The organism is Bacillus cereus group sp. BfR-BA-01355 (assembly GCF_022663675.1).
Lineage (GTDB): Bacteria > Bacillota > Bacilli > Bacillales > Bacillaceae_G > Bacillus_A > Bacillus_A thuringiensis_S.
On sequence record NZ_JAKUFY010000011.1, the window covers coordinates 1 to 81,189 of the forward strand.

The window sequence follows — 81,189 nt, forward strand, 5'->3', positions numbered from 1 at the left end:
AATTGGTAACAAAGCTGCTACATAAATAATGCTAAATTCTTTTATTTTACTCTTAAATGATGACATTTTAAAAGCAAATATTATACTTACAATAGTAATCATTAAAACAATTGGGTATCCAATCAATTGTACATTCGTTAACGTAAATTTATGATTAGGATTTTCAAATAATATATTAGTAAGTAACCAATATCCACCAATACCAATAATCATCCCTAAAATACTTTTTATACTCCCGCTTTTATCCTTCTCCATCTCTTTCGCTAATTCTTCCGCATACTCTTTTGGTGAGTCACCAAATATGTCACTTACTGTCTTTCCCTCTTTCTCGCCTTCTATTAAATGAAGTTCTGCATCTGCAAGAAAAGCGTCCACATCTTCTTCTTTAATCCCATTTGTTATTAAATATACTTTCGTATCGATTAAAAACTTTTCACCTTCTTTAGAAACCTTCATGATAATCCCCCTTTATTTAACCGTTTCTCTTCTATTCGTCTTCATCATAATTTCAAGGAAAATTAAAATAAACAAACTTCCGTATAAACATATAATTTGAAATAACATTGGCATAAGATCTTCAGATGTAAATGTTTTAAACATTAACATAATAGAAAGCGGAATGATTAAATATAAGTTTTTAAACCATCCTTCAAAATATATATTTATAGCTACTGTGATGATAAAAATCCCACCAGCTAATATATAACTTTGGACTTCGGTGAATGTGAGCATTTTTGTAGGATATATCACATCTAATATCGTAACAGCTCCTAATAAAAACAATGGAGCAATCATAACTAAAGACCACATAGAAAACCATGTTTTTGTAAAGCTTGTGACGAAGGTCATTTTGCGAAGTAGAAAATTAGGACCCATAACAACTAAAATCAATGAAAAACTGTAACCGATACACTGAATAAGTGAAATCTGTAACATTCCATTACTCACTATTAAGATAGAAGCAATAATCCAAAAAGATACGATATTCATTACTGTAAAACCAATTTGCTTCCACGTTTCCTGTCTATCTCTTTCCATCACTTTTACAAGTTCATTTGCATATTCTTTCGGTGAGCTTCCGAAAATATCTTCTACACTCTTCCCCTCACTCTCACCTTCTATTAAATGAAGTTCTGCGTCTTCTAAAAAGTTTTCAATATCACTTTCTTTCACACTCTTTGCCGTCAAAAATAATCTCATATCTAACAAAAACTTTCGTGCTTCACTTGATAACATTATTTTCTCCTTCCCTTCCCTTCAAGTAAACGTTCTACACTACTTTGCATCGCTTCCCAGCGATCCATAAATTCATCAAGTGCTTCCTCGCCTTTTTCTGTTAATGTGTAATATTTTCTCTTTGGACCAGATGGAGATTCCTTCATTACGCTTGTTATTAACCCTTCTTTTTGCATTCGTATTAATAACGGATAAATACTTCCCTCACTCGCCATTGTAAAACCATACTTTGCTAGCTTCTCACTCATTTCATAACCGTATATTTCGCCTTCAGAAATAATAGCAAGTAAGCATCCTTCTAAGATCCCTTTCAGCATTTGACTTGTCGACATAATTCAAATCCTCCTACTATCTTGTTTTACAAGATAGATAAGCGTAAGTATCTTGCTTTACAAAATAGTATAGCAAAGACTATTTTGCAAAACAAGATAGCTAACGATATTTTTTCCAAATGTTTGCAGGAATTTCATTATAACCTCTCTAAATAGAGCACTATGAAAACTTTATTATGAAGGGATGTTTTTCATCATGGTTACAAATCGAGTTGTCTTTTTAACAGGTGCTGCGAGTGGTATTGGGTATGAAGTGGGAAGTACTTTTGCAAAAGAAGGTGCAAAAGTTGTGATTACTGATCGTCTTGAAGAACGTGCGAAAGAAGCTGCTAAACAATTACAAAATGAAGGTTTTCAAGCTATCGGTTTAAAATGTGACGTTACATCTGAAGAGGAAATTACAGCAGCAATTTCTCAAACAGTTGATCATTTCGGTTCATTAGATATATTAATTAACAACGCAGGAATGCAACACGTTTCACCCATTGAAGACTTTCCAACTGAAAAGTTCGAGCTACTAATTCAAATTATGCAAATTGCTCCGTTTATCGCAATTAAGCATGCCTTTCCGATTATGAAACAACAAAAATATGGTCGTATTATTAATGTCGCTTCTATTAACGGCCTGGTCGGGTTTGCTGGAAAAGCTGCCTATAATAGTGCAAAACATGGCGTAATTGGATTAACAAAAGTTGCCGCTTTAGAAGGTGCTACGCATGGTATTACTGTTAATGCCCTTTGCCCTGGTTATGTCGATACCCCTCTTGTACGTAATCAACTACAAGACTTAGCTACTACACGAAATGTACCACTTGAAAATGTTTTAGAAGATGTCATTTATCCACTTGTACCACAGAAGCGTTTGCTACAAGTACAAGAAATCGCTGATTATGCTATGTTTTTAGCGAGTGAAAAAGCGAAAGGTATAACTGGTCAAGCTGTCGTTATCGATGGTGGCTATACTGCTCAATAAAAAATAAAGTTTGCTCAAGAAGAGCAAACTTTATTTTTTATCGCGAGGATCTTCGTACTTTAGTAATTGCCGCGGGAGCTTCTCAATTGCAACAATTACCCCCTCTAATTTACTTTCAATACGGTGGAGTAAATATAATGTTACAACAATTGGAAACCCTACATTACCTATCATCTTGATCCACTCTTCCATCCTCTTCCCCTCCTTTCATTATATAAGTAAGAGAAAACAATGCATTTAGGCATAAAAAAACAAGCTATTATGTATTAGCCTGTTTTTCAAATAATGATGCAATTTCTCGTTTATAATCCCCGCTTATAATACCTTTCTCAGTAATAATTCCTGTAATTAATTCGTTCGGTGTTACGTCAAATGCAGGGTTATAAACATTCGTTCCGATTGGTGCTACTTGTTTTCCAAAGATTTTCGTAACTTCTGTTTCATCTCTTTCTTCAATAATTATTTCGGCGCCAGTTTCTTTCGTAACATCAAATGTTGACAGTGGCGCAGCAACATAAAATGGGATATCAAAGTACTTTGCTAAAATAGCTAAATTCATTGTCCCTATTTTATTTGCCGTATCTCCATTTGCGACAATTCGATCCGCCCCTACAATAATTGCATCTATTTCTTTCGTTTGAATAGCATGAGCTGCAGTATTATCTGTAATAAGGGTCACATTAATATTTGCTTGCTTCAATTCCCACGTCGTTAAGCGACCACCTTGTAAAACTGGTCTCGTTTCACACGCATATGCATGTAAACGCACACCTTTCTCTTTCCCAATATAAAAGGGAGCTAATGCAGTTCCATATCTGGCAGTTGCGATACTTCCAGCGTTACAGATTGTTAAAATATTATCGCCATCTTTAAAACATGTTAACGCATATTCCCCAATATTTCGGCACACCTCTTCATCTTCCTGCTGAATGCGAAGCGCTTCTTCTTCTAATGTTTTTTGTGCTCCTTTTATTGTAGTAATCCCTCGAATAGATTCTCTCATACGATCAATTGCCCAAAATAAATTGACCGCTGTCGGGCGTGACGTCCCCAAATAATTACAATCTCTATTAAACTTCTTTTGAAATTCTTCAATATGTACAGTGTTATATTTTTTTGATGCAAGCGCCAAGCCAAATGCAGCTACAATTCCAATTGCAGGCGCTCCTCGTACTTCTAACATTACGATGCTTTTCCAAACCTCTTCAATAGTCGTCAATGTTTTATATTCTGTGCTATGCGGCAATTTCGTTTGATTTAATACCGCAATTGCATCACCTTTCCAACTTACAGATCTCGGAACAGTAACAATTGTACTCACGCTTTTACGCCCCCTGAAACTGTCTGTTGAAATAATGTTCGAAACAGTTGAATATCCGCACTTTTAGATTCATATTTTATTAGTTCTTTACCTAAGGATAGCGCTTGTTTCTTAGCTTGAATTCTTGTTTCTTTATTTTCTATTTCATCTAAATCTGCTACATGAGCTAAACCAATTGTTCTACGAACCAGTTCACATCCTGCAAATCCAACAGCATCAGTAAAGATATTTTGCAAAATAATTGGTAACCATTGTTTTTCTTTCGTATATGCTTCTACACCTTCTCCAATCCATAACTTTGTAAAAGTCTCTACAAAATAACTCCACGTCTTTTCTATATGGAAAAATAGTACACTTCTTTTTTCTTCTTCTCTAGATAAAGCATTTAATACTAGATTTGCAATAAATTGACCTATGTCAAATCCAAATGGGCCATAGGTCGCAAATTCTGGATCAATCACTTTCGTTTCAGAAGGTGACGAAAAAATACTACCAGTATGTAAATCACCATGAATAAGAGTTTCTTTTCTTGTTAAGAACTTATATTTATATTGTGCTACTTTTAGTTTTAAAGTTTTATCACTCCAAAGTTCATCAACCACGAGCTGTAAATCTGGCTCATAATCATTTGTATCATAATGTCCAAACGGATCTGTAAACACTAAATCCTCTGTAATTTTACAAAGATCCGGATTTACAAAGGTACCTTCTAGTACCCTCTTCTCTTCTGATTGTAAACCAAAATCTGAAGTGTAAAATAAAACATGTGCTAGAAAACGGCCGATATGCTGGGATAAAAGCGGATATTCTTCTCCGCCTATTAATCCTTTTCTTGTAATTGTTAGTCTTGATAAGTCTTCTATTACCGTTATCGCTAACTCTTCATCATGACTGTACACTGCTGGAACATAATCCGGTACATACTGCGCAAAAATTTGTAAGGCCTTACTTTCAATCGTTGCTCTTTTTATAGACAATGGCCAGCTTTCACCAACTACTTTCGCATAGGGCAGTGCTTGTTTTATTATAATTGATTTCTCTCCATCATCTAATTTGAACACGTAATTTAAGTTTCCGTCTCCAATTTCATGACAAACGACATTTGCCTTCGCTTCAAAATAGCCATGATCTTTCGCATATTGTACAGCTGTTATTTCTGTTAATGAATAATATCCCATCGTCTTCTCCCCCTTTTTAAATTCAGAGGTTTTTCTAACATAGAAAAACCTCTTTCCACTAAGAAAGAGGTTTGAAGTTTATCTTCTCCCCTCTTATCTGCCAGAAAGTTTTACTTTCTGCTGGAATTAGCACCGTGCCTTTTGGCGTAATAAACGCCCCATTTCACAATGGTATTACGGTCGGTTGCTGGGCTTCATCGGGCCAAATCCCTCCACCTGCTCTTGATAAGAGTTGTATAATTTTTTGAATTTTTAACTTTATGTTGAAGACTATACCAAGAATAAAAATCACTTGTCAACATTTTATTTGTATAATTCTGGACGACGATCCGCAAAAACTGGAATTCCTTTACGTACTTCTTTAATTTTCTCGAATACAAGCTCTCCAAATAAAATTGATTCTTCTTCATTTGCTTCTACAACAACCTCGCCCCAAGGATCGACAATTAAAGAATGACCGGCAAACTCATTATTCGGATCCTTTCCTGCCCTATTACAGGCAACAACATAACATTGATTTTCAACTGCTCTTGCTTGCAATAGCAAACGCCAATGTGCTAAACGAACTAATGGCCATTCTGCTACAACAAATAAAACTTTTGAACCTTTTGCAGTATGAACGCGCATCCACTCTGGAAAACGAATGTCATAACAAATTGTGCCGGCGCACTCTACATCATCTAACTTAAATTCACCTGTACTATTTCCAGCGATTAAATATTTATGTTCATCCATAAGCTGAAATAAATGCACTTTACTATATTCATTGACTAGTTCTCCTTCCTTGTTTACCACATACATTGTATTTGTAACACCTTGCTCTGTTTGCTTCGCTATGGAACCACCAACAATATGTACACCATATTGTTTCGACCATTCTTTCAACTTTTCTTTCGTTTCCAATCCATCCCTATCTGCAATTTCAGAAAGTCTTGCTAAATCATATCCTGTTGTCCATAATTCTGGTAAGACAATAACATCCGGTCTCTCCTTCATCGCTTCGCTTATTTTATTTTTAGCATTCTCAATATTTTTTTCTACATCTCCAAAAACAATATCCATTTGAATACATGCGACTTTCATTTTTTCAGCCCCATTCTTATTTTTCTCTTTACAAAATACTGGAAAGATTATATCATTTGTCACTAGAATTGTAACAACTTTCAAAAGAGGTGGAAAGTATGAAATTATTTCAACCTTCTGAGATAGTAACATCATTGCCAACACAATTTTTCGCTTCACTTGTTGCAAAAGTTAACAAATTCGTTGCAGCTGGTCACGATGTTATTAATCTAGGTCAAGGTAATCCAGATCAACCAACACCGCAGCATATCGTAAAAGCTTTACAAGATGCTGCAGAAAAGACCATTCATCATAAATATCCGCCATTTCGCGGACATGAAAGTTTAAAAGAAGCCGTGGCAACATTCTATCAACGTGAATATGATGTAGTAGTAAATCCGAAAACTGAAGTTGCTATATTGTTTGGTGGAAAGGCTGGATTAGTAGAATTACCAGTTTGTTTTACAAACCCTGGTGATTCGATTCTCGTTCCAGATCCAGGCTATCCAGATTATTTATCAGGAGTTGCTTTAGCAAAAGCACAATTTGAAACAATGCCGCTTATTGCAGAAAATAACTTTTTACCAGATTACACAAAAATTAATAACTCTATTGCCGAGCGTGCAAAATTAATGTTTTTAAACTATCCAAATAATCCTACAGGTGCTACTGCATCAAAAGATTTTTTTGATGCAACTATTCATTTTGCTAATAAACATAATATATTAGTGGTTCATGATTTTGCTTACGGTGCGATTGGATTCGATGGTCAAAAACCTGTTAGTTTCTTGCAAGCAGACGGTGCTAAAAATACAGGTATTGAAATTTACACTCTATCGAAAACTTTCAATATGGCTGGATGGCGTATTGCTTTTGCAGTAGGGAATGAAAGTGTCATTGAAACCATTAACTTATTACAAGATCATATGTATGTTAGTATTTTTGGTGCAGTTCAAGATGCTGCCCGCGAAGCACTATTAAGTTCACAGTCTTGCGTAATAGACCTTGTAAATAGTTACGAATCTCGACGAAACGCTCTTATTTCGGCTTGTCAATCAATTGGTTGGAATGTAGACATTCCAACAGGGTCATTCTTTGCATGGCTTCCTGTTCCAAAAGGATATACCTCTGAGCAATTTGCTGATATTTTACTAGAAAAAGCACATGTTGCAGTTGCTCCTGGTGTTGGATTTGGTGAACATGGCGAAGGGTATATCCGTGTTGGTCTCTTGCATACAGAAGATAGATTACGGGAAGCCATTAATCGAATTGATAAATTAAATTTTTTCAAAAAGTAATTGACAACATGAAAAATATCTGACAAAATTCAGTTATCTTAAAAATTTAAACATTTCTAAATACTTCTTATCAAGAGCAGGTGGAGGGACGAGCCCGACGAAACCCGGCAACCGATCTACAATTGTAGACACGGTGCTAATTCTCGCAGCATTACGCTGACAGATAAGGAGCTGGTTGTAAAAAAACCTCTCCTTAGCTGAGAGGTTTTTTTATTTAACTAGGAGGTTATAACAATGAGCGGAATTATAGCGACGTATTTAATCCATGATGATTCACATAACTTAGAAAAAAAGGCTGAGCAAATTGCACTTGGTTTAACAATTGGCTCTTGGACTCATTTGCCACAATTATTGCAAGAACAATTAAAGCAACATAAAGGCAACGTCATTCATATTGTGGAATTAGCTGAACATGAACATACAAATTCGTATTTACGTAAAAAAGTAAAACGCGGAATTATTAAAATCGAATATCCGTTATTAAACTTCAGTCCAGATTTACCAGCAATTTTAACGACTACATTTGGAAAGCTATCCCTTGATGGCGAAGTAAAATTAATTGACTTAACTTTTTCAGACGAGTTAAAAAAACATTTTCCTGGGCCAAAATTCGGGATAGATGGTATTCGAAATCTTTTACAAGTGCATGATCGTCCCCTTTTAATGAGTATTTTTAAAGGAATGATTGGACGAAATATTGGGTATTTAAAAACGCAATTACGCGATCAAGCAATTGGTGGTGTAGATATAGTAAAAGATGATGAAATATTATTTGAAAATGCATTAACACCACTTACGAAACGCATTGTATCTGGAAAAGAAGTTTTACAATCCGTATATGAAACATACGGACATAAAACGTTATATGCCGTAAATTTAACAGGACGAACTTTTGATTTAAAAGAAAATGCGAAACGTGCAGTGCAAGCTGGAGCTGATATTCTATTATTTAACGTATTTGCTTACGGACTAGATGTACTACAATCACTTGCAGAAGATGATGAAATCCCAGTTCCTATTATGGCACACCCTGCTGTAAGTGGTGCTTATTCAGCATCTAAGTTATATGGAATTTCATCTCCATTATTACTCGGAAAGCTACTACGCTATGCTGGGGCTGACTTTTCATTATTCCCATCTCCATACGGAAGTGTTGCGCTAGAAAAAGAGGAAGCTCTTGCTATCTCAAAATATTTAACTGAAGACGATGCATTTTTCAAGAAGAGCTTTTCTGTTCCGTCTGCTGGTATTCACCCTGGTTTCGTTCCCTTTATTGTACGAGATTTCGGTAAAGATGTTGTTATTAATGCTGGCGGCGGGATACATGGACATCCAAATGGAGCGCAAGGCGGTGGTGAAGCTTTCCGTACTGCAATTGATGCTACTTTGCAAAATAAACCACTCCATGAAGTAGATGACATAAATTTGCATAGTGCACTACAAATATGGGGAAATCCCTCTCATGAGGTGAAATTATGAGTATTCAAGTATTTTGTGATTTCGATGGCACGATTACAAATAATGATAACATTATGTCCATTATGGAAAAATTCGCACCACCAGAAGCTGAAGAAGTAAAGAATAGAATTTTATCACAAGAGCTATCTATTCAAGAAGGTGTTTCTCAATTATTTCAATTAATACCTACTCATCTGCACGATGAAATCATTCAATTTTTAATAGAAACTGCTGAAATTCGTAATGGTTTTCATGAATTTATACAATTTATAAATGAAAATAACATTTCTTTTTACGTTATATCAGGTGGAATGGATTTCTTCATCTATCCACTCTTACAAGGACTCATTCCAAAAGAGCAAATTTACTGTAATGAAACAGATTTTTCAAATGAATACATTACGGTGAATTGGCCTCATCCTTGTGATCATCATTGTCAAAATCATTGCGGATTATGTAAATCATCACTCATCCGTAAATTGAGTGATACGAATGACTTCCATATTGTGATTGGAGATTCAATTACTGATTTACAAGCTGCGAAACAAGCAGATAAAGTATTTGCTCGTGACTTCCTTATTACAAAGTGTGAAGAGAATTATATTGCTTATACACCGTTTGAAACATTCCATGATATTCAAAATGAATTAAAACATTTGTTGGAGGTGAAATTATGAAACAACTTTTTCGTCAATGGTATGACTTAAGCGAGATAAAAAAAGAATTAACAACACGAAATTGGTTTCCGGCAACGAGTGGTAATATTTCTATAAAGGTTAGTCATGAGCCCCTTACTTTTCTTATTACAGCAAGTGGTAAAGATAAAACAAAAACTACTCCAGATGATTTTCTATTAGTAGATCATTTAGGGGTTCCCGTATTAGAGACTGAATTACGCCCGTCAGCAGAAACAGTATTGCATACACATATTTATAACAATACAAATGCCGGGTGCGTACTTCATGTTCATACAACTGATAACAATGTCATCACAAATTTATATAATGATGCAGTCACCCTTCAAAATCAAGAAATTATTAAAGCTCTCGATATTTGGGAAGAAGGTGCAACAATTCACATTCCTATTATCGAAAACCATGCCCATATCCCAACGCTTGGAGAAAACTTCCGAAAGCATATAAAAGGTGATTCAGGAGCAGTATTAATCCGTAACCACGGTATTACCGTATGGGGCCGAGATAGCTTTGATGCAAAGAAAAGATTAGAAGCTTATGAGTTTTTATTCCAATTTCATATAAAACTATTATCAATTCAAGGAGGCGTTTCTAATGGCGCAAATTCGTATTCATGAAGTAAATACTCGCATTGAAAATGAAGTGGAAGTATCTAAATTTCTACAAGAGGAAGGCGTTTTATATGAGAAATGGAACATTTCTAAACTTCCTACTCATTTAAATGAAAATTATTCGTTAACAGATGAAAACAAAGCTGAAATATTAGCTGTTTTTTCAAAAGAAATCGCTGATGTTTCAGCAAGTCGAGGTTATAAAGCACATGATGTAATTTCACTTTCAAATAGCACACCTAACCTTGACGAATTATTAATTAATTTCCAAAAAGAACATCATCATACAGATGACGAAGTTCGCTTTATCGTCAGTGGTCATGGCATTTTCGCTATTGAAGGCAAAGATGGGAAATTCTTTGATGTTGAACTTGAGCCAGGCGATCTCATATCTGTTCCTGAAAATGCAAGACATTATTTTACCTTGCAAGATGATCGTCAAGTTGTAGCTATTCGTATTTTTGTGACAACTGAAGGCTGGGTTCCAATCTATTAAGGTAGTTAGTTGAATAAAAGGACTTGGACCCCCTTTTCCAAACTTTTATTCACTCTACATATATACATCCTCCTATGGAACAGGCTTATTTCATTTTTGAAATAAGCCTGATTTTTTATTTACTCAAAAGTACCACTTCATCACAAATTTAACACCTTGATTTTTCAAGTATATTTTTTGAACATTTTTTGAATATTTATTGAATTTTTTCTGAAAATTCTGTTTTGTATATGATATACTACAATTAATTAAGAAGGAAAATAATATCGCAAACAGAGGGGGATAATCATGAGCTTACTTATCGCACTTATACTTGGGGTTACATGTGGAGCATTTCCAGTTATTTTAGGAGCTATTATGGAAGAGTTAGAAATTGGTGTTTTAGGATTTGTCGCATCTTGTGTAAGCGCTTTATTATTTGGTTTATTCGGCGCTATTCCTGTTTCAATTCTGTGTGCTTTTTATATAATACGCCATGCTCGTACAAAACAATTGGGTCCTAATCACATCGCACAAATTATCCCATTCCCGGTTGAACGATGCCGCCGCGCTTCTAACTTATAATTATAAAAATTAAAGATGACTAAATAAAAGTCCTCAAATGAGGACTTTTATTCATTTTCTTCTAGAAATTGAAACAATTCTTGTAGATGTAGGGCATCTTCACCATAGCTAACAGATACATGAAATATACCGTCAATCTCAGCTTGCATATAAAGATCCACTCCATCACGATCATATTTCAATGCCAAATAAAACTCCATTTCTTCTAACATCTTTTTTGAGGTTCGAATTACATAATGCCCCTTCTCATCTCTTCCATATTCAAATTCTGGTTCAAAATCATACTTTTGTTTAAAAGCTTCTTTTTGTTTTTCATTAATTTTTATACAAGTAGCTCGCTGTACAGTATCAATCATCTCATCAAACTTTTGAAGGTCCACCTCGTTTACCCCCTTATATATTTTTTATATAATACTTGTGTTCCACTATTTTCTTCTCCATCTTTAATTAACTCTTCATACAATTCTTTCGCCATACTTAAGCCCGGGACTGATAATTGTAATTTTTCTGCTTCCTCTAAAGCAATTTTAATATCTTTCATAAAATGCTTTACATAAAATCCCGGCTCAAAGTCTCCTTTTAACATTCGAGGAGCTAAATTACTTAATGACCAGCTACCTGCTGCCCCTGTTGAAATGCTCTCTAACACTTTATCTGGATTCAGTCCAGCCTTCTTCGCGTAAGCAACAGCCTCACATACTCCAATCATATTGGAAGCAATCGCAATTTGATTGCACATTTTTGTATGTTGTCCACTCCCAGCTGGTCCTTGTAATTGAATGTTTGTTCCTAACTTTTCAAGTAAAGGTAAGCATCTATCATATATTTCTTTCTCTCCACCTACCATAATTGCGAGTTTTGCTTCTTTCGCACCAACATCTCCTCCTGAGACAGGTGCATCTAACGTATATATATTTTTGCTTTTTGCAACTTCATTAATGCGTTTTGCTAAAGTAGGTGTAGATGTCGTAAAGTCAATTGCTATCGTACCTTCTTTTGCATGTTCTATAATTCCTTCTATACCAAAATACACTTCTTCTACATCATGTGGATATCCAACCATTGTCATTACAATATCAACTTGCTTCACTAACTCTTTTGGCGTATCACACCAATGTGCACCATCTTGCACTAAAGAATCTGTTTTTGCTTTCGTTCTATTATATACATATACTTTATGACCATCTTGCATTAAGTGATAAACCATACTTTTTCCCATTACGCCAATACCAATGAAACCTATTGATAAAGTTTTATGTTCCATTTTCTCATCCCCTTTGTTCTAATAAATCATTTACCATCTTTCGGAACTCTTTATTAAAGTCATCATCCATACTATTTTTCACATTTGAAAATAACATAACAAAAGTTCCTTTTTCTTTATTAAAATTATTAAAAGTGTTCCAACCAGATAATACACCATGATTATGAAAATAATCTGCATATATATAAAAACTAAATGCATATTTCCGTTCTGCTGAAGGTGAAAACATTGCTTGTATACTTTGTTCAGAAAGAAGTTTTCCATTTATAATTGCTTCGTCTAACTTCTTCATATCTCCAACTGTCGTATACATCTCACCACAACCATATAGCCAATCCATGCCTAACTTCTGCGCTGGTACAAGCTCTTGATCTTTTTTCACATAACCCTTTGTAAAATTTTTATCGCCAGGTACCATATTTCCCATACCGGATTCATGCATATCTGCTTTTACAAATATGTTTTCTTTTATGTAATCTCCTAAAGGTTTTTTCGATATATGTTCTATTATATAAGCAAGCACCATATAATTATAATCTGTATATCTCCAACCTGTTCCTGCAGGAAATTCTAAATTTTGACGTCCGATCCAATTAATTAACTGTAAACGGGAAGCAGCATTAACATTGCCTTTTGCGTGTTCAGGTAAACCAGAGGTATGTGTTAATAAATGATATAGCGTAATATTTTTATTCTCCGGAAATGAAGGAATATATTTATTTACATTATCTTGAATATTCAATTTCCCTTGTTCTTGCAGCTGTAAAATAGATGTGGCAACAACTGTTTTCGTAATAGAACCGATACGATATTTTGTTTGAGGCGTATTTTCAATTTTATTTTGAACATCAGCATAGCCATATCCTTTATTCAATATAACATGCTCTTTATCTGTTACCAAAACTGTTCCATTAAATTGCTTTCCGACTAAATATTGATCTAATTTTTGAGATATGCTAGCATAATCAATTTGTTGCTCTTCTTTTTCTTCTATATTCCCTTGCACTTCTGGTTCAATAGTAGGATTCACCTTAGTTGTTAATACTGTGTTTTCCTTTATATTGGGGCTAACAAGAAAATAGTATACTCCGCCGCCAACTATAGCAGACAGTGAAGCCATTATCATTACTTTTTTTATCATGTCGATCCTCCATAATTCCTTCGCTAAAAATTGTCCCCCTATTCTATTATCAAACAATAAAAAAAAATCGCAACAATTTGTTGCGAAAAATTACATTTTTTCTTTTCTGTACACACATACTTGATTCTTTCCATTTTTTTTCGCTTCATATAAAGCAATGTCCGCTCGTTGCATTAATTCTTCTCTTGTAGTTCCTTGTTCATATAACGCAACTCCAAAGCTAGCTGTTAGCTTCGAAATTCCAGTGAATTGCTTTGTTTCAATGAAGAATCGTAATGACTCCGCAACTTGAAATGCTTCCTTTTCTACTGTATTTGTCACTAATATAATGAATTCTTCTCCTCCCCATCTTGCAAATACGTGTTGCTGCTCCACTTTAGATTTCATAAGCTCTGCAAGTTGTATTAATGCCAAATCACCAAAATCATGACCATATGTGTCATTAACTGTTTTAAAATTATCTATATCAAATAAAATGATTGCTATTTTCTCATCACTACGTATTACCTTTTCCCACTCTACCTCTAGTATTTGTTGAAACTTTAAACGATTATAAATCTCTGTCAATGAATCTACCATAGCAAGTCTTTCTTGTTCTTGATAGATTTCATCTAATTCTGTAATTTCCGTGCATTTTACAATAAATCTTGATAAATCTTCTGGCAATGGTGTCGCACGTAATAGAAAAGTAGATACTTCCCCTTCATAATTTGACATCTTAATTCTTCTACCACTTGATAAAGTATCGTCTAGCCATGTTATATCATGCGTCGTCGAGTAGTATCCATTTTCTCTAATAAAATGTTCAGCAAATACTAAATGTTGCTCACGATAGGCAAACAAATTTTCATATCCGAAAAAAGTTAAAAAATTTGTATTACAATCAACAATTTCATCATCTTCTACTATAAATAATAAATCATTTTGAAAATCAAACATCGTTTGAAGCAGTTCCTGTTGCAAACTAACTTGCCTTACTAAAGAAAGTTGATACAAACTCTTATTCACTTCTTCTAATACTGCTTGTGGAGTTACAGGGGCTATTACAATATTACGTATTCCTAATGCAAGTACATCTGTAAATTCTTTTGTTATTTGTTGATCCCAAATGACAATGAATGTACTTTGCGGGGTATACATATTCTTTATATATTTGATTTGAGAATAATCTGTTACATACATAATTATAATGTGCGGTTTCGTTCTTTGAAATAATAGTTCGCCCTCTTCAAAATTATTTGCTATAAACATACATTTTGGATGGATATTTTCTATCGTTTGTTGATGCTTACATCCATTTTCTATATAAAGGACATTTAACTGCAAATCTTGTAACACATTTTGGAAAACCGTATTCTCTAATAAAAAATGTAGTATGTTCATCACTAGTCTTCACTCACTTCATATATCTTGTTCTACTGAATTCCTCACAAACATTTTTAAAAGACTGTTCTCTAATAAACTTTAATTTGCGAGAGATACATATTAACAAGCTAATTGAGAATGTTATCTTCCCTTTTCACTCTATAAATTCCTTTTTTAGTGTATGATTATAGGAATTATATCGTTTGTATGAATGCCCTAGCTTATTTCTTAAAACTTGACAATTAAAATAAAGATATTATATTCTTAAATTCGACAACTTACAAAATGTAAGTAATATACATTGCGTTTTCTTGATAATTTTATATACAATTTGGAGGATATATAATGACAAACGACAACTTTTTTAACGTTTTATATGAACGCACATCTACACGTGCATTCAACCCAAATAAAGAAATCTCATCTACAGAATTGCATGAGATTTTAAAAGCCGCAGCACAAGCACCTTCCGCTTGGAACTTACAACACTGGAAATTCCTTGTTTTTCAAGGTGAAGATGTACAAAAACGATTACACCCAATAGCTTATAACCAACAACAAATTCTTGATGCTTCTGCAGTAGTCGCTATTTTAGGTGATTTAGAAGCTTATAAAAATGTTGAGCCAGTATATGGTCCAATTGTAGAACAAGGATTTATGAAAGAAGAAGCAAAAGAACGCTTAGCTAAAAATATTGAATCTGCATATGCTCGTGAACAATTCCCGAGAGATGCTGCCTTTTCAAATGCATCTTTAGCAGCAATGCAACTTATGCTTGCAGCTAAAGCAACTGGTTGGGATACTTGTGCTATTGGTGGCTTCAATCCACAAGCACTGACAGACGAATTTAACGTTTCATCTCGTTACGTTCCAATTATGCTTATTACAATTGGTGAATCAACTTTAAAAGGTCACCCTGCACCACGTATGAGCGTAGAGCAAGTGAGTGAGTGGGCAAAATAATAAAAAACGAAGGTAACTACATTACCTTCGTTTTTTATTTCCTGTCATACTTTTGTAATATTACTACAAATCATTCGACATTTATACTTATAGAAAAGTATATTCTATTCCTTTATCATAAATAAACGTGACGTTTTGTGTCGAATTTTGTTAAGGTATTGAAATATACCCGTGTGTTTTTATTACAATTGTGATACAATGATAACAAATAGATAACAAGAGAGGGATTTTCATTGAGTTCATACGGAAGCTTGATCGCACTTTTATGTTACATAGTAACTGTACTGCTTCTATATTTTATTGGTGATGCCGCAAACATCTCCATTTTACAATTCCCAAAAGAAGAAGCATTTCAATTAGAATCAGAAAAACATACTGCACGATCCATCGTACCACTACTCCTAGCTCTTCCTGTATATATCATCGTTTTATATAAAAGTAAAAAAGTGTAAAGGCTACCCATTTCGTTTATTTTGGTGGTTTTTACATTTTTTTGTTATATTACCCCTATTTTAAACATCATTCCATACTAAACACCCAGCTAGTCATTTAAAATGAGAAAATCCCCTAGAAAAAATTCCACTCTCTGTCCAGTCACTAACTACCGAACTTACATAGATTATAAGTGTGAAGGGGGTGATGAGGATTATGTTTGGATCATTTGGATGCTGTGATAACTTTAGAGACTGTCATCATCGTGAAAGAGAGTGCGACCATCGTGACCATCGCGAGAAAGAGAGAGAGGTAAAACCACAACAACCAGCTGTATGTAACGTACTTGCTAGCATTTCAGTTGGAACAGAGCTTTCTCTTTTAAGCATTAAAGGTATCGGATCTTTCAACGATGTAATTTTTGAAGGTTTCGCTAACGGTGTTGCTCTTTTCTCCGCTTTAGCTCGTAACAATAATGATAAAGATAATAAAGACGACAACAAAGATGATAAGAACCGTCAACGTAATACTTTTAATGGTATTTTACGTGTATGCCCAACTGATATCGTTGCTATCGCTATCTAGTTCTGTGTCTTATCCTCTATAGTAAGAAAACAAGATTTACTTTTCTCATAGAAAAAACCTGAGACCAATTTCAAATCGACTCAGGTTTTTTTATTAATTATATGCTTTTAACTAGTTCAACAACTTCTTCAGCAGTTGACATCATTAATGCTTTTTCTGCTAATGTTTCCATTTCTGCTTTTGACAACTTGCTTAGTTGTGTTCTTGCAGGAAGAATAGATGTTGCACTCATACTGAACTCATCTAAACCTAATCCTAATAATAATGGGATAGCAAGTGAATCTCCCGCCATCTCACCACACATGCCAGCCCATTTGCCTTCTTTATGAGCAGCATCGATAACCATTTTTACAAGACGTAAAATAGATGGGTTATATGGTTGGTATAAGTATGATACTTGTTCGTTCATACGGTCTGCAGCCATTGTGTATTGGATTAAATCATTCGTTCCGATAGAGAAGAAATCAACTTCTTTCGCGAATTGATCTGCTAATACTGCTGAAGCTGGGATTTCAACCATCATACCAACTTCAATAGAATCAGAAACAGTTGTACCCGCTTCTACAAGTTTCGCTTTCTCTTCTAATAAAATCGCTTTCGCTTGACGGAACTCATCAAGAGTTGCAATCATTGGGAACATAATTTTTAAGTTGCCGTATACGCTAGCACGAAGTAATGCACGAAGTTGTGTACGGAACACATCTTGCTCATCAAGACATAAGCGAATTGCACGGTATCCTAAGAATGGGTTCATTTCTTTTGGTAAATGTAAGTATGGAAGCTCTTTATCTCCACCGATGTCAAGTGTACGAACAACGACTGGTTGACCTTCTTTTACACCTTCAAGAACTGCTTTATACGCTTCGAACTGCTCTTCTTCTGTTGGAAGATTGTCACGGCCCATGTATAAGAATTCTGTACGGTATAAACCAACGCCTTCTCCACCATTATCGATAATACCTTGTACATCATTTGGTGTTCCGATATTTGCAACAAGCTCAACGTGATGTCCATCACTTGTTACAGTAGCTTGGTCTTTTAATTTTGCCCATTCAGTTTTTTGCTCTTCAAATTTCGCTTTCTTTTCTTCAAACGAACGAAGAGTTTCTTCTGATGGGTTTACAATTACTTCTCCATCTAAACCGTCAATGATAACGATATCGCCGTTTTGGATTTTCTCCATAACAACTTTTGTACCAACAACAGCTGGAATTTCCATAGAACGAGCCATAATTGCAGAGTGAGATGTACGTCCACCGATATCAGTAGTGAAACCTTTTGCATACTTACGGTTTAACTGAGCTGTATCAGATGGTGTTAAATCTTCAGCAATGATGATTACCTCTTCAGAAATTGTACCAGGATTTGAGAAGTTAATTCCTAGTAAATGTGCAAGAACGCGTTTTGTTACGTCACGAATGTCTGCAGCACGTTCTTTCATATATTCGTTATCCATGTTTTCAAACATAGAAATAAACATTGATGCAACTTCATCCATTGCAAATTCAGCATTTACTTTTTCGCTATTCACTTTATCTTTTACTGGGTTTACTAGTTCTGGATCATTTAACACTAATAAATGTGCTTCAAAGATCGCAGCTTTGTCAGCACCTAGCTCAGCAAATGCGTGGTCTTTAATAGCTTCTAATTCAGTTTTTGCTTTCTCAAGCGCAGCGTCTAAGCGTGCAATTTCTGCAGCTTCGTTTGTAATTGATTTCTTTTCGATGTTAAATTCAGGATTTTCAAGTCTGAAAGCCTTTGCAATAGCAATCCCACTTGATGCAGCGATCCCTTGAATGTTAAGAGTCATTATTCTCCTAATCCTTCGTTTTTCATAGTTTCTTCGATAGCTGCTAGTGCTTGAGCTGCATCATCACCATTTGCAGTGATTTTAATTTCTGCGTTTTGTTGAATACCTAAAGACATTACGCCCATGATTGATTTTAAGTTAACGTTCTTTCCGTTATACTCTAAGTTAATGTCAGAACCGAATTTGCTTGCAGTGTTTACAAGTAGAGTTGCTGGACGAGCATGAATTCCTGAGTCGCTAGTTACTTTAAAGATTTTTTCCATGATAATTTATCTCCTTTAAATTACAGTATTTTTTTAGTTGTATAGACGTGAGTACTACATCATCTATTGTATATAATAGGCGATGTTCGGTCAACCACATCGCCTATTATAATTATAAACATTTTGCGTCAAATTCCTACTGAATGTCAATAATAGCGGTTTCGCCCTTCTTAACATTTCCATCTTTTTTCAATTCGACTTGTTGCCCTTGTTGTAAGTTTGTAAAGACAATTGGTGTAATGATAGATGGTGCATTTTCTTTTACAAATGCAAGATCTACTTTTAATAATGGTTGGCCTTGTTTCACCTTGTCGCCTTGTGCTACAAGCGCTTCAAAACCTTCACCATTTAATTTTACAGTATCAATACCGAAGTGGATCAAAATTTCTTTTCCGCCTTCAGATTGAATACCAATCGCATGTTTTGTAGGGAATACATTAACGATCTCACCGTTAACTGGAGAAACTACTGTTCCTTCAGTTGGCTCAATTGCAAATCCATCTCCCATCATTTTTCCTGAGAATACTTGGTCAGGTACTTCTGTAATTGGTAATATTTTCCCTTCAATTGGTGATACAATTGTTTCATTTTCATCAACTTTTTGAGGAGTTTCTTCCACTTTTACAGGTTCTTCTTTTTCAACATGAGGTGTACGACCTGACATAATATCATGAATTTGTGATTTTAACGTGTCAGATTTCGGTCCGAAAATAGCTTGAATGTTATTTCCAACTTCAAGTACACCAGCTGCTCCAAGTTCTTTTAAGCGGTCTTTGTTTACATTCTTTTGTTCGTTAACTTGAACACGTAAACGAGTAATACAAGCATCTAAAGAAGCAATGTTTTCTTTACCACCAAGTGCTACTAATACTTCACGAGGAAGTTCGCCTGCTTCTGCTTTTCCTGCACCGTCATTCGCATTTGCCTCTTCACGACCAGGTGTTTTTAGATTCCATTTACGGATTGCAAAGCGGAATCCGAAGTAGTAAATAACTGCTAGTACAAGACCAACAATAATTACCCACCACCATGCTGTACGGCCTGGTAATACACCGAATAATAGGAAGTCAATTAAACCACCAGAGAATGTCATACCAATTTTAACACCTAAAATTTGCATTGTCATAAATGATAGACCAGCAAATACAGCATGAATTCCGAATAATACTGGCGCTACGAATAAGAATGAAAATTCAAGTGGCTCTGTAATACCTGTTAAGAAAGATGTTAATGCTGCAGAACCTAAAATACCTGCTGCTAATTTTTTATTTTCTGGACGTGCTTCATGATACATTGCTAAAGCTGCTGCTGGAAGACCGAACATCATGAACGGATACTTACCAGTTGTAAATGTACCTGCCGTTAATTCTACACCGTCTTTTAACTGTGCCATAAAGATTTTTTGGTCACCACGGATTAATTCGCCAGCTGCATTTGTATACTGACCGAATTCGAACCAGAACGGTGAATAAAAAATGTGGTGTAGTCCAAATGGAATTAATGAACGTTCAATTAAACCGAATATAAATGCTGCGATTGTTCTATTCGCATCAATCATTTGATGTGAGAACGTGTTTAAGCCACCTTGAATGTATGGCCAAACGAAGCACATGATAATACCTACTATTAAAGAGAATGTTGCAGTTGCGATCGGTACGAAACGCTTACCTGCAAAGAAACCTAAGTATGATGGTAATTCAATGTTGAAGTATTTATTATAGCAATATGCCGCTACTATACCGACGATAATACCACCAAATACCCCTGTTTGTAGCGTCGGAATACCTAATACGTTTGCATACGCTGGATCTGCAAATCCAATTTTTACTGGGTCTGCTCCAGAACTTGTTACTTTCACTAGCTTATCTACTTCTAAGAACACACTCATCGTTTTGTTCATAATTAAGTAGCCGACGAATGCTGCTAAACCAGCTACTCCGTCTCCACCAGCTAAACCAATTGCTACCCCAACTGCGAATAATAATGCAAGGTTAGCGAAAATAATATCACCAGATTGTTCCATAATTTTTGCAACCATTACGAACCAATCTGCTTTTAAAGCAGGAATAACATTTGTTAACTGTGGATTTTGAAATGCATTACCAAATCCAAGTAAAATACCTGCCGCCGGTAAAATCGCTACTGGAAGCATTAACGCTTTTCCGACTTTTTGAAGAACACCAAAGATCTTCTTAAACATGGAAACCCTTCCTCTCTTATCTATATTGATACCTTCCGACAAACGCCAAAAAGACATGAGGAAAAAAAGATAGAACGATAGCTATACAAAGGGTAGTATATCCCTTTCTCTAGCTTACATTCCTTACTTTTCTCCACTCATGCCTGATCGAATCAGTAACACGTGTCAAAAATAGGTTTACGTATAAGTTCACTATAATTAAGGCAAACGTTTTCGTTACTCTCCTTAATCTGTTTGTCGAAATTTGTATAACTTTGCAATAGTTATTATACATAACTATTGTAAGCGATTCAATCATTTTTTTTAACGTTTTCATTTTAGACAAAAATATATGACTTTTTACACATGCTCTGCCTTTACTAAGCGTTGCAAGTGCATCGTTAAATAAATACTTTCAGCTTCATATACAGGTAGTTGCAACTCTTTTTGCATGACCTTAACTAGCTTCCAAGCCACGTTATAGCAAACTGGATACTCCGCCTTTAATAAATCAGCAAAACTTTGCGATTCCTCTACTTTTTCTCCTTTTTTCACCCTCTCAATAGCATATTGAAGATGACGAATAAGGCGTAAATAATGAATGCTCTCTTGATCTAATGTAATTTGTAAGTTTGTCTCAATTAAAGATACAAGTTGTGCAATGAGACGGGAGTTTTGATTAACTGAAGATAAATCAGAATTTGTAAGCGAACTGTAAATGTGAAGTGCAATAAAACCAATTTCTCCTTCTGGCAATGTAATTTGCAAACGAGAATTTAAAAGTTCTACAACACCTTCAGCAATTTCATATTCCTCTGGATAGAGCATTTTTGTTTCAACTAAAAAAGGATTATCAATTGTAAGTCCTTGTTTTAACCTTTTAATTGCAAATGAAATATGATCTGTTAACGCAATATGAATATGTTCATTTAGTGGAGATTTTGCTTTTTCTTGAATGTACAGCATAATATCGTTCATCAATTCAATTAATTTTTCACTAACATGCGGCACTAATAATTTATATTGTTCACGATCACGTTCATTTTTTAAGACAAACATTTTTTCGATTTGTTCTTGCTCCAATACATCTTTCGCTTTTTTCCCAAATCCAATTCCTTTACCAATCACTACTACTTCCTCGTGTTCAGGATGGCTAGCAATGATGACATTATTATTTAAAACTTTTTTAATTTCTAGATAATTATTCATATAACACCACCCTCGTACTTAAATAGCCTACTTTTATGTTACAGAATATTCTTCTTTGTCGTCAATGTAAAACATCTGCCATTTAATAAAAATTCATTTTTTAGACATGTTTATATATGATGCGTATAATGTAAGAGCAACTGTACATAGAAAGGAGATAACAACATGATTAAAATGTTTGTAAGTGATATCGATGGTACAATGATGCAACACGGAGGTCTTATTGATGAGCAAGATGTTGCGGCACTACGCAGCCTCGCCGAGCAAAATGTTATTCTTTGCTTCGCTTCCGGAAGACTTGATAATGAAATTGCAGACTTAATGAAAGCTGTAAATACAAATTTTCATCGTATTAGTGTAAATGGTGTTTTTGTATATACACATGAAAATAAACAACTATTATCTGCAACTTTTGATTCCAGCATACTTCCCGATTTGTTAGCTATGACGAATGAAAATCCTTATTTCCGTTATGTAAGTGATGAGCATAATTATTACATTGAAGAGAAAACACCTTTTATTCAAGAACTTGAACAACAAGTAACAATGACTTCTGTTGAAGAACCAAACTTACTACAGAAGATTGATGATACAATTTTCCCAAATAAAATTTCTGTCGGTGGAACAAAGGAGAGCTTACAACTCCTTCAGAAAAAAATTGATGAAAAATTCCACGGGAAAGTTAGTACTTTCATCTCAGCAGAACAATGTTTAGATGTAATGCCACCGAATGTTAGTAAAGGCTCTGCCATTTCTGTTTTATTAAATGAGTTTCAAATAAAACCTGAGGAAATTGCTTGTATAGGGGATTCTTACAATGATATTCCTATGTTTTCTTTAACTCCTCACAGTTTTGCTATGTCGCAAGCCGATGATGCAGTGAAAAAACACGCTCACTATGTAGTAAATCACGTCAAAGATGCTGTTAACCACGTAATTGCTCATAATAAAAATACGACTCATTCCTTATAAGGATGAGTCGTATTTTTATTTCTTTACATGTTATCCATTTTCATTTCCACTGTACTTCACAAACTGAAATATACTATTTGTTACGTGCAATATTCGTAATAAATTTATAACGATCTCCACGATAAATACATTTCACGTACTCTAGCGGTATCTCACCTTCTGAATATGACCATTGACGCATTACAAGTACAGGCGCCTTTTTAGGAATATGCAGATGTTCAGCTTCATTTTCCGTTGCAACAGAAGCTTCAATTGACTGAGTAGCGCTAACAAGTTTAAAGCCCAGTTTTTTCTCTAAATGTTCATATAAAGATTGTTGCAATATCTCTTCGTTAATATCTTTTACAAGAGCTGGCGACAAATATGTCGTCTCAAAAGCAATCGGTTCATCATCAGCTAAGCGAATACGCCTCACTTCATAAACCGATTCCCCCTCCTGTATTCTCAACCGGTCTGCTATTTTAGCAGTAGCTGGAACTAGGCGGAAACTAAGTAATTGACTACTTGGGTTCATCCCACGAGAAATCATGTCTTCTGTGAATCCCGTCATTCCTTGCAATTTTTGTTCCACTTTCGGAAGTTGGACAAATGTTCCAATTCCACGCTTCCGATATAAATAGCCTTGTTCCACTAAATTATTAATCGCCTGTCTGATTGTCATACGACTCACTTCGAACTTATCACAAAGTTCATTCTCAGATGGGATTTTATCTCCCGGCTTCCATTCGCCGTCCTCAATTAGCTGTTTCACCCACTCTTGAATCTGATAATAGATCGGAAATGGTGAATACTTGTCGATGTTCATCAGCAATCGCCTCACTGCATAAAGATAGAGCTTCTTGATCTGCGATTACGGTTACATTCGGATGACGTTGTAAAACTGTAGCCGGACACTCTTCACTATATTCACCTTGCAATAATTCTTTAACAGCTTCTGCCTTTTTAGCACCCATAGCTACAAGTAGAACTTGTTTCGCTTTCATAATGCTTCCAATTCCCATTGTAATCGCATGAGTTGGCACATCTTCTTCTTTTTCGAAGAAGCGAAGGTTTGCTTGGCGTGTAGATTCTGTTAATTCAACAATGTTCGTTGGAGAATTAAACGGTGTTCCTGGCTCGTTAAATCCGATGTGACCGTTTTCACCGATTCCAAGAATCTGTAGGTCAACTGGGTTAGCAGCTAGAATGCCCTCGTAACGTTTGCATTCTTCCTCTAAATCACTTGCCATCCCGTTTGGTACATAAGTTTGTTTAAATGGAAGATGATCAAACAACTGTTCTTGCATGAAATAGTGATAGCTGTTTTTATCTTCATGTGGTAAATTTACGTACTCATCTAAGTTTACAGTGGTTACACGGCTTGTATCAAGTTTATTTTTTCGCATTTCTGCATAAATACCTAATGGAGAGCTTCCTGTAGCCATTCCTAATGTTGGATTTTCTTTTGTTTTTACAACTTCTTCAATTAATTTATAACCTACTTCTGCTAGTTCTTCTGGAGTTTTTACAACAAGAATATTCATTTAATTACTTCCCTTCCTTCATATGAATTCCTAAACGAACCGTATCATATACATGTAAATCTTCATTCATCACAACAAAGTCTGCATCTTTTCCTACCGCTAATGCACCTTTATTATTTAATCCAAACTCTTCTGCTTGGTTAACTGATGTCATCAGTACTGCATCTTCGATTGAACAACCTGTAAATTCAATTACATTTCGGAAAGCTTGATCCATTTTTAGAATACTACCAGCTAACGTTCCATCTTCTAATCGAGCACTACCATCTTTTACATGTACCGGCTGTCCGCCAAGCTCATATAATCCATCTTCAAGACCTTTTGCGCGCATTGCGTCAGTAATAACACTTACTTTTTTCGGTCCTTTTAACTTATATGCTAATTTCACCATATCAGGGTGAATATGAATACCATCTGTAATTACTTCAACCATTACATCTGGATTTAATAACACATGACCAACAACTCCTGGCTCACGGTGATGTAATCCACGCATTTGATTGTATAAATGTGTCGCATGTGTAATCTTTCTATTTTTTAGTTGCGCATCAATTGCATCTGTATGCCCCATTGTGCCAACTACACCAGTTTCAGTAAGATATTGTTCAAACTCTAATGCTCCCTCTTCTTCTGGTGCATATGTTACTAATTTAATTAAATTCCCACTTGCTTCTTGCCATTGTTTAAATTGCTCAATATTTGCAGGAACGATATGTTCAAGTGGTTGTGCACCTGCACGTTTCTTTGAAACATAAGGTCCTTCTAAGTGAATATATTCGAAATGTGCTCCTTTTTCTTTTGCTTCTTTCGCAGCAGTTAGCGCTGCTTCAATTGCCTCTGGAGCTTGTGTCATTGTTGTTGGGAAGTAAGTTGTAACCCCTTCTTTTAACATTTCTTTACCTAGAGTTACTAACCCATCGCTATTTGCATCCATCGCATCAATATCGTATCCACCATGAATATGAACATCGATCATACCTGGAATTACAATCTTCCCTGTAGCATCAAAAACAGTTTCATTTTCTTGTGGTACATATTGAGCCATCAAACCAATTTCTTTAATGGTTTCTGCGTAACGAATAAATCCGTTTTCCACTATTTCTTGACCTGTGTAAATTTTGGCATTGATGACAATTTGCGTTTTCATTTTCATCGATCCTTTCCCATGAAATACCTACTTGTTATTATTACCTTATTCGCCTAGTTCCATCTTAATATATGCACGAGTAGTTGTCTATACATTCTAATGAAATTTCCTTTTTATTCAACAAAAAAGGAAATTTCTTACGTCCATTATAATTATAATATATAGTATTCATTTTTCCAAAAAGGGACAGTATCCACCCCTAATATAGAAGTCACTTCAACAATGGCATTAACCCACTAGACTCTAACATAACATGTTCACCATCTGTTTCTATTTCTACTGTACGTTTATTCGTTCTATATACCATTATACCGTGCCTTTTTAAGCGTTTTACTACACTTTGGTGAGGATGTCCATACGGATTACTACTCCCATAAGACAGAATAGCAAACTGCGGTTCCACTTTTTTTATAAACGTTTCACTTGTTGAAGTATACGAGCCGTGATGCCCCACTTTTAAAACATCTGCATGTACATCAAATTGTTTTAATATTTCATGTTCTGTCCGTACATCCGCGTCACCCATTAATAAAAAATCCGCTTTTCCATATCGTACCTTCAAAACAATTGAGGATTCATTATTTTCATCTTTTGATTTCCCATTGTTTAATACTTGTATAGAAACATGTGGATCCAGCGGTATATATTGCCCTTCCTTTACTGAAACGAAAGGTATCCCTCTTTTTTTAATATTATTCCGATATGTATGATAAGTAAGAGAACTATATGTTTTTCCGCTATCTAATATAAGCGATACCGGCATTTGCTCTACAATTGGAATTAGCCCCCCTATATGATCCATATCGGGATGCGTACTGACAATTACATCTAAATGATTAATCCCTTTCTCAATTAATTTCTGAATAATAACCTCTCCTGCTTCATAAGGTCCTCCATCAATTAACATTGTTTGTCCGTTTGGCATTATGATAAGTGTTGCATCACCTTGCCCCACTTTTAAAAAGCTCACTTTCATTTTACTAAGATGTTGCCGATGCATATGTAAAGGAGACGTAGTATGAATGGACATCATATACCTTTTAGCTGATGCGCTATTTAAAGAAAAACATAATAAAACAGAAACTAATAATAGAATAATCCGCATACCTCTCATAACTCGTCTCCTTTTTTCATTTAGTATGGCACTGTAAATAATTGATATACAAAAAAAGCTTAGCAAAATGCTAAGCTTTTATTTCGATATCTCTTGTAAGGAACCGAAGAATAAATCTGCTTCATTCATTTGTTCATTCTCTTCAGAAAGCGGGGGTAAATCATCTAATGTTTTCAATCCAAATGTGTCCAAAAATTCTTTTGTTGTTCCGTATAAAATAGGACGCCCTGGTCCTTCCGCCCTTCCCATTTCTTTTATAAGTAAATGTGAAACCAACGTTTGTAACGCCTTATCGGTTTTAACTCCTCTAATCTCTTCCATTTCAGTCCTTGTGATTGGTTGACGATATGCAACAATCGCTAACGTTTCAAGGGCAGCTTGTGAGAGCGAAGCAGCTGTTGGTGTATCTATTAGTTTTTGATAATATGAAGCATGTTCTTTCTTTGTAGCAAAACGATATACTTTTGCATACTGTACAATTTGCAAACCACGGTTTGCACCTTCACATTCTTGTTGCATTTCTTCTAAAATATTCATTACTTCATTCATTTCAATTTCAAGAACTTTCGCTATTTGTTCTGGATAAATCCCTTCATCACCAGAAACAAATAAAAGGCCTTCAATAATTGACTTTTGTTCTTTCCTATCCATTTCACGAGCTCCTTCCTTCTATTTTCCCATAAAAATACACATCAAAAAACCGAATCACAATCAATGCGTTCGGTTCAATATTTTTTCTCTTGTTCCAAACGATACATTAAAACATAGCATGAGATAAAGTGTTTTTATCCCAATTTCACATACTTGCCCTATGCAGATTTATTAGAGCTTGATACGAAAATTTCATCAAAATTATGTTCTTGCTCAATTATGATTTGTTGATTTTTCATAAGTTCCAGAACTGCTAAAAATGTTACGACCATTATTTCACGTTCATCATCAACAAATAAATCATAAAAACTTTGGCGACCACCCTTTATTTTTAACTGCTTTAAAATATCAGTCATTCGCTGTTCAATTGGTATTTCTTGACGAGTAATACGTGTTGTTACAGGTTTTTTTGCCTTTTTACGGCGCATTAATTTTTGAAATGCCGCTAGCATATCATATAACGTAACATCAAGAGGCAAGCTTGTCTCTTCTTCTTGTTGCAACGATGTAAAGTCAATTGGTGGACGTGTATATAGCTGTGCTCTTTCTTGTTCTCTTTCTTTTAACTCAGTAGCAACTTGCTTATATTTCTTATATTCAATTAACCTCTCCATCAATTCTTGACGAGGATCATCTATAAAATCATCACCGTTATCAAGTACATCTTCTTCATGTTTCGGCAACAACATTTTACTTTTAATTTGTAATAACGTTGCGGCCATTACTAAATACTCACTTGCAACATCTAATTGAAGTTCTTTCATCGTATGCACATAAGATAAATATTGCTCTGTAATATCTGCTACAGGAATATTATATATATCAATTTCATAACGATGTATTAAATGTAACAATAGATCTAAAGGCCCTTCAAAAGCCTCTACTTTAAAATTATATTGCACAAAGCATCCCACCACATTTTTTCTATAACAACATAAGTATAGAGCATACTCATGTTCTATCCAACCTTTTTAAGAAATTTAATTAAAAATAGACCGATGCCTATGTCATCATGCCCACCACTTCATATGATAACAGTGTAGTAAGAACAATGTAGGAGGTCAAAAAACTATGGGTCACGTTGATTGTGGTTTTAGCGGTGGGTTCGCATTACTTGTTGTACTGTTTATTTTACTAATTATTGTAGGAGCAGCTTGCTTCTGCTAATATGAACAATAACGGCTAGGGGGAAATCTCCTAGTCGTTTATTGTTCATATTTCTATGATACACTTATATGTATAACCGTTAGATAGGGGCGAGAAAACATGTATCCTACCGAATACATACAATTTTTAATTCATTTCCAAGGAGATTACGACTATTTTGAATGCCACGAAATACTAGAAGAGTACTGGAAGACAAAACCACGAGGAAATCGTGATCATTACTTAGTTGGTCTCATTCAAATTGCAGTTTCTTTATACCACCAAAGACGTGATAACTGGAATGGTTCTACAAAAATGATGAAAAGCGCAATCACAATTTTAGAAAAAAGCGGTGTGTCTTTACAACGTTTAGGAATTAATCAAGTACAACTTCTTTCCTTGCTCAATGAAAGATTGCAATCTATCCATAAAAAAGAACGTTTTGTACCTTTATTTTTACCCTTATCAGATCCATCGTTAGAGAAGCAGTGCACAGAGTTATGTCAAAAACAAAACCTCCCTTGGAAAGATTTGAATGCTATCCCAAGTGAATATATTATAAACAAGCATACTATGCGTGATCGCACAGAAGTCATTACTGAACGAAATGAACAATTACAAAAAAGAAAGCAGAGATAATAAACTACTTATCCCTGCTTTCACGAATGTATATTTTGTTCTAGCCCTTTACATTTTTCGCAAAAACTTGCTGTTTGCTCATTTCCGCAAATTGTAAACTCAAGAAATTTACTCTTTAACTCTTGAACCATCTTTGTCCCAATCCCCACATGACGGTGAGATGGGTTGACACTCAAATGCTGAATTTCTAATACTTGATTCTCTTTTTTTACAATCCCCATTATTCCAACAAAATCTTCATTCTCTTTCCACAAATACAATTGCCAATCATCTTTTGCTTCATATTCTTTCATTGTCAATTGTAATGTTTTCACATCTTTTTCAGTTGGCATAAACGAAAGAAGCCCCATTGCAATTTTTTCATAACTTTTTTTAAAACGAATTAACATAACCCTTATCCCTTCTTACAAAAGTTACAAACTAGTAATCCCCTCAATCACTCTTTTCATATCATATTCATTTTACAATATTTTCAACAGAGTGAGAAGAGCCTAAAACAACTTGATAATCATACAAAGCGAAAAGAAGAAAGTCAAATCTATGTTTCAGCACTATTCCTTTAATAAATAGAGTTAAAAAAAGAAAGTTTTATATGGAATGGAAAGAAACATATCATTCAATATCACTTCATTAATAGTTATCCTAAAGCAGCAAAATTAATATAACAAAAAATACTTGTTGAAACATATAATGTAATGTATTCTATGTAATTTGTTAAAGGTTTGTTCTCACAAGCAATATATTTTAGCAACAATACTACTTGTATGATGAGCTGCAGAAGAAGTACCCCGTCCCATTTAAAAGTAAAAAAAAGAGAGCAAAAGCTCTCTTTTTCCTTACCTTATTCTTCCCAAACTTTAACTTCTTTCATTACATCGCCTTGACGCATTTTTAATACTGTTTCAATACCGCTTGTTGCTTTACCAAATACAGTATGAACGCCATCTAAATGTGGCTGTGGCTCATGAACAACAAAGAATTGGCTACCGCCTGTGTTACGGCCAGCATGAGCCATAGAAAGTGATCCGACAAGGTGTCTATGAGGGTTTCCATCAGTTTCACATGGAATAGAGTAACCTGGGCCACCTGCACCTGTACCTGTTGGGTCTCCACCTTGGCTTACGAAGCCAGGAATAACACGGTGGAATGTAACACCATCATAAAATCCTTGCTCTGCTAATTTTTTAAAGTTTTCTACTGTTTTCGGTGCTTCTTCTGGGAAAAATTCCAAGTCGATTTTTTCACCGTTTTCCATTAATATGTATCCTAAAGTTTTCATATGTATATGTCTCCTTTCAACTATCTCAGCACTATATTACCACATTCATGACTAGAAACAAAAAGAATCCGACAATCTAGATACTTCTTTTTTGAAATGTGGAAAAAGCTAGGTGACAAATAAGAAATATATACTATAATAACTTTGTTGCCCGAAAATTTTAGAAAGAGAAAGGGAGCGATTTTTCGTGAAAACGAAATTATTAGCTCTGCTATTAGCTGTAACGGTATTTATGATGCCAACAGCTTCATTTGCAGACATCATCGAGGGAGAATCAATTGTTACACTAGGAGAGAACTTATCCGAACAACAAAAACAAGATCTGTTAAAAGAAATGAAAGCACCGAAAGATGCTACAATTATTACTGTATCTAATGCGGAAGAACATAAATTTCTAGAAGGCATTGTTCCAAAAGCACAAATTGGTACGAGAGCAATTTCTTCTTCTATGATTACATACACTAAACCAGGATCTGGTCTTATTGTACGATCAAAGAACATTAACTGGGTAACAGATGCAATGTACACTAACGCTTTGATTACAGCAGGTGTAAAAGATGCAGAAATTCAAATTAACGCACCTTTTAAAGTTTCAGGAACTGCAGCTTTAACTGGATTAATGAAAGCATATGAAACTGCGTCCAATAAACAAATTCCTGAAGAAGTTAAAAAAGTAGCGAATGAAGAAATGGTACAAACAGCCCAGCTTGGTGATAAAATTGGTGAAGAAAAAGCAGTTCAACTTGTTGCAAAAATTAAAGAAGAAATTGCAAAAGAACAGCCAAAAACAACAGAAGATTTACGTTCATTAATTAAAAAAATTGCTGATCAATTAGGCATTACATTAACAGATGAACAGTTAGATAACTTAGTATCGTTATTTGATAAAATGAAAAATCTTAATATCGATTGGAATCAAGTTGGTAGTCAATTAAACAAAGCAAAAGAACACGTTTCTGCCTTTTTAGGATCTGAAGAAGGACAAAGTTTTCTAGATAAAGTGAAAGATTTCTTCTCAAGTATCATTGATTTTGTTAAATCTTTATTCAAGTAAAAAAGAAGCCCGCCAGTGACGGGCTTCTTTTTTATACAAGTAACGGTAATTTCATAACAGCCTCTTCAACCGAACGCACTATATGATTTGCTTTCTCCTTTACATATGGATGGGCATGATGAAGAGTAAATGAATGCGGGGTTACTTCAAACATAGAAATATCATTGAAAGAATCTCCAATACAAGCAACTTCATTTGCTTCAATTTGCAAATGGTCCATTAGTCGCTTTAGAGCACTACCCTTACTCACGCCTCTTGGCATAATATCAACATAGCGTTTACCTGATATAAAAACTTCCGCTTCGCCTTGAAACGTATCTCGTAGCTCTTGATCTAACGTCACAATTTTCTCTTCTTCTCCAAAAACAAACAATTTTGCAGGGTGCACAGTCTTACCAAACTCTTCTTCTAACGCTTCAATTTCAGCGATATGCACACCCATATACGCTTCAAAATTATGGTGTTGTTCATTTTTCCTTTTTGTATATCGCTGCTCATTTGCACAAACAATATCCGCTAGTCCTTTTTTATGTATATATCGATATATTTCCTGGGCAACCGTATTTTCAAAACTCGATTCATGGAATAAATCCCCATCCGGAAGTAACATTGTCGCTCCATTTAAGCCAGTTGTGTAATATGGGAATGAAAACCTTTTTACAACTTCATCAATTCTGTGTGTAAAGCGGCCAGAGGCAAAACAAATATTTGTCCCTTTCTCAGCTAACCAACACAGCGCACGTTCATCTTCTTTTTGCATATGATTCACATCGTAAACGAGCGTGTCATCTAAATCACTTACAAATAATTTAATCATGTCCTCTTCCCCTTCCATACACAATATCTACTCTAAGTGTACACAAAAAATGTGTGATTTTTGTTAAAAAACAATAAATTTTTGCTAAAAAAAATAAACGGGTGTATAATCCCGTTTATTTTTGTCTTTTTACATTTTGAGGTCTTACAATACTTGGTCGTACTTTTAAACTAGACATTGTTGGACGGAGTAAAATTTTTGTTAACGCGCCCCAATCAAATGGTAAAAACGGCCATAAATAAGGTGTTTGTAAACTTTTTATAGACGTTAAAAATAAAATTAATATCGTCATACCAATTACAAATCCCATCTCATGGAAGAGACCTGTTAAAATAATAACAAACAATTTCCCAACCTTATTCCCTAATCCTAATTCATAACTCGGTGTTGCATATGCACCAATCATCGAAACCGCTACATACAAAATTACTTCTGGCACAAACAAACCTACATCAATTGCAATTTGACCAATTAATATAGCGGAAATTAACCCTGCTGCAGACGATAACGGCGTTGGAGTATGAATGGCTGCCATCCTTAAAAACTCAAGTCCGACCTCTGCCATTAACACCTGTAATAAAATTGGTAAATGCGTCATCTTAGTCGGTCCAATAAAAGCAAGATTTGCTGGCAAAAGAGTTGGATCAAATACAAACACTAGCCAAAATGGTAATAAAAATAACGAGAATATAACACCTAAAAAGCGCACCCAGCGTAAAAATGTACCGACAGCTGGATTTTGTCTAAATTCTTCCGCATGCTGTAAATGATGAAAATATGTTGTCGGTGTAATCATAGCACTTGGTGATGTGTCAACGAGCACTAACACATGCCCTTCTAGTAGATGATTTGCTGCTACATCTGGCCTTTCTGTATATCGAATAAGTGGGAATGGGTTATAGCTTTGCTTTACAACAAATTCTTCTACTGTTTTATCCGCCATCGTAATTCCATCTACATCGATGTTATTTAATTCTTGTTTTATAATCTTTACTAAGTCTGGATTTGCAACATCTTGAACGTATGTAATACAAATATCCGTTTGTGATCTATCTCCTACTCGAATAATTTCATTTCGAAGACGTGGATCTCGAATTCTTCTACGAATTAATGCTGTATTTACAACGATATTTTCAACAAACCCATCCCTCGCACCGCGTACTACCTTTTCGGTATCTGGTTCTGTCGGTGTTCGCCCTGGATAACTACGAACATCGATCGCGAACGCTTCCGTTTCACCTTCCACAAATATCACAATGAGTCCTGATAATACTTGGAGCATTACCTCATCCATCGTTTTCACTTTGCTTACTTGTTGATGGATTAAGCGATTCTCTAAAAGCTTCACTGTATCTTCTTCTACATCCCTTATCTCATTTGTATCCACCGCTTCTTCTAAAATAGGGATAATATAATTTGTATCACAAAGTCCGTTTACAAATAACACACCAATTTCTTTATTCAAAATTTGAAATTTACGAATGCCAACATCGTATGTAACGCCTAGTCCAACTGTCTGCTTTAAATAATTTTCATTGTCACTTATGAAAGTTGATATAGGGATATCCACCTTTTTAGGCTTCGTCATAAAAACCACTCCTTTCCAAAATTAATTGAATCGCTTTTCTAGTAATAGGTGACCCTCTCTCCCATTCATCATTCCCGCACATTTTACCAATATCACCAACTCCAACAATGACAGGAACATTTAAATCGTCTAAGCAATATATTGTATCTCCACTAATCCTGCCAATTTCACCATCTGGAAGTCCAAATTTATCAACACCGTATTCGGTTAAATTCCCATTCCGATCTACACTTACATCTACACGTGCCCATTCCCAATGATGCGTATTAGACGCTACTGCTAAAATTCCGAGCACATCAATTTGTTTATGGGTAGCCACATATTTTAAAGCCTTCTCACCAGATCCTTCTCCAATAAATCCACTGTCATCAAACATGACAAATACAGGGTCATATGGCGTTTGCATAATAAGCTCAACAACTTTTTTCCCTGTCAATTTGGTTGGATTACTTTGTGATGCTGAAATACACCTTCCCCCAAATTCCTTTGTTAAAAGCTCAATTGTCCGCTTTGCATATTCATCTCCATCTGTGACCAAAACAACCCTTCGTCTCATTTGATTTATCCTTTCGGTTTACATATAAGTGCTATAAAAAACGAAAACAATATCGCTGCGGAAATGCCCGCAGACGTTAAACTAAACATGCCAATACCAATTCCTAAATATCCATGTTTTTCTGCTGCATGCATTGCTCCGTGCAATAGTGAATGTCCAAAACTTGTAATAGGGACTGTTGCTCCAGCACCTGCAAACTTTATTAGTTTATCGTACAATCCAAATCCATCTAAAATTGCTCCGATGACTACAAAAGTTGCCATTAAATGAGCTGGTGTTAACTTTGCGAAATCTAACAATAGTTGCCCAATTACACAAATAGCTCCACCTACAAGAAATGCATATATAAAATCCACAATTCACTCTCCTTTAACTCTTTCAAATACGACACCATGTGCAATTGTTGGAATCGTTTCTTTCTGTTGCATCATCATCGGGCTTAATAATGCGCCAGTGGCAACGACAAAAATTCGTTGTAAATTCCCTTTTTGCATCTCGTGTAATAAATGGCCATATGTGACAACTGCTGAACAAGCGCAACCACTACCACCTGCAAACACTTCTTCTTGACTTGATTCATAAATCATCAATCCGCAATCATTGTATATATGCCCAAGATCGTAACCTTCCTCAAGTAAAAGTTGTTTTGCAATCGGCGTCCCAACAGCTGATAAATCACCCGTAACAATTAAATCATAATCATCGGCACTTCTTCTTAAATCTTCAAAATGCTGTTGAATTGTATGAGCTGCTGCTGGAGCCATCGCTGCCCCCATATCCAAAGGATTTGTGATTCCTAAATCTTGCACTTTTCCGATTGTAGCCGCCGTAATTTTAATCGCACTTTTTTCATTGCTAATTAATATAGATCCTGCACCAGTCACAGTTGAATTTGCTGTCCCTGGCTTTTGCCCACCATACTCTGTTGGATAGCGAAATTGTCTTTCAGCCGTTGCATTATGACTACTTACTGTAGCTAAGACACGATTTGCAAATCCACCGTCTATAAAAGCTGAGCCAACTGCTAAAGTCTCCATAGACGTCGCACAAGCGCTAAACATTCCTAAAAAAGGAATGCCCCACTTACGCGCAACATAATTTGCTGTCACTGTTTGATTTAATAAATCTCCCGCTAAAAAGAAATCAATTTGCGATGTTTTTATATTCCCTTTTTGCACTGCTTGTTGAATTGAGTCTGACATTAATCTTCGTTCGGCGAGCTCCCAATTTTCCTCTCCACAATGCAAGTCATCGTATGAAATATCAAAATCTTTTCCAAGAGGGCCCTCAGCTTCTTTCGGACCGACAGCAGTACCCGTTGCATTCACATATATATCATTTTGAAATAGCCACGTTTGTTTTCCGGTCAACCTCATACTAGCCCCTCCTTTAAGACATAAAAACTTTAAAGGTATACCTTATTAACCCAATGATATATGCACCAACAACCCCAAATACAATTACACTTCCTGCCAGTTTAAACATATTTGTAGCAATCCCTAGAACAATCCCTTCACTCTTATGCTCTAAGGCAGCGCTCGCCATAGAATTTGCAAATCCTGTCACCGGCACCGCTGATCCTGCTCCAGCAAATTGACCGATTTTATCATATACACCACATCCTGTTAAAATCGCGGATAATAAAACAAGCGTTGCAACAGTTGGGTTTCCTGCCTCTTGTTCACTGAAGTGAAAATAATGTATATAAAATTTCATCAATACTTCTCCAACTGTACAAATGAGTCCACCTACAAGAAATGCTTTGATACAATTTAGTAAATAGTTTGGCTTTGGATGATACTCCTTCACTTTATTTATGTAATCATCCTTCAATTTCTGACTTGTCATTTATATACTGCCTCCTACTTTACGAAATAAATCCAGTGAAACAACGATCCTATTACTTTCCCAAGTACAATAGCAATGAGTAAAACAACAATCTTCCCCTCTACCCCTACTCGTTTCGCTAAAATAGGTAGAACATTTAACACCTCTGTTAATGCCGCAGCAAGCATTCCAATGAACGTGCCACAAAATATCCCTAATATAACGAGCCAATATTGCGATGTTTGAAATGTAATGTTTTTCAAACTACACCAAGCCCCTGTTAAAGTACCTGCAATGACTGCCCACTCAAAATATTGAATATGCTTTCCACTTCTCGTTAATTGAGCTAAACGGGGGATTATACCAAGTACAGCTAAAAATGCGACATACCCGCTACCTACCGCAATCCCTCCAGCTAAACCAATTAAAATAACAAATCCAGACTCAATCATCGGCAAGTTGTTTCATATTATCCTTGTTTTCATTAACGATTACATATTGATCAAGCGACTGTTGATATTGAAACATCTCAACTTCTAGCGGACTTGGCTCTTCATTAATTCGCTTTTGAAATACATGATTAAAGAATAAAACCATCCCTAAGCCAAGACCTAAAGAATAAGGAATTTGAAATAAAAGTGGTTGCGCATTAAATTCTCCAGTAATCATGTAATATAACCGTTGATGTACTTGTTGCATACTTACATCTTCATGGAAATAAATGATCGCAAGGGCCGCTCCAATGAAAAGTAACAGCCATACAAGCCCGAAAAAAACTGGATGCGCCTTCTTTTTTTCGTATATAATTTCAACAAGAGTTTGTCCAGAACCGAGTAAATTAATTTGTACATGAGATGCTTTCTGTTGAATAATCTCAATTACTTTCATAACATCAATTACAACATGCGTCTTATCATGCGCTGTTATTTTGTAAACTATCTCATTTTGTAACAACTCAACTACGGAAGAATCTCCGGCAAGTTGAGCAACATCGCCCAGCTTTACTTCATAAGTAGGAGAAACTTTTAAACGATTGCGCATTTTAATATAAATCGTTTGTTCCAACTTTCATTCACCCCTTCACTCTTCCTCGTAGTTGTAGTATGGTTATTGAATTTTTTTCTAATACAATTTTTTCATAAAAAAACATCTGCACCATTTTGGTGCAGATGTTTTTTACTTATGCCTTTTTCTTAAATAAGTTTGCAATACTTAATGCAAGCCCTCCCCAAATGACTACGATTCCAATAACCATCATCATAATCGCTGATCCACTCATTATGAAACACCTCGATCTTTCCATTCTTTTTCAAGTTTGGCAGAGTCCGAATGAATTTGTGCATCCCATTTTTTCAGACCAATGATTATTGCAACTATGAGGAATGCTGCTGCTATCGACCAACCATACGTTACAACAAACTCAGTCGGATAATCTCCATAGTTCTTTTTAATATTTTGGATTGTACCATCAATTAGCATATACCCTAACATAAGCGGAGTAATAACGAGTAAACTCACTCTCCAAAACGTTCCTAATTTAATATCAGATACAAAGTTTGCATGATTTTGATAAACTGGTAAACGACGTAAAATGAGCCCTATCGTAACTACTTCCGCAAGTGCAATTGTAATTAATCCGAAATTATTAGCGAAATAGTCGACAACATCTAAGAACATAAGTCCACCACGTGTTGCAAAAACAAGAGAAACTAACACGAGAAGGGTTCCCATAATTCCAATGGTTTTTTCACGACTTAAACTGAATTTTTCAGATACAGCGGCAAAGCATACTTCCGCAAGTGAAATAAGTGATGTGATTCCAGCAACCGTTAACGATAAGAAAAATAATACACCAAACAACGGTGACATCGGCAACTCATTAATAATTTGCGGAAATACTACGAACGCAAGTCCAACGCCAGCACTTGCTACTTTATCAACCGGTACTCCCATATTATTTGCCATAAATCCAAGAGCTGCAAAGACTCCAATACCTGCTAATAATTCAAATCCTGAGTTTGCGAATCCAGTAATAAAGGCATTATTTGTTGTATCAGAGTTTTTCGGTAAATAACTAGAATACGTAATCATAATTCCAAATGCTAAAGATAAACTAAAGAATATTTGACCATAAGCAGCAAGCCATACTTTCCCATCAAAAATACGACTCCAATCTGGTTTAAAGAATGCATCTAGTCCTTGCATAGCACCTTCCATCGTCACTGCACGAACGACGATAATAAGGAACATAACAACTAATAAAGGAATAAATATACGGTTAACAACTTCGATTCCTTTTTTAACTCCTTTAAATGCAACGCCAAGCACAATAATCCAAACGAGAGCTAACGGAATTAATACTTCCGGTACAAGTCCTCCAAATTGTCCTGGCTTATCTGCAACATGTAAGTACTCTTTAAATAAAAATGATTGCGTGTCTTTTCCCCATGCTCCAGTAATTGCAAAGTATGTATACGATATAGACCAAGCAATAATCACTGCATAATATGTTGAAACGATAAATGTTACGCACATTTGCCACCATCCAATAAATTCGGCACGCGGGCTAATACGGAAAAATGTAAGTGGTGCTGAGCCACGATGACGATGACCAAGAGCAAACTCAAATGCTAACAATGAAATACCCGTCGTTAATAATGCAAATAAGTACGGTAAAAAGAATGCCCCGCCGCCATTTTCATACGCTGTATAAGGAAAACGCCATATGTTTCCTAATCCAACGGCAGATCCGACCGCTGCGAAAATAAATCCAGCTCTCGTTCCCCATTGTTGCCTCGTTTCCATGTTTCCTTCCCCCCTTTATGACAAGTTCATACTTGGATTATATTTTAAATTAACTAAATTATCAATAAATTCTGTTAATTTTTTCGAAAATTAACATCTCTCTCCTATTAACTTCATAAAAAAATCGAATAGACAATTATTCGTCTATTCGATCTTTCATCTGTTTTAATATTTTCTTTTCAAGTCTTGAAACTTGTACTTGCGAAATACCTATGCGCTCTGCTACTTCTGACTGTGTTTGATCTTTATAGTAACGCAAGTATACAATTAAGCGCTCTCGTTCATCTAGTTCTCTAATCGCTTCTTTTAAAGCAATTTTATCGAACCATTTCGTTTCAGATTGATCTGCAATTTGATCTAAAATAGTGATTGGATCACCGTCGTTTTCATATACAGTTTCATGTATAGATGAAGGCGCCCGGCTCGCTTCTTGTGCTAGAACAACTTCCTCTGGCGTTAGTTCTAGCGCCTCTGCCACCTCATTAATCGTTGGAGCCCTTCCGAACTCTTTCGAAAGCTCATCTCTCATCTTTCGAATTTTGTTCCCTGTTTCTTTTAAAGACCTACTAACTTTCACTGATCCATCATCACGTAAAAAACGTTGTATTTCTCCAATAATCATTGGAACTGCATATGTTGAAAATTTCACGTCGAAAGATAAATCAAATTTATCTACCGATTTCAAGAGCCCAATACATCCAATTTGAAATAGATCGTCTGGTTCGTATCCTCGATTAAGAAACCGCTGTACAACCGACCAAACGAGACGCATATTACTTTGAACGATTGTATCTCTCGCCTGTTGATCTCCATCTTGACTTTTTTGAATTAACGCTTTTAGCTCGTGGTCCTTTAACTGAGGTTTCTTCTTCTCATTTTTGACCTCTATGTCCATAGGCTATTCTCCTTAATTGCATAGAGCGTTACTATTTGATAAGTATTTTGTCAAATGGATTGTTGTCCCGAAAGATTCGTTTGAAATAACTTCTACTTCATCCATAAAATTTTCCATGATAGTAAATCCCATTCCGGAACGCTCTAATTCAGGTTTAGTTGTAAAAAGGGGTTGTCTCGCTTCATCTAAGTTAAAGATTCCAATCCCTTCATCTCGAATCGTGAGTTTCACCATTGCTTCTTCCAAAATTACAGAAATATAAACAATACCTTCTGCATTTCCTTCGTATCCATGAATAATTGCATTTGTAACCGCTTCTGACACAACTGTTTTGATCTCCGTTAATTCTTCCATCGTTGGATCTAGTTGTGCAATGAAAGCCGCCACTGTAACGCGAGCGAATGATTCATTTTGACTTAATGCTGAAAATTGAAGGTTCATTTCATTTCTCATCTATGCCACCCCCAACGTCGCGAGCGCGTGCGCTTCACTTTCTTCTAAGCGAACGATTTTGAATAAGCCCGACATTTCAAATAAACGCTTAACAGGCGGTGAAATTGCACAAACAACCATTTCTCCACCTAATCCCTTTACGTGTTTATATCGGCCTAATATAACACCTAGACCAGAACTATCCATAAACGATAAGTTCTCTAGGCTCAAAACAATATGATGAACACCATGTGTCTCAATCATATCTGTTACTTTCGTTCGCAACTCTTCAGCCGTATGATGATCTAATTCACCCTCTAGTCTCACACATAGGACGTCACGTTTTACTTCTAATTGCATGGAAAGACTCACACGATTTCCTCCTTATGCTCAAACTTTACTTATTCACATACATAAAGATTTTCGTGATATAAAATAAGAATCCTTCCTGCTGACAAAAGAAGAACTATTTCGTCATAAAGTGAAACCTTTCAGCATTATTCACTGGCATACGAATAGAAAAGCGGCAAACTATTTGCCGCTATTTTGATGTTGAAAACATCCCAAAACTTCTTTTAAATAACTCCCACCAGCTCGCTGCAGCAACATCTTCTTTTGCTACAATTGTTTGTTTTAATAAAACATCTTTATCTTTTTTAATAACAAGTGTGCCAAGCGCGTCACCTTTTTTAATCGGTGCTTTTACTTTCTTTTCAGCAATTACTTCTTGTTTTACCTTGTCCATACTCTCGCCCTTCTTCATAAGAAGAGAAACATTATCTGACGCAACTAAATCTATTTTTTCTTTTTTCCCTTTTCCTACTTGAACTGTCTTAATTTTTTCGCCGCGCGTATACAATTTCTTTGTCATATATTGTCCAAATGCATAGTCAAGAAGCTTCGTCACTTCGTTGTTCCGTTCTTTTGATGTTGGTGCTCCCATGACAACTGAAATGACACGCATGCCATTTTTTTGAGCCGATGCTGTTAAACAATATTTCGCTTCTGTCGTAAAACCTGTTTTTACTCCATCTACGCCAGGATAAAAACGTACTAGCTTATTCGTATTAACGAGCCAAAACTTTTTATCCGTATCTTCACGTAAATAATCTTCGTACTTACCTGTGTATTTACGAATAAGTGGATACTTCATCAATTCTCTCGCCATTATAGCCATATCATTTGCTGTCGAATAATGGTCTTTGGCCGGAAGACCTGTTGGGTTTTGAAAATGTGTATTTTTCAACCCTAGATCTTTCGCCTTTTTGTTCATCATATTTACAAATCCTTCTTCTGAACCTGCGATATGCTCAGCTACTGCAACAGATGCGTCATTTCCAGATGCAATTGCAATACCCTTTAACATCTCATTTACAGTCATCTCTTCCCCAGGTTCTAAAAAGATTTGCGATCCACCCATTGAAGCTGCATGTTCGCTCGCTCTAACTTTATCGGTCAGTTTTAGTTTTCCTTTTTCAACTTGTTCCATAATTAAAAGCATTGTCATAATCTTTGTCATACTAGCAGGTGGTAATTTTTCATTTGGGTTTTTATCAAATAAAACTTTACCTGTATCTTGCTCAATTACGATTGCTGACGACGCTTGTTCCGCTAACTTCGGCGTTGTTTCTTCTGTTTTCTCCTGCTTCGTTTTCTCAGATTGCGCAAAACTCACTGAAGTTCCAGAAAGCAATAACATGAAACAAACAAGTATTCCAAAAACTCGCTTCATGACTAACCCTCCATTCTATATCAGACCTATTTTTTCCAATTTTCCTTTTTTTAATACCAATTTTTTCTATTATTTTCATTTGACAAATACATTCGTCCCCTATATTGTATTAAGTGTATTACACACAGTAGTACACTTAATACATATGAGGAAGGAGACATTGCTCTTGCATATTCAACTTGACCCAAGAAGCAACACTCCGATATGGGAACAAATTGTTCAAAATATAAAAGAACTCGTATTGAAAAACATGTTGGCTCCAAGTGATAAACTTCCTTCTGTACGCGAGCTCGCTTCTTTACTCGTTATAAATCCAAATACAGTGAGTAAAGCGTATCAAGAGTTAGAGCGACAAGGAATTATTGAAACGTTACGAGGAAAAGGAACATTTGTATCCCAATCGATTACCCCAACATTAGACGAAAGGAAAATCGCTATGGTTGAAAAGCAATTTCATCAATTACTATTAGAAGCCTCTTATCTTGGTATTACGAAAGATAAAATTCATGATTGGATAGATTCATACTATAAAGAGATTGGAGGAAATACGGATGTTGAAAGTGACAAGCTTGAAGAAAACAATTGATAATCAAACAATTTTAGACGATGTTTCTTTCACATTACAAAAAGGTAGTATCGTCGGATTACTTGGAAGAAATGGTGCGGGGAAAACAACTTTATTACGAACGATAGTCGGTATTTTAGACCCAGATGAGGGAACTGTTACATATGAGGATATCGACATTCATAAAAATCCTGAAACGAAACAAAAAATCGTATATGTTCCGGATTCTACTAACATACTGAACGGTTATACAGTAAAAGAAATCGTGAAGTTTTATAAAGCAGTTTATACAGCATTTGATGAACCATATTTCTACGAACTACTAGAACGTTTCAATTTACCAAACAAACGAATTCGTAGTTATTCAAAAGGAATGAAAGCACTGCTTGCCATCATTTTAGCTGTTGCTGCACAGGCAGAATATATTATTTTAGATGAACCAACAAACGGACTTGATCCTATCGTTAAAAGACAGATTTTACAGTTTCTCGTTGGAGAAGTTGCAGAAAAAGAGATTACCATTTTCATATCTACCCATCATTTAGATGAAGTTGAACAAATTGCAGATACAATCATTATTTTAAAAGGACATACTGTATCTTCTATTACATCACTAGACGATGCAAAATCACAATTTGCTAAAATCCAAGTAGCCTATGAACGCTCATTACCTCAAAAACTAGAAAACTTAAGCAATATTAAAATATTAAACCAAACGGGAAAAGTATATACAATCTTAATTGAGGGAAATGTAGCTACAACACTGGAGAAGTTTTATAAAGAGCAACCTATACTCATTGAAGAACTAACAATGTCACTTGAAGATGTCTTCGTTACGACACTGGAGGAGGATGGGTATGTTTCATAAAGCGTTGTGGATGTGGAATTGGAAGCGCGGGAAATATGCTGCGTTACTGTTTTTCTTTAGTTCGCTTTATTTTTTATCTTTCGAATACTATCAAGCAGCAGAAACTCAACAGTCTCTCTTTCTCCATCCAGAAAAAATAGGTGAAGAAAAGTTCTACTATCATTATTCTTTTTATTCTTCTAATAGCTTTTGGTTAGGTATTATTACAATTATCCTATCCTGTATATTGATTGGTTGGGAGCGAAGTAATCAAAGTGGAGATTCACTTATGACATTTCCATTTAAAAGACGTGATATGTTTTTATCGAAGTGGGTTTTCGGTGGATTTTTCATTGTACTATCACTTCTAATCAATTGGGGTCTTATGTATTTTATTTATAAATCTACGATTCACTTTGAATATCAATCTTTCGAACCGTTTCATCGATATTTCCTGTATGCAATTTTCACATATATCGCTATCTATACTGTCTCTTTATGTATAGGTACATTTACTGGCAGTATTATTTCACAAAGCATCTTTAGCATTACTTTTTGCATCATGGGAATGGGAATCTTTTCACTCTTACTCCTATTCTTTACAGCTCATGCTGAGGCAATACAGGGGAATAAAAGTTATACGAATTTCGAAAACATTTATGAATTCAATAAAAAGACCAACATTTCAAGCGCTATATTAGACTTTTCAATTAGTTATAATTACCACCCTACTGCCCAATCAGATGAAGATCATGGAAAAGTAATACAAAGGGGACCTACTTTTCATAGTTATTACTCTGCAAAAATAATACTTGTTCCTATCTTCTATACAATTTTCAGTTTGCTTATTGGGATGTTTCTCTATGCAAGGTCACCTAATGAACATAATAAGAAAATTTTCCTTTTTCCAAAATACAACTCACTCTGGATGTCGTGTACTACCTTTTATTTTGCATTAATAGGTGGGCAAATGTTGAAGCGTTTTGATTTATTATTTAGTTACTATGTTGGGTTCTTTTTATTTGGAATCGTCACTTATTTTATATTATCACGTCTTACAAACTATAAAGTTTTTTAAAGGAGAGATCCTATGTTTCAAAAAGTATTATGGATGCATACCTACAAGCAAAGTAAATATATTGTTTGGCTATTTTGGTTAGTAAGTTTTTATGTACTATCCTATAAATACTACTTAGCATCTGCCGAGCAATTAAAATATTTTCATGAACATAATGAATGGAAATATATATACCGATACTATTATCAACTTTCACTTCCCGATGCTATCATGGTTCAAGGAGGACTCCTTATTGCATTAGCCTGCATCCTTATTGGATGGGAGCGTCAAAATCAATCAAGTGACATTCTATGGTCTATGCCATTTAAACGGAAACATCTCTTCATGACGAAATGGCTTTTTGGTGTGTGTAATATTTTAGCTATCGTTATATTGAATTGGGGACTTTTTGCTATTATGAAAAAGGCAACTTTTCATAATAAGTATCAAATATTTTCACCATTTCATACCTATTTCTTATACATGGTTATCATCTTAATTGCTATATATACACTTGCATTATGCATAGGAACAATTGCTGGTAATATGATTTCACAAGGATTCTTCAGTGTTGCTATACTTGGATTCCCTTTTATTTTGCCGACTCTAATTGCCGGAGCTATTTCTATTCATACGGTTGGACTTATTTCTAATCATCCCGTCTATACGGAGGAGAATGTAAATCGTTACGGTTCAGTAATAGAAAAAGTGAGTATTTTAGCGCCAGTTCGCGGATTCAATATTAATTTTAATTACGATCCTCAACGTGCTTATACTGATGAACAAGGCGTACGTCATGATGAACCTAATTTTACGTATATTCCCTCAGCAACAAAACTTATCGGCCCAATCGCAAATGTACTTATTCTATTACCTTTAGGAATGTACTTATATACAAGATCACCTAATGAACAAAATGGGAATTTTCTATTATATCCGAAACTCAAAACACTATGTATGATATGTTGTGTAATCTTTATTGGAATGTTTGGAGGAATGGCAACGGGAGGAAGTCATTCTATCTTAAATTATTATATTGGTTTTATAGGAACCAGTACGATAGTCTACCTACTATTATCTCGCTTATTAAAATTTAAATTTTCTTGGCGTGTGAAATAACCTCCTCTTAAAGAGGAGGTTATTTCACATTCTCTCTCCTATCCCCATACACCATCTCTTCTTTCATCCCAAATCCATCACCATTTTGCACAATTTGCTCTGTCGGTGCAACTACACTTTCGGCAATTTTCCATTCCCCACGCTCTTTTACAAATACTTGTAGAAAATAGTTCATACCATCTAATTGATATGCATTTTCTTTTTTCACATTATAGTGAATCGCAATGTAGTACACTTGAATGTTTTCTTTCCCTATTTTTGATACGTATTGCGATAGTCTCGGTATATAAAGTGCTGCTTTCTGAAAAGATAGTTGCTTCGCTTTAACAAACGATGAACTTGTTACATTACGTAATGTGTCCCGATTACGAATATTATCGCTATGGTGAAATAATACTGCGTTTTGCATAGAACGAACCCATAATTTCGAATATAAAACTGTATTATCAGTTTCAATGTACTTCACTTCTTTTCGCACCACTTGGATAGGCGTATCTGCGTACGTGAATGTTTGAAAATAGAAAAAACTACCAAATAAAATGGTAAGTGCAGCAATATATTTCATAATCTTTCCTCCGATCTTTTAATTAAAGTATCGGAGTTTCAAAATATTTTTATTCAAAAGAAAAAGGATAGGAATGCTTTCGCTTCCTATCCTCATTTATTATAATACGCGGCCAAATAGTTCTAAGACCATTTCTATTTCTTGGTCGCTCCAACCTTTAAATCTCTCTTTATAATATTCTTTACGCACAGCTTCAAGTTTTTCAGTTACTTCTCTTCCGTGCTCTGTAATTTCTAAGTACACGATACGACGATCTGAATTAGAACGTTTTCTTTCTACTAATCCTTTTCGTACAAGTCGATCTGTAACAGCTGTAATATGACTGGAGGTTACGTTTACTTCACTCGCAATTTGCGAAGCCATCTGTGGACTGTTTAAAAATAACGCACGTAATACAGAAAATTCATTATATGGCATATGTTCTGCAAAACGTGTATTAATATCATTTTGTAATAAACGTATCATTTTTCGAAATGATGCAGATAAATCTAAAATCAGCGTTTCTCTTTTTTCGTTCAATAGCCTCGTCCCTTTTTTATCATATTTACACATATTATAATCTATAAATACCTATATTGTATATGATTTCTTTCCTCAACATTCTCATTTATGTAACTTTTTTCATATAAATTTCTTTTTTGATCACACATATACATATAAAAAGGATGGTGATGGAAAATGCAGGGTGGAATAAATCCTTATTTACACAACGTACGCACAGCTAATACTGGTAAAGAAGCTACTATTACTGTACAAGGCGAAGGCGTTGTCAAAGCAAAACCAAACGTTGTTATATTAACGCTTGGCATTCGAACTGATAGTAAAAATGTAAAACAAGCGCAGGAAGAAAATGCAGTACAATCAAAACAATTACTGGATGCACTTAAACAGCTTGGTATTGCCGATAAAGATATAGAAACGATTTCTTATACGATCACTCCTCAATACGAATATGTAAATGATAAAGCATTGCTCCAAGGATACCGTGTGGAGCATTTGTATGAAATTACCGTTTTAAATGTACAAAAAGCTGGGGAAGTATATGATATAGCCGTATCAAATGGCGCAAATGTAGCAAAAGGTTTACGTTTCCGAGTATCTCATCCAAATAAATATTATGAGAAGGCTCTCATTCAAGCTCTGCACCAGGCAGTAGAAAAAGCTCGTGCTATTGCGAGTACATATAATCTAAATATTAATCCTGTTCCCCTCTCATTCGTTGAAGAATCTGCCCAATTACCACGGGAGGTTACGTCTTATGCTACTTTACATGCACAAGCAGCCCCGCCCATTCAATCTGGTGAATTAGAAATCATTTCATCCATACGGGCTATTTTTACGTATTTATAACGAATTCTCTTTACAAGTAAACGTTATCATTTTACTTGTTGTAAAAACATGATGTTCTGATATAATAAAGGACGGTGAGCTCTTACAAAAGAGATATCACGGGTGGGAGAGGGATATGAAAAAGAAGGTTTAACATGAAAGGAATACTTGAAAGAACATTTAAATTAGGTTTACACGAAACATCACCAAAACAAGAAGTTTTAGCTGGAGTTACGTCATTTTTCACAATCGTATATATTATGATTGTAAATGCGTCCATCTTATCAGATGCTGGCATTCCTCTTGAAGCTGGAATTTTAGCAACTGTTTTTAGTTCATTTGTCGGATGTCTACTCATGGCATTTTGGGCAAATGCACCTGCTATTCTTGTCCCTGGTATGGGTGTAAATGCATTCTTCACGTACACAGCTGTGCATACGCTTGGACTAACTTGGCAAGAAGCATTAGCTGCTGTCTTTATCTCTGGTATTATTTTTGCAATTGCCGCTTTTACACCAATCGCTCGCGTGCTATCAGTATCAATTCCAAAGTCATTAAAGGAAGCGATTACTGTCGGCATTGGATTATTTTTAGCGTTTATCGGATTGCAAAAAGGTGGTTTAGTCGTTTCGAACCCAAATACTGCTGTGGCAATGGGGAAATTAAGTAATCCTGTCGTTCTTGCGACATTACTTACTCTTATCATTGCACTTGTATTATTTATTCGTAACGTACGTGGAAACTTTTTATGGACGATTGCAATAGGAACTGGTATCTCATGGTTATTTGGTCTTGTGGATACGAGTCAAATGGGAAATAGTTCATTCTCATTCGCTAATTACGGTGATGTGTTTGGAGCTATGTCATTTGGGAAACTTTCTTCCTTACCATTTTGGATTGCAACATTCTCTTTAAGCATGGTGCTTATTTTTGAGAACATGGGACTTCTGCACGGTTTATTAGAAGATGATCGTAAATTCCCACGTGCTTACCAAGCCAATGCAATTTCAGCAATGACATGTGGTCTATTTGGCACAAGCCCTACCGTTTCAACAGTAGAAAGTGCCGCAGGTATTACTGCAGGTGGTAAGACAGGTCTGACGTCTATCGTTACTGGGTTGCTATTCTTTGCATCACTGTTTGCTCTTCCATTTGTCAAATTAATTCCTGATAGTGCCATTGCACCAATCTTAATTATTATTGGCGGTCTGATGATTACAAGCATTCAACAAATTCCTCTGAACGACTTTTCAGAAGGATTTCCAGCATTCTTAATTATCGTTATGATCCCGCTCACATATAGTATCGCTGATGGCATTGCGTTCGGATTTATTGCTTACCCTATCTTAAAAGTTGCTCTTGGAAAGCGTAAAGAAGTCGCACCATCTATGTATATCATTACATGCTTATTCTTAGCTATGTTTGTATTACATGCTATTGGTTAAGAAAAAACACCGAGGAAATCCTCGGTGTTTTTTACTTAAACCATCCTTTTTTATAAAACCATGCCATCATTCCGCCGCCAATTAATGCCATTAGAAGAAGACAAATAAAATAACTATATTGTCCACCAAGCTCTGGCATATGCGTAAAGTTCATTCCATATACTCCCGCAATAAATGTTAATGGCATGAAAATAGTCGAGAATACAGTTAATGTTTTCATAATGTTATTCATATGATGTGAGTTTAATGAAAAATAACTATCCCGAATATCCGCCGTTAACTCTCGACTTGCCTCAATCATTTCCGTAAGTTTAAGTAAATGATCATGTATATCTTTAAAATAAATCTCATGATCACTTATACCGTAAAAACGAGTGGAATTCAAAATACGATACAATAAATCACGCATTGGAATAATTGTACGTCTTAACTTAGATAAATCTGCCCTAATATCAAATACTTCTTCTAGCACGGCTCCTGCTGTCTCACCTGTTAAATTATCATCAATCGCATTTAAATGATCTTCAATGTAATATACAGGTGCGAAATAATCATCTACAATTTGATCAGTGATTGTATGTGCTACATGTAAAGGTCCTTTCTTAATCCGCCTCTTCTCACCAAGTGTTTTCCATACTCTTTCAATTGCATTATTATGAGAAAAATGGAAAGAAACAATATAGCGATCACTAACAAACAAATCAATTTCATGTGGTTCTAGCCCATCTTCTCCAAACGCGTGAAGAACTAAAAAGTTATATCCATCATAAAAATCAACTTTTGGCCTTTGTACATATTCTAGACAGTCTTCAATTGCAAGGGGATGGAACTTAAAATGGTCTTGCAGAATATATGTATACTCTTCTTTCGTTGGCTTATATAAATCTAGCCAATACCATACAATATGGTCTTTCTTTGTTTCTTCTAGAGAAACATCATATAATACTTCATCTGTTTTTGTTACTGCACAAATTCTAATCATAATTTCACCCATTATTATTATAAACAAAAAATAGTAAAAAAAGCCAAGGAGAAATCTCCTCAGCTTTTTTTTATTACTTCGTTACGATACCGTGTACTAAAGTTGGTGCATCTACGTGTTCTTTAGAGATCTTCATGTTCTCATAAATTTTCGCTTTTACATCTTCAACATTTTCGCGGTTCGCGTAAATTGTAACAAGGGATTCACCTTGCTTCACGCTATCGCCTACTTTTTTGCGCAGCATTAGACCAACTGCTAAATCAATTTCTGACTCTTTCGTTGCACGTCCTGCTCCTAAAAGCATTGCTGCTGTTCCGATTTCGTCTGCAACGATTTCTGATACATATCCGTCTTCTTTCGCTTCCACTTCAATTTTAAATTGTGCTTGTGGCAATTTAGAAGGGTCATCAACAACAGATGCGTCGCCGCCTTGCGCTGATAAGAACGTTTTAAATGATTCTAGCGCTTTTCCGTTGTTCATTACTTCAATTAGCTTTTCACGTGCATCTTCTAAAGATGAAGCTTGTCCAGCAAGGTACACCATTTGGCTTCCAAGTGTTAAACATAGCTCTTCTAAATCTTTTGGCCCTTTACCTTGTAATGTATCAATTGCTTCTTGTACTTCTAGTGCGTTACCGATAGCTTCACCGAGTGGTTGACTCATATCAGAAATAACTGCCATCGTATTACGACCAACGTTATTACCGATGCGTACCATTGCTTCTGCTAAACGTTTTGCATCTTCATCCGTTTTCATAAATGCACCTGCTCCAGTTTTTACATCAAGAACAATTGCATCTGCACCAGCAGCAATTTTTTTACTCATAATCGAACTTGCAATAAGCGGAATTGAGTTTACTGTTGCTGTTACATCACGAAGTGCATATAACTTTTTATCAGCAGGTGTTAAGTTACCACTTTGGCCGATAACAGCGATTTTGTTTTCATTTACAAGTCGCATGAATTCATCGTTTTCAATTTCCACATGGAATCCTGGAACTGCTTCTAATTTATCAATTGTACCACCAGTATGTCCTAAACCGCGTCCAGACATTTTCGCTACTGGTACGTCTAAAGCAGCTACTAATGGACCTAATACAAGTGTCGTTGTATCACCAACACCACCTGTCGAATGCTTATCTACTTTTACACCTTCAATAGCTGATAAGTCAATTGTATCGCCGCTATTTACCATTGCCATCGTTAAATCAGCACGCTCTTGATCGTTCATATCTTGGAAGAAAATTGCCATTGCAAGTGAACTTACTTGATAATCAGGAATATCACCATTTGTATATCCTTCAACAATAAAGTTAATTTCTTCTGTCGTTAATGCATGTCCGTCACGTTTTTTTGCAATTAGGTCCACCATTCTCATTGTGAAGTCACCCCTTCATTTGTTTTACGATTGCTTTTACTAATGCTAAGAAGTTAGCTTTAACACGTTCTGTCGTTTCAATTACTTCATCGTGATGAAGTGGCTGATCTAAAATACCAGCTGCCATATTTGAAATACAAGAAATACCTAATACTTTCATTCCAGCATGACGTGCTACAATTACTTCAGGTACTGTTGACATACCAACTGCATCTCCGCCAAGTGTACGAAGCATACGAATTTCAGCAGGTGTTTCATATACAGGACCTGTCATTCCAACGTATACACCTTCTTGTACTTTAATATTTAAGTCTGCTGCAACTTGTTTCGCCATTTCACGAAGTTCTACTGTATATGATGTAGACATATCAGGGAAACGTACGCCCATTTCAGAATCATTTGGTCCGATTAATGGATTCGTACCCATGAAGTTAATGTGGTCTGAAATTAACATAAGATCGCCTGGCTCGAATGATGTATTTACACCACCAGCTGCGTTTGTTACAACAACCGTTTCTACACCTAGTTCTTTCATAACACGAACTGGGAATGTTACTTTTTGCATGTCGTATCCTTCATAGAAGTGGAAACGTCCTTGCATTGCTACTACTGTTACACCTTGAAGTGTGCCAAATACTAGTTGACCTGCATGGCCTTCTACAGTTGATACTGGGAACTCAGGGATTTCACTGTAAGGTACTGTTACTGCGTTCTCAATTTCGTCTGCTAATACACCAAGTCCTGATCCAAGGATTAGTCCTACTTGTGGTGTCTCTTGAAATTTCTCTTTTAAGTATGAAGCTGATTTTGTAATAAGTTCACGATTCATTTGTTTATCCCCCTATTTCTTTAGCTCGTTTAAGAAGCTTGTTCCGTATTCTGGCATTTTCACACCGAAGTTTTCTGCTACTGTTGCACCAATATCAGCAAATGTTTGACGAAGTGGTAACTCTTGTCCGCCTTCTTTCATACTTGGGCTATATGCTAATAATGGTACATATTCACGTGTATGGTCAGTACCAGGGTGAATTGGATCATTACCGTGGTCTGCTGTAATTAATAATAGATCATCTTCTTGTAGTTTTGCGAATACTTCTGGAAGACGTGCATCATATTCTTGCAGAGCCTCTCCGTATCCTTGTGGATCACGGCGGTGGCCGAATAATGCATCAAAGTCAACTAAGTTTAAGAAGCTAAGACCTGTAAAGTCCATATTTAATGTATCTACAAGCTTATCCATTCCATCCATGTTAGACTTCGTACGAAGTGATTCCGTTACCCCTTCACCATCATAGATGTCAGAGATTTTACCGATAGCAATTACATCGTAGTCACTATCTTTTAATTCATTCATTACTGTACGGCCGAATGGTTTTAATGCATAATCATGACGGTTTGGTGTACGTGTAAAGTTTCCAGGTTCACCAACGAATGGACGAGCAATAACACGACCTACCATGTATTTCTCATCTAATGTTAATTCACGTGCAATTTTACAGATTTTATATAACTCATCAAGTGGCACTACTTCTTCGTGTGCTGCAATTTGCAATACGCTATCAGCAGAAGTATAAACGATTAAAGAGCCGGTTTCCATTTGCTCTTGGCCAAGTTCATCAAGAATTTCAGTTCCAGAAGCTGGCTTATTACCGATAATTTTACGGCCTGTTTTTTCTTCTAATTCATCAAGTAATTCTTTCGGGAATCCTTCCGGGAACACTTGGAATGGTGTATCAATGTAAAGGCCCATGATTTCCCAGTGACCTGTCATTGTATCTTTACCAGTAGATTTCTCTTGCATTTTTGTGTAATATCCAAGTGGTTTCTCTACTTTAGAGATACCTTTCATTTCACGAATGTTACCAAGACCCAATTTCACCATGTTAGGCATTTGTAAACCATTCATATGTTCAGCAATGTGACCAATTGTGTCAGATCCTAAATCACCAAATTGCTCAGCATCTGGTGCTTCACCGATTCCCACAGAGTCCATTACGACTAGGAATATACGTTTATATTTATTCATAACTGCGACCTCCTATAAGTTCAGTTCTACTTCTTGTAGTATGTTCAAAACGCTATAAAGTGAAACTGTTATCCATAAGAATTCTCATTGTCAAACAGTACTTCTTTAAACCATTCTCTAACCTATTTCGTTTTACTTGAAACGACTCAAAAACATTTCTAGTTTTTTCTAAGTCAGATGTCAGACATCTGATACTGATATCATAACATGTTTACGCTTTCTTTTTAATACATTTTCGTAGAATTTCTCATTTTCTTCACACTTCTATTGTAATCCATTCTGCAACGAAGTGCTAATTTTTTTATGATTTATTTCTTCATATTAAAAATAAAAAGTAGCTCTAAAGAGCTACTTTTTATTTTACTTCTATTGTTTCTTCTTTATGTTCATGCAATTCGCCTTTTCTTACATGCACTTTCACTTTGTAAGCACCGTTCTCTTTGAAAGTATGTTTCGTTTCATACTCTCCTTTATTCCCTTCTTTCGCTGGAATAAATTCGTGTTTTTCAACACCATCTTTCCAAATCTCTAGTTGTACTTCAGCACCAGTTAATGCTTCTTCTTTTTGCTTTAAATGAACTTTCATTGTAGATTCAGCATTTGCCTTTATGTCTCCAGCCATAAGATGGATCATTGTGTCACTTTTATGATCTCCATGTCCTGCACTGTGATCACTATTTTCTTTTTTCGCATCTTCTACTTTCGCATTTCCTACAGCAACTTTCACTTCCGGCATAACGTGCATTTCACGTGCATTTGTGTGAGCGATAATATGGTATACTCCATCCGTTTCGAATGTTTTCTCTACTGCATAAACACCTTTTCCTTTATGCTTACCATCTAACATCTCGTGCTTTTCGTCGCCATCTTTCCAAATTTCAAACTTTACATCATCGGCATCCGTTACTTTTTCTTTCCCTTGTGTAACAAGTGCTTGTACTTCTGTTTTTTCACCTGGTTTAATTTCTTTCGGATTTGTTTGGACTGCTACTTTTACAGCTTCAAGTTTCTGTTCTTTTTTCGGTTCTTCTTTGTTTGTATTACAGCCAGCCAACGCTAGCATCGCGATAAATAAAGTTATAATCAGTTTTTTCATCATCATTTCCTCCTTTATACTTTATTTAGTATAGAGGAAATACATTGTAATATTCCAGTCTTCTGCTGAAAACAATATACGAAATGTTTGTGAAGTTTCTGTGAAACGGTCTTCCCTTCTGAATCTATGAAAAAAGAGCATAGTAACTATGCTCTTGGATGAAACTGTTTATATACATCTTTTAATCTAGTTTTTGAAACGTGCGTATAGATTTGCGTCGTTGAAATATCTGCATGACCAAGCATTTCTTGTACAGCACGTAAATCTGCTCCATTTTCTAATAAGTGCGTAGCAAACGAGTGACGCAACGTATGAGGTGTAAGCTCTTTTTCAATATTTGCTTCTTTCGCTAATCGTTTTAATATTTTCCAAAATCCTTGTCTTGATAATCGATTACCATGATGGTTTAAAAAGAGTGCATCTACTACTTTTTTCCCCATTAATTCTCTTCTTCTTTTTTCAATATACTTTTGAATCGCTTCCGTTGCTAAACTTCCTAGTGGAATAATTCTTTCTTTATTCCCTTTCCCTATGCAACGAACAAATCCCATCGTTAAATGTACATCTTCTAAATTGAGTGCAATCAATTCTGAAACACGAAGTCCTGTCGCATACAGTAACTCTAGCATCGCCTTATCACGTATCCCAAAAGCACTTGTCATTTTTGGTGTTTGAAGTAGCGCCTCTACTTCATCAACTGATAATACTTTTGGTAATTTCCGTTCCCCTTGCGGCGTTTCAATATGTACGGATGGATCGTGTTCTACCGCTCGTTCACGAAGTAAAAATTGGTGGAACGAACGAATTGATGCAATATGACGCGCCAATGTTTTCGAAGATTTTCCGTTTTCTTTTAAATACTGCAAAAAGTTAACAATGTGTAAACGGGTCACTTCATGAAAAGTTTTCGTCTGTTCCACATTTTGCAAATACTTTACGTAGCTTTTTAAATCCCGTTCATAAGATACTACTGTATTCTTTGCTAATCCTTTTTCGACAACCATATAATGAATAAAATCTTTTAATTGATCTTCCACTCTACACTACTCCCCATTTTCATAGAAAAACATCATTCTATTTACGAAAGCATCCTTTGCCGGTTCTTCATTCCCTGATACTTTTTCTACAGTCTCTTCTTTAGGTTTTTCATAACGATGATAGCTTTCATATTCTTCATTTATCCATAGTATAGCGAAATAAAACAAAATCGTACAACTTGTAAATAATAAAAATACTTTTATTCCATCAAAAGTTAATTTTAAAGCTCGGCGCATTGTAAATTCCTCCAAAATATAAGTTATTACAACATATGCCAAGCTTTCACCAATTTATACCTTATTCAAATAAAAAACCTCTTCCTAGATAAATAGGAAAAGGTTATTTTTCATCCGTTTCATTTTCTTGACAATTTTTACAAATCCCATGGAATGTTAAACGATGATCTTTCACCTTAAAGCTCCAGTCTCGTTCTACTTTCCTTTCCACTTCACCAAGTAAATCTTCTTGTATTTCTTGTACAGCACCACATTGTGTACAAATCAAATGATGGTGAAAACGCTGCGCACCTTCTTGGCGTAAGTCATAGCGTGAAACACCGTCTCCGAAGTTAATCTTATCGACAACTTTTAACTCAGATAATAGTTCTAAAGTTCGATAGACGGTTGCTAATCCGATCTCTGGCGACTTTTCTTTTACAAGGAGGTAAACATCTTCTGCGCTTAAATGATCTTCTTCATTTTCTAGCAGCACACGAACTGTTGCTTCACGTTGCGGTGTTAATTTATAGCTCGCTGCATGTAATTGCTTCTTAATTCGTTCAATTCTTTCTTCCATTCGGTACTACTCCCTCCTCGCCACTCTTACACCATTATATCAGAAGAAGGGCTTCTGTCAAAAGAAAAACAATAAAAACAAATTGATAATTATTCTCAAAAAATATTTATTTTTTATTAATAGCCTCAACAACTTCTTTCATTAAAACTGGTGATGCGTAAGCCTCCACACTACAAGCCATTGCTAATACCGCTCCAATTACAAGAAAGAAACATGTATACCGGATTAATAATGGTAATAGTGGCTCGGTTATTTTTCTAATAAATTGATGCCTAATCATCCGTAAAGAAAAACTTGCAGCAATGGTTGTCATAATGAGAAAGACTGGAATGATAATTAAATTTTGTGGCAAAACAGATACAAATGCTAATAATAGTCCATTCCATCCATGCTGACTTACTAAAAAACCAACTGTAAATCCAACAACAACTCCTTTTACAAATAATAAAATAAAAATAAGTGGTAATCCAATAATTGAAATCCCTAAAATCCAAATAAATCCGATGTATTTTAATTGCGAAAAGTAACTTTCTCGAAACATTTCGCCCGCAATGGCAAATTCTCCTTTAGAGACTTGTCCAAAAAAACGTTGTAAATAAAATGATAAATCTTGTTTTTGATTGATTTGTAAACTATTCACAAGAATGGCTCCAAATATTACTCCCATCAATAATAAAACAGCGTTAAATATATATAATGAAGAGTTTTCCTGTATGTGAGACATTACACGGTCTTGCCAATTTTTTCGCCACATTTTTCTTCCCTCCGTTCACACTCTTATTAAAAATGTATGAAAGAAAGAAAAAAGTATGACGAATTAACATTGAAATTCCGCTCTACTTTGCTAAACTAAAAAGTAGAGAATAGGAGGGATTTCTCTTGAAACCATTATTATTAGATTTTCCAACATTATTTCAAACTGAACGCTTACAAGTTCGTAAACCATTTCCAGGTGATGGTGCAGAAGTATATGAAGCAATCCAAGCTTCTCTAGAAGACTTAGTACCGTGGGTACCAATTAACGCTGAAACAGAAGAGAGTGCTGAAGAAATTGTTCGCGAAGCTCACGGACAGTTTTTACTTCGTGAAACACTTGATTTTCACTTATACGATAAAGTATCTGGTACATTCATCGGAGCAATTACACTAAAACCTGAAAACTGGGATATTCCAAAGTTTTCACTTCACTTCTGGTTGCATAGCGATTATACAAAACAAGGCTATATGACTGAAGCTGTTAAAGGCGCTATCCAATTCGCCTTTGATAAACTAGGCGCTAGAAGAATTGAAATTCGTACTGATGCAACAAATATAAATGCATGTAGCTTAGCAGAACGTTTAGAATTCATTCTAGAAGGTACAATGGAAAATGATTTCCTAGCACCAGACGGTAGCTTACGTGATGCACGTGTATATGCAAAAATCAATTAAAAACACTCGCCTTTGGCGAGTGTTTATTTTTGTAGTTGTAAATATTGTACTGCAAACATCGTCTTCGCATCATGAATACGAAGATTTTTCATAAGAGTAATCGCTTCTTCTAACGATACTTCCATTAATTCCACAAACTCATCTTCATCTAACTCAGCTTTATTTTCTTTTTTTGTCAAACCTGTCGCTTTATATACATATAAAATTTCATCTGCGAATCCTGGAGATGTATAGAAAGAAGTAATAAGCTCCATATTTTCACATACATATCCTGTTTCCTCTTCTAATTCACGAACTGCTGTTACCTCTGGTTTTTCACCAGGCTCTAACTTGCCGGCTGGAATTTCTATAATCGCCTTTTCAAGCGCTTTACGATACTGCTCAACAAGCACAATTTTCCCCTCATCTGTAATAGCAATAATCGCAACTGCACCAGGGTGATTTACAATTTCACGTTTACTCATTTCTCCATTTGGTAATACTACATCATCAACACGAACTTTTATAACTCTACCATCAAAAATCGGCTCAGTTTTTACTGTTCTCTCTGTAAGATTACTCATACTACTTCATCTCCCTGTTCTATTTCCTATTCTTTCTTCATACATTTTACCACATTGAAAGGAGCGTGATAGAAATGAAAGTTTATATTTTACCAAATCGCATCACGTTAGTCGGAAAAGCATGGCAAATTCGCCATAAGCTAAAACAATATAGCAAAGAGTATACAACTGTACAAGAGTGGATTACAGCAAATAAAATGAAACATTAATCCGTTAAGCTCACATTAATTATGCTTTTACGGGCAGTTAATGCAAAGCGAAAAGGAAACGTTTGTCAACCTCTTTTCCCTCTCGTACAATAAAGGTAAGGAGGTTGACCTATGAAAAAACGTCAATTAGGAAACTCAGATTTATTTGTTACAGAAATGGGCCTTGGCTGTATGTCTCTCGGTACATCTGAAACAGAGGCTATGCGTATTGTCGATGAAGCAATCGATTTAGGAATTAATTTTTTTGATACAGCAGATTTATATGATTACGGATTAAATGAAGAATTTGTTGGAAAAGCCTTGAAGGGGAAACGAGACAAAATTGTTCTTACAACGAAGGTTGGAAATCGTTGGACAGAAGAAAAAAACGGCTGGTCTTGGGACCCTTCTAAAGCTTACATAAAGGCTGAAGTAAAAGAAAGTTTACGTAGACTTCAAACTGATTATATTGACCTTTACCAACTTCATGGCGGAACGATTGAAGATCCAATAGATGAAACAATTGAAGCTTTTGAAGAATTGAAAAAAGAAGGTATTATCCGCCATTACGGTATTTCTTCTATACGTCCAAATGTAATCCGTGAATATGCAAAACGCTCAAACATCGTTAGTGTACTAATGGAATATAGCCTTTTAAATCGTCGTCCAGAAGAATGGTTCCCGCTTCTGAATGAATACCAAATTAGCATCATTGCTCGCGGACCACTTGCAAAAGGAATTTTAACTGATAACAATGCAAGAAAAATAGAAAGAGTAAAGGAAAAGGATTACCTCTCTTATTCTTACGATGAATTACATACAACTCTAGCGAGTGTAAAAGAAACGATTGGAGAAAGCTCTTTAACAGGAACAGCTATTCAATATTGCTTACATAATAAGACTGTTGCAGCTGTTATACCTGGCGCAAGCTCTCTTCAACAATTGCAGGAAAATATACGAGCTAGCCAACAGTTACCTTTAACTAAAGAAGAATATGTACAACTTCAAAAAATTGTTAAATATGACACATATGCTTTGCATCGTTAAAAATATCGAATTACCGATAAACAGAAGACTGTCTCCTTTATTAGGAGACAGTCTTTTTTATAACGTATCATATTTATCAGGATTTGTGCCTACATGTAAATCGCGATTCAACGTGTTAATTTGATTTATCTCTTCTTCAGTTAGTGAGAAATCAAAAATAGTAAAGTTTTCTTTAATACGAGATGGTGTAACAGATTTAGGAATTGTAACAATCCCGCTTTGAATATCCCATCTTAATATAACTTGCGCAGGTGTTTTTTCATATTTGTTAGCAATAGCCTGAATGATTGGATGCTGAAATACTTCTCCGCCCCTCATTAACGGACTCCACGCTTCCATTTGGATTTGCTCACCTTGACAATGATTACGCAATTCAAATTGCGTTAACATCGGATGAAGTTCTACTTGGTTCACCATCGGCTTCACTTTGCAATTTGGTAATAACAATTCTAAATGATGTTTATGAAAATTAGAAACACCAATCGCACGCACTTTACCTTCTTCATATAATTTTTCTAACGCTCGGTACGTATCCACATACTTCCCTCTTACTGGCCAATGTATTAAATATAAATCTACATAGTCCATTTGTAATTTCTTTAAGCTTTTTTCAAACGCCTCGAGTGTCTCCTCGTATCCTTGATCGTCATTCCAAACTTTTGTTGTAATAAATAGGTCTTCTCTTGGAATTCCTGATTCACGAATCGCTTCTCCGACACCGCTTTCATTTTCATACACAGTTGCTGTATCAATCGAACGGTATCCAACTTCTAACGCTGTTTTTACTGCTTGTTTTACTTCGTCGCCTTCTTTTGCTTTATAAACGCCTAGACCAATCATCGGCATTTTCACGCCATTATGAAGTGTAGTTGTTGGAATATACACAGTCGTCTCCCTTTCATTGTTACATTTTTTTATAAGCCACAACTTTATTTCAACAAGATTCATCCCAAAAGTCAAAACATACGTACAGTTTACATAACACTTTTATATAGCTAAAAAATAACGTGAACTCATTTATTCACGTTATTTTCTCTCCATTCTTTCGCTTTTTCATCCACATTGCGCACAAACTCATTTTTCCCTTCCGTATATAACGTGCCATCATATGTATACTTTTCGGCCAATTCTTTCTTTAAGGTTGCATATGCCTCTGCTTCTTCACAATGAGCCATCATATAATCACGAAATGCTAAATGCCTTACTATCTCTGGATTTCCTTTTTCAAACACGTGTAAATGATACAAACGTTTTTCTTCCGTTCCATGGATAAAAAATCGGCGTCCTGAAATACCATTTTCCCCTTTTACGATGTAACCAAGCTCTATAAATCGTTCATTCCACCTATCTACCCTTTCAATACTTTCTACTTCCATGATCATATCAATAATAGGTTTAGCTGCCAGTCCTGGCACTGACGTACTTCCAATATGATGAATTTTCACCGTTTCTGGCATCGCTGTTTTTAATCTTTCAGCCTCCATTTGAAATTTTTCACTCCAATGATTTTCATGCGGAACAACTACAATTTTCCTCATAATAACTCCCCTTTTCTTACAAGCTCATCAAAAAATGATCAGTGAATTTCACTGATCATTTTTTTATTATTTAAAGTCTTTCCAAGTAAGGTTACTTTCACTTAGCAGTTCTTCAAATGATTTATTCTTTTCACGTTCTTTTTGTTCTTTGCGCTTTCTTTCCAGTTCAGCTGCCTCTTTTTCCTCTTCTCTCACTTGCAACTCTTTCTTCTTACTCTTTAATTGTTGCATGAGTGAATCATTTAATTGATCGCCTACTGTAAGTGTTTCTTTCTTTGGTGGATTCACTTGCGATTGTCTTTGCATTTGTCTTTGTTTCTTTTTCTTCATGCTACTCACCTTTTACTTTTTTCTCCATTATAGTAGATACACGATGCAATCGACAATAAAAAAGGGTCTTTACTCTATTATCCACTTTTTGTAAATATGTTAATTTTTCGAAAAGACTAAATTTTTATGTAGCTATAATCCTATGAATCTATTAAAATTATGTCGTATGATGTCAGATTATAAAAAAGGAGAAATGAACTATGTGGAAAAAAATTATTCCTGCCGTTGCTGTTTTAAGCACTATTACTTTTTCAAGCGTATTTGCCGCTCCCCCATCTCAGAATCCAGCTGAACAAAACCGCTACATAGACGTACAAATGCTTGGTATTAATGATTTCCATGGACAACTAGATACTGTTAAAAAAATTAATAATAAAGAAGCTGGTGGCGCTGATTACTTAGCTACTTATTTAAAAGAACGTAAAAAACAAAACCCTAATACACTTCTCGTACATGCTGGTGATATCGTCGGAGCTAGTCCACCAGTTTCAGCATTATTACAGGATGAACCGACGATTGAATTTTTAAATGATTTAAAATTTGATGTTGGTACAATCGGAAACCATGAATTTGATGAAGGCATTGATGAAATGAAACGCCTCATTTACGGTGGATATCATGAAAAAACAGGGAATTTCAAAGGGGCTAACTTCCCCTATGTAGCTGCTAACTTCTATAACAAATCAACTGGCCGCTTATTTTTACCACCATTTACTGTAAAAATGGTAGATGGTGTTCCTGTAGGATTCATTGGTGTTGTTACAACTGATACACCAAATGTCGTTATGCCTACGATGCTTAAAAATGTACAAATTACTGATGAAGTAGAAGCAATTAATAAATCAACACAACAATTAAAACGCCTCGGCGTTAAATCTATCGTCGTTCTTGCTCATGTCGGTGGAACAACCGATGAGTCTGGGGTAACAAATGGCGACCTTACTCGAATTGCAAATGAAACAGACCCAGAAGTTGATGTTATTTTCGGTGGACATAGTCATACGTATGTAAATGGTACAGTAAATAATAAGCTAATTGTCCAAGCAAATTCTTACGGCACGGCTTTCTCAGACGTGGATGTAACAATTGATCGTAAAACAAAGGATATTATAAAGAAAAAAGCTGAAGTTGTTACAACGTATCATGAAGGTGTAGAACCTGATAAACAAGTAAAGAAAAAACTAGATCAATATAAAGAAAAAATCGCACCACTTGTAAATGAAGTGGTCGGAAAATCTACAGCATCTATCGACCGTAAACAAAATGATGCTGGTGAGTCCACTCTTGGAAATTTAGTTGCCGATGCTCAGCGTCAAACGATGCAAACTCAAATCGCCCTCATGAATCCTGGTGGCATTCGTAATGACTTAGATGCTGGTGATATTACGTGGGGTGAGTTATACGGCATTCAACCTTTTGGAAATCAATTGATTAAAGTAGATTTAACAGGTCAAGACATTCGCGATATTTTAAATCAGCAATGGCAAAAAGGAACAACAAGAATGCTTCAAATTTCAGGTATTCAATATGCGTGGGATGCAAATAAACCAAACGGTGAAAAAGTTACAAATATACGTTTAACAAACGGAGAAGAATTATCTCCATCTAAAACGTATAGCGTAGTTGCAAATGCTTTCTTAGCTTCTGGCGGTGACGGATTCATATCATTTAAAAATGGTAAAAATGCAGAAACTGGTCCAAACGACTTTGAAGCGTTAGTCGATTACGTAAAACAATTAAAAGAACCAATTCAGCCAGTTATTGATGGAAGAATCCAAAAAGTAAATTAAGTGTTTCTCTAATAAGAAATTTCATTTTTCACGCCATAAAAGATTTGCACTAATCCTGTATTTATACGTAATATGCATCATAAAAAGGATACTCGTTCTTCCAATGAACATAGTATCCTTTTCTTTAGTTATCAAAATGTGATGTTTTGTTAAATTCATATTGCTGTAAAAATTGTTGCAACGCCTCTTCTACAATTTTAGATTTTTGAATTCCTTTCGATTCTGATATAAGGTCCAATCTTGCTAATATTTCTGTATTAATAGAAAAGGTGCGTCTCTTTTTCTCTGTACTTTTACTCATAATTGGTGCAATTACTTCTTCTCTTCTTCTTAATAATTCATAAATACTTTGTAATTGCTCATAAATTAATAATTGATAATCTGTTTTCTCATATTGAAGGGCGGTCGCTTCTTGGAGTTGTAAGTGACGTGGTTCTTCTCCATCTCCTACAAAAATACGTTTCTTCTGCTCTCCATCATATTCGTATCCAATCAATCTTAATTTCTTCGATAATGTATACGGGCTTATTTCAAGACGTTTTGCTATAATAGCGATGGATTCACGCCTATTTAAACCATCTATAATTTCTCCAATCGTCACAATTTCCCTCCTCCCGTGTTGAAATGACACTAGTATGGTATGTTACAATGATTTTCTAACAGTATATGCAAAATGAATAGCCTGTGCGATTCATACGATTTCACAAAAGGAGGTTTTCAATATGCTTTTGCGTAGCTATACCCCTCAGTTCTATACTGAAAACAAACAACTCATTCCTAATAGTATCGCTACGATAGAAAGCGTTATGATTAATAATCGAAAACAAACTCTCCTTATGCGTGGGCAAAACGTAGAGCAGCCTATTTTATTATGCTGCCATGGTGGACCCGGCATGGCACAAATCGGATTTATTCGTCATTTTCAAAAAGAATTAGAGAAGCACTTTATTGTTATTAATTGGGATCAGCGCGGGGCAGGTAAATCTTTTTCAATGAAAGATTTCGGAGCAAATTTTACAATCGAACAATTCGTTTCCGATGCAAAAGAAGTGATTCAATATGCACTTAAAAGGTTCAACAAACAAAAACTATTTCTCGCTGGTCATTCTTGGGGAAGTATTATTGGGCTTAACATAGCACATCAATATCCAAAGTATATCGAGGCTTACATCGGTATTGGGCAAATTGTACATATGAAACAAAATGAAGAATTGCTATATCAACATTTAATTAGTTCTGCAAAAAAACATGATCATAAAAAAGCATTAGCTTCCCTTTTAAAATTAGGAAAACCACCATTTTTAGATATGAGACGTCTTATTATTCAAAGAAAGTGGCTTGGCACATTCGGAGGAGCAATCCAAAACGGATCTTCCTTTTCTTTCATACGAAAAGGTTTCTTTTCTCCTGAATATACGCTATTAGATTGGTTCAAGTTTCTCGCAGGAAATTTAAAATCTGGCGTTTTATGGGAAGAAATGCTGACAATCGATTTCTTTTCTTCTATCTCAAGTTTATCTATTCCAGTTTATTTTTGTTCTGGTCGCTATGATTATCAAACTCCTTATGCACTCGTTCAGGAATATTGCGATATTATTGAAGCGCCTATAAAAAAAATGATTTGGTTCCCAAATTCAGCACATTCTCCTGATCTAGAAGAACCAGAATTATTCGCCAATTCTTTGCAATCAATTAAACAAGAGCTAGCTTTTCAGCATTAGTAACAAAAGGCTCTTTTACATTTCATAGAAAACATTTTATAATAATATGTCGCAAGTATGTATAAACATAGCAAAATGTTTCATATTTACTTGTCTTAACAGAATAAAAATTTAGGGAGATTACATTTATTATGAACGCTGTACTCGTCGCAGTAGCAATTATGCTATTGCTTAGTTTGTTACGTGTCCAGGTCATTGTCGCCATCATTGTTGGAGCTTTAACAGGCGGAATTATCGGCGGACTCGGTATTTCAGAAACGATTAACACTTTTACAACTGGTCTTGGAAACAGTGCTCCAATCGCTTTAAGTTATGCAATGCTTGGTGGTTTCGCTATTTCCCTTTCCAAAACAGGACTTCCAGATGCTATGATTCAAACTGCATTAAAATGGATTGGCAATGAACAAGACACGAAAAAACAAGTTTATTCTAAAATACTTATTTTATTCATTATTTTAACGATGGCTTGTTTCTCACAAAATATGATTCCTGTTCACATTGCTTTCATCCCCATCTTAATTCCAGCACTTTTAAAAGTATTAAATGAGCTGAAAGTGGATCGAAGACTTGTCACGTGTATTATTACATTTGGATTAATTACTCCTTATATGTGGATCCCTGCAGGGTTCGGAAAAATTTATCATGACGTATTGCAAACCAACGCTGCGCAAAGCGGTCTTACATTTGATGTCACACTTATTCCAAAAGCAATGACTATCCCAGCACTCGGTATGATTATTGGATTATGTGTAGCGGTATTCATTACGTACCGAAAACCTCGTACGTATGAAACAGAACAAATTCATACTACCGAAAATGAGATTGTTCCCTATACAAAACGTAGCATTACTTTCGGGTTATTATCTATCATTGCTACATTAACTGTTCAATTAACAACAGAATCAATGATTTTCGGTGCTTTAGCAGGTATTATCGTCTTATCAGTAAGTGGTAGTCTACCACTTAAAGAAGCAGATGCGATATTAACAAGCGGAATGCGTATGATGTCCTTTATTGGCTTTGTTATGATTGCTGCCGCTGGATTCGGCGCTGTTCTTCGAAAAACAGGACATGTTGAATCTCTGGTGCAAACGAGTGCACATATAATCGGAAATAACAAACCACTCGCTGCATTTCTTATGCTTGTTATTGGACTTCTCGTTACGATGGGAATTGGTTCATCCTTTTCAACCATCCCTATCTTAACAACAATTTTTGTACCTCTGTGCATTCAGCTTGGATTTAGTCCGATGGCTACAATTGCAATTATTGGTACAGCCGGAGCGCTAGGTGACGCAGGATCTCCAGCATCAGATAGTACCCTCGGACCAACATCCGGTTTAAATGCTGATGGTCAGCACCATCATATATGGGATACATGTGTACCCACTTTTCTACATTACAATATACCGTTACTTATATTTGGCTTTATTGCCGCAATTACATTATAAAAAGGTGCGTATAAAACGCACCTTTTACTTTTTTATTTTTCCTTTTAATTGTTGAAAAGCTACTTTTCCGTTATCTTTGACATAGCTTTCAATTGCCGGTAGTGATGAACCTATCCATTCACACTCTATGCTCCCATTCGGTCCAACAATTTTTAATTTATCTGGTACATGTATATTTACAAATCTTGCTGACCGAATTAACTCAATAGCAATCTGATCACTTGAGGTTACAATTCCATCTATATACGGATTGTTTCGCAATAATGTAATAAATTGTTTATTTGTATACCCTTGTACACATTCTTCTCGATAAGAGATTCCTTCATCCCAAACAGTATCTAAAAAACCTGCTATATGATCTTCCATTTCTTCACTTTCTTCTCCCTCACCAAAATATGCAAGAAAGTGACACCCTTTCTCTTTTAATAAAGAAACAGCCCTCTGTCCACTTTCATAATAATTTCCATGTGATTGTTGCTCATCAATCACAACAAACGGAAATGGAATTTCTCCTATACTTTTAAAAACGGATTTTGTTAAAATAACACCTGCAACGTTATTCTCCTTCAACATATATATGTATCTATCTTTATTCTCTATATTACAAACAATGATTTGATATCCTTCTTTATATGCTATTTCCTCAATACAATGTAGCAAAGTGATGTTTGATGGGTCATATAGATTATCTACAAGTAATGCAATTATCGTTGAATTCTCTTTAAATAGTGGCTTCGCTGCACTGTTTGGCCTATAACGTAATTCTTCAATTGCTTCCTTTACTTGTTTTACTGTGTCCTCATGAACATATCCTTTTTCATTAATAACTCGTGAAACGGTTGCGACTGAAACACCTGCCAATTTTGCAACATCACGTATAGTTGCCACATCGTCACCCCTTAATATGGTAATAGATTACAATTTTACGGTAACCTAAATTACACTATCCGTCAAGATTAATAACTCATATTTCTGAAAATTGTTACATCATTTCACTAAACGATACTCCAACTGAATTTCATGTAAAATTGGGATATTATCATATCCAATGCGTGGAATTTCTTTCTTTATTTTTCGTGCCTCCTCTACCGCATTCACATATAAATTAGTCATTACAAAATTACGTTTTTGGTAAAATCGTAACGCATTCATATTATCATTTGTTGTAATAAGACAAACCTGCCTGCACCGTTCTTCTTCTGCAACTTGCAATACACAATCCACAAGCTTCTTCCCTATTCCTTTTCTTTCTTCAATACTATCTAACGATATAATTTCACACATATTTCCAGTCACTTCATACGTTATAATTCCGATTATTCTGTCATTAGAAAACGCAACAAATCCTGGCAACTCTTCTAATTGATGCCCCTTACCACGTGAAACCATCAATGAACTTCCCCAGTTCTCACACATAAACATTCGAATTGTTTCTTTCATCGTTGGCGTAATTTTTTGTATATGCACCATTTCCTATTTCTCCCCTTTTATATCATTGTGATACAATATAAGTGTATCACATGTAACGGTATTTGGAGGATGAGGTAAAGTATGAAACGTTTTTTTGCAGCATTGTTTACTGTACTAGGTGCGATAACAGCCCTTGGGATTTTCTTTACAAATAAAGTGATGTATTTAAAGAAAAAAACAGAGGAAGAAGTACTCGAAAGAGAAACGAAAAAACATTTTCGTATAGAAGATTTTGATGCTCTTCATAAAGAAGAAATTCATATTCCTTCACAATTCGGATATGATCTTCACGGATATTACATTCCTGCTGGTCATTCCAATAAGTTTATGATTTTTTGTCACGGCGTAACTGTAAATAAAATGAACTCTGTAAAATATGCAAGGTTATTTTTAAACAGAGGGTATAATGTCGTTATTTATGATCATCGTCGTCATGGTAAAACTGGCGGAAAAACAACAAGCTATGGATACTATGAAAAACATGATTTAAAATCTGTAGTTGACTGGCTAAAAAGTCGCTTTGGAACAAATATAACACTCGGTATTCATGGTGAATCTATGGGAGCTGCAACACTTCTTCAATACGCAGGACTTGTAGAAGATGGTGCTGATTTCTATATTGCAGATTGTCCTTTCTCTGATTTTCACGGACAATTACAGCACCGTTTAAAGGTTGAATTCCATTTACCAAAATGGCCTTTATTACCTTTAGCAAATGCTTTTTTAAAAGTGCGTGACGGTTATACGATTCGCGAAGTTTCACCAATTGATTGTATAAAAAATATTAACAATCCCGTCCTCTTTATTCATAGTAAAGATGATGATTATATTTTAGCTGATATGACGAAATCACTATATGAAGCAAAAGAAAACAATAAACAACTTTATATTGCAGAACGTGGTGCACACGCTTGCTCTTATAACGAAAATAAAGAAGAGTACGAAGCAGCCATCGATCAATTTTTAAACACATATGTGAAAGAAACAAAAAACAGGCTTGCATAAGCCTGTTTTTTTATTGCGCTAAAACGTCTGTAACTTGTTCCATATTTTCAGAAATCCATTGCATTGCATCATCTAACGTTGGGAATTCTGTCGTTTGAAATGTTACTTCATCTTGAAGTAACCAAACATCCTTTGCCTCTTGCCCTACACCTGCAATGGACCAATGTAACAAACTATATGGATGATTATCATTCAAAAATGATGCCCACGTGCGCTCATTTGCAATGTTTCGTAATGTATGTAATTGTTTATCCATCTCTCGTCACCTTACTCTAGTCAGTTATGAAAACTATTATAACACTCTCTTCTTTCTCAAACAAAGTGCTCTTTTTATATTGTCAAGCACTTCCCTTGATTATATGATGAAATTAAGCGTTTGGGAAGGAGGGATAACGTTGGCAAAAGTACAAATTAAAGTAAATGATAATGGCTCTTTTCGCGTTACAGGGGACGTGGAATTAGTCGACTCACAAGGGAATGTATTCCCAGCAAAACCGGCATTTTCTTTATGCCGTTGTGGTTTATCAAAAAATATGCCTTATTGCGACGCTTCGCATAAAGGTAAATTCGAGTCTGTTGTTAGAGCACCAGAGGCAGAATAATTTTACATGTGACATGCACATTTTTTTGTGCATGTTTTTTCTTTTTAGCAACTCCGTTATATCCCTTCTCCTTACAACATTTCTAATACTTTTATTTCCATTCCAGCCCACATATATTTTCACACAATTCTTCACATTCGAATATTTTTTACTAGCCTTTTATTTTTTTTGTGCTATAATTTGAGCAAACAGCATCCTTCGGGGTCGGGTGAAATTCCCAACCGGCGGTGATGAAGTGAAAACTTCTAAGTCCGTGACCCGTTTTCAACTCGAAAACGGTGGATCTAGTGAAACTCTAGGGCCGACAGTATAGTCTGGATGGGAGAAGGATATGTTTCTAGTTTTTTATATAGTGAATACACTTTTATTTCAGTATGCATATTTTTAAAGATTCATTTTGATTCTTTATATATGTTTAATTTTCTATACTTATTTTTTATACTGAAATAAAAAGAGACAACTAGCGTTTAAAAATTCGATATTTTGCTAGGTTTTTTCCTTATGCAGAAATATCAATTATCGTTAGGTTTCTTTCCTATGCTTTCGTATTCAAACTATATTTCTAGAAATCACGTCTCCCAAACCCCAAGGATATTAAATCCTTGGGGTTTTTTGATTTTTTTAGGAGAGGTGAAGAAAATGACAGATCAAGAATATATGAGGATTGCCCTGCAGTTAGCAGAAGGAACATCAGGACAAACAAGTCCAAATCCTATGGTTGGTGCTGTTGTTGTAAAAGATGGAAACATCGTTGGTATGGGGGCTCATTTACGAGCTGGTGAAGAACACGCAGAAGTTCATGCCCTTCAAATGGCTGGTCAGAACGCCAAAGACGCTACCGTTTATGTAACACTGGAACCGTGTAGCCACTTTGGAAAAACACCACCTTGTTGTGAATTGCTCATCGAAAAAGGAGTTAAGCGTGTGGTAATTGCTACTCTCGATTGTAATCCGCTCGTTTCTGGTAACGGAAAAAGAAGATTAGAGGAAGCTAGAATTGAAGTAACTACCGGTGTTCTTGAAGCAGAAGCAGTTTTATTAAATCGCTACTTTTTTCACTACATGAAAACAAAACGCCCTTTTGTAACAATCAAAACAGCGATGAGCTTAGATGGAAAAACAGCAACTGTAACTGGTGAAAGTAAGTGGATTACAGGTGAAGAAGCACGTGCTGATGTTCACCAATATCGCCATACACATGATGCAATTCTTGTTGGAGTGAATACAGTTATAGCTGATAATCCTCATTTAACAACAAGAATTCCAAATGGTGGGAAACATCCTATTCGCGTTGTTTTAGATACCCATTTACGAACGCCACCATCTTCTCATGTTATAACAGATGGTTTAGCACCGACATGGATTATTGTCGGTAAGGATGTAAAGAAAGAGAAGATATCTTCTTATAATTCTAAAAATATAGCTATATTCCAAATGGAAACGAAGCATATAGAAATCGAGGACCTTCTTTCCTTTCTTGGAGAGAAACAAATTCTTTCTCTATTCGTTGAAGGTGGCCAATCAATTCATGCAAGTTTCTTAAAAACAAACAATTTCAATGAAATTGTAACCTATATAAGCCCGAAATTAATTGGTGGAAAAGATGCTCCTACTTTATTTGGAGGAAATGGTTTTTCAAAATTACAAGATGCGCTTTCCTTGAAAATTCAAGAGATGAAACAAATTGGTGATGATATAAAAATCGTTGCGAATGCCCGAAACGAGGTGACGGAATGTTTACAGGAATTGTAGAAGAATTAGGAACGATAGCAAACATGCAACAAAGCGGAGAAGCGATGAAATTAACGATTGATGCAAAGAAAATTTTATCAGATGTTCACTTAGGTGATAGTATCGCGGTTAACGGTATTTGCTTAACTGTAACAAACTTTACAACTACTTCATTTACAGTTGATGCAATGCCTGAAACGATGCAGTCGACATCGCTTCGCATGCTTAAACCCCACTCTAAAGTAAATTTAGAGCGGGCAATGTCTGCAAATGGAAGATTCGGTGGACATTTCGTTTCAGGACATATTGATGGCATCGGAACGATTTTAACTAAAAAACAACATTACAATGCCGTCTATTATAAAATAGCAATTTCTGATGAATTGCTACACTATTGTTTGCATAAAGGGTCCATTGCTGTTGATGGAACGAGTTTAACGATATTTGATATAGACGAAGCTTCCATAACGATTTCACTCATCCCGCACACAGTAAGCGAATCTGTCATTGGAGAAAAAAATGCCGGAGATATCGTAAATATTGAGTGTGACATGATTGGTAAATATATCGAACGCTTTATTACTAAACCTGCAAAACGAGTAGGTTCAATGACCGAAAGTTTTTTACAAGAAAACGGATTTCTATAAGGGGGAAGCACAATGTTTCATCGTATTGAAGAAGCTCTAGAAGATTTAAAACAAGGTAAAGTCGTTATCGTATGTGATGATGAAAACCGAGAAAATGAAGGCGACTTTATTGCTTTAGCAGAGTACATTACACCGGAAACAATTAATTTTATGATTACACATGGTCGTGGTCTCGTTTGTGTACCGATTACGGAAGGATACGCAGAACGTCTACAATTAGAACCAATGGTATCTCATAATACAGATTCACATCATACTGCGTTTACAGTGAGCATTGACCATGTTTCTACAACAACAGGGATTAGCGCTCACGAACGTGCAACTACGATACAAGAATTGTTAAATCCCGCATCAAAAGGCACTGATTTCAATCGACCTGGACATATCTTTCCATTAATTGCGAAAGAAGGCGGTGTCCTGCGTCGTGCAGGTCATACAGAAGCTGCTGTTGATTTAGCAAAGCTATGCGGTGCCGAACCAGCTGGAGTTATTTGCGAGATTATAAATGAGGACGGCACGATGGCACGTGTACCTGATTTAATAGAATGCGCAAAACAATTTGATATAAAAATGATTACAATAGAAGATTTAATTGCTTACCGCCGCCATCATGAAACACTTGTGACGAGAGAGGTGGAAATTACATTACCTACAGATTTCGGTACTTTCCACGCAATTGGCTATTCTAACTCATTAGATACGAAAGAACATATCGCACTTGTAAAAGGTGATATTTCAATAGGTGAACCGGTACTTGTGCGTGTTCATTCTGAATGCTTAACAGGAGATGTATTCGGTTCACATCGCTGCGATTGCGGACCACAACTCCATGCAGCACTTGCTCAAATTGAGCGTGAAGGAAAAGGTGTTCTTCTTTATATGAGACAAGAAGGAAGAGGCATTGGGCTTCTTAATAAGCTTCGTGCTTATAAATTACAAGAAGAAGGATTCGATACTGTAGAAGCAAATGAAAAACTCGGCTTCCCTGCTGATCTTCGTGATTACGGTATCGGTGCACAAATATTAAAAGATTTAGGTTTACAAAGTTTACGATTATTAACGAATAACCCAAGAAAAATTGCTGGCTTACAAGGTTACGATTTAGAAGTAGTCGAGCGTGTACCGTTGCAAATGCCAGCAAAAGAAGAGAATAAATCGTATTTACAAACGAAAGTAAACAAATTAGGACACTTACTAAACTTATAATTAAAGGAGAGATTTATTATGGTATTCGAAGGTCATTTGGTTGGTACAGGATTAAAAGTTGGAGTTGTTGTTGGACGTTTTAATGAATTTATTACAAGTAAGTTACTTGGCGGCGCTTTAGACGGATTAAAGCGTCACGGTGTAGAAGAAAATGATATTGATGTTGCTTGGGTTCCTGGTGCATTTGAAATTCCTTTAATCGCTAAAAAGATGGCTAGTAGCGGAAAGTATGATGCTGTTATTACATTAGGTACTGTAATCCGAGGTGCTACAACTCACTACGATTACGTTTGTAATGAAGTAGCAAAAGGTGTTGCGTCTTTATCACTACAAATGGACATCCCAGTTATTTTCGGCGTATTAACGACAGAAACAATTGAACAAGCGATTGAACGCGCAGGTACGAAAGCTGGTAATAAAGGATATGAATCAGCTGTTGCTGCAATTGAAATGGCTCACTTATCAAAACAATGGGCATAAAAAAAGAGGCTGCGGCCTCTTTTTATTTTTTCACCTTTTTTTGTACATCTTTTATTAATTCATTCATCGTTTTTCCTTCTGTTTTTATATGAAGAGCTTGTGCTGTTCTCCATACATTCTCTCTTTTTTTCGCTTCTTCTATAATAGTAATTTCTTTTCTAACTTCCTTTAAATCTTTTCCTTCCGTTTTCAATCCAAAATGTTCAGCTTTCGTTCGAAAGTGTTGTTCGATTCTTTGTTGCATCTCTTTTTGTTCAGGATTTTCAGCAGCCTTAACTGGATCAGAACTTATTGCTTTTATTAAAATTAAACAAGTCATAATCGCTAATATGTATTTGTACATGTAAAATCCTCCAACCCAATATAAATTACATATTTACTATGTACAACTAGGGCTTGGAAAATTCGTCCACAAAAATTCTTTTTTTCGCTCAAAAACCAATAATACCAAGCATTCACAACTATTTATTACATTTTATTTACAAAAAAAGCAAACCCTTTTACAAGTTTGCTTTTTCATCTATCTTATAATGCACATTCTTCAATCTCAAATCCTAAATCTGCAATCATACCCCAGTCCGCAGTCGGCTCTTGTCCAGCTGTCGTTAAGTAGTCCCCGACAAAAATAGAATTTGCTGCAAATAAACCGATTGGCTGTACAGAACGTAAATTGATTTCACGTCCTCCTGAAATACGAATTTCTTTTGTTGGGTTTACAAAACGCATCATTGCCAGTACTTTTAAACATTCTACTGGCGTTAACTCTTTTTGCCCTTCAAGAGGTGTCCCCTTTACAGCAACAAGGAAATTACAAGGGATAGAATCTGCATCTATACGTTGTAATTCAAATGCAATTTCAGCACGCTCTTCAATTGTTTCTCCCATGCCAAAAATCGCTCCAGAGCATGGTGAAATACCAGCTTGTTTCGCTTTTTGAACTGTATCAACACGATCATCATACGTATGCGTTGAACAAATACTATCGTAATTATTTGCATGTGTATTTAAGTTGTGGTTATAACGATGCACGCCTGCTTCCGCTAAACGTCCTGCTTGATCTTCATTTAAGAAACCTAAACAACAACAAATCTTCAAGTCTGTCGTTTCACGAATTTCCTTAACTGCTCCAATTACGTGATTTACCTCTTTATCCGTCGGACGACGACCAGACGCTACAATACAATATGTACCTGCTTTACGGCGTATTGCTTCATGTGCCCCTTCTACAATCTTCTCCTGCGTTAACCATGCATATTTATCAATTGGTGCTTCTGAAATAATAGACTGTGAGCAATATCCACAATCTTCAGGACATAATCCAGATTTCGTATTAATAATCATATTCAATTTTACTTTCTTACCAAAGTGATGATGGCGAATAATGTAAGCTGCATTCATAATTTCTAAAACTTCTGTATCATCAGCTTCTAATATCGCTATTGCATCTTCTTTCGTAATCATCTTTTCTTCCACTACGTCGTATGCAAGTTTTTTCCAATCCCTTTTTGTTTGTACTTGTTTCATTTCATCTCTTCCCCTCTTTTGTTATATGCATAAATAAAGCATGATACGTTGCCATTATCCCTTCATTTCCCGTGAAGTCTCTTTCGTATATGCGCAGCATCGCACGAAAGAGTGAGGGACTTTGACAATATGATCCTTCATTGCTATTAGTTGCTCCTACTTTTCGAATAGAATGCAGAAACTCCTTAACTTCTGTAAAACTCTCTATGTAACATGTTTCAGAAACATGCACATCCCCTGTTTCTATCTTACATATATGAAGCAACTGATCTTTTGAATAAAAACGTTGACCAATCGATGTTTCATTTTTTATATTTCTTTCTTCTTTCGCACGTTGGAACGAAGCATGCAATTCTTGAAATGTTTCATGTCCAAACGTTGAAAAGAGTAATATGCCATCTATAGACAAATGTTGAAATAAATTTCTTAACACTTGTTGTAAATTATTTAACCATTGAAATGTAGCATTTGAAATAATGACATCATATGATTCTTCTAATCGTAATCGCTCAATATCTTCACAGTGAAACGTTACATTTTTTACATTTTGTCTAGTTTGCGCAATCGCAATCATACTTTCAGCAAAATCAACTGCTGTAATATGTGCTTTCGGAAATAACTTTGATAATTGTTCTGTTACATACCCCGTCCCGCATCCCAGTTCTAAAATACGTATTGATGCCGTTTCACTATATCGTTCCTTTAAGATTGAAAGTAATGAATGTGCCATCTTTTTTTGTACATTTGCATATCGATCGTAAGATACGGCTGCCCCATTAAACCGTTTTTGTAGTAACGTTTTGTTGATCATGTCGTATCCCCTCTACAAATTGAATTATCTCATTTGCGCAATATTCAAAATTCGTTACACATAATGCATGCCCTGCTTCACTTACTACTTTCAGCTCGCTGCTGCTATTCTCCGTCATACTACGTGCCGCAGACAATGGGCATATTACATCCTGTTCTCCGTGAATAAGTAGTATAGGTACTTTAATTTCTTTTAGTTCTTCTCTCATATCTGTTTCTATTAAATAATCTAAACCTAGTTGTAAAGACTGAATAGAATCACCTTTAAAACGGTCTACAATGTCTTCAAAGTTTTTATTCTCTTTTAGCTCATCTTTCGTAAACATATTTTCATAAAACCGCTTGAGCGTATCTTCTTTCCTTCTCGCCAAATTCCTTTTCAGCCGTTCTACATGTAAAGCATTCCATCCGTTACTGTAATCGCTCGTATTTGTAAATTTAGCAGTACCACCAATTAATACGATGCCTTTTGCCTTAATCTTTTTATAAGCTTCAACTGCTGCTAACGCTCCTAGTGACCATCCAACTAAAATTACGTTGTCATTATGCGCTACATCTATAATTCGTTCCGCAAATTCACTTCGTTCTTTCACATTACGCCAATCTATGCATTGAACAGGATATCCTTTAAAATACGGAAGTACTAAATCCCAAATATTCTCTTCCATTCCCCATCCGGGGATAAAAATAATCTTTAGCTCGTTCATACGAAAATCTCCTCTTCTTTCGCAATGTGAATAATTCGATCAATAGCCCATTTTAAATCAGCTATTGTATGTTGCGATGTAACTGCAAAGCGAATTCGAGAACTATGAACCGGCACAGTTGGCGGACGAATTGCAATAGCCGCAATCCCTGCCTCTTGCAACCTTTTACTAAACCGTAAAGCATGTTCATTTGAACCGACTACTATCGGTACAATATGAGTTGAGCTATTCCCAATATCAAAACCAGCATCCCTTAATTTAGTTCTGAAGTATTCTCCGTTTGCTATAAGGTTCTCTCTTCTTTCGTTATCTTCTTTTACAATTTCAATTGCTTTTTGCACTGCTCCTAACGTACTTGGTGGTAAAGCTGTAGTAAAAATAAAGCTTCTCATCATATTTTGTAAATACTCTATATAAATTTCATCACCTGTCAAATACGCACCATAACACCCTAAAGCCTTACTAAACGTCCCCATATGTATATCGATTTTTTGAGAAAGATTTTTTTCTATGTGAGATAATCCAGCTCCGCCGATTCCATATATTCCACTCGCATGTGCTTCATCGACTATAATGATTGCTCCGTATTTCTCTTTCAGTTGTACTAAATCTCTCAAATACGCAGTATCACCATCCATACTAAAAACGGTATCTGTTACGATTAATTTCCTCTTTTCAGGCGAAGCCATTTTCAAAAGCTTCTCTAAATGATCCAAATCATTATGACGATACCTTTTATGCTCTGCCCCGCTTAATATGATTCCATCAACAATACTTGCGTGATTTAACTTATCACTAAAAACAATATCGTGCCGAGAGGCTAAAGAAGATATGGCACCTATATTTGCCGTATACCCACTATTTACAATTAAAGCTCTTTCAGTACCTTTCCAGTCACATATGCTTCTCTCAACCTCTTCATATAATGGATGATTTCCTACAACGAGACGAGAGGCAGTCGCTCCAGTTCCATATCTTTTTGTACAGGCAATAGCAGCTTCTTTTAACCTTTCATCTCCAGCTAACCCTAAATAATTATTTGACGCTAAATTTAACATCCTTTTTTTATCTCGAATAAGCCAAGTCTCTTCTGCCTGCTCTGTTACATATAAATTTCGATACTGCCCTTGCTTATGTAATTGTTGTAATTTAGATTGAAGGTGCGCCCGCCACGTTTGATTCATTTTGGATAAACTCCTCTAATTTTGAAATCATAATATATTCTTTTGCAGATTCCAATACTTCTTCTTTCGTAAACTCACCTTCAAAGAATGGTAATAATCCTAAAACTGGTACCCCGCTCAACTCTTCAATCATCTCTTTATTTTCTTGCACTCTTTCCATTTCACATTCTTTGCAACCTGATAAAATGACACCCGCTACGGTTAAGCCATGCGCCTTTGCGTAAGCAATCGTTAACACTGTATGATTTACTGTTCCTAATGTAGGACGAGCTACTACAATAAGAGGCAACTGTAATTCTTTTGCAAAATCAATTACTAAAGCATCTTCTGTATATGGGACAGCAAGCCCACCTGCTCCTTCTACAAATAAGCTATTAAACTCTTTTAATAGTTCATTATAGTAATCAGTAATTTCTTTTAACTTTACTACTCTTCCAGCTCTTTTCATGGCAAGTCTCGGAGCAAGTGGTTCTTCAATAGAATAAGGGCAAATTTCATTTTCTTGTGTCGGTACACCTGATAATACTTTTAACCTTGCCGCATCTCCCTCAGGGTTTGATGCAACATGCCCACTTTGCAACGGTTTATATACCCCTACGTTATATCCTAATTCTCTAAATACACCTGCTATAGCACCTGCAACTACTGTTTTTCCAACTTCAGTATCAGTTGCTGTTATGAAAAAACCACTCATTATTCTCCCTCCGTAACATCCGAGATTGCCTTATATAAGATGCGTAACATATCATCAATCTCTTCAAAAGTAGAAGCAAGTGGCGGCATAAATACAATCGTGTTACCTAGCGGTCGTAAAATCATACCTAGCTCTCTTGAGCGTTTACATACTTGAACACCGACTCTTTCTGTCCAGTCAAAAGCTTCTTTCGTTTCCTTATTCTTCACAAGCTCGATACCAACCATTAATCCGCACTGACGAATATCACCTACATGTTTATACGCAAAGAGCTTTTCTAATTGCGCTGCCACATAATCCGTTTTACGTGCCACTTCTTCTATTAAATTTGTTTTTTCATATAGTTCTAGATTCGCGATTGCTACGGCACACCCTAACGGATTGCCTGTATAGCTATGTCCATGGAAAAATGTTTTTTGTTCTTCATATTCTCCTAAGAAGGCATTATATATTTCATCTGTCGTTACGGTAACTGCAATTGGTAAATATCCACCTGTTAAACCTTTACCAGCAGTTAAAATGTCTGGCGTCACATTTTCATGTTCACACGCAAACATTTTCCCTGTACGCCCAAATCCAGTCGCTACCTCATCTGTAATAAATAATACATTGTACTTTGTACATAAATCGCGCAGTCCTTTTAAATATCCTTTTGGCATTGTAATCATTCCACCAGCACCTTGCATTAATGGCTCTACAATGATGGCAGCTACTTCTTCATGCTTTTCTTTCAACAATTCTTCCATTTCTTCTAAATGGCTTTTTACAATTTCCTCCTTATTATTTCCGTAAGGAGAACCATATGTATATGGATACGGCATTTTAATCGCATCAAATAAGAGCGAACTATACACTTGGTGAAACAAGTCTATTGCCCCTACTGAAACAGCTCCAATTGTATCACCGTGATATGCTTCTTTTAATGTAACGAATCTTTGTTTCTTTGGTTTCCCTTTATGCTGCCAATATTGGAAAGCCATCTTAATTGCAATTTCAACAGCGGTAGAACCTGAATCAGAATAGAATACCTTCTTCAATCCATCTGGTACAACCTCAATAATTTTTTCTGCTAATAAAATAGATGGAACGTTAGCAAGTCCTAACATAGTAGAATGAGCAATTTTATTTAATTGCTCACGAATTGCTTCATCTAATTCCGGTACTTGATGTCCGTGAACATTTAACCATATAGATGAAACACCATCCCAATATTCATTACCATTTACATCGTATAGCTTTCTTCCCTCTCCACGTTCAATAATGACAGGATCTTCTTCTAAATAATCTTTCATTTGTGTAAATGGGTGCCATACGTAAGCTTTATTTTTCTCTGCTAATTCTTCATATGTATAAGATGATTTTTCAATCGTTCTACTATTTATTGTCACAACTGTCACTCCTAATGTTAACTTGTTTATAAATATAGTTAACATTAAATCCGAATGACTGTCAATTATTTTAAAATCAAATAGTTCTTAAAAAAGAACAACTTATCATACGATAAGTTGTTCTACTTTCCATGCTGTATCTTTCCAATTTCTAAAATAATTTCTTCATCTTTTTTTCCCTCTGTATCAATTCCAAGTTGCTTAGCGTGCTCAATTAATAAATCATGACGCTTCTCAAACCTAGCGGTATTTACTTCTTTCGTAACCTCTTCTTTTGTTTTCCCCTCGGTAGAAACTCCTAGTTTCTCTGCTGCTTTTTCCATTGATTTCTTCTCTTCTATTTCTTTTACTTTCTTCACTTCTGACTGTTGTATTTGTTTTTGTTTCAACTGCTCTGATTCAGCCGCAAAAGCTGTGTAAATTCCAGCACTTCCGCCAACGACTAGTAAGGTGGTAAAAAGAATTATTTTTTTCTTCACTCTTTCCTCCCCTTTCAAATTCATTATAACGTACAAAATTAGAGCTTTAAAACAATTCTCCTTTATTTCCCTAAAAAAACATTTAATATTTTTATTGACATTTAAGATGAAAATGTGATAAAAATTTAACTAACATCATATGAATCGGCGTTGATAGGATTTAGTAGTATTTCGATTTCTGATTTCAGAGAGCTGGTGGTCGGTGCGAACCAGTACAGAGCGAATTATGAATTACCCCCTGGAGCTTCTTTTACGAAACGTGAGGAGTAGTGAAAGACGGTTATAGACCGTTATGTCTAAAGAGTGGTGAAACGACACTGTTTCACAATTTAGGGTGGTACCGCGAATT

The 81,189-nt window shown here is 35.5% G+C and carries 96 protein-coding genes, 3 riboswitches and 1 other annotated feature; of the genes, 32 read left to right on the forward strand and 64 right to left on the reverse strand.

Features of this window, described 5'->3' with window-relative positions; translation table 11 throughout:
• The 3 genes from MR167_RS05640 to MR167_RS05650 form a co-directional block, all read right to left on the reverse strand.
• The coding region (locus MR167_RS05640) for an HAAS domain-containing protein (protein ID WP_481746698.1) at nt 1–456 on the reverse strand (456 nt) is incomplete at its 3' end.
• Nucleotides 457–468: 12 nt separating this feature from the next.
• Nucleotides 469–1,236, reverse strand: coding sequence for a DUF1129 domain-containing protein (locus MR167_RS05645; protein WP_242314164.1), 768 nt, complete (start codon nt 1,234–1,236; stop codon nt 469–471).
• Nucleotides 1,236–1,568: a PadR family transcriptional regulator gene (locus MR167_RS05650; protein WP_000107977.1), complete on the reverse strand. Its 333-nt coding sequence runs from the start codon at nt 1,566–1,568 to the stop codon at nt 1,236–1,238. The genes MR167_RS05645 and MR167_RS05650 overlap by 1 nt, the downstream gene beginning before the upstream one ends.
• A gap of 196 nt (nt 1,569–1,764) precedes the next feature.
• Between MR167_RS05650 and MR167_RS05655 the strand changes: the two genes are divergently transcribed.
• Nucleotides 1,765–2,541: a 3-hydroxybutyrate dehydrogenase gene (locus MR167_RS05655; RefSeq protein ID WP_242314166.1), complete on the forward strand. Its 777-nt coding sequence runs from the start codon at nt 1,765–1,767 to the stop codon at nt 2,539–2,541.
• A 30-nt stretch (nt 2,542–2,571) separates the two neighbouring features.
• Here MR167_RS05655 and MR167_RS05660 read toward each other — a convergent pair whose 3' ends face one another.
• From MR167_RS05660 to MR167_RS05675, 4 genes are all read right to left on the reverse strand, one after another.
• Nucleotides 2,572–2,733 carry a YvrJ family protein gene (locus MR167_RS05660; RefSeq protein ID WP_000393336.1) on the reverse strand — a complete coding sequence of 54 codons (162 nt, stop codon included), beginning with the start codon at nt 2,731–2,733 and terminating at the stop codon, nt 2,572–2,574.
• 67 nt (nt 2,734–2,800) lie between these two features.
• On the reverse strand, nt 2,801–3,862 hold the full coding sequence (gene mtnA / locus MR167_RS05665) for an S-methyl-5-thioribose-1-phosphate isomerase (protein WP_000104617.1): 1,062 nt from the start codon (nt 3,860–3,862) through the stop codon (nt 2,801–2,803).
• Nucleotides 3,859–5,040 (reverse strand): S-methyl-5-thioribose kinase, encoded by a 1,182-nt coding sequence (gene mtnK / locus MR167_RS05670; RefSeq protein WP_079245881.1) that lies wholly within the window; start codon nt 5,038–5,040, stop codon nt 3,859–3,861. The genes mtnA and mtnK overlap by 4 nt, the downstream gene beginning before the upstream one ends.
• A gap of 90 nt (nt 5,041–5,130) precedes the next feature.
• Nucleotides 5,131–5,272: riboswitch (SAM riboswitch) on the reverse strand.
• A 71-nt stretch (nt 5,273–5,343) separates the two neighbouring features.
• Nucleotides 5,344–6,207 (reverse strand): carbon-nitrogen family hydrolase, encoded by an 864-nt coding sequence (locus MR167_RS05675; protein WP_002162505.1) that lies wholly within the window; start codon nt 6,205–6,207, stop codon nt 5,344–5,346.
• A 14-nt stretch (nt 6,208–6,221) separates the two neighbouring features.
• Here MR167_RS05675 and MR167_RS05680 point away from each other — a divergent pair, with 14 nt between their 5' ends.
• From MR167_RS05680 to MR167_RS05705, 6 genes are all read left to right on the forward strand, one after another.
• Nucleotides 6,222–7,400: a pyridoxal phosphate-dependent aminotransferase gene (locus MR167_RS05680; RefSeq protein ID WP_000765506.1), complete on the forward strand. Its 1,179-nt coding sequence runs from the start codon at nt 6,222–6,224 to the stop codon at nt 7,398–7,400.
• Between the two features lie 64 nt (nt 7,401–7,464).
• A riboswitch (SAM riboswitch) is annotated at nt 7,465–7,570 on the forward strand.
• A gap of 64 nt (nt 7,571–7,634) precedes the next feature.
• The gene (gene mtnW, locus MR167_RS05685) at nt 7,635–8,879 is read left to right on the forward strand and encodes a 2,3-diketo-5-methylthiopentyl-1-phosphate enolase (protein ID WP_242314168.1); all 1,245 of its coding nucleotides are present in this window, start codon (nt 7,635–7,637) and stop codon (nt 8,877–8,879) included.
• Nucleotides 8,876–9,535, forward strand: a complete 660-nt coding sequence (gene mtnX, locus MR167_RS05690; RefSeq protein WP_242314170.1) for a 2-hydroxy-3-keto-5-methylthiopentenyl-1-phosphate phosphatase — start codon at nt 8,876–8,878, stop codon at nt 9,533–9,535. The genes mtnW and mtnX overlap by 4 nt, the downstream gene beginning before the upstream one ends.
• Complete coding sequence (locus tag MR167_RS05695; RefSeq protein WP_000811337.1) at nt 9,532–10,170, forward strand: methylthioribulose 1-phosphate dehydratase; 639 nt, start codon at nt 9,532–9,534, stop codon at nt 10,168–10,170. Before mtnX ends, MR167_RS05695 begins: the two co-directional genes overlap by 4 nt.
• A complete protein-coding gene (locus tag MR167_RS05700) occupies nt 10,148–10,660 on the forward strand; it encodes a 1,2-dihydroxy-3-keto-5-methylthiopentene dioxygenase (protein ID WP_000057322.1) in 513 nt (170 codons plus the stop codon). Before MR167_RS05695 ends, MR167_RS05700 begins: the two co-directional genes overlap by 23 nt.
• A 288-nt stretch (nt 10,661–10,948) precedes the next feature.
• Nucleotides 10,949–11,224, forward strand: coding sequence for a hypothetical protein (locus MR167_RS05705; RefSeq protein ID WP_000054662.1), 276 nt, complete (start codon nt 10,949–10,951; stop codon nt 11,222–11,224).
• A gap of 47 nt (nt 11,225–11,271) precedes the next feature.
• Here MR167_RS05705 and MR167_RS05710 read toward each other — a convergent pair whose 3' ends face one another.
• The 4 genes from MR167_RS05710 to MR167_RS05725 all read right to left on the reverse strand — a co-directional run bounded on the left by MR167_RS05710 (nt 11,272) and on the right by MR167_RS05725 (nt 15,012).
• Nucleotides 11,272–11,604, reverse strand: coding sequence for a DUF3909 family protein (locus MR167_RS05710; protein WP_242314172.1), 333 nt, complete (start codon nt 11,602–11,604; stop codon nt 11,272–11,274).
• Between the two features lie 5 nt (nt 11,605–11,609).
• Nucleotides 11,610–12,488, reverse strand: a complete 879-nt coding sequence (locus MR167_RS05715; protein ID WP_000400426.1) for an NAD(P)-dependent oxidoreductase — start codon at nt 12,486–12,488, stop codon at nt 11,610–11,612.
• Nucleotides 12,489–12,492: 4 nt separating this feature from the next.
• Complete coding sequence (locus tag MR167_RS05720) at nt 12,493–13,629, reverse strand: serine hydrolase (protein WP_000592890.1); 1,137 nt, start codon at nt 13,627–13,629, stop codon at nt 12,493–12,495.
• 90 nt (nt 13,630–13,719) lie between these two features.
• Nucleotides 13,720–15,012, reverse strand: coding sequence for a GGDEF domain-containing protein (locus MR167_RS05725; RefSeq protein ID WP_001023182.1), 1,293 nt, complete (start codon nt 15,010–15,012; stop codon nt 13,720–13,722).
• A gap of 327 nt (nt 15,013–15,339) precedes the next feature.
• On the opposite strand from MR167_RS05725, the gene MR167_RS05730 reads away from it, so the two are divergent.
• The 3 genes from MR167_RS05730 (at nt 15,340) to MR167_RS05740 (ending at nt 16,974) form a co-directional block, all read left to right on the forward strand.
• The gene (locus MR167_RS05730) at nt 15,340–15,957 is read left to right on the forward strand and encodes a nitroreductase family protein (protein WP_000180387.1); all 618 of its coding nucleotides are present in this window, start codon (nt 15,340–15,342) and stop codon (nt 15,955–15,957) included.
• A gap of 233 nt (nt 15,958–16,190) precedes the next feature.
• Nucleotides 16,191–16,409: a hypothetical protein gene (locus MR167_RS05735; RefSeq protein ID WP_000100493.1), complete on the forward strand. Its 219-nt coding sequence runs from the start codon at nt 16,191–16,193 to the stop codon at nt 16,407–16,409.
• Between the two features lie 196 nt (nt 16,410–16,605).
• Complete coding sequence (locus MR167_RS05740; RefSeq protein ID WP_000468031.1) at nt 16,606–16,974, forward strand: DUF3915 domain-containing protein; 369 nt, start codon at nt 16,606–16,608, stop codon at nt 16,972–16,974.
• Between the two features lie 97 nt (nt 16,975–17,071).
• Here the strand turns inward: MR167_RS05740 and ptsP are convergent, their stop codons facing one another.
• From ptsP to glcT, 4 genes are all read right to left on the reverse strand, one after another.
• Entirely contained in the window at nt 17,072–18,784 is a 1,713-nt protein-coding gene (gene ptsP, locus MR167_RS05745) for a phosphoenolpyruvate--protein phosphotransferase (RefSeq protein ID WP_000174216.1), read from the reverse strand.
• A complete protein-coding gene (gene ptsH / locus MR167_RS05750; RefSeq protein WP_000411080.1) occupies nt 18,784–19,047 on the reverse strand; it encodes a phosphocarrier protein HPr in 264 nt (87 codons plus the stop codon). Before ptsH ends, ptsP begins: the two co-directional genes overlap by 1 nt.
• A gap of 136 nt (nt 19,048–19,183) precedes the next feature.
• On the reverse strand, nt 19,184–21,247 hold the full coding sequence (ptsG, locus tag MR167_RS05755; protein WP_000473176.1) for a PTS glucose transporter subunit IIABC: 2,064 nt from the start codon (nt 21,245–21,247) through the stop codon (nt 19,184–19,186).
• 339 nt (nt 21,248–21,586) lie between these two features.
• Nucleotides 21,587–22,435: a glucose PTS transporter transcription antiterminator GlcT gene (gene glcT / locus MR167_RS05760; RefSeq protein WP_001067323.1), complete on the reverse strand. Its 849-nt coding sequence runs from the start codon at nt 22,433–22,435 to the stop codon at nt 21,587–21,589.
• Nucleotides 22,436–22,600: 165 nt separating this feature from the next.
• Between glcT and MR167_RS05765 the strand changes: the two genes are divergently transcribed.
• Nucleotides 22,601–23,407 (forward strand): Cof-type HAD-IIB family hydrolase, encoded by an 807-nt coding sequence (locus MR167_RS05765; RefSeq protein WP_000594250.1) that lies wholly within the window; start codon nt 22,601–22,603, stop codon nt 23,405–23,407.
• Between the two features lie 73 nt (nt 23,408–23,480).
• On the opposite strand, the gene MR167_RS05770 is transcribed toward MR167_RS05765, so the two are convergent.
• From MR167_RS05770 to scpA, 6 genes are all read right to left on the reverse strand, one after another.
• Nucleotides 23,481–24,212 carry a GntR family transcriptional regulator gene (locus MR167_RS05770; protein ID WP_014894892.1) on the reverse strand — a complete coding sequence of 244 codons (732 nt, stop codon included), beginning with the start codon at nt 24,210–24,212 and terminating at the stop codon, nt 23,481–23,483.
• Nucleotides 24,142–24,930 (reverse strand): glucosamine-6-phosphate deaminase, encoded by a 789-nt coding sequence (gene nagB / locus MR167_RS05780; protein ID WP_001024215.1) that lies wholly within the window; start codon nt 24,928–24,930, stop codon nt 24,142–24,144. The genes MR167_RS05770 and nagB overlap by 71 nt, the downstream gene beginning before the upstream one ends.
• A gap of 4 nt (nt 24,931–24,934) precedes the next feature.
• The gene (nagA, locus tag MR167_RS05785) at nt 24,935–26,077 is read right to left on the reverse strand and encodes an N-acetylglucosamine-6-phosphate deacetylase (RefSeq protein ID WP_002082222.1); all 1,143 of its coding nucleotides are present in this window, start codon (nt 26,075–26,077) and stop codon (nt 24,935–24,937) included.
• A 211-nt stretch (nt 26,078–26,288) separates the two neighbouring features.
• Complete coding sequence (locus MR167_RS05790; protein WP_001214828.1) at nt 26,289–27,191, reverse strand: ComEC/Rec2 family competence protein; 903 nt, start codon at nt 27,189–27,191, stop codon at nt 26,289–26,291.
• Nucleotides 27,192–27,269: 78 nt separating this feature from the next.
• On the reverse strand, nt 27,270–27,842 hold the full coding sequence (gene scpB, locus MR167_RS05795; RefSeq protein ID WP_000375173.1) for a segregation/condensation protein ScpB: 573 nt from the start codon (nt 27,840–27,842) through the stop codon (nt 27,270–27,272).
• Nucleotides 27,843–28,000: 158 nt separating this feature from the next.
• Nucleotides 28,001–28,744 (reverse strand): segregation/condensation protein A, encoded by a 744-nt coding sequence (gene scpA / locus MR167_RS05800; RefSeq protein ID WP_001199753.1) that lies wholly within the window; start codon nt 28,742–28,744, stop codon nt 28,001–28,003.
• Nucleotides 28,745–28,913: 169 nt separating this feature from the next.
• On the opposite strand from scpA, the gene MR167_RS05805 reads away from it, so the two are divergent.
• Nucleotides 28,914–29,009, forward strand: a complete 96-nt coding sequence (locus MR167_RS05805) for a YjcZ family sporulation protein (RefSeq protein ID WP_000510194.1) — start codon at nt 28,914–28,916, stop codon at nt 29,007–29,009.
• Between the two features lie 99 nt (nt 29,010–29,108).
• The gene (locus MR167_RS05810; protein WP_000283612.1) at nt 29,109–29,627 is read left to right on the forward strand and encodes a DUF309 domain-containing protein; all 519 of its coding nucleotides are present in this window, start codon (nt 29,109–29,111) and stop codon (nt 29,625–29,627) included.
• Nucleotides 29,628–29,647: 20 nt separating this feature from the next.
• On the opposite strand, the gene ribT is transcribed toward MR167_RS05810, so the two are convergent.
• Together ribT and MR167_RS05820 are read right to left on the reverse strand one after the other, a co-directional pair.
• Nucleotides 29,648–30,016, reverse strand: coding sequence for a GNAT family N-acetyltransferase RibT (gene ribT, locus MR167_RS05815; protein WP_000908401.1), 369 nt, complete (start codon nt 30,014–30,016; stop codon nt 29,648–29,650).
• Nucleotides 30,017–30,468: 452 nt separating this feature from the next.
• Nucleotides 30,469–30,906 carry a peptidylprolyl isomerase gene (locus MR167_RS05820; protein WP_000853784.1) on the reverse strand — a complete coding sequence of 146 codons (438 nt, stop codon included), beginning with the start codon at nt 30,904–30,906 and terminating at the stop codon, nt 30,469–30,471.
• Between the two features lie 187 nt (nt 30,907–31,093).
• Here MR167_RS05820 and MR167_RS05825 point away from each other — a divergent pair, with 187 nt between their 5' ends.
• Nucleotides 31,094–31,960 carry a DUF1002 domain-containing protein gene (locus MR167_RS05825; RefSeq protein WP_016077278.1) on the forward strand — a complete coding sequence of 289 codons (867 nt, stop codon included), beginning with the start codon at nt 31,094–31,096 and terminating at the stop codon, nt 31,958–31,960.
• A gap of 31 nt (nt 31,961–31,991) precedes the next feature.
• On the opposite strand, the gene MR167_RS05830 is transcribed toward MR167_RS05825, so the two are convergent.
• The 14 genes from MR167_RS05830 to dacF form a co-directional block, all read right to left on the reverse strand.
• Nucleotides 31,992–32,795 (reverse strand): Cof-type HAD-IIB family hydrolase, encoded by an 804-nt coding sequence (locus MR167_RS05830; protein ID WP_002082221.1) that lies wholly within the window; start codon nt 32,793–32,795, stop codon nt 31,992–31,994.
• A gap of 97 nt (nt 32,796–32,892) precedes the next feature.
• On the reverse strand, nt 32,893–34,365 hold the full coding sequence (spoVAF, locus tag MR167_RS05835; RefSeq protein ID WP_000165593.1) for a spore germination protein SpoVAF: 1,473 nt from the start codon (nt 34,363–34,365) through the stop codon (nt 32,893–32,895).
• Nucleotides 34,352–34,921, reverse strand: a complete 570-nt coding sequence (gene spoVAEA / locus MR167_RS05840) for a stage V sporulation protein SpoVABEA (RefSeq protein WP_001254416.1) — start codon at nt 34,919–34,921, stop codon at nt 34,352–34,354. The genes spoVAF and spoVAEA overlap by 14 nt, the downstream gene beginning before the upstream one ends.
• Before the next feature lie 5 nt (nt 34,922–34,926).
• Nucleotides 34,927–35,277 carry a stage V sporulation protein AE gene (spoVAE, locus tag MR167_RS05845; RefSeq protein ID WP_000345907.1) on the reverse strand — a complete coding sequence of 117 codons (351 nt, stop codon included), beginning with the start codon at nt 35,275–35,277 and terminating at the stop codon, nt 34,927–34,929.
• A 3-nt stretch (nt 35,278–35,280) separates the two neighbouring features.
• The gene (spoVAD, locus tag MR167_RS05850; RefSeq protein ID WP_242314174.1) at nt 35,281–36,297 is read right to left on the reverse strand and encodes a stage V sporulation protein AD; all 1,017 of its coding nucleotides are present in this window, start codon (nt 36,295–36,297) and stop codon (nt 35,281–35,283) included.
• 13 nt (nt 36,298–36,310) lie between these two features.
• A complete protein-coding gene (gene spoVAC / locus MR167_RS05855; protein WP_000203809.1) occupies nt 36,311–36,769 on the reverse strand; it encodes a stage V sporulation protein AC in 459 nt (152 codons plus the stop codon).
• A 14-nt stretch (nt 36,770–36,783) separates the two neighbouring features.
• Complete coding sequence (spoVAB, locus tag MR167_RS05860) at nt 36,784–37,200, reverse strand: stage V sporulation protein SpoVAB (RefSeq protein ID WP_000572938.1); 417 nt, start codon at nt 37,198–37,200, stop codon at nt 36,784–36,786.
• Complete coding sequence (locus tag MR167_RS05865; protein ID WP_000438368.1) at nt 37,193–37,813, reverse strand: stage V sporulation protein AA; 621 nt, start codon at nt 37,811–37,813, stop codon at nt 37,193–37,195. Before MR167_RS05865 ends, spoVAB begins: the two co-directional genes overlap by 8 nt.
• A gap of 115 nt (nt 37,814–37,928) precedes the next feature.
• Nucleotides 37,929–38,027, reverse strand: coding sequence for a methionine/alanine import family NSS transporter small subunit (locus MR167_RS05870; RefSeq protein WP_000016826.1), 99 nt, complete (start codon nt 38,025–38,027; stop codon nt 37,929–37,931).
• On the reverse strand, nt 38,027–39,553 hold the full coding sequence (locus tag MR167_RS05875) for a sodium-dependent transporter (protein ID WP_000450088.1): 1,527 nt from the start codon (nt 39,551–39,553) through the stop codon (nt 38,027–38,029). The genes MR167_RS05870 and MR167_RS05875 overlap by 1 nt, the downstream gene beginning before the upstream one ends.
• Before the next feature lie 136 nt (nt 39,554–39,689).
• Nucleotides 39,690–40,448: an RNA polymerase sporulation sigma factor SigF gene (gene sigF / locus MR167_RS05880; protein ID WP_000350729.1), complete on the reverse strand. Its 759-nt coding sequence runs from the start codon at nt 40,446–40,448 to the stop codon at nt 39,690–39,692.
• A gap of 12 nt (nt 40,449–40,460) precedes the next feature.
• On the reverse strand, nt 40,461–40,901 hold the full coding sequence (gene spoIIAB / locus MR167_RS05885) for an anti-sigma F factor (protein WP_001243398.1): 441 nt from the start codon (nt 40,899–40,901) through the stop codon (nt 40,461–40,463).
• Nucleotides 40,902–41,252 (reverse strand): anti-sigma F factor antagonist, encoded by a 351-nt coding sequence (gene spoIIAA / locus MR167_RS05890; RefSeq protein WP_000059135.1) that lies wholly within the window; start codon nt 41,250–41,252, stop codon nt 40,902–40,904.
• 169 nt (nt 41,253–41,421) lie between these two features.
• A complete protein-coding gene (gene dacF / locus MR167_RS05895; RefSeq protein WP_000832002.1) occupies nt 41,422–42,612 on the reverse strand; it encodes a serine-type D-Ala-D-Ala carboxypeptidase DacF in 1,191 nt (396 codons plus the stop codon).
• A gap of 166 nt (nt 42,613–42,778) precedes the next feature.
• On the opposite strand from dacF, the gene MR167_RS05900 reads away from it, so the two are divergent.
• From MR167_RS05900 to MR167_RS05915, 4 genes are read left to right on the forward strand one after another with little or no spacing between them, the layout of a single operon-like run.
• Nucleotides 42,779–43,198 (forward strand): GntR family transcriptional regulator, encoded by a 420-nt coding sequence (locus MR167_RS05900; RefSeq protein WP_000548027.1) that lies wholly within the window; start codon nt 42,779–42,781, stop codon nt 43,196–43,198.
• Nucleotides 43,164–44,045, forward strand: coding sequence for an ABC transporter ATP-binding protein (locus MR167_RS05905; protein ID WP_000922124.1), 882 nt, complete (start codon nt 43,164–43,166; stop codon nt 44,043–44,045). Before MR167_RS05900 ends, MR167_RS05905 begins: the two co-directional genes overlap by 35 nt.
• Nucleotides 44,035–45,102, forward strand: coding sequence for an ABC transporter permease (locus tag MR167_RS05910; protein WP_000468517.1), 1,068 nt, complete (start codon nt 44,035–44,037; stop codon nt 45,100–45,102). Before MR167_RS05905 ends, MR167_RS05910 begins: the two co-directional genes overlap by 11 nt.
• A 12-nt stretch (nt 45,103–45,114) precedes the next feature.
• Nucleotides 45,115–46,200, forward strand: coding sequence for an ABC transporter permease (locus MR167_RS05915; protein ID WP_242314177.1), 1,086 nt, complete (start codon nt 45,115–45,117; stop codon nt 46,198–46,200).
• Nucleotides 46,201–46,219: 19 nt separating this feature from the next.
• On the opposite strand, the gene MR167_RS05920 is transcribed toward MR167_RS05915, so the two are convergent.
• Together MR167_RS05920 and MR167_RS05925 are read right to left on the reverse strand one after the other, a co-directional pair.
• A complete protein-coding gene (locus MR167_RS05920; protein WP_000873789.1) occupies nt 46,220–46,765 on the reverse strand; it encodes a hypothetical protein in 546 nt (181 codons plus the stop codon).
• Between the two features lie 99 nt (nt 46,766–46,864).
• On the reverse strand, nt 46,865–47,284 hold the full coding sequence (locus tag MR167_RS05925) for a MarR family winged helix-turn-helix transcriptional regulator (RefSeq protein WP_001003307.1): 420 nt from the start codon (nt 47,282–47,284) through the stop codon (nt 46,865–46,867).
• A 159-nt stretch (nt 47,285–47,443) separates the two neighbouring features.
• Here MR167_RS05925 and MR167_RS05930 point away from each other — a divergent pair, with 159 nt between their 5' ends.
• Nucleotides 47,444–48,115 carry an SIMPL domain-containing protein gene (locus MR167_RS05930; RefSeq protein WP_001161431.1) on the forward strand — a complete coding sequence of 224 codons (672 nt, stop codon included), beginning with the start codon at nt 47,444–47,446 and terminating at the stop codon, nt 48,113–48,115.
• A gap of 134 nt (nt 48,116–48,249) precedes the next feature.
• Nucleotides 48,250–49,539, forward strand: a complete 1,290-nt coding sequence (locus MR167_RS05935) for an NCS2 family permease (RefSeq protein ID WP_000676243.1) — start codon at nt 48,250–48,252, stop codon at nt 49,537–49,539.
• Between the two features lie 31 nt (nt 49,540–49,570).
• Here the strand turns inward: MR167_RS05935 and corA are convergent, their stop codons facing one another.
• The 9 genes from corA to spoIIM all read right to left on the reverse strand — a co-directional run bounded on the left by corA (nt 49,571) and on the right by spoIIM (nt 57,578).
• Entirely contained in the window at nt 49,571–50,533 is a 963-nt protein-coding gene (gene corA, locus MR167_RS05940) for a magnesium/cobalt transporter CorA (RefSeq protein WP_002026281.1), read from the reverse strand.
• Between the two features lie 61 nt (nt 50,534–50,594).
• Nucleotides 50,595–51,899: a pyrimidine-nucleoside phosphorylase gene (locus MR167_RS05945; protein ID WP_001243069.1), complete on the reverse strand. Its 1,305-nt coding sequence runs from the start codon at nt 51,897–51,899 to the stop codon at nt 50,595–50,597.
• A 7-nt stretch (nt 51,900–51,906) separates the two neighbouring features.
• Entirely contained in the window at nt 51,907–52,728 is an 822-nt protein-coding gene (locus tag MR167_RS05950) for a purine-nucleoside phosphorylase (RefSeq protein WP_001078446.1), read from the reverse strand.
• A gap of 12 nt (nt 52,729–52,740) precedes the next feature.
• A complete protein-coding gene (gene deoB / locus MR167_RS05955) occupies nt 52,741–53,925 on the reverse strand; it encodes a phosphopentomutase (protein ID WP_001046081.1) in 1,185 nt (394 codons plus the stop codon).
• Between the two features lie 355 nt (nt 53,926–54,280).
• Nucleotides 54,281–55,021, reverse strand: coding sequence for a FixH family protein (locus tag MR167_RS05960; protein ID WP_000733456.1), 741 nt, complete (start codon nt 55,019–55,021; stop codon nt 54,281–54,283).
• Between the two features lie 146 nt (nt 55,022–55,167).
• Entirely contained in the window at nt 55,168–56,058 is an 891-nt protein-coding gene (gene xerD / locus MR167_RS05965) for a site-specific tyrosine recombinase XerD (RefSeq protein WP_242314179.1), read from the reverse strand.
• Between the two features lie 6 nt (nt 56,059–56,064).
• On the reverse strand, nt 56,065–56,295 hold the full coding sequence (locus MR167_RS05970) for a YqzK family protein (protein WP_001250432.1): 231 nt from the start codon (nt 56,293–56,295) through the stop codon (nt 56,065–56,067).
• Between the two features lie 103 nt (nt 56,296–56,398).
• Nucleotides 56,399–56,854, reverse strand: a complete 456-nt coding sequence (fur, locus tag MR167_RS05975; protein WP_000392657.1) for a ferric iron uptake transcriptional regulator — start codon at nt 56,852–56,854, stop codon at nt 56,399–56,401.
• 106 nt (nt 56,855–56,960) lie between these two features.
• Nucleotides 56,961–57,578 (reverse strand): stage II sporulation protein M, encoded by a 618-nt coding sequence (gene spoIIM / locus MR167_RS05980; protein WP_223308695.1) that lies wholly within the window; start codon nt 57,576–57,578, stop codon nt 56,961–56,963.
• 155 nt (nt 57,579–57,733) lie between these two features.
• On the opposite strand from spoIIM, the gene MR167_RS05985 reads away from it, so the two are divergent.
• Nucleotides 57,734–58,285, forward strand: a complete 552-nt coding sequence (locus MR167_RS05985) for a GNAT family N-acetyltransferase (protein WP_000803497.1) — start codon at nt 57,734–57,736, stop codon at nt 58,283–58,285.
• Between the two features lie 23 nt (nt 58,286–58,308).
• On the opposite strand, the gene MR167_RS05990 is transcribed toward MR167_RS05985, so the two are convergent.
• On the reverse strand, nt 58,309–58,848 hold the full coding sequence (locus tag MR167_RS05990; RefSeq protein WP_000067931.1) for an NUDIX domain-containing protein: 540 nt from the start codon (nt 58,846–58,848) through the stop codon (nt 58,309–58,311).
• Nucleotides 58,849–58,922: 74 nt separating this feature from the next.
• Here MR167_RS05990 and mciZ point away from each other — a divergent pair, with 74 nt between their 5' ends.
• Both mciZ and MR167_RS06000 read left to right on the forward strand, forming a co-directional pair.
• Nucleotides 58,923–59,057, forward strand: coding sequence for a Z-ring formation inhibitor MciZ (mciZ, locus tag MR167_RS05995; RefSeq protein ID WP_000870291.1), 135 nt, complete (start codon nt 58,923–58,925; stop codon nt 59,055–59,057).
• Nucleotides 59,058–59,168: 111 nt separating this feature from the next.
• Nucleotides 59,169–60,083, forward strand: a complete 915-nt coding sequence (locus MR167_RS06000; protein WP_000747233.1) for an aldo/keto reductase — start codon at nt 59,169–59,171, stop codon at nt 60,081–60,083.
• A 57-nt stretch (nt 60,084–60,140) separates the two neighbouring features.
• Here MR167_RS06000 and MR167_RS06005 read toward each other — a convergent pair whose 3' ends face one another.
• From MR167_RS06005 to MR167_RS06015, 3 genes are all read right to left on the reverse strand, one after another.
• Nucleotides 60,141–60,968, reverse strand: coding sequence for an aldo/keto reductase (locus MR167_RS06005; protein ID WP_000275862.1), 828 nt, complete (start codon nt 60,966–60,968; stop codon nt 60,141–60,143).
• Between the two features lie 128 nt (nt 60,969–61,096).
• Entirely contained in the window at nt 61,097–61,621 is a 525-nt protein-coding gene (locus tag MR167_RS06010) for a GrpB family protein (protein ID WP_001227184.1), read from the reverse strand.
• A gap of 66 nt (nt 61,622–61,687) precedes the next feature.
• Nucleotides 61,688–61,951, reverse strand: a complete 264-nt coding sequence (locus tag MR167_RS06015) for a YqkE family protein (protein ID WP_242314181.1) — start codon at nt 61,949–61,951, stop codon at nt 61,688–61,690.
• Between the two features lie 200 nt (nt 61,952–62,151).
• Here MR167_RS06015 and MR167_RS06020 point away from each other — a divergent pair, with 200 nt between their 5' ends.
• Nucleotides 62,152–63,741, forward strand: a complete 1,590-nt coding sequence (locus MR167_RS06020; RefSeq protein WP_000265545.1) for a bifunctional metallophosphatase/5'-nucleotidase — start codon at nt 62,152–62,154, stop codon at nt 63,739–63,741.
• Nucleotides 63,742–63,865: 124 nt separating this feature from the next.
• Here the strand turns inward: MR167_RS06020 and MR167_RS06025 are convergent, their stop codons facing one another.
• Nucleotides 63,866–64,342: a ribbon-helix-helix domain-containing protein gene (locus tag MR167_RS06025; RefSeq protein WP_000151934.1), complete on the reverse strand. Its 477-nt coding sequence runs from the start codon at nt 64,340–64,342 to the stop codon at nt 63,866–63,868.
• A 121-nt stretch (nt 64,343–64,463) separates the two neighbouring features.
• On the opposite strand from MR167_RS06025, the gene MR167_RS06030 reads away from it, so the two are divergent.
• Complete coding sequence (locus tag MR167_RS06030) at nt 64,464–65,462, forward strand: alpha/beta fold hydrolase (RefSeq protein ID WP_000926820.1); 999 nt, start codon at nt 64,464–64,466, stop codon at nt 65,460–65,462.
• A 131-nt stretch (nt 65,463–65,593) separates the two neighbouring features.
• Entirely contained in the window at nt 65,594–66,913 is a 1,320-nt protein-coding gene (locus MR167_RS06035; RefSeq protein ID WP_000994809.1) for a Na+/H+ antiporter family protein, read from the forward strand.
• A 24-nt stretch (nt 66,914–66,937) separates the two neighbouring features.
• Here the strand turns inward: MR167_RS06035 and MR167_RS06040 are convergent, their stop codons facing one another.
• Both MR167_RS06040 and MR167_RS06045 read right to left on the reverse strand, forming a co-directional pair.
• Nucleotides 66,938–67,801: a LacI family DNA-binding transcriptional regulator gene (locus MR167_RS06040; protein ID WP_000201358.1), complete on the reverse strand. Its 864-nt coding sequence runs from the start codon at nt 67,799–67,801 to the stop codon at nt 66,938–66,940.
• Between the two features lie 99 nt (nt 67,802–67,900).
• Nucleotides 67,901–68,383: a GNAT family N-acetyltransferase gene (locus MR167_RS06045; protein ID WP_000233419.1), complete on the reverse strand. Its 483-nt coding sequence runs from the start codon at nt 68,381–68,383 to the stop codon at nt 67,901–67,903.
• An 81-nt stretch (nt 68,384–68,464) separates the two neighbouring features.
• On the opposite strand from MR167_RS06045, the gene MR167_RS06050 reads away from it, so the two are divergent.
• Complete coding sequence (locus MR167_RS06050) at nt 68,465–69,388, forward strand: alpha/beta hydrolase (RefSeq protein WP_000819241.1); 924 nt, start codon at nt 68,465–68,467, stop codon at nt 69,386–69,388.
• A gap of 10 nt (nt 69,389–69,398) precedes the next feature.
• Here the strand turns inward: MR167_RS06050 and MR167_RS06055 are convergent, their stop codons facing one another.
• Nucleotides 69,399–69,644: a DUF2552 family protein gene (locus MR167_RS06055; protein ID WP_000360793.1), complete on the reverse strand. Its 246-nt coding sequence runs from the start codon at nt 69,642–69,644 to the stop codon at nt 69,399–69,401.
• Between the two features lie 139 nt (nt 69,645–69,783).
• On the opposite strand from MR167_RS06055, the gene MR167_RS06060 reads away from it, so the two are divergent.
• From MR167_RS06060 to ribH, 5 genes are all read left to right on the forward strand, one after another.
• On the forward strand, nt 69,784–69,990 hold the full coding sequence (locus MR167_RS06060; RefSeq protein WP_001151582.1) for a CDGSH iron-sulfur domain-containing protein: 207 nt from the start codon (nt 69,784–69,786) through the stop codon (nt 69,988–69,990).
• 190 nt (nt 69,991–70,180) lie between these two features.
• Nucleotides 70,181–70,324, forward strand: a riboswitch (FMN riboswitch).
• Between the two features lie 305 nt (nt 70,325–70,629).
• Complete coding sequence (gene ribD, locus MR167_RS06065; RefSeq protein WP_016077268.1) at nt 70,630–71,742, forward strand: bifunctional diaminohydroxyphosphoribosylaminopyrimidine deaminase/5-amino-6-(5-phosphoribosylamino)uracil reductase RibD; 1,113 nt, start codon at nt 70,630–70,632, stop codon at nt 71,740–71,742.
• Nucleotides 71,724–72,368: a riboflavin synthase gene (gene ribE / locus MR167_RS06070; protein ID WP_016077267.1), complete on the forward strand. Its 645-nt coding sequence runs from the start codon at nt 71,724–71,726 to the stop codon at nt 72,366–72,368. The genes ribD and ribE overlap by 19 nt, the downstream gene beginning before the upstream one ends.
• Nucleotides 72,369–72,380: 12 nt before the next feature.
• Complete coding sequence (ribBA, locus tag MR167_RS06075; protein WP_000469006.1) at nt 72,381–73,574, forward strand: bifunctional 3,4-dihydroxy-2-butanone 4-phosphate synthase/GTP cyclohydrolase II; 1,194 nt, start codon at nt 72,381–72,383, stop codon at nt 73,572–73,574.
• Nucleotides 73,575–73,592: 18 nt separating this feature from the next.
• The gene (gene ribH, locus MR167_RS06080; RefSeq protein WP_000230895.1) at nt 73,593–74,054 is read left to right on the forward strand and encodes a 6,7-dimethyl-8-ribityllumazine synthase; all 462 of its coding nucleotides are present in this window, start codon (nt 73,593–73,595) and stop codon (nt 74,052–74,054) included.
• Between the two features lie 22 nt (nt 74,055–74,076).
• Here the strand turns inward: ribH and MR167_RS06085 are convergent, their stop codons facing one another.
• The 8 genes from MR167_RS06085 to MR167_RS06120 all read right to left on the reverse strand — a co-directional run bounded on the left by MR167_RS06085 (nt 74,077) and on the right by MR167_RS06120 (nt 80,840).
• Complete coding sequence (locus MR167_RS06085; RefSeq protein ID WP_000280032.1) at nt 74,077–74,397, reverse strand: hypothetical protein; 321 nt, start codon at nt 74,395–74,397, stop codon at nt 74,077–74,079.
• 182 nt (nt 74,398–74,579) lie between these two features.
• A complete protein-coding gene (gene bioB, locus MR167_RS06090; RefSeq protein ID WP_000815856.1) occupies nt 74,580–75,578 on the reverse strand; it encodes a biotin synthase in 999 nt (332 codons plus the stop codon).
• Nucleotide 75,579: 1 nt separating this feature from the next.
• Entirely contained in the window at nt 75,580–76,389 is an 810-nt protein-coding gene (gene bioC, locus MR167_RS06095) for a malonyl-ACP O-methyltransferase BioC (RefSeq protein ID WP_000608912.1), read from the reverse strand.
• Entirely contained in the window at nt 76,355–77,095 is a 741-nt protein-coding gene (locus tag MR167_RS06100) for an alpha/beta fold hydrolase (protein ID WP_242314183.1), read from the reverse strand. The genes bioC and MR167_RS06100 overlap by 35 nt, the downstream gene beginning before the upstream one ends.
• Nucleotides 77,092–78,279, reverse strand: a complete 1,188-nt coding sequence (gene bioF / locus MR167_RS06105) for an 8-amino-7-oxononanoate synthase (protein ID WP_001077300.1) — start codon at nt 78,277–78,279, stop codon at nt 77,092–77,094. The genes MR167_RS06100 and bioF overlap by 4 nt, the downstream gene beginning before the upstream one ends.
• Complete coding sequence (gene bioD / locus MR167_RS06110) at nt 78,245–78,973, reverse strand: dethiobiotin synthase (protein ID WP_000012478.1); 729 nt, start codon at nt 78,971–78,973, stop codon at nt 78,245–78,247. Before bioD ends, bioF begins: the two co-directional genes overlap by 35 nt.
• Complete coding sequence (gene bioA / locus MR167_RS06115) at nt 78,973–80,406, reverse strand: adenosylmethionine--8-amino-7-oxononanoate transaminase (protein ID WP_242314185.1); 1,434 nt, start codon at nt 80,404–80,406, stop codon at nt 78,973–78,975. Before bioA ends, bioD begins: the two co-directional genes overlap by 1 nt.
• Nucleotides 80,407–80,483: 77 nt before the next feature.
• Nucleotides 80,484–80,840: a hypothetical protein gene (locus MR167_RS06120; RefSeq protein WP_000726908.1), complete on the reverse strand. Its 357-nt coding sequence runs from the start codon at nt 80,838–80,840 to the stop codon at nt 80,484–80,486.
• Between the two features lie 141 nt (nt 80,841–80,981).
• Nucleotides 80,982–81,189, forward strand: a binding site (T-box leader). This feature is flagged as partial in the annotation.

Coding starts and splice junctions, on each gene's coding strand:
- MR167_RS05645 (WP_242314164.1), bottom strand. CDS start 1,236: ATGTTATCAAGTGAAGCACGAAAGTTTTTGTTAGATATGAGATTATTT.
- MR167_RS05650 (WP_000107977.1), bottom strand. CDS start 1,568: ATGTCGACAAGTCAAATGCTGAAAGGGATCTTAGAAGGATGCTTACTT.
- MR167_RS05655 (WP_242314166.1), top strand. CDS start 1,765: ATGGTTACAAATCGAGTTGTCTTTTTAACAGGTGCTGCGAGTGGTATT.
- MR167_RS05660 (WP_000393336.1), bottom strand. CDS start 2,733: ATGGAAGAGTGGATCAAGATGATAGGTAATGTAGGGTTTCCAATTGTT.
- mtnK (WP_079245881.1), bottom strand. CDS start 5,040: ATGGGATATTATTCATTAACAGAAATAACAGCTGTACAATATGCGAAA.
- MR167_RS05680 (WP_000765506.1), top strand. CDS start 6,222: ATGAAATTATTTCAACCTTCTGAGATAGTAACATCATTGCCAACACAA.
- mtnW (WP_242314168.1), top strand. CDS start 7,635: ATGAGCGGAATTATAGCGACGTATTTAATCCATGATGATTCACATAAC.
- mtnX (WP_242314170.1), top strand. CDS start 8,876: ATGAGTATTCAAGTATTTTGTGATTTCGATGGCACGATTACAAATAAT.
- MR167_RS05695 (WP_000811337.1), top strand. CDS start 9,532: ATGAAACAACTTTTTCGTCAATGGTATGACTTAAGCGAGATAAAAAAA.
- MR167_RS05700 (WP_000057322.1), top strand. CDS start 10,148: ATGGCGCAAATTCGTATTCATGAAGTAAATACTCGCATTGAAAATGAA.
- MR167_RS05705 (WP_000054662.1), top strand. CDS start 10,949: ATGAGCTTACTTATCGCACTTATACTTGGGGTTACATGTGGAGCATTT.
- MR167_RS05715 (WP_000400426.1), bottom strand. CDS start 12,488: ATGGAACATAAAACTTTATCAATAGGTTTCATTGGTATTGGCGTAATG.
- MR167_RS05720 (WP_000592890.1), bottom strand. CDS start 13,629: ATGATAAAAAAAGTAATGATAATGGCTTCACTGTCTGCTATAGTTGGC.
- MR167_RS05725 (WP_001023182.1), bottom strand. CDS start 15,012: ATGAACATACTACATTTTTTATTAGAGAATACGGTTTTCCAAAATGTG.
- MR167_RS05730 (WP_000180387.1), top strand. CDS start 15,340: ATGACAAACGACAACTTTTTTAACGTTTTATATGAACGCACATCTACA.
- MR167_RS05740 (WP_000468031.1), top strand. CDS start 16,606: ATGTTTGGATCATTTGGATGCTGTGATAACTTTAGAGACTGTCATCAT.
- ptsP (WP_000174216.1), bottom strand. CDS start 18,784: ATGACTCTTAACATTCAAGGGATCGCTGCATCAAGTGGGATTGCTATT.
- ptsH (WP_000411080.1), bottom strand. CDS start 19,047: ATGGAAAAAATCTTTAAAGTAACTAGCGACTCAGGAATTCATGCTCGT.
- ptsG (WP_000473176.1), bottom strand. CDS start 21,247: ATGTTTAAGAAGATCTTTGGTGTTCTTCAAAAAGTCGGAAAAGCGTTA.
- glcT (WP_001067323.1), bottom strand. CDS start 22,435: ATGAATAATTATCTAGAAATTAAAAAAGTTTTAAATAATAATGTCATC.
- MR167_RS05765 (WP_000594250.1), top strand. CDS start 22,601: ATGATTAAAATGTTTGTAAGTGATATCGATGGTACAATGATGCAACAC.
- MR167_RS05770 (WP_014894892.1), bottom strand. CDS start 24,212: ATGAACATCGACAAGTATTCACCATTTCCGATCTATTATCAGATTCAA.
- nagB (WP_001024215.1), bottom strand. CDS start 24,930: ATGAATATTCTTGTTGTAAAAACTCCAGAAGAACTAGCAGAAGTAGGT.
- nagA (WP_002082222.1), bottom strand. CDS start 26,077: ATGAAAACGCAAATTGTCATCAATGCCAAAATTTACACAGGTCAAGAA.
- MR167_RS05790 (WP_001214828.1), bottom strand. CDS start 27,191: ATGAGAGGTATGCGGATTATTCTATTATTAGTTTCTGTTTTATTATGT.
- scpB (WP_000375173.1), bottom strand. CDS start 27,842: ATGGATAGGAAAGAACAAAAGTCAATTATTGAAGGCCTTTTATTTGTT.
- MR167_RS05805 (WP_000510194.1), top strand. CDS start 28,914: ATGGGTCACGTTGATTGTGGTTTTAGCGGTGGGTTCGCATTACTTGTT.
- MR167_RS05810 (WP_000283612.1), top strand. CDS start 29,109: ATGTATCCTACCGAATACATACAATTTTTAATTCATTTCCAAGGAGAT.
- ribT (WP_000908401.1), bottom strand. CDS start 30,016: ATGTTAATTCGTTTTAAAAAAAGTTATGAAAAAATTGCAATGGGGCTT.
- MR167_RS05820 (WP_000853784.1), bottom strand. CDS start 30,906: ATGAAAACTTTAGGATACATATTAATGGAAAACGGTGAAAAAATCGAC.
- MR167_RS05830 (WP_002082221.1), bottom strand. CDS start 32,795: ATGGAAGGGGAAGAGGACATGATTAAATTATTTGTAAGTGATTTAGAT.
- spoVAF (WP_000165593.1), bottom strand. CDS start 34,365: ATGACGAAGCCTAAAAAGGTGGATATCCCTATATCAACTTTCATAAGT.
- spoVAEA (WP_001254416.1), bottom strand. CDS start 34,921: ATGAGACGAAGGGTTGTTTTGGTCACAGATGGAGATGAATATGCAAAG.
- spoVAD (WP_242314174.1), bottom strand. CDS start 36,297: ATGAGGTTGACCGGAAAACAAACGTGGCTATTTCAAAATGATATATAT.
- spoVAC (WP_000203809.1), bottom strand. CDS start 36,769: ATGACAAGTCAGAAATTGAAGGATGATTACATAAATAAAGTGAAGGAG.
- spoVAB (WP_000572938.1), bottom strand. CDS start 37,200: ATGATTGAGTCTGGATTTGTTATTTTAATTGGTTTAGCTGGAGGGATT.
- MR167_RS05870 (WP_000016826.1), bottom strand. CDS start 38,027: ATGAGTGGATCAGCGATTATGATGATGGTTATTGGAATCGTAGTCATT.
- MR167_RS05875 (WP_000450088.1), bottom strand. CDS start 39,553: ATGGAAACGAGGCAACAATGGGGAACGAGAGCTGGATTTATTTTCGCA.
- sigF (WP_000350729.1), bottom strand. CDS start 40,448: ATGGACATAGAGGTCAAAAATGAGAAGAAGAAACCTCAGTTAAAGGAC.
- spoIIAB (WP_001243398.1), bottom strand. CDS start 40,901: ATGAGAAATGAAATGAACCTTCAATTTTCAGCATTAAGTCAAAATGAA.
- dacF (WP_000832002.1), bottom strand. CDS start 42,612: ATGAAGCGAGTTTTTGGAATACTTGTTTGTTTCATGTTATTGCTTTCT.
- MR167_RS05905 (WP_000922124.1), top strand. CDS start 43,164: ATGTTGAAAGTGACAAGCTTGAAGAAAACAATTGATAATCAAACAATT.
- MR167_RS05910 (WP_000468517.1), top strand. CDS start 44,035: ATGTTTCATAAAGCGTTGTGGATGTGGAATTGGAAGCGCGGGAAATAT.
- MR167_RS05915 (WP_242314177.1), top strand. CDS start 45,115: ATGTTTCAAAAAGTATTATGGATGCATACCTACAAGCAAAGTAAATAT.
- MR167_RS05920 (WP_000873789.1), bottom strand. CDS start 46,765: ATGAAATATATTGCTGCACTTACCATTTTATTTGGTAGTTTTTTCTAT.
- MR167_RS05930 (WP_001161431.1), top strand. CDS start 47,444: ATGCAGGGTGGAATAAATCCTTATTTACACAACGTACGCACAGCTAAT.
- MR167_RS05935 (WP_000676243.1), top strand. CDS start 48,250: ATGAAAGGAATACTTGAAAGAACATTTAAATTAGGTTTACACGAAACA.
- corA (WP_002026281.1), bottom strand. CDS start 50,533: ATGGGTGAAATTATGATTAGAATTTGTGCAGTAACAAAAACAGATGAA.
- MR167_RS05945 (WP_001243069.1), bottom strand. CDS start 51,899: ATGAGAATGGTGGACCTAATTGCAAAAAAACGTGACGGACATGCATTA.
- MR167_RS05950 (WP_001078446.1), bottom strand. CDS start 52,728: ATGAATCGTGAACTTATTACAAAATCAGCTTCATACTTAAAAGAGAAA.
- deoB (WP_001046081.1), bottom strand. CDS start 53,925: ATGAATAAATATAAACGTATATTCCTAGTCGTAATGGACTCTGTGGGA.
- MR167_RS05960 (WP_000733456.1), bottom strand. CDS start 55,021: ATGAAAAAACTGATTATAACTTTATTTATCGCGATGCTAGCGTTGGCT.
- MR167_RS05970 (WP_001250432.1), bottom strand. CDS start 56,295: ATGCGCCGAGCTTTAAAATTAACTTTTGATGGAATAAAAGTATTTTTA.
- fur (WP_000392657.1), bottom strand. CDS start 56,854: ATGGAAGAAAGAATTGAACGAATTAAGAAGCAATTACATGCAGCGAGC.
- spoIIM (WP_223308695.1), bottom strand. CDS start 57,578: ATGTCTCACATACAGGAAAACTCTTCATTATATATATTTAACGCTGTT.
- MR167_RS05990 (WP_000067931.1), bottom strand. CDS start 58,848: ATGAGTAATCTTACAGAGAGAACAGTAAAAACTGAGCCGATTTTTGAT.
- mciZ (WP_000870291.1), top strand. CDS start 58,923: ATGAAAGTTTATATTTTACCAAATCGCATCACGTTAGTCGGAAAAGCA.
- MR167_RS06000 (WP_000747233.1), top strand. CDS start 59,169: ATGAAAAAACGTCAATTAGGAAACTCAGATTTATTTGTTACAGAAATG.
- MR167_RS06010 (WP_001227184.1), bottom strand. CDS start 61,621: ATGAGGAAAATTGTAGTTGTTCCGCATGAAAATCATTGGAGTGAAAAA.
- MR167_RS06015 (WP_242314181.1), bottom strand. CDS start 61,951: ATGAAGAAAAAGAAACAAAGACAAATGCAAAGACAATCGCAAGTGAAT.
- MR167_RS06020 (WP_000265545.1), top strand. CDS start 62,152: ATGTGGAAAAAAATTATTCCTGCCGTTGCTGTTTTAAGCACTATTACT.
- MR167_RS06030 (WP_000926820.1), top strand. CDS start 64,464: ATGCTTTTGCGTAGCTATACCCCTCAGTTCTATACTGAAAACAAACAA.
- MR167_RS06035 (WP_000994809.1), top strand. CDS start 65,594: ATGAACGCTGTACTCGTCGCAGTAGCAATTATGCTATTGCTTAGTTTG.
- MR167_RS06045 (WP_000233419.1), bottom strand. CDS start 68,383: ATGGTGCATATACAAAAAATTACGCCAACGATGAAAGAAACAATTCGA.
- MR167_RS06050 (WP_000819241.1), top strand. CDS start 68,465: ATGAAACGTTTTTTTGCAGCATTGTTTACTGTACTAGGTGCGATAACA.
- MR167_RS06055 (WP_000360793.1), bottom strand. CDS start 69,644: ATGGATAAACAATTACATACATTACGAAACATTGCAAATGAGCGCACG.
- ribD (WP_016077268.1), top strand. CDS start 70,630: ATGACAGATCAAGAATATATGAGGATTGCCCTGCAGTTAGCAGAAGGA.
- ribE (WP_016077267.1), top strand. CDS start 71,724: ATGTTTACAGGAATTGTAGAAGAATTAGGAACGATAGCAAACATGCAA.
- ribBA (WP_000469006.1), top strand. CDS start 72,381: ATGTTTCATCGTATTGAAGAAGCTCTAGAAGATTTAAAACAAGGTAAA.
- ribH (WP_000230895.1), top strand. CDS start 73,593: ATGGTATTCGAAGGTCATTTGGTTGGTACAGGATTAAAAGTTGGAGTT.
- MR167_RS06085 (WP_000280032.1), bottom strand. CDS start 74,397: ATGTACAAATACATATTAGCGATTATGACTTGTTTAATTTTAATAAAA.
- bioB (WP_000815856.1), bottom strand. CDS start 75,578: ATGAAACAAGTACAAACAAAAAGGGATTGGAAAAAACTTGCATACGAC.
- bioC (WP_000608912.1), bottom strand. CDS start 76,389: ATGATCAACAAAACGTTACTACAAAAACGGTTTAATGGGGCAGCCGTA.
- MR167_RS06100 (WP_242314183.1), bottom strand. CDS start 77,095: ATGAACGAGCTAAAGATTATTTTTATCCCCGGATGGGGAATGGAAGAG.
- bioF (WP_001077300.1), bottom strand. CDS start 78,279: ATGAATCAAACGTGGCGGGCGCACCTTCAATCTAAATTACAACAATTA.
- bioD (WP_000012478.1), bottom strand. CDS start 78,973: ATGAGTGGTTTTTTCATAACAGCAACTGATACTGAAGTTGGAAAAACA.
- bioA (WP_242314185.1), bottom strand. CDS start 80,406: ATGTTAACTATATTTATAAACAAGTTAACATTAGGAGTGACAGTTGTG.